The sequence below is a fragment of the Pseudotabrizicola sp. genome, assembly GCF_030656345.1.
Lineage (GTDB): Bacteria > Pseudomonadota > Alphaproteobacteria > Rhodobacterales > Rhodobacteraceae > Pseudotabrizicola.
This window is the reverse complement of the sequence record NZ_JAUSNR010000056.1, coordinates 1-110,428: the sequence shown is the minus strand read 5'-3', so window position 1 is coordinate 110,428 and position 110,428 is coordinate 1. Positions and strand designations below refer to the sequence as shown.

The following is a 110,428-nucleotide window of genomic DNA, read 5'->3' as shown; positions in this document are numbered from 1 at the left end:
ACTGGATCGTGGCCAATGATGTCTCGCCCGCGACCGGCATCATGGGCGGGGCGGAAAATGCGGTGACGGTGATCACTGAGGCCGGTGCCGAGGTCTGGCCGCGGATGGCCAAAGAGGCTGTGGCGCGGAAATTGGCAGATAGGATTGCGGAGGCGCTGCAGTGAGCCCGGTTGTGAAGATCGTCTTTGAGGATTGGGCAGACCGCGATCTGCCTTTGCCTGCGTATGAAACGCCGGGTGCTGCGGGGGCCGACATCCGCGCCAATCTGCCGCCCGATATGCGGGCGGCGGGGTTCACCCTTGCACCGATGCAGCGGGCGATCTGCCCGACCGGCATCCGGGTGGAAATCCCGCAGGGGTTCGAGATGCAGATCCGGCCCCGCTCGGGGTTGTCCACCAAGTCAGGCATCACCCTGCCCAACACGCCGGGCACCATCGACAGCGATTATCGCGGGCCGCTGGGCGTGGCTTTGATCAACCTGTCGGATCAGCCCTATACCGTGCGGCATGGCGACCGGGTGGCGCAGATGATCGTGGCCCCGGTGATACAGGCGACTTTTGCCGTGGTGGAAACCCTGGGCGATACCGCGCGCGGGGCGGGCGGCTTTGGCTCGACCGGGCGATCATGACCGTGCCGGCATGATCGGCATTCTGGGCTTTGTCGCGGTGTTCGGGGCCGGGCGCTGGCTGGGCTGGCCCGGGCGGTGGGTCTGGCTGATGGCCTGGGGTTGGCTGTTGGTGCTGTTGCTGGCGCACGCGCCTTATATGCCGGCGCAGTTGGGGGATTTTGTCGGCGGTGAGTTTCGCGGCTGGTTTGTGCTGGGCGTGCTTGTGGGGGTGGCTTTGGCCTACCGCGCAGCGCTGCGCCGGGTGCGCGGGCGGGTGCCCGAGCCTGCGACTGGGGCCGGGGTGGCAAAGCCGGTGACGTTTTCGCCGGTAGAGCTGGACCGCTATGCCCGCCACATCATGCTGCGCGAGATCGGCGGGCCGGGGCAGAAACGGCTCAAGGCCGCGCGGGTGCTGGTGGTGGGGGCGGGTGGTCTTGGCAGCCCGGCCCTGATGTATCTGGCGGCCAGCGGCGTGGGGGTGATCGGGGTGATTGACGGCGATGGGGTAGAGGGGTCGAACCTGCAACGCCAGATCATCCATACCGACGCGCGGATCGGGATGCCCAAGGTGTTCTCGGCAGAGCTGGCGATGAAGGCGCTGAACCCTTTCATTCAGGTACGCCCCTATCACCGGCGGCTGGATGAGGCTTTGGCGGCGGAACTGGTGGCCGATTACGATCTGGTGCTGGACGGCACCGACAATTTCGACACCCGCTATCTGGTGAACCGGGTCTGCGCTGCGGCTGCCAAGCCGCTGATTGCAGCGGCGATCACCCAATGGGAAGGCCAGATCAGCCTGTATGACCCGGCGCGCGGCGGGCCGTGTTTCGAATGCGTCTTCCCGGTGCGGCCTGCGCCGGGCATGGTGCCCACCTGCGCCGAGGCCGGGGTGGCCGCGCCCCTGCCCGGCGTGATCGGCGCGATGATGGCGATGGAGGCGGTGAAACACCTGACCGGCGCGGGCGCGGGCTTGCGCGGGCGGCTGCTGATCCACGACGCGCTTTATGCTGAAACGCGGGTGATCGGGGTGAAACGGCGTGACGGGTGCGCGGCGTGTGGCGGGTCAAGTACCGGAACGGACCACCCGGAATGATTGGCTATGTCACCGTGGGTGCTGACGACATTGCGCGGGCGCGGCGGTTCTACGCGGCGTTCCTGCCTGCTCTTGGCTATCGGCTGGAGGAAGATCATGGCGACCTGAGCTTCATGTTGCCAAGGCCTGAGGGTCAGTACGCGGGGCTGCCGGATTTCTATGTCAAATCGCCGTTCGACGGGGCCCCGGCCTCGGCCGGCAACGGCACGATGATCGCATTCGAGGCGCGCAGCCAGCAACAGGTCCGCGCCCTGCACGCGGCGGCGCTTGCCGCAGGCGGTTCTGACGAAGGCCAACCGGGGTTTCGTGCCGCTTATGGGCCGCAATTTTATGTTGGCTATCTGCGCGACCCGCAGGGCAACAAGATTGCCCTCTTCTCTGGCAACCCGGAAGAGCCGGGGCGCGACGGATAATGCGGGTTTTGCGGGCAGGTGGCCCGGTGATGCAGCCTGTGGCGGGTTTGCCGCGCGCGAAGCACCGCGCTGCCCTTGCCGCCATGCGCGCGGCATTCCATAGTCTGTGCCACATTGCGCCCCCGGTCGGGGCGATTCAACCGGGAGCCTGACCCATGAAGCTGACCCTTGCCGCGCTTGCGCTTGCCCTGTCCACCCCCTCTGCCATGGCGCAGGCCCTGCCCGATCTGGGCGGGCGCGAGGTGGTGGTGGTGACCGAAAACGCCTATCCGCCGCTGCAGTTTCTCGACGCCTCGGGTGCTGCGGTCGGCTGGGAATATGACGCGATGGCAGAACTGGCAAAGCGGCTGAACTTCACCGTGACCTATCAGACCATCAGCTGGGATGCGATGATCCCGGCAGTGTCGGAAGGGCAGTTCGATCTGGGCATGACCGGCATTACCATCCGCGATGACCGCAAGGAAATGGTGGACTTCTCGGACAGCTATATGACCAGCCAGATGGTGATGCTGGTGCGCGGCGATGAGACGCGGTTCAGCGATGCTGCCGGTTTCGCGGCGGATGCAGACCTTTTGATGGCAGCGCAGCCCGGTACAACGCCGTTCTTCGTCGGCGTCTATGAAGTGCTGGACGGCGACGAGGCCAACCCGCGCATCAAGCTGTTTGAAACCTTCGGGGCCACGGTCGCGGCCCTGCGGGCCGGCGATGTCGATCTGGTGCTGACCGATGGCACGGCAGGGGCGGGCTATGTCGAGGCATCGAACGGCGGGTTGAAGATCGTGGGCGACAAGTTGGGGACCGAGGATTTCGGCTTCATCTTCCCCAAAGGGTCAGATCTGGTGGAGCCGGTCAACGCAGGGCTCGCGGCGCTGCAGGCCGATGGCACGTTGGATGCGCTGAACACCAGGTGGTTTCTTGACTACAAGATGGGCCAGTAAGGCCAAAGGCCCCGGCCCGCGCGCCGCCGCCCGGCGATGACCCCACAGACACAGCCCGACAAAGACTTCCCCTGGTGGCTGGTGATCCTTGCTGTCACCGGGGCGGTGCTGTTCTGGCAGGTGCTGGTAAGCCCGGTCTACGGTGCGGTGCTGAACACGCTGGCGCGCGGGATCACGGTGACGGTCATCGTGGCGGTGGTGGCCTATCTGGGGGCCTGCGGTATCGGGCTGGGTCTGGCGGTGATGGGGCTGTCGCGCTTCATTGTGCTGCGGCAGGCGGCGCGGCTTTATATCGAGGTCATGCGCGGTGTGCCGATCATCGTGCTGCTCTTGTATGTCGCCTTTGTGCTGGCTCCGATGTTGGTGCTGGCGGTGAATGCGGTGACTGAACCGCTTGGCATTGCCCCATGGCGCACCCGTGATTTCCCGCTGATCGCGCGCGCGGTAATCGCGCTGATGCTGGCCTATTCCGCCTTTCTGGCCGAGATCTTCCGCGCCGGGCTGCAAGCGGTTCCGATGGGCCAGATCGAGGCGGCGCAGGCGCTGGGGCTGACGGGTTGGCAGCGGTTCCGCCACATCGTGTTCCCGCAGGCGTTCCGGATGATATTGCCGCCTTTGGGCAATGACTTTGTGGCGATGGTCAAGGACAGCTCGCTGGTGTCGGTGCTGGGCGTGACGGACGTGGCGCAACTTGCCAAGGTTACGGCGGCGGGAAATTTCCGGTATTTCGAGACCTACAATGTGGCGGCGCTGATCTATCTGACGATGACCATCGGGCTGAGCCTGATCCTGCGCCGGATCGAGGCGCGGCTGCGGGCGCGGTCCGCGCGGTAGGCGGGGCGCAGGCGGCTTTGAGTATTTGGAAAAGGTGCAAATCCTGAAAACACATCCGGGCTTGCACCTTTCTTAAATACTCCCGCCGGAGGCATAAAACCGGTGTGGCGCGGGCGCGGCATCACACCTTGCGCGGCACCAGGCCGGCGAGCGCCCGGCTGACGGTGCCCGAGGTCGAGGGGCGTTCAACCGCGACAAAGGGCATAGGGCGGCACAGGTCGATGGCGGCGAGGCCGACGCGGGCGGTCAGCGCGCCGTTGACCACGCCTTCGCCAAACCGGCGTGAGACCTTGGCGAGCACACCGCCGCCCGCGACCGAACCGATCAGGTCATCGGTCAGCGCCAGTGCACCCGCCGCCAGCAACGACGCAAACACCCGGCGCAAGAGGCCCCATGACCCCAGCGCGCCCGATCTGCCGCCATAGATCTCAGCGATCCGTCGGATCATCCGCAGGTTGGCGACCAACGCTGTGGCCACATCGGCGAGCGCCAGTGGCACAAGCGCCGTGACCATGGCCACCTGCCGCGCTGCCGCCTCCACCTCCCCTCGCGCCCGGGCGTCGAGCGGGGGCAGGAGTTCGGCCTCGGCCAGTGACAACAGGGCGTCGGCATCCAGTACTTCGGCCTCGCGCTCGGCAAAGCGGGCGCGGCCCCAGGCGGTGTCGGGGCGGGCGGCATAGAGGCTGACGAGCGAAGCCACGGTGCGGCGGGCGGCTCTCAGGTCGGCGGTCTGGCGGGCGGTGGCGGCATCGCGGCGCAGGTGATCGAGCCGCATCAGCCGCATGTAGGCCGACCATTCCCGGCCCGCGAGCAGCGCCGCTGCCAGCAGCGCGCCGACCAGCAGCACCCCCGCGACCCAGCCCAGCAGCGGATTGCGGGCAAACAGCCCGGTCACGAAATCATAGGCCGCGACCGACAGCGCGAAGGTGAAAAACGCGGTGAAGGCCCAGAGCGCGAAACGCGCCAGTTTGGACCTTGGCGCGCGGATGCGGGCAGCCAGTTGCATCGCCTGCCCCTGCGGCAGGTCATCTGGCACCGGGTCGGCGGAGGACGGGTCCAGCTCATCCTCCAGTTCAAGGATCAGCGGCTTACGGGGCGGCGGGGGCAGGTCGGTCACAGCCGGTCTCCGATCAGGAATTGGGCGGCGCGGTCCAGCCTTATGTGCGGCGGCCCCATGCCGGGGGCCAGGGTCATGCGCGCCGGGGCAAAGCCCATCAGCGAGAAATCGGCGTCCAGCCAGCGGTCTGCCCCTTCGCGCGCGGGGGCGAGGATGCGGGCCGGATCGGTGGGCAGGTCGCCCGCATACATCGCCGCCTGCTTGCCGGTAGAGGCCAGCCGCCCGCGCACAAGGTCCAGCGCCGCACCATCGCGCTGCACAGAGTCTTCCACGGTGGCGCGCAGGGATGCCAGCGACAGGGCCATGGTACGGGCACCGGAGAAATCGGCACGGCGCCGCGCGTCGGCCAGCAGCGCCTCGGTAATCGCGGTCAGGGCGGGGTGCTGGTGGTGGTGCAGGTGATCGGCCTTGGTGGCGGCGAACAGGATCTTTTCCACCCGCTTGCCGCCCAGAATCCGGGTGAGCCAGCCATTCGCGCCGGGGCGGAAGGCGGTCAGGATCTCGGCCATTGTGCGGCGCAGGTCTTCGACCGCGCGCGGCCCCGCGTGGATGGCCCCCAGCACATCCATCAAGACCACCTGCCGGTCGATGCGCGAGAAATGGTCGCGGAAAAACGGCTTGACCACCTTGGCCTTATACGCCTCATACCGCCGCTCCATCTCGCGCCACAGGCTGCCGCGCGGGGTGCTTGCGGGCAGGGGCAGGGGCGCGAAGGTCAGCACGGGGGAACCTGCAAGCTCCCCCGGCAGCAGGAACCGCCCCGGCGTCAGGTCAGACCAGCCCTTGCCGCGGGCGGCGTGCAGATAAGCGGTGAAGGTGGCGGCCAAACCTTGGGCGCGGGGTTCGTCCAGCACCAGCGACCCGTCCTCGGCGCGGGCCTGCGCCATGAAGGCGGCGGCCTCTGGCCGTTTGGCAATGCGTTCCAGCGTCTCGCTGGCCCAGCGGGCGTAGTCCTTGTCCAAAAGCGACAGGTCTAGCAGCCACTCGCCGGGGTAATCCACGATATCAAGGTGAAGCCGTGTGTTGCCGGTCAGGCCCAGAAAGCCTGACGGCCGTAGCCGGAACGACAGGCGCAGTTCCGACACCGCCCGGGTGGATTGCGGCCAGCGCGGGTCACTTCCCATCAATGCGGTCAGGTGGGACTCGAAGTCAAAGCGCGGAAGGGTCAGGTCGGGCTGCGGTTGCAGCAGCACGGTTTCGATCCGGCCCTGACTTTGGGCCACCAGTTGCGGCATCCGCCCCCGGTCCAGCAGGTTGGCGACCAGCGCGGTGATGAACACGGTCTTGCCCGCGCCCGACAGGCCGGTGACGCCCAGCCGCAGGGTGGGTTCAAAGATATCGGTCACAGACCGCGCAACGCCGTCAAGGCTGCGGGTGATGCCGTCGGTCAGGGTGGACAGAACCAATTGCGGGTTTCCTTGTGCTGGCCCCAACATAGGCACGCCCGCCCGTGCTGGGTAGGGGGAAAGCCCTGTGACAGGCCCGCGCCCCCCATGGGCTTGCACCTTTTGAAAATACTCCCGCGCGGAGCGCTCCCGCAGCCGGCCTCCGGCACAGGGCTTGCAGGACAGGCGAAATCCGTTATGCAGCGCAAATGCCCCGCTTTGCGCTGAAAATCGACTATGACGGTGGCCCGTTTCAGGGCTGGCAACGGCAGGCTGCGCATCAGCCTTCGGTGCAGGCGGCGGTCGAGGCGGCGCTGTCGCGGCTGCAACCGGGGCCGCATACGATTGCGGCGGCCGGGCGCACCGATGCCGGGGTGCATGGCACCGGGCAGGTGGCGACGGTGGATCTGGTGCGCGACTGGGACCCGTACCGGCTGTCCGAGGCGCTGAACTGGCATCTGAAGCCCGCGCCGGTGGCGATTATCGCGGCGGCGCGCGTGCCGGATGATTTTCACGCAAGGTTTTCGGCCACCGAGCGGCGCTATCTGTTCCGGCTGGTGGCGCGGCGCGCGCCGGTCACGCATGACCGTGGCCGGGTCTGGCAGGTACTGAACCCGCTGGACGCAGACGCGATGCGGGCGGGGGCGGCGCATCTGACCGGACATCACGACTTCACCACCTTCCGCTCGACGTTTTGTCAGGCGAAATCGCCGATGAAGACGCTGGATGAAGTTTCCATTTATGAACACCCCTATGCGGGGGGTGTCGAATATCGTTTTGTCCTGCGGGCGCGCAGCTTTCTGCACAATCAGGTGCGCTCCATCGTCGGCACGCTGGAGCGGGTGGGGGCGGGGGGTTGGACCCCTGATGATGTGAAGGCGGCGCTGGAGGCGCGGGACCGGGCGGCTTGCGGGCCGGTCTGCCCGCCGCAGGGGCTGTATCTGACCGGCGTTGGCTATCGGGTCGATCCCTTTGCTTGAAACTGCTGCGTGACGGGTTAGGGTCTGCACCCAAGCTGGGAGGCAGATATGACAAAACCAAAGCTGTTTATCGCGCGCAAGCTGCGCGCTGTGGTCGAAGCGCGGGCGGCACGGGATTATGAGGTGATCCTGAACCCCGAAGACCGGCTGTTTGACCGCGAAGAGCTGATCGCGACCTGCCGCGCGGTCGATGCCGTGCTGCCCTGCCATTCCGAACGGTTCAGCGCCGATGTGATCGCCGAGCTGGGGCCAAGGCTGAAGATCATCGCCAACCATTCGGTGGGCACCGATCATGTTGATCTGGCGGCGGCGAAGGCGGCGGGGATTGTGGTGACCAATACGCCCGATGTGCTGTCGGATGCCACGGCCGAGATTGCCATGTTGTGCATGCTGGGCGCCGCCCGGCGCGGGGCCGAGGGCGATGCGATGATCCGGGCCGGTAAATGGGATTTCTGGTCGCCCGCCTTCATGGTGGGGCGGCAGGTGACCGGCAAACGCTTTGGCGTTCTGGGCATGGGGCGGGTGGGGCAGGTGACAGCAGACCGGGCGCGCGGCTTCGGGATGGAGGTGCATTACCACAACCGCCGCCGCCTGCCGGAGCATCTGGAAAAGGGTGCGGTGTTTCATGACACGCTGGAGGGGTTGCTGGCGGTGTCGGATGTGCTGAGCCTGCATTGCCCGTCCACCCCGCAGAATGCGGGCATCATCAACGCCGCCACGCTGGCGCAATTGCCCGATCGGGCGATTCTGGTGAACACCGCCCGCGGCGGGCTGGTGGACGAGGCGGCGCTGGTCGAGGCGCTGCGCGGGGGGCGGTTGTTCGCGGCGGGGTTGGATGTGTTTCAGACCGAACCGGGCGGCAATCCGGCGCTTGCGGCTTTGCCGAATGTTTTCCTGCTGCCCCATATCGGATCGGCCACCGAAGAAACCCGCGATGCGATGGGATTCCGGGCATTGGACAATCTGGATGCGTTTTTTGCTGGCGCGGAGCCCGGCGACCGGGTGGCCTGAGGCAAGGCGCATACCGAACACTGGGTATAGTGGTAAATTAAACTGACCAGTGCTTGCTTTTCGGTGCCCTCACGTTAAACTTCAATCTGATAACAGGCTGCCAAGGGCGGCCATAATCGTCTGGGAGGACACCACATGACTGATACCCGCACTACCGGGCTTTCCCGTCGTTCGTTCCTGCGCAAGGGTGCAGTGGGCGGATCTGCTGCTGCGGCGGCCTCAGTGCTGGCGGCCCCGGCCGTTCTGGCGCAGGCCCCGATTGTGATGAAGATGCAGACCTCGTGGCCGGCGTCTGACATCTGGATGGATTTCGCGCGTGAATACGTCACGCGGGTTGAGGAAATGTCGGGTGGCCGTCTGAAGATCGACCTGCTGCCTGCCGGTGCGATTGTCGGCGCGTTTCAGGTCATGGACGCCGTGCATGACGGCGTGATCGACGCCACCCACACCGTGCCGGTGTACTGGTACGGCAAGCACAAGGCCGCATCGTTCTTCGGCACCGGGCCGGTGTTCGGCGGTTCGGCTTCGACCATGCTGGGCTGGTTCTATCAGGGCGGCGGGGCCGAGTTCTACCGTGAGCTGACGCAGGATGTGCTGGGGCTGAACGTTGTTGGCTACATGGGGATGCCGATGCCTGCGCAGCCGTTCGGCTGGTTCAAGGGTGAGGTGAACACGGTCGCCGACATTCAGGGCTTCAAATACCGGACCGTCGGTCTGGCGGCTGACCTTTTGCAAGCCATGGGCATGTCGGTGGCGCAGCTTCCGGGCGGCGAGATTGTGCCCGCGATGGAGCGTGGCGTGATCGACGCATTCGAATTCAACAACCCGTCGTCCGACCGCCGTTTCGGCGCGCAGGATGTCGCCAAGAACTACTATCTGTCGTCCTATCACCAGGCGTCCGAGGCGTTTGAATTCACCTTCAACAAGGATTTCCTTGAAGATCTGGACCCCGATCTGCAAGCGATTCTGAAATACGGCGTCGAGGCTTCGGCCACGTCGAACCTTGCACTGGCCATGCGCGAATACTCCAAGGATCTGGCCGAGTTGCAGGCCGACAACGGCGTGATCGTTCACCGTACCTCGAAAGAGATCCTCGAAGCGCAGCTGGGGGCCTGGGACACGTTGATCACCGATCTGGAAGGCGACGCCTTCAACAAGAAGGTGATGGACAGCCAGCGTGAGTGGGTTGAGAAGGTCGCCTATTACGAGCTGATGAACGCGCCGGATCTGGGGCTGGCTTACGAGCATTACTTCCCCGGCAAGCTGAAGCTGTAATCTGATCCGGGGGCGCGTGATTGCGCCCCCGTTTCCTCTGTGCCGTGATCCTTGCTTCGGGCCGATCCGCCCGCATGACCGCATGAACGGAGTTTCCCCTATGCTCGGGTATATTCGATTTGCCGACCAGCTGTCTGCCTGGTTTGGCAAGACCTTTGGTTGGCTGGTCATCCTGATGACCTTTGGCATGGCCTATGAGGTGCTGGTGCGCTACGCGTTCAACCGCCCGACGCCCTGGGCGCTGGACCTCAGTTTTATCATGTACGGCACGATGTTCATGATGGGCGGGGCCTATACGCTGTCACGCGGGGGGCATGTGCGGGGCGATTTCCTGTACCGCACATGGAGACCGCAGACACAGGCGCTGGTCGATCTGGTGCTATATGTCCTGTTCTTCTTTCCCGGCATTCTGGCGCTGGTGTTCACGGGCTGGAAGTACTCCAGCCGGTCCTGGGGCTATGCCGAAGTGTCGGTCAACAGCCCGGCCGGCATTCCGATCTATCAGTTCAAGTCGGTGATCGTTGCGGCCGGTATCCTGCTGCTGATTCAGGGTCTGGCGCAGGTGTTCCGCTGCATCATCTGCATGCGCAGCGGGGTCTGGCTGCAGGCCGATGAAGATGTCGAGGAAACCGAACAACTGCTGATCAAGCAGGCCGCCGAGGCGGCTGCCGACGCTGCCGCCAAGGCCCAAAGGTAATCGGCCCAACCGCCGCCCCATCCCGGAGTTCGCAAACGTGACCGACCCGCAAATCGCCCTTATGATGCTGGGCATCTTTATTGCCTTCGTCTTCCTGGGCTTCCCGATTGCCTTTACGCTGATGGCGCTTGGCATTGCCTTTGGCTATTACGCCTACTTCGACCCCAGCCGGATGTGGCGCGGCTACAACCGGCTGACCGAGGATGCCAGCTGGTGGGACAGCACCAGTCTGTGGATCGAGGGGTTTTACAACAACCGGATCTTCGATTTGTTCGTAAACCAGACCTATACGGTAATCTCGAACGAGGTGCTGACCGCGATTCCGCTGTTCCTGTTCATGGGCTACATCGTTGAACGCGCCAACATCGTCGACAAGCTGTTCGGCACGCTGGCGATTGCCACCCGCAACATTCCCGGGTCGATGGGCGTGGCGGCGCTGCTGACCTGCGCGCTGTTTGCCACCGCCACAGGCATTGTCGGCGCGGTGGTCACGCTGATGGGTCTGCTGGCGCTGCCGCAGATGCTGAAAGCGCGCTATGACCATTCCTTTGCCACTGGCATCATCTGTGCGGGCGGCACGCTGGGCATTCTGATTCCGCCGTCGATCATGCTGATCGTCTATGCCGCGTCTTCGGGTGTGTCGATTGTGCGGCTGTATGCGGGGGCCCTGCTGCCCGGCTTTACGCTGGTGGGGCTGTATCTGCTCTATATCATCGGGCGGTCGATCCTGAACCCGAAGCTTGCGCCTAAGCCGACACGCGAAGAAATGCCCGAAGTGCCCTGGAGCAAGCTGATCCTCATGCTGATGACCAGTTTCTTCCCGCTGGCCTTTCTGATCTTTGCGGTGCTGGGCTCGATCCTGTTCGGTCTGGCCACCCCGACCGAGGCTGCGTCCATCGGCGCGCTTGGTGGAATGGTGCTGGCGGTTGCCTACCGCGCCATGACCTTCCAGCGGTTGCGCGAAAGCGTGTATCTGACGGTCCGGACGACGGCGATGGTGTGCTGGCTGTTTGTCGGGTCCTATACATTCTCGGCAGTGTTCAGCTATCTGGGCGGTGAGCATGTGATCGCCGAGTTTGTGCAAAGCTTCGATCTGACGCCAATTCAATTCCTGATCATGGCGCAGATCATCATTTTCCTGCTGGGCTGGCCGCTGGAATGGTCGGAAATCATCATCATCTTCGTGCCGATCTTCCTGCCGCTGCTGCCGCTGTTCGGCATTGATCCGTTGTTCTTTGGCGTGCTGGTGGCGCTGAACCTGCAGACGTCATTCCTCACGCCGCCCATGGCGATGAGTGCGTATTATCTGAAGGGGATTGCCCCGCCGCAGATCAAGCTGACCGAGATTTTCAAAGGCGTGCTGCCGTATTGCGGTATGGTGATCATCTGTATGGTGCTGCTCTATACCTTCCCGCAAATCGTGTTCACCCTGCCGGAGGCGTTTTATGGCCCGGGACGATAAACGCAGCGATCTGACGGGTTTGGGCGCGCTGGTGCTGCGCGACCGGCTGGCAAACGGGGCCTTACGTGCGGTCGAGGTGGTGGAAGCCTACCTTGCCCGCATCGCCGAGGTCGAGCCGCAGGTGCAGGCCTGGGCGTGGCTGGATGGTGACCATGCGCTGGAACAGGCGCGCAGCTTAGATGCGCGCCGGGTGGCGGGGCGGCCCATCGGCCCGCTGCACGGTGTGCCGGTGGCGTTGAAGGACATCATCGACACCAAGGGCATTCCGACGGCAAACGGTCTGACGGTGGATGCAGGCCGGGTGCCAGCGGAAGATGCGTGGATCGTCGCGCGCCTGCGGGCGGCGGGGGCGATCATCCTTGGCAAGACGGTGACGACCGAAGGGGCCTATATGCACCCCGGCAAGACCCGGAACCCGCACAACGCCGGCCATACGCCGGGGGGGTCTTCGCAAGGGTCAGCGGCGGCGGTGGCGGCGGGCATGGTGCCGCTGGCCATCGGCACCCAGACCGGCGGATCGGTGATCCGGCCTGCGGCCTATTGCGGGGTGGTGGGGGTGAAGCCCAGCTTTGGCCTGATCCCGCGCACCGGCATTCTGCCGCAATCGCCGTTTCTGGATACGGTGGGAGTGTTTGCCCGGTCGGTCGAGGATGCCGCCCTGCTGATAGAGGTGCTGACCGGGCATGACCCGGCAGACAGCGCCACCGAAGCCGTGCCGGTGCCCCGGATGCTGGATGTGACACTGGCCAAGGTGCCGGTCACGCCGATGTTTGCCTTTCTGCGCCCGCCAGGCTGGGAAGACGCCGACCCGCAGATGCGGGCGGCGGTTGAGGAAGTGGCGGCCCTGCTGGGCGAGCAATGCTTTGAGGCTGACCTGCCGGGGTTGGGCGAGGTGGCGGCGATCCGCCAGCGGATCAACTTTGCCGAAATGGCCAAGTGCTATTACGGGATCGAACGGCGCGGGCGCGATCAGATGTCGGATGTGCTGAAGGCCGCGATGGACGAGGGCAAGGCGGTTCTGGCGCGCGATTATCTAGCCGCGCTGGACTGGCGCGCGCTGTTGAACGGCGCGCTGCACCCGGTGTTTGAGCGTTGCGATGCGATCCTGTGCCCGGCAGCGCCGGGCCCGGCACCTGAGGGGCTGGAGTATACCGGCTCGGCGATTTTCAACGGGTTGTGGACGCTGGCCGGGGTTCCTGCAGTGACATTGCCGCTGTTCTGGTCTGACAGTGGCTTGCCGATGGGGTTGCAACTGGTGGGGCGGCGGGGCGATGATGCGCGTTTGCTGCGCACGGCACGCTGGCTGATGGCGCATGTGGACACGCAGGCTGAGGGAGGCGAAAGCCGATGAACAATGTGATGGCGATTTTCGCGTTTGCGGTCTTGCTCGGGTTTCTGGGCATCCTGCTGTGGCATGTGCCGCGTCTGGACCTGATCGGCGTGGTCAGCGTGACTGTGGCACTGGCGGGCTGGGATCTGATCAGCAACCTGCGGCGCAAGGGCTGACAGGGGCCGCTCTTCCAGCGTTACCGCTGTCATCGTTGGGGCAGCGATGACAGCGGTCACGCTGGAAGAGCGTTCCGGTCAGGTTTGTGGCCGTTCGGCCCAGCCGGCAAAGATGCGTTCCAGCACCAGCACTGCGTAATACAGCAGGATGCCAAGTGCTGCGAGTGCGATCAGAACCGCGAACATCAGCGGGTAATCGCCATTGGTTTCCCCCGATTTAAACAGCGCCCCCAGTCCGCGCCCGTGCGGGGCCACGATCTCCACCAGATTGGTGCCGATGAAGGCCAGCGTGACCGACACTTTCAACGCGCCGAAGAACTCGGGCAGGGTTTTCGGCAGCGCGATCTTGCGGAAAATGGTCAGGCGCGATGCGCCAAGGCTGCGCAGAATATCGCGATACTCCGGTTCCAGCGTCGACAACCCGATGCCGACCGACACGGCAATCGGGAAAAAGCTGATCAGAAACGCCATCAGCACGGTGTTGAAATCATGCTGGCCGATGAAGATCAGGCTGATCACCGGCACCAGCGTCGCCTTGGGAATCGCGTTGAACCCGACGAGCAGCGGATAAAGCCCGTCGCGGGCAATGCGCGAAAAGCCCATGATCATGCCGATCAGCGTGCCGAACAGCACCGCTAGGCCAAGGCCAAGCACGGTGCGCCACAGGGTCTGCCAGCCCATTTCCAGAAACAGCCAGCGGAATTTCCAGAACGCGGGGGGCAGGTCTGACGGCGAGGCCATCTTGTAATTCGGCCAGTCGTTGACCCAGACCAGCGCCTCCCATGCCACAAGGAACAGGACAACGGCCAGAATGGGCACGGCGATTTTCTGCAGCGTTTCCATCAGTGTGCGTTCCCGTCGCGGCCTTGCGCAATGCGGATCTGGTCGCGCAGGGTGTGCAGCATCTCTTGCGCTTTCGGCTGATAAAGGATGTCGAGCGTGCGGTCGGCGGGCAGATCGACATCCAGCACCATCTGGGTGCGGGCGGGACGGCCAGACAGCACAAAAACCTGATCGCCCAAGAAGACGCTTTCACGCAGGTCATGGGTGATCAGCACGCAGGTAAAGGGCTCGGCCGCCCGCAGGTCACGCATGGTTTGCCACAGGTCTTCGCGGGTGAAATTGTCCAGCGCGCCAAAGGGTTCGTCCATGATCAGCACATCGGGTTTGTGCACGATGGCGCGGCACAGGCTGGCGCGCTGCCGCATGCCGCCGGAAAGTTCGCTGGGGCGTTTGGCCTCAAACCCTTTCAGCCCGACCATCTCCAGCAAGTGCATCGCACGCGCCTCACGGTCCTTTTGCGGCATGCGGGGGGCGACGATTTCCAGCGGCAGGATCACGTTTTCCAGAATGCTGCGCCATTCCAGCAGCACCGGGTTCTGGAACGCCATGCCCACGGTCTTGCGCGGGCTGGAGACGCGCTCGCCATGCAGCCAGACTTCGCCCCGGTCAGGCTTCATCAGGCCGGCGACAAGACGGGTGAGCGTGGATTTGCCACAGCCAGAGGGGCCGACAACGGCGGCGAATTCGCCTTCGGGCACGGCGATGTTCAGATTGTCCAGCACCGGCAGCGGGCCGGATTTGGTGCGGTAGGCGTGGGTGACGCCCTTGATCTCGATGAGGTTTGCCATGGTGTGCGCCGCCCGTTTCCGGGCGGCTGGGGCCTTATTGCATCATCAGGCTGCCATCTGCGGGCAGCCATGTCGGATCAAAATACAGCGCCGCATCGGGGGCATTGGTGAAGGTGTAAACCGATTTGGTCTGCTCGATCGCCTTGTCCATCCGGGCGGCGTCGATGTTGCCAAGGCCGTTGGCCATGACCCAATCGGTCATCACATTGTCCTTGATCGACAGCGCCAGACGTTCGCCTTCCAGCGTGGCATCGGCGGCGGGGTTGCGGCTGATCAGGCTGGCGATGGCGGCGTCGGGGTCGGCTACGGTGTCTTTCCAGCCCTTGGCGATGGCGCGCAGAAAGCCGGTGACCGCCTCGGGGTTAGCGGCAGCGAAGTCGGTGTTGACGATGACCGCATTGCCATAAAGTGCGACGCCATGATCGGCCATCAGGATGACCGAGATGTCATCCTCGGGCACGCCAAGGCGTTTGACGTTCAGGCTGGAGGTGAAGCTGAAACCGGTGACGGCGGCCACCTTGCCCTCGGCCAGCATCGGTTCGCGCACCGGAAAGCCTACAGGTTCAACGGTGACAGAGGCCATGTCGATGCCGTTTTCAGCCGCGAAGATCGGGAACTGCGCCCATGCGCCATCCGGCGGCGGCGCACCAAGGATTTTGCCGGAGATATCGCCGGGGGCGTTGATGCCCAGAGATTTGCGGCCGACCATGGCGAAGGGCGGTTTGTCATAGATCATCATGACGGCAGTCACCGGCGCGCCGGGGTTCTGGTCAAGGAATTTCATCAGGCTGTTGATATCGGCAAAGCCGACCGGATAGGCCCCGGTGGCCACCTTCGGAATGGCATCGAGCGAACCTGCGCCTTCGGTGATTTCCACCGTCAGCCCTTCGGCGGCGAAGTGGCCTTTGTCCAGCGCTACGAAGTAGGGCGCGGCGGGGCCTTCGAACTTCCAGTCCAGCGCAAAGGGCATGGCGGTGTCGGCACTGGCCGCCGACCCGATCAGCAGAGCGGCGGCGAAAATTGTGGCGGCGTGGCGGATCATCTCTCACTCCCATATTGGTTTTGTGAAAGGGTGACAAAGCCCGGGCCGGTGTCCATGCGCGGCGGTGGTGTTGGACCCACCGCCCACGGGTCTGCCTGATTTTACGCCATAATCACATGCGACCGCCTGTTTTGCGGGCAGATTGTTTGGCGAGGACGGTGGGCATTGGCAGTCTTGCCCTTGCGTCGTGGTGCCAGAGTCAGGCGAAGATCGCTGGCACCAGCGCGCCACGGGACTGGATCACCTTCGCTGCCAGGGCCATGGCGGCCTGTACGGCCTGATCCTCGGTTTCGCCCATCGCCAGATGCGCGAGAAAGCCACCGGCAAAGCTGTCGCCCGCCGCTGTGGTATCGACGATCTGCGCAACCTTTGCCGCCGGGTGCTGACGGGTGCCGTGGTCGGCAGACCAAAAGGTGACTGGGCCGCCGCCATCCTTGACCACCACGCGGCTCGCTCCGGCCTGCCGATAGCGCGCGATGGTGTCAGCGGCGGACGTGTCGCCCCAGAGGCCGGTTTCTTCGTCAAACGACGGCAGCACGATATCGGCCACCGATGCCCCCAGCATCACGCCTGCGCGCATCGCATCAGTACCGTCCCACAGGCGTGGGCGCAGGTTGGTGTCGAACGCGATCAGGCTGCCATTCGCGCGCGCGTGGCGCAAGGCGTCGCAAAAGGCGGTGCGGTGGTCGGGGGACAGGATGGCAAGGGTGATGGCGGAAAAATGGATGATGTCGCGCCCCTGCAGGGTGGCGGCCAGCCAGTCGGGGTTATCGGCGAGCATCTTGGCCGCCGATTGCCCGCGCCAGTAGGAAAAGCTGCGCTCGCCGTCGCGCAGGCTGATCATGTACAGGCCCACGGTGCGGTCGGGCAGGCGGCGCAGGGTGGCGGTGTCTATCCCTTCCCCCGCGATGAAGGCCGACATTTCATCCGACACGGCATCTGTGCCGATGCAGGACCCGTAAGCCACGGTCCAGTCTGCGGGCAGCAGGCGGCGGGCGTACCATGCGGCGTTGAACGTATCGCCCGCAAAGCCGCGCGCGTAATCCCCCGAGGCGGTCAGCGACAGTTCCACCATGCATTCGCCAAGGCTCAACAGGGATTTTGACATGGTTGCGGCTCCTATTCTCAGTGCCGCGCGACCGTAGCCGAGGGCGGCGGGGGCTGCAACGGGGGCAGGGCGCTGTAGTCTCTGGCGCAGGGCCCGTGTTGGTGGCAGAAAGCTGAAACAAAGGGGCCTCCGGATGACCGACGACGCAACGCGCTTTATCGCCAAAGGGGTGGCCCATGTGGACATGGCCGCCGTGTCTGGCAGTATGTCTGGCCCCGTGTCGGTCAGCTTTGTGCTCCTGCCAAAGTTCACCATGCTGGCGTTTGCTTCGGCGATTGAGCCCCTGCGGATTGCCAATCAACTGACCGGGCAGGCGTTGTTCCATTGGCAGACGCTGTCGGCGGACGGGCAGGCGGTGGCCTGTTCCAACGGCGTGCCGATCATGGTCGACGGGCCGTTTGCGGCGGTGCAGCCCGAAGGTGTGGTGCTGGTCTGTTCGGGGGTCGAGCCGGAGCATCAGGTGAGTGCGGCATTGGCCGACTGGCTGCGCGGGCTATGGCGGCGGGGCCGCGTGGTGGGGGGGCTGTGCACCGGGGCCTATGCTTTGGCACGGGCGGGCATTCTGAAAGGGCGGCGCTTTACCCTGCACTGGGAAAACCTGACCGGCTTTGCCGAAACCTTCCCCGAACTGACCGCGGCGCGACAGGTGTTCTGCATCGACGACCGGATCGTCACCTGTGCCGGTGGTGTCGCGGCAGCTGATCTGATGCTGGAGATCATCCACGACCGCTTTGGCATCGCCCTGAGCCAGGAGGTGATGAACATGTGCCTGCTGAGCCAGCGGCGACGCGAGGCGGATGAGCAGACCACGTCACTGGCGGCAAGGCTGGGCACACGGCATGAAAAACTGATCGAGGCAGTTGCGTTCCTTGAGGCGCGCATTGAGGAGCCGTTTGATCTGGATGCTTGTGCCGCGCAGCTGAAGCTGTCACGCCGGCAAATAGAGCGGCTGTTCAGTCGCTATATGGGGGTAACCCCGGTGCGCTATATGAACGACCTGCGGCTGCAACATGGCCGCGCGCTGTTGGCCGAAACTGACATGAGCGTGACAGAGGTGGCGATTGCCTGTGGCTATGCCAGCAGCTCGCATTTTTCCAAGTCTTTCCGGGTGAAATACGGCATCTCCCCCTATCGATTCTCGCATTTTGGCAAGTAGGGCGGTGCGTTGGGTGTGTCTTTGTGCACAATCTTTGCATTTCCTGCCCGACTGTTGCGTGTTGGCCATAGCCAGAGTCGCCCTGTGTTGTTAACCTTTCGTTAATAAAAACACGAGCAGACAAAAGAATAGGGACGGGCATGGGAACGGGCTTAAAGGGCACGTTCGTGATTTCCTGGTCACAGACAGAAATTGACGGCTTGGGCACCGCCCCGCTGGACAGTCTTGCCGTTGGTGCCTCGTGGCGCTGGTCCGGCAAGCCTGTCTGCGTGGATGGTCAGGGCGGGACACTTCTGCTGGAGGGGGCCGAGGGAACTGCGGACATTCGCAGGCGAGCTGCGAAAATGGTGCGGCGTCTGATTGGCGTTGCGGTGGCGTGTGATCCGGCCGGCGCAGAGTCCGCGCCGGAGGATGAGGATGAAGCCCCCGATCAGGGCTTCATCGTGACAGATGGCCATCACAGTTGGTCGGTAACGCTGCTGCCGGTGCCCGATACCGGCGCGCGGTTGTTGATGTTCGTGGGCGATCTGCCACCGCCGGGGCAGGATCTGTGGGTGGTGCGCACCGCGATTGACCGCACCCATTCGGGTGCGGGCGCACGGGTGGCGGGCGGGGTGATCTGCTTTACCCCCGATACGCGTATCGCCACCCCGGATGGCCCGCGGCTGATTCAGAACCTGCGCCCCGGTGACCGAATTCTGACCAAGGACAATGGCGCGCAGGACATCCTGTGGACCGGCAGTCGGCGGATGAGCGGCGCGCGGCTGTATGCGATGCCGCATCTGCGGCCCATACGGTTCCGCTCCGGCGCGCTGGGGCTTGACCGGCCCGACGGCGATCTGGTCGTGTCCCCTCAGCACCGGATGGTGCTGAACGGCCCGGCAGCCCGCGCGCTGTTCAACGCGCACGAGGTGCTGGTCAAGGCTGAAGATCTGCTGAACGATGGCACGATCTGCATCGATCATGCGCTGCGCGAGGTGACATATATCCACATTCTGCTGGACCGGCACAATATTGTCTGGGCCAACGGGATGGAGACCGAGAGTTTTCACCCCTCCAACACCGCGTTGGACACCATAGAGCCGGATCAGCGCGCGGCGCTGCTGGCGGCTGTGCCGGAGATTGCCGGGAACCCGGCCAGCTATGGCGACTACGCCCGGCGCAACCTGTCGTCATCGGAAGTGGCGATCCTGCGTCATGATGCGGCGGCCTGACGTTGCTGGCCTGACTCTTCTGGCTAGCGGTGCGGGGGGCTGTCTGCCCCCCGTCGCTTCGCTCCTCCCCCCCGAGGATATTTGGGAACAGATGAGGGGCTGCTGTTGACACTGTGGTTTTGGCGCGTATAAGCGCGCTCTGTCCCGGCGGGTATCCTCCGGGGCTTTTCATTGGTGTTGGTGGACCCCGCAAGGGGATGCCTGTCGGGCCGGAAGGCACAAGGACAACGCCCTTCAAATTGAACGAAGGAGATCAGCCGTGACCAAACGCACGTCTGCCAAGTATAAAATTGACCGCCGCATGGGCGAGAACATCTGGGGCCGCGCCAAATCGCCGGTCAACAAGCGTGAATACGGCCCGGGCCAGCACGGTCAGCGCCGCAAGAACAAACTGTCCGATTTCGGCACCCAGCTGCGCGCCAAGCAAAAGCTGAAGGGTTACTATGGTGACCTGACCGAAAAGCAATTCCGCAAGATCTTTGGTGAAGCAGAACGCGTGCGTGGCGACACCGGCGAGATGCTGATCGGCCTGCTGGAGCGCCGTCTGGATGCGGTGGTTTACCGCGCCAAGCTGGTGCCGACCGTGTTCGCCGCCCGCCAGTTCGTGAACCACGGCCATGTGCAGGTGAACGGTCAGCGCGTGAACATCGCGTCTTACCGTGTGAAAGAGGGCGACGTGATCTCGGTCCGCGAAAAGTCGCGCCAGCTGGCGATCATTCTGGAAGCCGTGCAGTCGTCCGAGCGTGACGTGCCCGATTATCTGGAAGTCGACCACAACAAACTGGTCGTGACCTTCGTGCGCACCCCGGGTCTGGGCGATGTGCCGTATCCGGTCGTGATGGAACCGAACCTGGTCGTCGAATACTACGCCAAGAACTGATCTGTCGCACAAGCTGTTGCAAAGGCCGTCCCCCGGGGCGGCCTTTTTGCGTTGTGCCTGTGGGGTTGTCCCGGCGGGCGGGGCGGTTGATTGCGGGTCCTGCGTCCCATAATCGCACTGGTCTAACCGCCCCTTGCCCGCTAGAACCCCCGGGTGAGTTGGAGGCCACTATGCACGACACAATCCGCCCGCAGCCCGGCATTCTGGACATTGCGCTTTACGAAGGCGGCAAGGCGCATCTGGCCGGCGTGTCAAATGCGCTCAAGCTGTCGTCGAACGAAAATCCGTTCGGCCCGGGCGACAGGGCGAAAGAGGTGTTTGGCAAGACCGTGCACAGCCTGCACCGCTATCCCGGCACCGATCACGCCGCACTGCGTCAGGCGATCGGCGATGTGCACTGGCTGGACCCGGAGCGGATCATCTGCGGTGTCGGCTCGGATGAGATCATCACCTTTCTGTGCCAGGCCTATGCCGGGCCGAAGGATGAGGTGGTGTTCACCGAACACGGGTTTCTGATGTACCGCATCTCGGCGCTGTCGGTCGGGGCCACTCCGGTGGAAGTGCCCGAGCGCGAGCGGATGGCCGATGTCGATGCCATTCTGCGCGCCTGCACCAAGCGCACCAAACTGGTGTTCATTGCCAACCCCAACAACCCGACCGGCACGATGATTTCGCCCGCCGAGATGGAGCGGCTGGCGGCAGGTCTGCCACCGCAGGCCATTCTGGTGATCGACGGGGCTTATGCCGAATATGTCGAAGGCTATGACGGCGGATCAGGTCTGGCGACCGGGCGCGAGAATGTGTTCATGACGCGGACGTTTTCCAAGATTTACGGGCTTGGCGGGCTGCGCATTGGCTGGGGCTACGGGCCAAAGCACATCGTTGACGTGCTCAACCGCATCCGCGGGCCGTTCAACCTGTCGACCACCCAGCTGGAGGTGGCCGAGGCGGCGGTGCGCGATCAGGACTGGGTCAACAAATGCCGGTCCGAGAACGCCCGGATGCGCCACTGGCTGGCCGAAGCTCTGGCCGAGGTGGGCGTGCCATCTGACACCAGCATGGCGAATTTTGTGCTGGCCCGCTTTGCCAGTGTCGAAGAGGCCGAGGCCTGCGATAATTTCCTGCAATCGCAAGGGCTGATCGTGCGGCGGGTGGCAGCGTACAAGCTGCCGCATTGCCTGCGCATCACCGTTGGGGATGAGGCTGGCTGCCGTCGCATTGCGCATGCGGTGGGGCAGTTCAAGGGGCTGAAATGACGGTCCTGTACCAGCGTGTCGCGCTGATCGGTCTGGGGCTGATCGCCTCGTCCATGGCGCATGCGATGCGGCAATACGGGCTGGCAGGCGAGATTGTCGGCCATGCGAAATCGGCCGAAAGCCGGGATATTGCCGTGCAGATCGGGCTGTGCGACCGGGTGTTCGCCACGGCGGCAGAGGCGGTGCAGGGTGCCGATCTGGTGGTGCTGTGCGTGCCGGTGGGCGTGATGGGCGAGATTGCCGCCGAGATCGGGCCGCATCTGGCCTCCGGTGCCACGGTGACGGATGTCGGCTCGGTCAAGGGCGCGGTGGTTGAAGCGGTGGCCCCGCATATGCCTGTGGGCGTGCATTTCATTCCCGGCCACCCGATTGCGGGCACGGAACATTCCGGGCCAAGGTCGGGCTTTGCCACGCTGTTCCAGAACCGCTGGTGGCTGCTGACCCCGCTGGACGGGGCGGACGCCGGGGGAGTCGCCCGCCTGCGGGCCTTGTGCGAGGGCATGGGGGCCAATGTCGATGAGATGGACGTGGCGCATCATGATCTGGTGCTGGCCGTGACCAGCCATACGCCGCACCTGATTGCCTATACCATGGTCGGCGTGGCGGAACATATGCGGCGGGTGTCGAATTCCGAGGTCATCAAGTACTCGGCGGGCGGGTTCCGCGACCTGACCCGGATTGCCGCGAGCGATCCGGTGATGTGGCGCGATGTGTTCCTGACCAACAAGGATGCGGTGCTCGATATCCTTGGCCGCTTTACCGAAGAGCTGTTCACCCTGCAGCGCGCCATCCGCATGGGGGATGGTGAGCATCTTCACGCCTATTTCACCCGCACCCGCGCCATCAGGCGTGGCATTATCGAGGCGGGGCAGGATACTGCGGCACCGGATTTCGGACGGGTTCCGCAGGGCGGAGAAAAGGGCAAAGGCTGATGCGACAGGCGGTGATGGCGGCGGTGATGGCTTTGGTCGCGACAGGCGTCGCCCTTGCCGATGCGCCCTCTGCTTCGCTGCGCCCGCTGGCCCGGCCCGGAATGGCGGCTGTGACCGATGCGCAGACGCTAGGGGTTACTACTCAGGCCGCCGCGCGCCCGGTCATGGCGCAGTCGCTGCGGCCCAAAGGGCGGCCCAGCGACCTTGCTGCGGCGGCTCCGGTCGTGGCAGTCCCTGCCGAGCCGGTTGCGCCGCAGGTTGAGGCCGCAGCTGTGGCGGTGGCAGCGCCGGAGCCGGTGCCGGAGCGAAAAGGCCTATTCAGTGTTCTGCGCCCGTCAAAACGCCCTGCGGAGATTGTGAACCAGCAGCTGGTCGCGGCCACGATTGCGCCGGTCAAACCGGGCAAGCAGGGCGTGGTCTCGGTCAAGGGTGCGGTCTGCGGCGATCCGTCGATCCGGGGTGAGGTGCTGGCACCGATCACTTCGCGCATACAGGGCTGCGGCGTGGCCAATCCGGTGCGCATCACCAGCGTGGCCGGTGTGCGGCTGAGCCAGCCTGCGACGGTGGAGTGTGACACCGCCCGCGCGTTGAAAGCCTGGGTGGAGCGCGGGGTAGAGCCGGCCTATGGCAAGGGCAAAGTCGTGCAATTGCAGGTGGCGGGGCATTATGTCTGCCGCCCGCGCAATCACCGCGCCGGGGCCAAAGTCAGCGAACATGGCAAGGGCCGGGCGATCGATATCTCCGGCTTTACCTTTTCAAACGGAAAGACGGTGCCGGTACTGCGGAATTTTGACGCCAGCATGCGCAAAGCCCATAAAGCCGCCTGCGGGATCTTCAGTACAACCCTTGGCCCGGGGTCTGACGGGATGCACGAAGACCATCTGCATTTCGACACCGCGCAACGCGGCAGCACCTATTGCCGTTAGGCATAATTAATTCAGACGCGGCGCAGGCCCCAGCGGCAGCGGGCCCAGCAGCATCTGGCCACCCTCAAAAATCAACGGCATTTCCAGAACATCCGGGTCGCCTGAACTGCCGGCCGCTGCCTGCATCATGTTGGTCATCGTCGGCGCAAACTCGGGCGTGATCAGCCCCAGACTGGCCGCCAGCACCGCCAGATTGCGCCAGCCGGTGGCGCGCAGGTCGATCCGGCCCTCGGGCAGACCGTTCACCACCCGCAGATCGCCCTTGGCCGACAGCGACAGCGCGCCCCATGTCATCACAGCCTCGCGCAGGGTCAGCGCGGTCAGGTCGGGGCGGGTTTCACCGGCAAAGCGGTCGAGCGGGGCGGACAGGGTGGCGTTTGCATTGATCCGTGTAATCGAGATCTGTGGCGGCAGCTCTGGCAGGCGGGCGACAAGCGCCGGATCGGGTGACAGGTTCAGCAGTTCCAGCCCGATGTCGTAGGTATTGGTCAGACTGGGATCGCTGCGCAGTGCAAAGCGCAGCGTGTCAGCCGCCAGCACCCAGCCAAGGCTGGACGTGGCGCGGATTTCATCGCCGACAAAGGTTGTGCGGTCCAGCGTCAGCGCGGTGGTGGGCGACACCACCACACTGGCCTGCAGCTTGCCCGATTGCAGGGTGATGTCTTCGCCCGGGGTGCGGAGGGTCTGTTGCGGCGCAAAGGCCGCGATCACATGCCAGGGGCGGTAGCTGAGCGAGAAGACCTGCACAAAAGGCGCCTCCCACCGGATTTCACTGCGCTGGTCGGTGACGCGCGGTTCCGTCACAGTCAGATCGAAGCGGTTGGGAAAGCCTGCCACGCGGTAGCCTGCCTGCGCCACCGTCAGCCCGTTTTCGGGGGCGGCCTGCACAAACCCCTCAAACCCGCGCTCCACTGTGATTTTTCCAACAAACCAATAGCCTGACCACAGCACGACCAGAACGGTAGCGATCCAAAGCACTGCGCGCATCTTCGGCCCTTTTCATTCATCCTTACCTGTTGTTTAGAGACAGGATGCAGGGAGGGCCAGTCACTTGACCGAGACGATGTGGGTCTTTGGCTATGGATCGCTGATCTGGAATCCGGAGTTTCCGGTGGCAGAAACGCGGATTGCGCGGGTGCAGGGCTGGCGGCGGTCTTTCTGCATGCGGTCGATCCATCATCGCGGGTCTGAGACCGACCCTGGGCTGGTTCTGGCATTGGACAGCGCCGCCGGGCACCATTGCGACGGCGTCACCTTCCGCGTGGCCCCGGGGGCCGAGGCAGATACGCTGGCGCTGCTGCGCGAACGTGAGCTGATCTCATCGGCCTATCTGGAAACGCAGGTGCAGGCGGATTGGCCGGATGGCGGCGGCTGCACGGCGCTGGTTTATGTGATTGACCCCGACCACTGGCAGTATTGCGGCGGCATCGCACTGGAAGATCAGGCGCAGATCATCGCGCGGGCGTCCGGCGGGCGGGGCATGAACCGCGATTACCTGTGGTCCACGGCGGCGCATCTTGCGACCCTTGGGATTTCCGACCCGGAACTGGAATGGCTGGCGGGCCGGGTGCGGGCGCTGGTTGGTTAAAGACACCCTAATGACACGGAGAATTTCTTTGGCACCAAGGCTTTCGTGGCGTACCCTATGCGCATAGGGCAGAACAAACGGGCGGGCAGCGTCTGATGAAACAGACCAAAGCCGGGACAAAAACCGGAGATCGCCGCCCTGTGCGAGAGCGCAGGGTCGCGACATTTACACAGCCGATCCAGCAGATTGTGACCATGCTGGTGATCATCGGTCTGGTGGCTGCGGGCGCATGGCTGATCCATGGTCAGGTGGCCGAGGTGTTTCAGTCGAACCTTTGGCTGAACGGCTTTATCGCCTTTGTCTTTGTGCTGGGCGTGTTCACCTGCTTCTGGCAGGTGCTGATCCTGATCCAGTCGGTCAGTTGGATTGAGGATTTTGTCCGCCATGGCTCGGGGGCTGAAACCCAGCACGCCCCGCGCCTGCTGGCACCGCTTGCGTCGTTGTTGCGGTCGCGCGGGCAGAAGATGCAGATTTCGTCCTCCAGTTCGCGGTCAATCCTTGAATCGGTGGCCACCCGGATCGACGAGGCGCGCGATATCACGCGATATCTGACCAACCTGTTGATTTTCCTTGGCCTTCTGGGCACATTCTATGGGCTGGCAACTTCGGTTCCAGCGATTGTGGAAACCATCCGGTCCTTGTCGCCGCAACCGGGTGAGGATGGCACAGCGGTTTTTGCCAAACTGATGGGCGGGCTGGAAGCGCAACTAGGCGGCATGGGCACGGCGTTTTCATCCTCGCTGCTGGGGCTGGCCGGGTCGCTGGTGGTGGGCCTTTTGGAACTGTTCGCCGGTCATGGTCAGAACCGATTCTACCGCGAGCTGGAAGAGTGGCTGTCGTCGATCACCCGTCTGGGTTATTCCAGTGGTGAAGGCGAGGGCGAGGCTGATGGCGGCGCGGTGGCCCTGGTGCTGGATCAGCTGGTCAGCCAGATGGAGGGGTTGCAGGGCCTTCAGCTGCAATCGGATGCCAGCCGCGACGCCTTTGACCAGCGCATTTCCGAGTTGTCGCTTGCCATAGGCACACTGACCCAGCGGATGCAGGAAGACAGCGGCCAGACGGCAGTGCTGGAGCGTATTGCCGCCGGGCAGGAACAGCTGATCGCCGCGCTGACCGGACCGGACAGCAGCACGCAGGCCGACGCTGAAACCCGGATGCGCCTGCGGTCCATCGATGTGCAGATGCTGCGGATTCTGGAAGAAATATCCGCCGGGCGGCAGGAAAGCGTGGCCGATCTGCGCGGCGAGCTTTCGGCGCTGACGGCGGCGGTCCGGCAATTGTCGCGCACGGGTGTGGGGCGCTGACCATGGGCCTGTCGCGGCGGCGGGACGCGTCGATCATCTGGCCGGGCTTTGTCGATGCCGTCACCACGTTGGTGATGGTGCTGATGTTCGTGCTGACGATCTTTACCGTCATGCAGTCGGTGTTGCAGGAAACCATCTCGACGCAGGATGGCGAGCTGAACTCGCTGACCGATCAGATCGCCGCCCTTGCCGATGCGCTGGGGCTGGAACGGACCCGGGTCGGTGATCTGCAGGCCGAGGTCGGCACCCTGCGGTCGGATCTTGCCGCGAGTGAAGCCGAGGGTGCGCGGCAGGCGGCGCTGGTGGCCGGACTGACCGGACGGCTGGCGACGGCAGAGGCGGATTTGCAATCGGCCGAAGCCCGGGTGGCGAGCTTTGAGGCGCAGGTTGCCTCGCTGCTGGCCGAACGCGATGCTGCACGCGGGCAGGTGGCCGATCTGACCGTCAGCAACGAGGAATTGGAGGCCGCGCGCGCCACCCTGCTGACCGAACGCGATGCGCTGCAACTGGCATTGGCGCGGGCGCGTGAAGAGGTTGATGCCGAGGCGGAGGCGGCGCGCCTTGCCGCGGCGCAGCGCGAGGCGCTGGAAGCGCTGATTGCGGATCTGCGTTCCAAAGCGACCGAGGATGCGGCGGCGCTGACAGCCGCACAGACCGCAGTGTCAGAGGCGGAAGCCGCGCGGCTGGTGGACGCCGCCGCGCTCGAGGCGCTGCGGGCGCGCATGGCCGGGTCAGATGACGCGATGGCTGCGATGACGCTGGCGCTGGAAGAACAGCGCAAGCGGGCCGAGGAAACCCTGCTGCTGCTGGCCGCCGCGCAAACCGAGGCGGCACAGGCGGCGCAGACTGTTGATCAGCGCGCAGCCGCTCTGGCGGCGGCAGAGCGGGCGCTGAGCGAGCAGGAGGCCAAGACAATTGCCGAGGCGCAGCGCGTCGCCCTGCTGAACGAACAGATCGCCGCCCTGCGCGGCCAGTTGGGCAGCCTGCAGGCGGTGCTGAACGAGGCGCAGGAAAAGGATGCGACGGCGCAGGTGCAGCTGGATGCCTTGGGGTCGCAGCTGAATGCGGCACTGGCGCAGGTGGCCTCTGAACAACGCCGCCGCGCTGCGCTGGAAGAAGCGGAACGCCTGCGGCTGGAGGCGGAGAATGCCGATCTGGAACGCTTCCGCAGCGAATTTTTCGGGCAGTTGAGCCGGTTGCTGGCGGGCCGTGAAGGTGTGCGTGTGGTGGGTGACCGTTTCGTGTTTTCCAGCGAAGTGCTGTTTCAGGCCGGTGCCGCCGATCTGGCCCCAGAGGGCCGGGCGCAGATTGCCGGGGTGGTCGAAATCCTGAACGAAGTGCGGTCCGAGATCCCGGACGGGATTGACTGGATCATCCGCGTTGATGGCCATACCGACAATGTGCCGCTGTCAGGTCTGGGCGCATTTGCCGACAATTGGGAGCTGAGTCAGGCCCGGGCGCTGTCTGTGGTGCGGTTCATGCAGAATGGCCTTGGCTTTCCGCCCGACAGGCTTGCCGCGACCGGCTTTGGCGAATACCGCCCGGTTGTGACGGGCGAGACAGAGGCTGCACGGCAGCAGAACCGGCGGATTGAACTGAAGCTGACCGAGCGGTAGGGGCAACCTTGAGGCTTTGGCGCTTGAGGCTGACCCCGGGATATTTATGAACAGATGAATGGGGGGCGGAGCCGAGAGCGGGGCCGGCTTGATCTGGGTCCGCGACCTGTCGGGTTGGCCTTGCGGCAAGGCGCGGGGCGGATCAAGGTTCTGACGCGGTGGGTGATCGGGGGCGGAAAAGCAAAGGGCCCCTGCAGTCGCAGAGGCCCCTTTCAGGATCGGTGCCGGATCATTCCGCCGTCAGAAGCGGCGGTTTGGAGCCGGTGAGGCGAGGCTTTTGCGGCTCGTCGATTTCGAGGACGATGGCATCGTCCTTCACCGTGACGCGGACCACGCCGCCCTTGACCAGTTTGCCGAACAACAGTTCTTCGGCCAGTGGCTTCTTGATGTGTTCCTGAATCACGCGGCCCAAAGGACGCGCGCCCATTTTGTCATCATAGCCCTTGTCGCCCAGCCAGGTCGTCGCCTCTGGCGTGAGTTCGATGTGAACGCCACGGTCCATCAGCTGTGCTTCAAGCTGCATCACGAATTTCTCGACGACCTGGAAGATCACCTCTTTGCCAAGTGACGCGAAGGAGATCACCGCATCCAGACGGTTGCGGAATTCGGGCGTGAAGGTGCGTTCAATCGCGGCGGTGTCTTCACCAGTGCGCTTGTCGCGGCCAAAGCCGATCGCTTCTTTCTGCATGTCGGCGGCCCCGGCGTTCGAGGTCATGATCAGGATCACATTGCGGAAGTCGACAGACCGGCCATTGTGGTCGGTCAGTTTGCCATGGTCCATCACCTGCAGCAGGATGTTGTACACATCCGGATGCGCCTTTTCCATTTCGTCCAGCAGCAGCACGCAATGCGGATGCTGGTCGATGCCATCGGTCAGCATGCCGCCCTGATCAAACCCGACATAACCCGGAGGCGCGCCGATCAGGCGCGAGACGGCGTGTTTTTCCATATACTCCGACATGTCAAAGCGCAGGAGTTCCACCCCGAGGCTGGAGGCCAGTTGTTTGGCCACCTCGGTCTTGCCCACCCCGGTTGGCCCGGCGAACAGATAGTTGCCGATGGGCTTTTCGGGTTCGCGCAGGCCGGCACGGGCCAGTTTGATGGCTGAACACAGCGCCGCAACCGCCTTGTCCTGCCCGAAAACCACGCGTTTGAGCGTTTTTTCCAGATCGCGCAGGATTTCGGCATCGTCTTTGGAGACGTTTTTCGGCGGGATGCGGGCGATTTTGGCGACCACAGCCTCGATCTCTTTGGTGCCGATCACCTTGCGGCGCTTGGAGTCTGACAGAAGGTGCTGCGCGGCCCCCGCCTCATCAATGACGTCGATCGCCGAGTCGGGCAATTTTCGGTCGTTGATATAGCGGCTGGCGAGTTCGACCGCCGACTTGATGGCATCGGCAGTGTAGCGCAGATCGTGGTGCGCCTCAAAATGCGGCTTCAGACCCATTAGGATCTTGATCGCATCGGGCACCGACGGTTCATTCACGTCAATCTTCTGGAACCGGCGCGACAGGGCGCGGTCCTTTTCAAAGTGCTGACGGAATTCCTTGTAGGTGGTCGACCCCATGCAGCGCAGCTTGCCGCCCTGCAACGCGGGTTTGAGCAGGTTCGACGCATCCATCGCGCCGCCGGAAGTGGCACCGGCACCGATCACGGTGTGAATCTCATCGATGAACAGGATCGCATCGGGATGATCCTCCATCTCTTTCACAACCGCTTTCAGACGTTCCTCAAAGTCACCGCGATAGCGGGTGCCAGCCAGCAATGCGCCCATGTCGAGCGAATAGATGGTGGCACCGGCCAGAACATCCGGCACCTGTTTGTTGATGATCTTCCACGCCAGACCTTCGGCGATGGCGGTTTTGCCGACGCCGGGGTCGCCCACCAGCAGCGGATTGTTCTTGCGGCGGCGGCAGAGCACCTGAATGCACCGTTCCACCTCGGCATCGCGGCCGATCAGCGGGTCGACATCGCCCTTCTTGGCCTTGACGTTCAGATCGACGCAGTATTTCGACAGCGCCGATTCCTTGGCGTCGCCGGCTTCGGCCTTCGGGGTTTCGTGGTGTTCTTCGGCCCCTTGCACCGGGCGGGCTTCGCCGAAGGACGGATCTTTCGCCACACCATGCGCGATGAAGTTCACCGCATCATAGCGGGTCATATCCTGTTCCTGCAGGAAATAGGCCGCGTTGCTTTCGCGCTCGGCGAAGATCGCGACCAGAACATTGGCCCCCGTCACCTCATTCCGGCCGGAAGACTGCACGTGAATGGCGGCGCGCTGGATCACGCGCTGGAACGCAGCCGTTGGCACCGCTTCGGACCCTTCGACATCGGTGACCAGTGTGGACAGGTCATCGTCAACGAATTCCATCAGCGTTTTGCGCAGGTCAACCAGATTGACCGAGCACGCCTGCATCACGCGGGCGGCGTCGGGTTCGTCCAGCAGCGCCAGAAGCAGATGCTCCAGCGTTGCGAGTTCGTGGCGACGGGCGTTGGCCAGGGCCAAGGCACCGTGGATGGCTTGCTCGAGAGTGGTTGAAAACGAAGGCACTTGCTGCGTGCTCCTGTTCCTCGGGGCAGGTTCGGGTGAGGATTTCACCTTTACCAACCGTTGCCTCATACTCTTAAAGTTCGGTTTTATTTGCCGTACTTCAAGCAGAATATTTACGCTTTGGGCATTGGTGACATATGTCACATCAATTGTGATCAGCCCTTGGGCGTTTCGGTGTCAGAACCTGTCCTTGCGTCTGCGGATTTCGGCGAAAGCTTCCGCGTCGGACGATCCGGCCATTCCGACCGCAGCCTTGAGTTCGGGCAAAGCAGCGCGCAGGAACGGGTTTGTGGCCAGTTCTTCGGACAGGGTCGAAGGAACCGTGGGGCGAACATCCTCGCGCGCCAGAGCCACTTTCGATGCACGTGAGATAAGCGCTGCATTGCCGGGTTCAAGGGACAAGGCGAAGCGGATGTTCGATGTTGTGTATTCATGGCCCGAACAGACCAGCGTTTCGGGGGGCAGGGCGGCAAGTTTTGCCAGGCTGGCCCACATGATATCGGGCGTGCCTTCAAACAGCCGCCCGCAGCCGGCGGCCATCAGGCTGTCGGCGGTGAACACCAGCCCTGACTCGGGGAAGTGAAAGGCGATATGGCCTATGGTGTGGCCGGAGACGTCGATGACCGTCCCGGTTTCCGCCCCGATGGTGACGCTGTCGCCTTCGGTCAGGGCGTGGTCCAGCGGCGGCAGGCGGTGGGCGTCGGCGCGTGCACCCCAGACCCGGGCCCCGGTGGCTCCCTGCAGGGCAGCGACGCCTGCGATATGGTCATCATGGTGATGGGTGATCAGAATGTCGGTCAATTTCCAGCCGCGGCTTTGCAGGACGGCCTGTATCGGTGCAGACTCGGGCACGTCGATCACGGCGGTGGCACCTGTGGCGGTATCGTGGATCAGAAAGGCATAGTTGTCTTTCAGGCAAGGGATCGTCACAAGATCAAGGGGCATGGTTGTCCTGTCGGTTGTCAGTTCGGTTGTCCGTTCGGTTGATTGTGTCGAGAATGGCCAGCATGGCCCGGAACAAGGATGGTCCGCAATGCATCTTGATGTGCTTGATCTGCGCAACTTTTACTATCGCACCCAATTGGGGCGCGTGGCGCAGCGGGCGATCCGGGATCAGGTGGTGCAGTTCTGGCCCCCGGCGGCGGGGCAGACGGTGGCGGGCTTTGGTTTTGCGGTGCCGTTGTTGCGGCCCTATCTGCCGAAGTCGCGCCGGGTGATCGGGCTGATGCCGGGGCCGCAGGGGGTGATGCCCTGGCCTGCGGGGATGCTGAACGTGTCGGTGCTGTGCGAGGAAACCGCATGGCCATTGTCGACCGGGCTGGTGGACCGGCTGGTGCTGATGCACGGGTTGGAGACGTCCGAGCATCCGACAGCGGTGCTGGAAGAGGCGCACCGGGTGCTGGGGCCGGGGGGGCGGGCGCTGTTCATTGTGCCCAACCGCTCTGGCCTGTGGGCGCGGCGCGATGGCACGCCGTTCGGCTTCGGGCGGCCCTACAGTGTCGGCCAGCTGGAGGCGCAGCTGAAGCGCCATGGTTTCACCCCGGACCGCGCCGTAGCCGCTTTGTTCGCGCCGCCCTCGGCGGGCCGGTTCTGGCTGCGCACAGCGGAGTTCTGGGAGCGGATCGGCAAGCGCGCGCCCTGGCTGGTGGGTGGGGTGCTGATGGTCGAGGCGACAAAGCAGGTCTATGCGCCGACGCGCGGCGGGCTGGCCGCTGCGGTGCGCCGCCCGCTGCGGGTGCTGGAGGGTGTGGGCCAGCCGGTGCCGACTCCCTGCGCCGCAGACCCGCACGGGGCGACGCAGGACTGACAGCGCGCCCGCCCGGGGGATTCGTTCAGGCTTGGAAGTGCTGCCTGACGGCGTGGTCCGGGGGCCTGTTTGGCCTTTGCAGACCAGTCACAAGAGCGCCAAAGAGTCGCAGGTGTGCAGGTGCAGCGCAAACATGTGTTAAACCAACGTGAATGGATCACAAACGGGCGACCAACACGGTTGCGGGGTGTCAAAGGCTCTGCTAGAGACGCGCAAAATCAAGACGCATACGCAAGTGTGCGCCATTGGCGGCCTCTGACCTGCCGAGCGCAGGGGGGCCAAGACAACGGAAGGGATGACGTGTCCGAACCAGCTTCGATCTCCTCCGGCATTGCCGCGCGCTACGCCACTGCTCTGTTCGAGCTGGCAAAGGAAACGGGGGCCCTGAAGGCCCTCGAATCCGACGCAGACGCGCTGACTGCCGCACTGTCCAGCAGCGCCGATTTCGGGACGTTGATTTCGTCGCCCGTGATTACCCGTGACGATCAGGCCCGGTCCATTGCTGCGATTGCAGCGAAGATGGGCCTGTCGGATCTGACCGCAAACACATTGCAGCTGATGGCGGCCAAGCGCCGCCTTTTTGTGTTGCCCTATGTGCTGACCGGCCTTGCCGCCCGCATCGCGGAAGAAAAGGGCGAGGTTACGGCAGAAGTCACCTCGGCTACCGCGCTTTCGGCTGAACAGGCCAAAACTCTTGCTGCCACGCTGAAAGCGCGCGTGGGCAAGGATGTGAAATTGAAAACCGCCGTCGATGAAAGCCTCATCGGCGGTCTTGTCGTCAAGCTCGGCTCCACCATGATCGACACCTCGGTCAAGGCAAAGCTCGCAGCTCTCCAGAATGCAATGAAAGAGGTTGGGTGATGGGAATTCAGGCTGCTGAGATCTCTGCGATCCTGAAAGAGCAGATCAAGAACTTTGGCATGGATGCCGAAGTGGCCGAAGTGGGCCGGGTTCTTTCGGTGGGTGACGGGATTGCCCGTGTGCACGGGCTGGACAATGTTCAGGCCGGCGAAATGGTGGAATTCCCCGGCGGTATCCGCGGGATGGCACTGAACCTTGAAGTCGATAACGTCGGTGTCGTGATCTTCGGCTCCGACCAGGACATCAAGGAAGGCGATACCGTCAAGCGCACCAAGTCCATCGTGGACGTGCCAGCGGGCAACGCCCTGCTGGGCCGTGTTGTCGACGGTCTGGGCAACCCGATCGACGGCAAAGGCCCGATCGCCGCAACCGAGCGCCGGATCGCCGACGTGAAGGCCCCCGGCATCATCCCGCGCCAGTCGGTGCACGAACCGATGGCAACCGGGCTGAAGGCCGTTGACGCCATGATCCCGGTTGGCCGCGGTCAGCGCGAGCTGATCATCGGTGATCGTCAGACCGGCAAGACCGCTGTGGCGCTCGACACCATTCTGAACCAGAAGTCCTATAACGAGGCGGCTGGCGACGACGAATCCAAGAAGCTGTACTGCATCTATGTCGCCATCGGGCAGAAACGCTCGACCGTGGCGCAGCTGGTGAAGAAGCTGGAAGAAACCGGCGCGATCGAATACACCATCGTGGTGGCCGCGACCGCTTCCGACCCGGCCCCGATGCAGTTCCTTGCCCCGTATTCGGCAACCGCAATGGCGGAATTCTTCCGCGACAACGGTCGTCATGCGCTGATCATCTATGATGACCTGTCCAAGCAGGCCGTGGCCTACCGTCAGATGTCGCTGTTGCTGCGCCGCCCGCCGGGCCGTGAAGCCTATCCGGGCGACGTGTTCTATCTGCACTCCCGCCTGCTGGAGCGGTCGTCGAAGCTGAACGCCGATTTCGGTTCGGGCTCCTTGACCGCGCTGCCGATCATCGAAACCCAGGGCGGCGACGTGTCGGCCTTTATTCCGACAAACGTGATCTCGATCACCGATGGCCAGATCTTTCTTGAGACCGAGCTGTTCTATCAGGGTATCCGCCCGGCTGTGAACACGGGTCTGTCGGTGTCTCGCGTTGGGTCGTCTGCTCAGACCAACTCGATGAAAACCGTGGCTGGCCCGGTGAAACTGTCGCTGGCACAGTACCGCGAAATGGCGGCCTTTGCGCAGTTCGGTTCCGACCTTGACGCCTCGACCCAGCAATTGCTGGCCCGTGGGGCGCGTCTGACCGAACTGATGAAGCAGAACCAGTATTCGCCGCTGACCAACGCGGAAATCGTCTGCGTGATCTATGCAGGCACCGCCGGTTTCCTTGACAAGGTTGCGGTCAAGGATGTGGGCCGGTTTGAAGCCAGCCTGCTGTCCTTCCTGCGCAATCAGCGCAAGGATATCCTCGACTGGATCACCACCGCTGACCCGAAAATCAAAGGCGCAGATGAGCAAAAGCTGAAAGACGCTATCGCTGAATTCGCCAAAACCTTCGCTTAAGCGTCTGAAAGGACAGGGATATGCCCAGCCTTAAGGACTTGAAAAACAAGATCGCGAGCGTGAAGAACACGCGCAAGATCACCAAGGCGATGCAAATGGTCTCGGCGGCAAAGCTCCGCCGGGCCCAGGACGCTGCCGAAGCGGCACGGCCTTATGCCGAGCGGATGAATGCCGTCATGGCAGGTCTGTCCGCATCGGTCGGCACATCGGAAAGCGCGCCCCGGCTTCTGGCCGGGACGGGCAAGGATCAGGTGCATCTGCTGGTCGTCATGACGGCAGAGCGCGGGTTGTGCGGCGGATTCAACTCCACCATCGCGCGGCTTGCCCGCGTGCGGGCGAATGAGCTGCTGGCACAAGGCAAGACGGTCAAGATCCTGACGGTCGGCAAAAAAGGCCGCGAGCAGCTGCGCCGCGACTTTGAAGCCAGCATGGTGGGTCACATCGACCTGAGCGATGTGAAGCGCGTCGGCTACGCCAACGCCCAGAACATCGCACGCGAGGTACTGGCGCGCTTTGAGGCGGGAGAGTTTGACGTCGCGACGATCTTCTACAACCGGTTCCAGTCGGTGATCAGCCAGGTGCCGACGGCGCAGCAGATCATTCCGGCCAAGTTCGAAGGGGGCACCACCAGCGCCCTCTACGACTATGAGCCCAGCGAAGAGGCCATTCTGGCCGACCTGCTGCCCCGGGGTGTTGCGACGCAGATCTTTACCGCCCTGCTGGAAAACGGTGCCTCGGAACAGGGGGCACGGATGAGCGCGATGGACAACGCAACGCGCAACGCAGGCGATATGATCAAGAAGTACACCACGATCTATAACCGCTCGCGTCAGGCTGCGATCACCAAAGAGCTTATCGAAATCATTTCGGGCGCTGAAGCGCTCTGAGGAACTGGAGAAACGACATGGCAAAAGCACCGACAGCAGCTGCCGCGGCAGGCAAGGTGACGCAAGTTATCGGCGCCGTCGTGGACGTGCGGTTCGAAGGCGAACTTCCCGCAATTCTGAACGCGCTGATCACCGACAACAACGGCAAGCCGCTGGTTCTGGAAGTGGCGCAGCACCTTGGCGAAAGCACGGTCCGCGCCGTGGCAATGGACGCGACCGAAGGTCTGGTCCGTGGCGCCCCGGTGTCCGACACCGGCAAGCCGATTCAGGTTCCGGTTGGACCGGCAACGCTGGGTCGCATCATGAACGTAATCGGCGAGCCGGTTGACGAACGTGGCCCGGTCAATGCGTCCGAGACCCGGTCGATCCACCAGCCTGCGCCGACCTTTGCGGAGCAGGCCACCGAAAGCCAGATTCTGGTGACCGGGATCAAGGTGATCGACCTGCTAGCCCCCTATACCAAGGGCGGCAAGATTGGTCTGTTCGGGGGTGCCGGCGTGGGCAAGACCGTTCTGATCATGGAACTGATCAACAACATCGCGAAAGTGCACTCGGGCGTGTCCGTGTTCGCCGGTGTGGGTGAGCGGACCCGTGAAGGCAACGACCTCTATCACGAGATGATCGAGTCGGGCGTTATCGATCTGGAAGACCTGACCAAGTCGAAAATCGCGCTGGTCTACGGCCAGATGAACGAGCCTCCGGGCGCGCGGATGCGGATTGCGCTGTCGGGTCTGACCATGGCAGAACAGTTCCGCGACGAAACCGGCGCTGACGTTCTGTTCTTCGTCGACAACATCTTCCGTTTTACCCAGGCCGGTTCGGAAGTGTCGGCTCTGCTGGGCCGTATCCCGTCTGCTGTGGGCTATCAGCCAACGCTGGCGACCGATATGGGCGCGATGCAGGAACGCATCACCTCGACCAAAAACGGCTCCATCACGTCCGTACAGGCCGTCTACGTTCCTGCCGATGACTTGACCGACCCTGCACCAGCCACGTCCTTCGCCCACCTTGACGCGACCACGGTTCTTGACCGTTCGATCTCGGAAAAAGGCATCTATCCGGCTGTGGACCCGCTGGGCTCTACCTCGCGTCTGCTGGACCCGCTGATCATCGGGGACGAGCACTACAAGGTTGCGACCGACGTTCAGAAGGTGCTGCAGCGCTACAAGTCTCTGCAGGACATCATTGCCATCCTTGGCATGGACGAACTGTCGGAAGACGACAAACTGGCCGTCGCCCGTGCGCGCAAGCTGGAGCGTTTCCTGTCGCAGCCGTTCGACGTGGCAAAAGTGTTCACCGGGTCTGACGGTGTGCAGGTCCCGCTGGAAAAAACCATCGCCTCGTTCAAGGCCGTGGTTGCCGGTGAATACGATCACCTGCCGGAAGCCGCCTTCTACATGGTCGGCGACATCGAAGACGTGAAAGCCAAAGCCGCCAAACTCGCCGCCGCTGCGGCATAAGGAGGGTAGAATGGCTTTTCAGTTCGACCTTGTCAGCCCGGAACGGCGCCTTGCGTCGGTTCAGGCGACAGAGGTTCAGATCCCGGCTGCCGAAGGCGACATGACGGCGATGGAGGGGCATACCCCCACCATCACCACCCTGCGCCCCGGTATCCTGAAGGCGGTTGCCGCCGATGGCATCAAGGCCTTTGTCGTGACCGGCGGCTTTGCCGAGATCACTGCGACCGGCGTTTCGGTTCTGGCCGAACGTGCCGTCCCGGTGGAAGAGGCGACCCCGGCCCTGATGGAGAGCCTGCTGGCCGAAGTCCGCGTCGCCGCCGCTGCCTCGGACGACAAGGACGCTGCCGACAAGGCGGTTGCCGACATGATGGCAGCCCGCAGCGCAATCGGTCAGTGACGCGCCTGCCCGTTGAATTCTGAACAGGCCCCGGCATATGCTGGGGCCTGTTCATTTTGCAGCAATGATTTTCGCTCGATAATGGCGCGTCAGAAAGGCCAGTCGCATGAAGCGGTTTTCCCCCGGCAGTATCGGCGTGGCCCAGGGGTCTTGCGTGATGTTTTCGGATTTCGCCGATGGCGGCGAGATGTGGACAGGCGAGGGGGGCCGGGAAAGCCGCCACGCCGTCGCGTTTTCACAGGTTTTCCGACAGGCCCCGGCGGTGCATGTGTGCATTTCCATGTGGGACATGGATCATCAGGCCAATGCCCGCGCCGACCTGACGGCTGAAAACATCGGCACAGCAGGCTTCGATCTGGTGTTCAAAACCTGGGGCAACACCCGCGTCGCCCGGATACGGGCCGATTGGATGGCGATTGGTCAGCTGTCGGACGATGACGACTGGGAGATAGACTGAGACGCACCTAGAACCGATACGCCAAGCGCAGCCCGCCCCAGTGGCGGCCATTGACCATGATTGGGGCTGAAACGTCTTTCATCATCACAAAGGTGCCGCCACCCATGTCGCGCCTGTAGATCTGCATCAGGAAAGGTGCGGTGGACTGGCCGGCCCCCAGACCCACCCGGTCATCGAAAACCCGTCGATTGCGGCAATTCGCAGTGTTCCAGACCGGATCATTGCTCTGACGGGCCGAGAATTTCTTGTTGTGGGTCGGGAGATAGCCGTCACGGGTTACCGCCGCACAAAAGACGATACGGGGGTCAAGCGTCAGCATCTGTTCCTGCACCGGGGGGAACAGCTTGTCTGTCAGGCTGGTGAAAGGGGCCAGAACCTGGGCAGGGTTGCTGCCGGGAACCGGGCGGTAGTCAGACGAAAACAGCTGCTCTTGCCGAATATCGCCGCGGTCCACCGCCTGTTCCAACGCCTCGCCCAGCCGGGTTGCCGACTGCATCACAGCCTCAATCAAGGGCCGGTCTTCCGACGCACCGCCAAGCGCGAACATGTTTTGCACCATACGCTCGCTGAGCGTGATCAGCCGGGACACGCGGCGGCGGGCATCGTTTATCATCTGGGTCTGGTCGATAACGCCTTCGTAAAGCGACAGGAATGTCGGCGCAAACCCCTGCATGACAGTGCGCATCTCTTGCGCATCGGTGCCCATTGCGGCCAGTTCCGATTCCGCTGCGCCGGCCTGTGTTCCAAGATGTTCCAACGCCGAGCCCGCAGAGGCAAGGTCACGCAGGCCGGTTTCGGCCTGACTGACCGTGACCTCGGCCTCGGCCCGCAATGCGGCAATTTCCCCGGCCAGCGAGCCCACCATTTCCGAAATCAGACGTGCGGCAGTGGTGGTCTGGGCTGACAGGGTATTGACCGCATCGGCCACCACGGCAAAACCGCGCCCGCGGTCCCCGGCGCGGGCAGCCTCGATCTTCGCGTTCATCGCCAGCATGTTCACTTCGCGTGCGATATCAAGAATGCGCGAGTTTGACGCCTGCGTGGCCCGCATTGCCTCATCGATCCGGGCCAAGGGGCCGCCGACGCCGCTGACCCAGCCCATGACCTGCTGACTGGCGCCGATCGCCTGATGCAACTGCGTGGTCGACGTTGCCAGCACGTCGATCAGACTGCCCATCACCGTGGACAGGCGTTCGGTCGTGCCGACCATAGAGGTGGATGCCTTCGACACGCTGCGGGCGCTGTCGCGCACGTGAGTCAGCCGCGTGACCTGTTCGGCGGCGGCATCATCGACACCGTCAAAAAAGCCCGCCACGTCCACGATGTCATGCCCTAGCTGCACCGAGGCCGAGACCATTTCATCCATGATCCGGTCGTCCGGGCACGGCATGGACTGATCAGGGGGCGGCGGCGTGGAACGGTCCCAGCCAAGAGCAGCATTTTCCATCGTGATCTCGCGGTCAGGGTCCAGACCCGCAGTCTGACCGCATCCGGTTTCAGCCAGGTTAACCGCGTTGGTACATGCCCTCATAGATCGGGACGAGGGTTTCAGTCTCGAACAGGCTGGAAACGCTGGTGCCGTTCCAGATGTTCAGGATGGCTTGGGCGAACATCGGCGCGGTGGGCACGATCCGGATGTTGGAGGCGGCGGTGGCTGCGGCGCTTTGTTCGATGGAATCGGTGATGACCAATGATTTCATGACCGAATTCTTGATCCGTTCGACCGCCGGGCCGGACAACACGCCGTGGGTGATATAGCTGTGAACCTCGGTCGCGCCGCTTTCCATCAGGACTTCGGCGGCTTTGCACAGGGTGCCGGCGGTGTCGCACATGTCATCGACGATGATGCATTTCTTGCCGGTCACATCGCCGATCACGGTCATTTCGGCAATCTCGCCGGCCTTTTCGCGGCGCTTATCGACGATGGCCAGCGGGGCATTGATCCGCTTGGCCAGTTCGCGGGCGCGGGCCACGCCGCCGACATCGGGCGAGATGACCATCAGCTGATCCATCTGGCCTTTGAAGTGATGTTCGATATCCAGCGCAAAGACCGGGCTGGCGTAGAGGTTGTCGACTGGAATGTCGAAGAAGCCCTGAATTTGAGCGGCGTGCAGGTCCAGCGTCAGCACCCGGTCGACCCCGGCGCTTTCGATCAGGTTGGCGACCAGCTTGGCCGAAATCGGGGTGCGGGCCTTGGCGCGGCGGTCCTGGCGGGCATAGCCGAAATACGGGATCACGGCGGTGATGCGCGCGGCGGATGACCGGCGCAGCGCATCGACCATGATCAGCAGTTCCATCAGGTTGTCATTGGCGGGGTTCGATGTGGGCTGGATGACATACATATCCTCGCCGCGCACATTCTCGAATACTTCGACAAAGATTTCCTGATCGTTGAACCGCTCGATCCGGGCGGCGACCAGCCCCACCGACATGCCGCGATGTACCGACATGCGGCGCGCGATGGCTTTGGCAAGCGGCATATTCGCATTGCCGGAAATCAGCTTGGGTTCGGTGATGGCGGGCATGATGGGTCTCCGGGGCCACGGAATCGGATCGTTGACACCGCTTATCACCCGGCTAGGGTCTTGCAAACCAATGCAGGGGAAGACTTCGTCAAATGACACAAATCGATTACTTTTTCGCGACCATGTCGCCGTATTGCTATCTTGCCGGCACCCGTCTGGAAGAGATTGCCGCGCGCCATGGGGCAAAGATCGCCTACAAACCGCTCAACCCGATGGCCCTGATGCCACGGATGGGCGGGCAGGTGCTGGCCGACCGGCCGGAAAGCCGCAAGGCGTATCGCTTGCAGGAGTTGCGGCGGCTGCCGTTGAAACTGGGGATGCCGCTGACCCTGAAGCCTGCGTTTTTCCCGACCAATGCCGCGCCTTCGTCCTATGCCATCATCGCCGCTGCCGCGACGGGGGCGGATGTGGGGCCGTTGGTGCATGCGTTTTGCCGGGCGGTCTGGGCGGAAGAGCGTGACATCGGCGATGATGCGGTGGTGAAGGATATTCTGGCTGCCAACGGGTTCGACCCAAAGCTGGCCGATTCCGGCCTGCTGATCGGAGCCGAGACCTATGCCGCCAATCTGGAAGAAGCGGTCGCGCGCGGGGTATTCGGCGTGCCGTTCTATCTGGTGGGCGAAGAGGCGTTCTGGGGGCAGGACCGGCTGGCCGATCTGGATCTGTATCTGGCGGGCAAGCTTTGACACCACAGGCGGATCTGGCGGAAAGCCGGATGTGGTGGCGGGAGTATGGAACCGGGGCGCAGGTGGCTTTGGCGCTGCACTGCTCGCTGGCGCATTCGGGGGCGTTTGCCGGTCTGGCGGCAGGGCTGCCCGGCCTGCGGCTGATTGCGCCTGATCTGGCGGGCCATGGCCGCAGCGCGGATTGGGACGGGCGGGGCGATTACCATGCGGAGGTGACGCGCGATGTGCTGGCCCTGCTGGCGCAGATGGGGAATGGGCCGGTGCCGGTGATCGGCCACAGCTTTGGTGCCACCGTTGCCCTGCGTGTCGCGCTGGAGCGTCCTGAGGCGATCAGCGCGCTGGTGCTGATCGAGCCGGTGCTGTTCTGCGCGGCCCGCTCGGCAGGTGGCCCGGCCTTTGCCGCGCATCAGGCCGCGCATGCGGGGTTTGGCGCGGCAGTGCAGGCCGGTGATCTGCGCGGTGCTGCGGCAGAGTTTCAGGCGATCTGGGGGGCAGGGCAGGACTTTGCCGCGCTGCCATCGGTGCAGCAGGACTATATCGCCGCGCGGATACCGCTGGTCGCGGCCGCAGATGCGGCGCTGAATGAGGATGCGGCGGGGATGCTGGTGTTTGGCAGACTGGAATCGCTGGGGGTTCCGGTGCTGTTGTTGCAGGGCGATCAGTCGCCGCCGGTCATCGATGCCATTCACGCCGAACTGGCACGGCGTCTGCCGCAGGCACAGCGCGCGCAGGTGGCCGGGGTGGGGCATATGCTGCCGGTCACGCACGCGGCAGAGTGTGCGCGGCTGATCCGGGACTTCTTGTCGCTTTAGCTTTTGAACGCGGCCAGCAGGGCGTCTACGTCATCCTCGGTCGTCGACCATGAGGCGACGAGGCGACCCAAGGTATCGTCGCTTTGGTAATAGACCGCGCCTGCCGCTTTCGCGCGCGCGTGGGCGGCTTCGGGCAGGCGGGCGAAGATGATGTTGGCGGGGGTGGAGTGCAGGATTTCGGCACCCGGCACTTGCGCCAGACCTGTGGCCAGCCGGGCCGCCATTGTGTTGGCGTGGCGGGCGAGGGTCAGCCACAAGTCATTGGAAAACCACGCCTCGAACTGCGCCGCGACAAAGCGCAGTTTGGAATTCAGATGACCCGCGCGTTTGCGGCGCAGCTCGGCCTCCCACGCTTTGGCGGGGTCGAACAGCACCAGCGCTTCCGCCGCCAGCAGCCCGTTCTTGGTGCCGCCAAGGCTGAGCACATCAACGCCCGCGCGCCAGGACAGTTCGGCGGGCGTGGCCCCGGTGGCGGCCAGTGCATTGGCAAAACGCGCGCCGTCCAGATGCACCGGCAGGCCATGGGCCTTGGCAACCGCCGTCAGCGCTGACAGCTCGGCGGCGGTGTAAAGCGTGCCGGCTTCGGTCACATTGGTCAGGCTCAGGGCACCGCGTTGCGCGACGTGGACGGAACCGCCAGTCTGGGCAATGGCCTGTTCCAGCGCGTTGGGACTGATCTTGCCATGTGGCCCGTCGATCAGGGTCAGCTTGGCACCGCCCGAAAAGAACTCTGGCGCGCCGCATTCGTCTTCGGCGATATGGGCGTGGCGGTGGCAGAAGGTGGTGCCCCAAGGCGGGGTCAGCAGCGCCAGGGCCAGCGCATTGGCGGCGGTGCCGGTGGTCAGCAGCAGGACTTCGGCCGTAGGTGCCTCAAACACAACGCGAATCCGGTCGCGCAGGGCATCGGTCGCCGCATCATTGCCATAGGACAGGGCATAGCCCGCATTGGCCCGTTCCATCGCGGCGAACACCGCCGGGTGGACCGGCGCGCCGTTGTCAGAGGCAAAGAACATCAGGGCGTTTCCTCGATGGTGTAATCTTCCCAATCGTCTTCCGACACCTCATATTCCGGAACCGTCCAGCCCCGCACCGATGCCCCGGCAGTGTGCGTGCTTTCAGGATCGCCGGTGATCAGGGGGTGCCACTCGGGCAGGTTTTTTCCTTCATGCAGAAGGCGATAGGCGCAGGTGCGCGGCATCCAATAGGCGATTTTCGGCAGGGTCTTGGGCGACAGCTGCACGCAATCGGGGACGAATTGCTTGCGGATCGGGTATTGCATGCAGCGGCAGGTCTCACCGTCCAGCAGGCGGCAGGCGACGCGGGTGTATTCCACCTCGCCGGTGTCTTCGTATTCGATCTTGTTCAGACAGCACTTGCCGCAGCCGTCACACAGCGCCTCCCATTCCTGGGGCGTCATTTTCGTCAGCGGGATGGTCTCCCAGAACTTCGGACGCATAAAGGGGCCTAACGGCAAAGGGTTACAGGGCGGCAAGAATGCTGCGGGCGCGGTCGCAATCGGCGTCCATCTGGGTGATCAGGGCAGGCAACCCGTCAAACTTCAGCTCGGGGCGCAGGTAGTCGACAAAGGCGATGGACAGGTGGGTGCCATACAGATCACCGGCGAAGTCGAACAGGAAGGTTTCAAGATTGGGCTGGTTTACGCCGAACATCGGGCGCACGCCAAGGCTGGCAGCACCATTGTAACTGCCTTTGTACGGGCCTTCCAGCACATCCGCCTTGACCGCATAGACCCCATGTTTCGGCAGGTGCAGCCCCGCGACCGACATATTGGCGGTGGGATAGCCCAGTTCGCGCCCGCGCTTTTCGCCGTGCACAACCTCACCTTCAATCCGGTGCCAGTGGCCCAGCATCGCCGCCGCATCGCGCGGGCGGCCATCGGTCAGGGCGGCGCGGATGGCGGAAGAAGAGATCGGCCGGTCGGCGCTGGTGATCAGATCGGCGATCGTGGTCTGGAAACGATGAGCGTTGCCAAAGCGTTGCAGATCTTCCGCCTTGCCCGCGCGGCCTTGGCCAAAGCAGAAATCAGCCCCCACAACGACATGGCTGATCCCCAGCCCATCGGCCAGCACATCGCGCACGAATGCCTCGGGCGACAGGCTGGCGAGCGCTTTGTCGAAGGGCAGTTCATACAGGTGCTGTACCCCCAGCTTGGCCAGCCGGTTCAGCCGGGCTTCGGCATTCATCAGCCGGAACGGCGGGGCGTCGGGGGCGAAAACTTCGCGCGGGTGGGGTTCGAAGGTGATGATGCCCAAGGGCGCAGGCCCACGCGCCAGGTCGATGACCGCCTGATGCCCCAGATGGACGCCATCGAAATTGCCCATGGCACAGGATGCGCCACGGGCGGTCGGGCAAAGCCCCTGCCAGGAATGGTGGATCTGCATTCTACCCCGGTCTGGGGCAGATGCCCCGTCAGTCGAACTTGCGGCTTGGCGCCAGAACCAGCGCCTCGCCCTTTAGCACCACCGTTTTACCCACAGAGCAATGGGTTTCAAGGGTCACCCGGCGTTTTGCATGGTCGATTGCCGTGACCGTGACCACGGCGTCGACCACATCACCGGGGCGGACCGGGGCCATGAAGCGCAGGGACTGGCCCAGATAGACCGTGCCGTGACCGGGAAGCTGTTCGCCGATGACGGCAGAGATCAGCCCGGCGGTCAGCATGCCATGGGCAATGCGGCCCGCAAATATGGTATCCTGCGCGTAGGCGTCATCCAGATGTACCGGGTTGCGGTCGGTCGAGACCTCGGCGAACAGTTCGATGTCGCGGTCGGTGATCAGCTTGGACAGGCCACGCGTCATGCCGATTTCAAGGTCTTCGATGCAGATGGTGCCGCGGGGCATATTGTCCAACATCTTGCGATTCCCGTGATTGAGCTGCGGTGACATTAGCAAATGCCGCAGTGCAGCGCAATTCCGTTGCGCAAGTTATTTTCGATTATGCGACCAAAGGCGCAATTTTGTTACGTTGAGGATTGTTCATTACCGCAGATAGCCGATGGCGTAGGTGGCCGAAAGCTGGTGACCATCCAGCCACTTCAGAAGTAACCCCTTGTTCGGATTATGGAAATCCGTGCCAAACTCTTGCGCGGCGATGCCGCCGGTGACAAACAGGGTATCCAGACCCTCGCCCACCCCGCCCTGCACATCGGTAAGGATGCCGTCGCCGACGCAGAGGATGCGGGCGTCGTCCATTCCCAGCCTGCGGCGGGCCAGATCGTAGATCGGCGGGTGGGGTTTGCCGTAATACAGCGCCTCGCCGCCCATATCCTCATAGGCCTTGGCCAAGGCACCGGCGCAGTACAGCCGCTTTTCGCCGCTATCGACGATGATATCGGGGTTGGCGCAGAGCATTTTCAGTCCTTTTGCCTTTGCCATCAACAGTTTACCCCGGTAATCGTCTGGCGTTTCGGTCAGGTCGTCGGCCAGCCCGGTGCAGATGACGCCGGTGGCTTGGTCCAATGGCACGCGGGTGATGTCGGCGGTTGCCAGCAGATGGGACAGATCATCCTCGAAATCGGTAAAGAAGGGTTCATCCTTGGGTGCGCCGATGTGGTGAACTTTCGTGCCTGCGGCACCTGAGAGCATGGCGGCCTGGGTCGCATCGCCCGAGGAGGCGATGTCATCCCAGGTGTCGCGGGGCAGGCCCATGGCATCCAACTGTCTGATAATGCTCGATTTCGGGCGGGGGGCGTTGGTGACAAGGATGACCTTGCCACCCTGCGCGCGAAAGGCTTGCAGCGCGGCGACGGCTGCCGGGAACGGTGTGACGCCATTGTGCAGGCAGCCCCAGAGGTCGCAGAACAGGGCGTCGTAGCGGCCCGACAGATCGTTGAGCGAGCGGATGATTTCGGTCATTCGGCGGGCCTTTCCGGCGGAATTTTACGTCTGGTCTGCGTCTGGTTTACGTATGGCAAACGTATGGCAAGCGTCGGGCTGTGTGTGCGCGACGCCTGGCCATGGGTTTTCAGAGCTTCAGCGCCGGGATGATCTGCTTTTTGCGGCTCATCACGCCGGGCAGAACCACGGTGTCGCCGGTGACGACGCAGCCGAACGAGGCTTCGGCCATCTGGCGGACCAGATCGTTGGGCACCAGCAGCGTCGCCTCTTCGCGCAGGATGTCGACGACGAACAGCAGCACCTGATCGGCACCGTCTTCTTTCGCCACGGCGTCCATCGAGGCCATCAGGCTGGCCTTGCGGTCGAGCACGATTTTCGGCGCGGTGGTTTCCAGAACCGAGACCCGCAGCTCTTTGCCCGCGACGGAGTATTCTTTCGAATCCATCCGCAGCAGTTCGGCATCGCTGAAGGCAGAGACATCGGATTTCGCTTCGAACATCGCGGTGGCGAGGTCGTTGAGGTTCACCCCCAGATCGGCGGCCAGCGCCTCGGCCACGGCGCGGTCATGCGCGGTGGTGGTGGGCGAGCGGAATTCCAGCGTGTCCGACACGATGCAGGACAGCATCGCGCCCTTGATCTCTCGCGGGGCCGATGCCAACGCGTCGCCCATCAGGTCGTGCATGATGGTGGCGGTGCAGGCGAGGGGGCGGATGGTGATGTCGATCGGGCCTTTGGTCTTCAGCCCGCCGACCAGCATGTGGTGGTCGATGATGCCCATGATCTTTGCGTCATTGATCGAGGGCGGCAGTTCGGCCGGGTTGTTGGTATCGACGATGACCACTTTGTCTTCGGCGGTGACGTCGGTGATGATGTCGGGCTTGGTCAGGTTCCAATGGGTCAGCACGAAGGCGGCTTCGGTATTGGGTTCGCCCAGCAGCACCGCTTTGGCCGGAGTGTTCAGGACGTTGGACAGATACCACGCCCAGATGATGGGCGAGCCGGTGGAATCTGTATCGGGGGATTTGTGGCCGAAAACGAGCGTGGTCATGGGGGCACCTGTGCGCATGGATTTGACGCGGCTTATAGGCCGGAGTGCCGGGGTTGTCACGTGGGGGTGGCGGGTGCGCGTATAGGGCGGCAGTCTCTGCGCCGTTGCCGGAGGAAAGGCGGGGAGACCCCCGCCCTGCATCCGGGGTGGGTCCGGTCGCCTGTCTGGCAGCGGTGCCGGTTTTGGGTAGGGCGGGGTTCACCCCGCCTTGTGCGCAACGAATGGCGGGGAGACCCCCGCCCTACGTTATTCGAGCCGGGTCACTGTCCAGCCTTGCTGTTGCAGCAGGTAGGGGATGCCGTGTTGCCCCGGCAGGTGCAGGGCACCAAAGGCGGCGAGGACAGGGCCTTTGGCGGCGGCGGACTCAATCACCGCAATCCAGCTCTGGTTGCGGGTGACCAGCAGGGCCTGTTCCATTTTGGCCAGATCGGCATCGACCTGTTCGGGGGTGTAACCGGGCATCTGCAATGAGATGTCGCGCATCAGCTCCCAGATCAGCCGTGATTCGCCGGCGAAAAAGGTGTCGGCCAGCGTTGTGATATAGTCTTCAGCCTGATCCTCGATGGCGAGCGAAGCGCGCAGCATGGCGATCTGATCGTCGCGCGAGAAGGTGTCGAACAGGGTGAAGACGGTGTCATAGGGTTCCAGCCCCTGCACCGGCAGGTCGCGGGCGATTGCGGCCTCGATGATCATCTTGTCCAGTCCCAGACTGCTTTGGGTCTGCACTTCGGCCATCATGCAGGGCGGCACGGCCAGCAGAACGCTGATGTACCACGGCTGGAATTTTGCCGCCATGAATCCGGGCATGCCGCGGCGGGTCATCGCGGTGGACAGGGCCTGCCATTCGGCAGGCTCCATCAGTTCGGGCAGCGTGGTGTCGGGCATGATGAACAGGCTGGGGTCAGCTGCCACGGCCGCCATCAGCGCGGCCTCTTCCTCTGGCCCGGCCTCGACCAGCAGGGTGGTGGCGGTGTCGAGATGCGGGGTGAGGGTGGCAAGGATCTGGTCATGGCGCGGGTCGCCCAGATGGTAGGTGCCGACAAGGGTGACCTGCTGGTCGCCCTTGGTGGCGTGGAACAGGTTGCCCTGATAAAACGGCTGTTGGGCGGCGGCCTGTTCCAGACGGCTGCGGTCTTCGGGGGCCATTTGCGACAGCAGGTTGGTGCCATTGCAGGCGGCATGGGCGGGCAGGGCCAGCGGCACGGCCAGAAGGCACAGCAAGGTCAGTATGATACGCATGGGTTATCCTTTGGATCTGCCCTGAACGTGGCAGGCCTGCGGGGCAATTCCAAGTAAAAATCCGGGCATCCGGCGGGGGTGCGCCGGTTGACAGGCGGCGCTGTTGCCCCTAAATAGACGTCGTTAGCACTCGCTGCCGGTGAGTGCTAAAAGTTTCAACCTGGAACCTAAGGGAGTGTTACCAGATGGCTTTCAAACCGCTGCATGACCGTGTGCTCGTTCGTCGCATCCAAGGCGAAGACAAGACCAAGGGCGGCCTGATCATCCCCGACACCGCCAAGGAAAAACCAGCTGAGGGCGAAATCGTCTCGGTCGGTGAAGGCGCGCGCAAGGATTCGGGCGAGCTGATCGCACCGTCGGTCAAAGCTGGCGACCGTATCCTGTTCGGGAAATGGTCCGGCACCGAAGTGACGCTGGAAGGCGAAGAACTGCTGATCATGAAAGAAAGCGACATCCTCGGCATCATCGCCTGAGGGATGGCGGGGTGAACCCACCCTGCCGCTTTTGATTTCAACATCTTAGACGAGGAGTCTGCACCATGAGTGCTAAAGACGTACGTTTTGACACCGATGCCCGCGACCGCATGCTGCGCGGTGTGAACATTCTGGCTGATGCTGTGAAAGTCACGCTGGGCCCCAAAGGCCGCAACGTGGTGATCGACAAGTCCTTCGGCTCGCCCCGCATCACCAAAGACGGTGTGACGGTTGCCAAGGAAATCGAACTGTCCGACAAGTTCGAAAACATGGGCGCCCAGATGGTGAAGGAAGTCGCTTCCCGCACCAATGACGAAGCTGGCGACGGTACCACCACCGCCACCGTGCTGGCTCAGGCCATCATCAAGGACGGCCTCAAGGCCGTTGCTGCCGGCATGAACCCGATGGACCTGAAGCGCGGCATCGATATCGCTGTGGCCAAGGTTGTGACCGCGATCAAAGCCGCCTCGCGCCCTGTCAAAGACAGCGCTGAAGTTGCTCAGGTCGGCACCATTTCGGCCAATGGCGAAGCTGAAATCGGCCGTCAGATCGCTGATGCGATGCAGAAGGTCGGCAACGAGGGTGTGATCACCGTCGAAGAGAACAAGGGTCTGGAAACGGAAACCACCGTTGTCGAAGGCATGCAGTTCGACCGTGGCTACCTGTCGCCCTATTTTGTCACCAACGCTGACAAGATGATCGCCGATCTGGAAGACGCCTACATTCTGCTGCACGAGAAAAAACTCTCGTCGCTGCAGCCGATGGTGCCTTTGCTGGAAGCCGTGATCCAGTCGCAGCGCCCGCTGATCATCATTGCAGAAGATGTTGAAGGCGAAGCCCTTGCGACGCTGGTTGTGAACAAGCTGCGCGGCGGTCTGAAAATCGCTGCTGTCAAAGCCCCGGGCTTTGGCGATCGTCGCAAGGCGATGCTGCAGGACATCGCCATTCTGACCGGTGGTCAGGTGATTTCTGACGATCTGGGCATGAAGCTGGAAAATGTCGGCATCGACATGCTGGGCCGTGCCAAGAAAGTCTCGATCAACAAAGACAACACCACCATCGTTGATGGTGCTGGCGACAAAGCCGAGATCGAAGCCCGCGTGGCCCAGATCCGTGCGCAGATCGAAGAAACCACGTCGGACTACGACCGTGAGAAGCTGCAAGAGCGCGTGGCCAAACTGGCTGGCGGTGTTGCCGTGATCAAGGTTGGCGGCATGACCGAAGTTGAAGTCAAAGAGCGCAAAGACCGCGTTGATGACGCGCTGAACGCTACCCGCGCTGCCGTGCAAGAAGGCATCGTTGTCGGCGGCGGCGTGGCTCTGGTTCAGGCTGGAAAAGCCTTGGAAGGTGTGACGGGCGCGAACAGCGACCAGAACGCCGGGATCGCCATTGTGCGCCGCGCACTGGAAGCCCCGCTGCGCCAGATTGCTGAAAACGCTGGCGTCGATGGCGCTGTCGTGGCTGGCAAGGTGCGTGAATCGACCGACACCTCGTTCGGGTTCAACGCTCAGACCGAAGAATATGGCGACATGTTCGCTTTCGGTGTGATCGACCCGACCAAAGTGACGCGCACCACGCTGGAGCATGCAGCCTCGGTGGCTTCGTTGCTGATCACCACCGAAGCGATGATCGCTGACAAACCGGCCAAGGAATCGGCTGGCGCTGGCGGCGGCATGGGCGGAATGGGCGGCATGGACGGCATGATGTAATCATGCCTGCATGATGTAAGCTGCGGCTTACCTTATCTGACCAGTTGTTTCCGTCAGGAAACAGGGGGGCGGTCCGCAAGGGTCGCCCCTTTTTTTCATGGTCCGGCCTTGAAGCGGCCGGAATGCCGGGTGACTGTTGCGCAGAGTTCCGGAGGTTTTATGCCGCATTTGCTGATGCTTGCGCCCGCGCCTGTGATTTGCCTGCCAGACGGGCGGCTGCGGCTGGATGTGAAATATGTCGAGGGGATGCGGGCGCATCAGGCGATGTGGGATGGCACAGTATCGGCGGTGGTCTGGGAAGGCGCAGGCGCGGTGCCGTTTGGGGCCGATTATGCGCCGGGGGATCTGGGGTTTGATCTGACGGTGCTGCCGGCGGGCGCGCCGGTGTCTGCGGTGGGGGCCGATCTGATTGCCGCGCCTGCCGATATGGCAGAGGCTCTGGCCCTTGCGGACGGGCCGGTGCCGGTGGTGTTTGTGGTGGAATACACCATCGGCACCCGGCTGCGGATTGTGACGCTGGACCGGGAGCGGGGGTTTGTGCGCAAGGGCTGGTCGGTGTTGTGGAACCTGTCAGTGGAGCGCAAGCGGCGGGCGGCGTTCCGGCGGGCGGCGGGGGTGCAGTGCAACGGCTATCCGGCGTTTGACGCCTATGCCGGGCTGAACGGCCACGCGATGCTGTATCTGGATGGGCGGATGCGCGCGGGGATGATGGCGACGGGGCCGGAGATGGCGGCAAAGGCGGCGTATCGCGGCCCGCTGCGGCTGGTGCATTCGGGGCGGATGGAGCCGATGAAGGGCGCGCAGGATCTGGTGCCGGTGTGCCGCGCGCTGGTCGCGGCGGGGGTGGAGTTTACCCTGGATGTGTTCGGGACCGGGGCGCTGGAGGCAGAGCTGCGGGCCGGTGCCGGGGCTTTGGGCGGGCGGTTGCGGCTGCATGATCCGGTGGATTTTGAAACCGTGCTGGTGCCGTGGATGCGGGGGAATGCGGACGTTTTCCTGAGCTGTCACCGGCAGGCCGACCCGTCCTGTACCTATCTGGAAAGCCTTGGTTGCGGGGTGCCGGTGGTGGGATATGCCAATGAGATGTGGGGCCGGATGGCGGCAGAGTCCGCAGCGGGCTGGGCCGTGCCCCTTGGCGACCGGGGGGCGTTGGTCGACCGGATTGCGCAGCTGGCAGGCGACCGGGGGGCTGTTGCTGCTGGTGCCGATGCGGGCCTGAGATTTGCGCAAGCTCATGGTTTTGAGGCGGAATTTTCGCTACGTATGGCGCATTTCGCGGCCTGCCTGTCGCCGCAGCGCGCGGTGGTCTGAGGCCGCGTTAACCGATTGTTGATAGCCCTGTCCCTCGCATAGGCCGGGGGCAACCGCTGGCCGAGAGGACCAAGCGAGGGTTTAAGACATGAACAAGGCGATTACTGACGGTCTGGTGCTGATGCCGCCGCCGTTTTCTGCGGGGCTGGCCCTATGGTCGCGCGAGGACGGGCAACCGGGGCAGGGGTCATACGCGGGGCAGTCCAACGCGGCTTTTATTCCGGCGGATCAGGATTTCGGCGGCGCGCTGGAGTTGCAGAAAACCGCTGCCACCCAGAAGCTGCGCTGCTTTCAGCAGATCCCGATGCAGCCGGGCCTGTATCTGCAGGTGACGGTGCGGATCAAGGGGATTTCGGGGGCCTTGCCATCGGTGCGCATCGCGGGCTGGGCCGGGCGGTCGAACGGCACCAATGTGCCGGGGGTGGTGCAGACCGGGCCATCGGTGGCGCTGACGCAATACGGGCAGGTGGTGGAGGTGACGGCGATCATCGGGGCCGGGACGCGCGGCGGGGTGGCGATGGCCTGGGGGGCGAGTGCCACCTATGGCCATATCGGGCTGGACCTGACCGGGCCGAATGGCGGCGTGGTGCGGATTGACGATATCGAGATCGAGGATGTGACCGGCATCTACCTGCGCGACATTTTCGATGCGGTGGATGTGCGCGATTTCGGCGCGCAGGGGAACGGTGTGGCGGATGACACCGCCGCCTTTGCCGCCGCAGACGCCGCGGCGCAGGGCCGCACGGTGACGGTGCCGGCGGGCACCTATCTGATTGCCGGGAACCTGACGATCAACAACCCGATCCGGTTTCAGGGCACGCTGGTGCAACCCGCAAATGTGCGGCTGGCGTTGACGCGGAATTATGATCTGGACACCTATACCAGTGCCTTCGGGAATGAACTGCTGGGCTTTCGCAAGGCGTTGCAGGCGCTGTTCTATTTTACCGATCATGTGGCGCTGGATCTGTCGGATCGCCGGATTGATCTGGTGGAGCCGCTGGATGTGGCGGCAATCGCCGGGCTGAGCACATTCGCGCAGCGCCGGTTTCTGACCAATGGCCAGCTGAACGCGGTGGCCGGGCCGGGGTGGGATACGGTGGAGGTGACATCGGGGGCCACCTATGCCCCTGCCAATCCGACCACGCTGACCGGGGTTGCCAATGTGTCCACCATCCCCGTCGGCGCGCATGTCAGCGGCCCCGGGGTCGGGCGTGAGGTTTATGTGACTGGCAAGAACACCGGCACCGGCACGGTCACGCTGAGCCAGCCGCTGTGGGGCGGGGCGGGTACGCGCACGCTGACCTTTACGCGCTTTAAGTACCTGCTGGATTTTTCGGGCTTTGACGATCTGTCGCGGTTCGAGCTGGACCGGCTGGACATGAACTGCAACGGGCTGTGTTCGGCGGTGATGCTGCCACGGATCGGCCTGACGCTGCGGATCAGCGATTGTGTGTTCAACCGGCCCAAGGATCGCGGCATCACCTCGACCGGGACCGGGTGTCAGGGGCTGATCGTGGATGGCTGCCAGTTCTGGTCGAATGAACAGCCGATGCTGGCGCAGGACCGCACCTCGATTGCGCTGAACGTGAATGCCAATGACGCCAAGATCCGGTCAAACCGGGTGGTGCGCTTTGCGCATTTCATGGTGGCGAATGGTGGCGGCCATCTGATCAGCGGCAACCACTTCTTTCAGGGCGACAACGCGCCCTCGGGCATCCGCCGGGCGGGGCTGATCCTGACCCAGACCAACCCGCGGGTGACCTTTACCGGCAACTACGTCGACAACTGTTTTATCGAATGGTCGAACGAGCATGACGCCTTCCCCGATTTCACCACCGGGCTGGGCTATGGCAATCTGTCGATTGCGGGCAACCATTTCTATGCCAGCGGCGTGGCCCCGTGGTTCCGCTGGATCGTGATCGCGCCCAAGGGGGCGGGGCATTTCGTGCAGGGGCTGAGCATTTCGGACAACACCTTCCGCGCTGTCAATGGCGCGGTGGACCGGGTGGATGCGGTGGATACCACCCATGCGAGCCTGGATTACAGCCGGTTCCGCAATGTGAACGTGGGGTCGAACGCGTTCAACGGGGTCAGCCAGATTGTGATGAACCCGCTGACCATCCTGCACACCCAGAACACCGAAGCCGCGACCTGGGTGGTGGATGGCGGCGCGTTCATGCCGTTTGGGGCGCGGGTGCGCAACACGCAAAGTCTGGTGGCCGATGGCGCGATCACCAATGCCTCGGGCGCGGCGCAGCATGTGATGCCGTTTGTGCTGAACGAACAGGGGGCGGATCGTACTCTGGCGCATGTGCGATGGCCGTCGCCGGTCAAGGGCAAGGTGCTGGCGACGCTGCGCTGCGACAACCCGACCTGACGAAAGGGTCGGGGCGCGGCCTGCCGGGCCGCCCCGGTTCACACCAGATCGGCGGGCGTAAGACGGAACGCCCGCCCGAAGCCGCCGTTCAGCAGGGCAGAGACCGGGTGAAGGCGGACAAAGGCAAAATCGGCGAAGTCGATGTAAAGCTTTGATTTCGGGTGCCGCGCCAGCCAATGCGCCCGCAAGCCGGGGCGGTCGGGCGCATTGGGGGCGACGAATTCTGCCCGCGCCTGCAGCATCAGGCGCGGGTGGGTCAGCGGGTCGCCCTTGGCGCCCGGCTCGCCCAACAGCAGCGCACAGGCGGGGTGGGCGCGCAATCCGGCGCTGTGCGGGGCCAGTGCCGAGATCAGCGTCATCGGCACGCCATCGGGGCACAGCCCGAAGGCGATGCGGCTGATTCCGGGTGATGCATTCTCCGCCTCCAGATACGACAGCGCGGCATGGGCTGCGGCCAGCAGGTCGCGCGACAGCGCGCGGCCTGCGTCGTCTGCCGGCAAAACGGGATCGGGTCTTGTGGCCATTGTCTGCTCCAATGCAATTGACAGGGTGGGTTGTGAGGCGCTTGCATGCGGCAAGCAAGGGACCGGACCGAAAAATGACCGACAAGGCGACAGAGACTGCGACCGACCGGGCACTGCAACGCCGTGCCGAGTTCATGCCAAAACTGGTGACGGTGCTGCGCGAAGGCTATTCGGGCCGGGATTTCCGCGCCGATGTGCTGGCGGGGCTGACCGTGGCGATTGTGGCTTTGCCACTGTCGATGGCGATTGCGATTGCCAGCGGGGTGGGGCCGGAGCGTGGGCTTTACACCACCATCATCGGCGGGTTTCTGGTGTCTGCCCTTGGCGGCAGCCGGTTTCAGATCGGCGGACCCGCGGGGGCGTTCATTGTGCTGGTGTCGGCCTGTGTGATGCAGATCGGGGTGGAGGGGCTTATTCTGGCCACCTTCCTGTCGGGTCTGTTTCTGGTGCTGGCCGGAGTTTTGCGGCTTGGCACCTACATCAAGTTCATTCCCTACCCGGTGACAGTCGGGTTTACCGCCGGGATTGCGGTGATCATCTTCGCCAGCCAGATGAAGGATCTGTTCGGGCTGAGCCTTGCCGGGCAGGAACCGGCTGAGATTGTGCATAAGGTCGGCGCGTTGTGGGGCGCGCGTGGGACCGTAACCCCGATGGCCTTTGTGGTGGCACTGGCGACGATTGCGCTGATTCTGGGGGTAAAGCGGGTGCGGCCGGGTTGGCCGAACCTGCTGATTGCGATTGTGACGGCGGCGACGGTGGTTGCGGTGACGGGCCTGCCGGTGGAAACCATCGGGTCGCGCTTTGGCGCATTGCCGCGCTTGCCGCCGTCACCTGCGCTGCCGGGGCTTAGCGTTGATGCGGTGATGGCGGCCTTGCCCTATGCGGTCAGCTTTACCCTGCTGGGGGCGATTGAATCGCTGTTGTCGGCCGTGGTGGCCGACGGGATGAGCGGGGGCCGCCACCGCAGCAATGCCGAGCTGGTGGCGCAGGGGGTGGCGAATGTGGGGGCGGCACTGTTTGGCGGGTTCTGTGTGACCGGCACCATTGCGCGCACCGCCACCAACGTGCGTGCAGGCAGCCGGGGGCCGGTTTCCGGCATGCTGCATGCGCTGTTTGTGCTGGGCTTCATGCTGGTGGCTGCACCGCTGGCCGCGTTCATCCCGCTGGCGGCGTTGGCGGGCCTGCTGGCCGTGGTGGCCTGGAACATGTTTGAGAAGGAAGAGTTCTGGGCGCTGGTGAAATCGACCAAGGGCGATGCGATGGTGGTGATCGTCACCTTCCTGCTGGTGGTGTTCCGTGACCTGACCGAAGGCATCGTCGTCGGCTTTGCGCTTGGCGGACTGGTGTTCATTCAGCGGATGTCGGATGCGGCGGGGGTCGAGCCTGCCTTTGCGCCGGACGGGCCAGAGCAGGGTGGGATGACGCGTGACCGGGTGGTGTACCGGCTGCGCGGGCCGTATTTCTTTGGGGCCGCGGCCCGGCTTGGGGTGGTGCTGGACCGGATCGCCGATTACCCGCGTGCCTTTGTGGTCGATTTCAGCGATGTGCCGTTCATCGATTCCAGCGGGGCGCGGTCATTCGAGCTGCTGGCGCATAAGGTGGCGCGCAAGGGCGGGCAGCTGTACCTGATCGGTGCCCGGCCCGAGGTGCGCCGCACCCTGCTTGCACAGGGCGCGCGTGAGCCTTTGGTGCGCTTCCTGTCCGGTCTGGATGACGTGGATGCGGCAGAGGCTGCGCGTTAACACGTTAGCGCAAGCATGATTCGCGGCCGGCTTTGCCGTTTGACCCCGCCTGCCCGAGGCCCCGGCGGGGCATGGCGGCTGGGATGTTTCCCCAACGTCACCGGCGGTGGCGTTATCACTGAACTGTGAACTGCCATGCGTTTGAAAAGCCTTGTCAAATTTTCGCCACTTTTCGGAAGTTTGCAGTCTTGACAGCGTTACAGAAAATTTATTTACAAAATAATCCATTTAATAAAAGGGGTTACATTAAAATTAACCCCGCGCTAAACTGCCGGTGGGTTGGAGGCAATCTTTGAAGCGGCAAGATCGCCCTCAAAGTGCAAGAAGCGGGCATTGGCCTGCCCGCGTTGGAGGATAAACCAAATGTCAGATCAGGGTTCAGCACCGGGCGTCTATCACGCATCCGCTGATTTCATCGCAAATGCGCATATTGATGCGGATGGTTACGCGCGGATGTACGACGCATCGGTCGCCGATCCGAATGCCTTCTGGGCCGATCAGGCGCAGCGCCTTGACTGGGTGAAACCCTTCACCAAGGTCAAGGACAGCACGTTCGATCTCGGCAAGGTCTCGATCAAATGGTTTGAGGATGGCACGCTGAACGTCAGCGCAAATTGCATCGACCGTCACATGCTGACCCGGGCCGACCAGACCGCGATTATCTGGGAACCGGACAATCCGGCGACGCCGTCGCTGCACATCACCTATCGCGAATTGCTGGAAAATACCTCGCGGATGGCGAATGTGCTTAAAGCCCATGGTGTGGGCAAGGGCGACCGGGTGGTGCTGTATCTGCCGATGATCCCGGAAGCGGCCTATGCCATGCTGGCCTGCGCGCGGATCGGGGCCATTCATTCGGTGGTGTTTGCCGGGTTCTCGCCCGACGCTCTGGCCAACCGGATCAACGATTCCGAGGCCAAGGTGGTGATCACCGCCGATTTCGCCCCGCGCGGCGGCAAGAAGACGGCGCTGAAATCCAACACCGACAAGGCGCTGTTCGATTGTTCGGACCGGGTAAAGTGCATGGTGGTCAAGCACACCGGCGACCAGACCACATGGGTCGCAGGGCGCGATATTGACCTGAAGGCTGAAATGGCCGCCGCCAAACCCTATTGCGCCTATGTCGAGGTTGGGGCCGAAGACCCGCTGTTCATCCTGTATACCTCCGGCTCGACCGGGCGGCCCAAGGGGGTGGTGCATACCTCGGGCGGCTATCTGGTCTATGCGGCGATGACGCATCAATACACCTTCGATTACCACGATGGCGATGTGTTCTGGTGCACCGCCGATGTGGGCTGGGTGACCGGGCACAGCTATATCATCTATGGCCCGCTGGCGAATGGCGCGACGACGATCATGTTTGAAGGCGTGCCGACCTTCCCCGATGCCGGACGGTTCTGGGAGGTCTGCGCCAAGCACAAGGTCAACCAGTTCTATACCGCCCCCACCGCGATCCGCAGCCTGATGGGCATGGGCGCGGAGTGGGTGGAAAAGCATGACCTGTCCTCGCTCAAGCTGCTGGGCACCGTCGGCGAGCCGATCAACCCCGAGGCGTGGAACTGGTACAACACCCATGTCGGCAAGGGGAACTGCCCGATTGTCGATACCTTCTGGCAGACCGAGACCGGCGGCCACCTGATCACACCGCTGCCGGGGGCCATTGCACAAAAGCCGGGTGCCGCGACCAAGCCTTTCTTTGGCATCAAGCCGATCATTCTGGACCCGGCCAATGCCGAGTTGCAGTCGGAAACCGCCGCCGTGGGGGTGCTGTGCATCACCGACAGCTGGCCGGGCATGATGCGCACCCTGTGGGGCGATCACGAGCGCTTTGAAGAGGCGTATTTCAGCCAATATCCGGGCTATTACTTCACCGGAGACGGCTGCCGCCGGGACGAGGATGGCGATTACTGGATCACCGGCCGGGTGGATGACGTGATCAACGTCTCGGGCCACCGGATGGGCACGGCAGAAGTGGAATCGGCGCTGGTCGCGCATGAGGCGGTGGCCGAGGCTGCGGTGGTCGGCTACCCGCATGATATCAAGGGGCAGGGCATCTATGCCTATGTCACGCTGATGAACGGGGTGGAGCCGACCGATGGCCTGCGCAAAGAGCTGGAAGTCTGGGTCCGCACCGAGATTGGCCCGATTGCCAAGCCCGACCTGATCCAATGGGCGCCGGGCCTTCCGAAAACCCGCTCGGGCAAGATCATGCGCCGTATCCTGCGCAAGATTGCCGAGAATGATTTCGCGGCGCTTGGCGATACCTCGACCCTTGCCGATCCTTCGGTGGTGGATGAGCTGATCGAAAACCGGATGAACCGGGGCTGACGGGGGATGCGCGACATGACAACCCCCACGGTTCTGATCCTGCTCGGGCCTCCGGGCGCGGGCAAGGGCACCCAAGCACGGATGCTGGAAGAAGACTTCGGTCTGATCCAGCTGTCGACCGGCGATCTGTTGCGGTCCGCCGTTGCCTCGGGCAGTGCGGCGGGCCAGCAGGCAAAGGCGGTGATGGAAGCCGGTGGTCTGGTCAGTGATGATATCGTGCTGGCCATCCTGAAAGACCGGATGAACCAGCCGGATGTGGCACGCGGCATCATCCTTGACGGTTTTCCGCGCACCGATGCGCAGGCAGCGGCGCTGGACGCGCTGCTTGCGGCATCTGGTCAGCGTGTGAATGCCGCCATCAGTCTTGAGGTCGATGACGAGGCGATGGTGGGCCGGGTTGCGGGCCGCTATACCTGCGGCAGCTGTGGCGAAGGCTATCACGACGATTTCAAACAGCCCGCGCAAGCGGGCGTTTGCGACAAATGCGGCGGCACGGGTTTCAAGCGCCGGGCCGACGACAATGCCGGAACCGTGCGGGAAAGGCTGAAAGCCTACCACGCACAGACGGCACCGCTGATCACCTATTACGATGCCAAAGGCGTTCTGCAACGGATCGACGCGATGGGTGACATCGCGGCAATCCGTCAGACGCTGGGCGGCATCGTGGCGGGTGTATCAGCGCAGTGAAGGGGGGCCTGCATCCCCAAGGGGGTGCGGGTGTGGAGACGTAAAAAACAGGGAGTAACACTCATGGCGGACAGAACTTCGTCAAGTGCCTACTGGGCAGCCAACGTGCGGGTGATTCTGATATCGCTTGCCATCTGGTTTTTCTGCTCGTTCGGCCTTGGCATCATCCTGCGCCCGGCATTGTCGGGCATCATGGTCGGGGGCGCTGACCTTGGCTTCTGGTTTGCACAAAACGGGTCGATCTATGTCTTTCTCGTGCTGATCTTCGCCTACGCGTGGCGGATGAACAAGCTCGACAAAGAATTCGGCGTCGAAGAATAAGGGGCGGGGACAGATGGATCAATTTACCCTCAACCTGCTTGTGGTTGGCTTTACTTTTGCCATCTACATCGGGATTGCGGTCTGGGCCCGTGCGGGCACCACCGCAGAGTTTTATGCTGCCGGACAGGGTGTGAACCCGGTTTTGAACGGCATGGCGACGGGCGCTGACTGGATGTCGGCGGCCTCGTTCATCTCGATGGCCGGCATCATCGCGTTGGCCCCGGCCGGCGGCTATACCCAGTCGGCCTTCCTCATGGGCTGGACCGGCGGCTATGTGCTTCTGGCGCTGCTGCTGGCCCCGTATCTGCGCAAGTTCGGCAAGTTCACCGTGCCGGAATTCATCGGCGACCGTTTCTATTCCGGTGGCGCACGTCTTGTCGGCGTGATCTGCTTGATCGTGATCTCGGTGACATATGTGATCGGCCAGATGCGCGGTGTGGGCGTTACCTTTGCCCGCTTTCTGGAAGTCTCGACCGACACCGGACTGTACATCGGCGCGGCGATTGTTTTCGTCTATGCCGTGTTCGGCGGCATGAAGGGCATCACCTATACGCAGGTGGCGCAATATGTCGTGCTGATCATCGCCTATACCATTCCGGCGATCTTCATCTCGCTTAACCTTACCGGATCTTTCCTGCCGCAGCTGGGGCTGATCGGGTCCTATGCGCCGAGCGGTGGCGATGTTGCGATGCTGGCGAAACTTGATGCTGTGGTGACCGAACTGGGCTTTACCCAGTACACCGCCGACTCGCCGAACATGTTCAACATGATCCTGTTCACCATGTCGCTGATGATCGGTACCGCCGGTCTGCCGCATGTGATCATCCGCTTCTTCACCGTGCCAAAGGTCGCCGATGCGCGTTCCTCGGCCGGTTGGGCGCTGGTGTTCATTGCGTTGCTCTATACCGTGGCCCCGGCTGTCGGTGCCATGGCGCGTCTGAACCTGACCACCACCTTCTGGCCCAACGCCGTTCAGGGCGAAGCCTTTGCCGGTGATGCAATCAGCCTTGACGCCATCAACAACGATCCGTCACTGGCCTGGGTCAACACCTGGAGAAACACCGGGCTGCTTGATTTCGAAGACAAGAACGGCGACGGCCTGATCCAGTACTACAACGAAGGCAACGCCGCTGTTGCTGCCATCGCGGCAGAGCGTGGCTGGGCCGGGAACGAGCTCACCAAAGTCGACAACGACATGATGGTGCTGGCAAACCCTGAAATCGCGGCGCTGCCGGGTTGGGTGATTGCTCTGGTTGCTGCCGGTGGTCTGGCTGCGGCTCTGTCTACCGCTGCGGGTCTGCTGCTGGCGATCTCTTCCGCCGTGTCGCACGACCTGATCAAAGGCTCGATCAACCCGAACATCTCGGAAAAGGGTGAGCTTCTGGCGGCCCGGATCTCGATGGGCGGTGCGATTGTGGTGGCGACCTACCTTGGCCTCAACCCGCCCGGCTTTGCCGCGCAGGTGGTGGCTCTGGCCTTCGGTCTGGCGGCTGCGACGATCTTCCCGGTTCTGATGATGGGCATCTTCTCGAAGCGCATCAACAAGGAAGGCGCGATTGCCGGTATGCTGGCAGGTCTGGTGTTCACGGCTGTCTACATCTTCCTCTACCTCGGCTGGTTCTTCATCCCGGGTACGAACCTGTATGCCAACACCCCTGATCAGCACTTCTTCGGCATATCGCCGCTGTCGATCGGGACTGTCGGTGCCGTGGTCAACTTCGGCGTCGCCTATGTGGTGTCGATGGCAACCAAAGCTCCGCCACAGCATGTGGTTGACCTGATCGAGTCGATCCGCGTGCCGAAAGGTGCGGGGGCCGCGACCGGCCACTGAACCAAACACGCGCCCCTGGATCATCCGGGGGCGCGTGCCTTACCAAGGGGCGCATGTCATGGACCACCCGCTGGAAACGATCATCGGATTTCTGCAATCGGTCCACCCTTACGATACCCTGCCGCAGGACGAGCTGGCGCGTGTCGCCACCTCCTTCAGCCGCAGAGAATACAGCGCCGGTGAAGAAGTCTATCACGCCGGTACACCGCTGCGCGGGCTGTACCTGATCAAGCGCGGCTCGGTCGAGGTGCAGGAACCATCGGGGCAGGTTGTGTCGCTGCTGGGGCCGCGCAACAGCTTTGGCGAACGTGGGCTGGCGCGGGACGGGCTGGCGGTCACGACGGCGCGGGTGACCGAAGATTCGGTGCTGCTGCTGCTGCCGGTGGCCGAGTTCCGCTGGCTGATCGCAACTTTCCCGGCCTTTGAGCGCTTTTTCAGCCGTGGGCGCGGGCATGACCTGCGCGGCGGCGATCTGACCACGCAAAAGGTCGGCGACCTGATGGCGCGCAAGCCGGTGATCATCGGGCCGCAGGACAGCGTACGGATGGCGGCGCAAAAGATGCGCGATGCCAAGGTATCGTCGCTGGGCGTGGTGCAGGGCGGGCACTTTCTGGGCATCATCACCACGCGCGACATGACGAACCGGGTGCTGGCCGACGGGCTGGACCCGGCCACCCCGGTGGCCGAGGTGATGACGGCCGACCCGGTTTCCTTGCGGCCCGACTCGCTGGGGTCGGATATCCTGCACATCATGCTGGAACGCCGGATCGGCCATCTGCCGGTGGTCGAGGGCGGCACGCTGGTCGGCATGATCACCCAGACCGACCTGACCCGGTTTCAGGCTGTCAGCTCGGCGCAGCTGGTGCGAGATGCGGCGACGGCGGAAACCGTGGCCGAAATGGCCGCCGTGACCGCCCGCATCCCGCGCCTGCTGGTGCAGCTGGTCGGCGGAAACAACACGCATGAGGTGGTGACCCGCCTGATCACCGACATCGCCGATACCGTGACGCGCCGCCTGCTGGCCATGGCCGAGGCAGAGCTTGGCCCGGCGCCGGTGCCCTACCTGTGGCTGGCCTGCGGAAGTCAGGGGCGGCAGGAACAGACCGGCGTGTCGGATCAGGACAACTGCCTGATGATCGACGATGCGGCCACCGATGACGACATGGCCTATTTCCACGCCCTCGCAAAGATCGTGTCCGACGGGTTGAACGCCTGCGGTTACGTCTATTGCCCCGGCGACATGATGGCCACCAATCCGCAATGGTGCCAGCCTATGCGGGTCTGGCACAGCTATTTCCGCAAATGGGTGCAGACGCCGGACCCTATGGCACAGATGCTGTCGAGCGTGATGTTCGACCTGCGCCCGATTGGCGGGCAGGCCAGCCTGTTCAAGGACCTGCAGCATGAAACGCTGGAAATGGCGGCGCGCAACTCGATCTTTGTGGCGCATATGATCAGCAACAGCCTGAAACATACGCCACCCCTTGGCCTGCTGCGCGGCTTTGCCACCGTGCGGTCGGGCGAGCACAAGAACCACATCGACATGAAGCTGAACGGGGTGGTGCCGGTGGTGGACCTTGGCCGCATCTATGCGCTGATCGGCCAGCTGGAGCCGGTGAACACCCGCGCCCGGCTGGACGCCGCCGAAGGCGCGGGGGTGATCAGCGTGTCGGGCGCGCGCGACCTGATGGAGGCTTATGATCTGATCGCACAGACCCGGCTGGAAAATCAGGCGCGGCTGGTGCGGTCAGGGCGCAAGCCCGACAACTTCCTTGCCCCGTCGGATATGTCCGATTTCGAACGAAGCCACCTGCGTGACGCCTTTGTCGTGGTGCGCACCATGCAATCAGCCGTGGGACAAACCCGCGGTGCCCGGAGTTGATGAATGGCCCTTGAATTTTTCGCCGCACTTGTCGCTGCTGTCGCCTTTGGCGGCGTGGTGCATCTTTTGCGCAGACTGACCGGATACCGCTTGCCGAAATGGTCGGTGACGGTGGCCGCGGCGGTTGGCCTGATCGGCACCACGATCTGGCTGGAATATGACTGGTTCAACCGTGTCAGTGCTGAACTGCCAGAGGGCGTGCAGGTGGTCTGGCATGCCGAAGAGGTGATGGCGCTGCGGCCCTGGACGCTGATCGCGCCGATCACCACGCGCTTTGTCGCGATGGACACGCGCGCCATTGTCCAGCACCCCAACAACGCAAATCTGCGCATGGCCAAGCTGTTCAACTTTGGCCGCTGGCGGTCCGTGACCGATGCGCTGATGGTGGTCGACTGCGCGCAGCGCCGGCAGGTTCTGGTGACCGAAGGCGTCGGAATATCAGATGACGGCGTTCTGCAAGGCGCTGAGTGGGTCAGCGCAGCCGAAGGCGACGGATTTCAAGCGGCGGCCTGCAAGGCAGCCTGAGGGGGAGAGGGTGATGACGGCCGAAGGGGGGAGACGGCACCGCGTCCTCGTGGTCGAGGATGAGGATAATATTGCCATCGCGCTGGATTATCTGATGACGCGCGAAGGCTATGACCATGACCGCATCGCCAACGGGGCCGATGCTCTGGCCCGCATCCGTGACACGCACCCCGATCTGGTGCTGCTGGATGTGATGCTGCCAGAGGTGTCGGGGTATGAAATCTGTCAGGGCGTCCGGCAAGACCCTTCGCTGGCCGATGTGAAGATCCTGATGATGACCGCGCGCGGATCGGCGATTGAACGGCGCAAGGGTCTGGCGCTGGGGGCCGACGGATTTATCTCGAAACCCTTTGAACTGAAGGAGTTGCGCGACGAAGTGCGCCGCCTTCTGGTTGCGGAGGGGTGAGCGTGCTGCAAAAGCTGTCCCTGCGCCTGCGGATCTTTTTGCTGTTTGCGGGGCTGGCGGCAGCGGCACTTGGTGCCGTCATGGCCGGGCTCTGGCTGGGCTACCGGCGGCTTGGCGCACCCGAGACGCTGGATGCCTTTGTGCAGGGCGGCGTTGTGGCCGGTTTTGTCATTCTGGGCGCGGTGGCCTGGGTCTGGTATCTGTTCGATATCAATGTGGCGCGGCCCATTGATGTGCTGGCCGGGTCATTGCGCGCGCGCGCGCACTCCGATGTGAACGGCGGCATCGATGGCGGGCTTGCCGCCTATCTTGGCGATCTTGCCCCTGCGGCCACGGCGGCAGCGGCGTCGCTGTCTGAAACGCGCAATGCCCTGGCCGAGGCGGTGGCGCGGGAAACCACCCGGCTGATGGGTGAGAAAACCCGGCTGGAAACGCTGTTGTCGGACGTTGATGCCGGGGTGATCCTGTGTTCGGGCGATCATACGCTGGCGTTTTACAACGGGCAGGCGGTGGATCTGATGGGGGCTGGCATGGCCGCCCCGGGGCTGGACCGCCGGTTGTTCGAATATCTGCGCGAAGGGCCGATCCTGCTGGCCCACGCGCGCCTGATCGCCACCGGCGACAGCGATGCCGCCTCAGACCTGTTGTGCGCCACCCTGACCGGCAGCCGCGTGCTGTCGGCCCGGATGCGCCTGATGGCGGCCGACAACGGAACAGTGCCCGGCTATGTGCTGACGCTGCGCGACGTGACCGCCGATCATGCCGCCTATACCCGGCGGGAGGCGTTGCTGGCCGAGGTGTTCGACCGCGTGCGCCGCCCTGCGGCCAACCTGACCACCCTGATGGCCGCCATCCCCGAAGGGGCCGCGGCCCCCGGCAAGCTGGACACCGCCCTGCGCGAAGAGGTTGCGGCCCTGACCACGGCGGTCACCGACCTGAGCCGGCGCCATGATGAGGGCCGCGAAGGCTGGTCGCTCACCATGACCCGCGCGTCTGACCTGCTCGACGGTCTGCGCGCCCGGATGGAGGGGGAGGGCCTGACCGCCGAGACGCAAGCCGACGCGCTGCTGCTGCGCTGCAACGGGTTTGAGGTGATCGCGCTGCTGGCGGGCCTGACCGAAGCGATGGCGCGCGAAGACGTCGCCCGCGCCTTCCGCCTCCAGGTCGAGGAAGAGGGCACCGGCGCGCTGATCCGGCTGGTGTGGCACGGGGCGGCGCTGCCGGTAGCGCAGCTGGAACGCTGGCTGGACGCGCCGCTGGAGCCGGGCATCACCGCGGTACCGCGCCGGTCGGTGCTGGCCTCCCACGGCACGGAGATCTGGCCCGAGGCTATCGGGCAGGGCGCGCACAGCCTGTGCCTGCCGATCCCGCAGGCCCGCCGCGTGGTGCGCCGCCCCGCCCCGATTGCCCGGCCCGTGGTCTATGACTTTGACCTGTTGTCCAAGGCCCGCAGCGCCGGGGTGCAGGATGCGCGGCTGCTGGACCTGACCTATGTGGTGTTTGATACCGAAACCACCGGGCTTTTGCCCGGGCAGGGCGATGAGATCGTGCAGATCGCCGCCGTGCGGATCGTCAATGGCCGCCGGGTCGAGGGCGAGGTGTTCAACACGCTGGTCAACCCGCGCCGCGCCATTCCGCTGACCTCGACCGATGTGCATGGCATCACCGACGCCATGGTGCAGGACGCGCCCTTTGTCGAAGAGATCGTCCCCCGGTTCCACAAATTCGCCGAAGGGGCGGTGCTGGTGGCCCATAACGCCCCGTTCGACATGGAATTCCTGCGCCGACTGGAGCCAGTGACCGGGTTGACGTTCGACAACCCGGTGTTCGACACCGTGCTTTTGTCGGCGGTGGTCTTCGGCCAGCACGAGGTACACAGCCTTGACGCCTTGTCGCACCGTCTGGGCATCACCATCCCCGAAGAGGACCGGCACACCGCCATCGGCGACACCATGGCCACCGCCGAGGCGTTCCTGAAGCTGCTGCCAATGCTACAGGGCCGGGGCTTCACCACCTTCGGCGCGGTCCTGTCGGAAGTGCGCCGACATGGACGGTTGCTCAAAGATCTGAACTGACGGGCGAATGAAGCCATGGCCGAACAAAACTGCGGCCAAACAAAAAGCCGCCCGAAGGCGGCTGTTTGTTAATTTGGTGGAGCCACGCGGGCACTCCACCACATTTTCAAGCCATTGATACGCAAAGATAATCAAGTGCGGGGTTAAGGTGTGTGTCACACCCTTGTGTCACACTTAGCGGCATCTTGGCGTAAGTTGCAAGAATTTTGGAACCGAGGCCAAGATGCAGTGCACCTATCGTGACTAGTGACTGCTCTGGAGCATGGTGGTAGTGCGCGGGTTAGTGCAGCTCGCGAGGTTTGGAGTTGTGATTGCAATCTTGCTTAAAGTGCGGACTTCTGAGACGCTGCACAGAAGATGCGGGGGTATTATGCTCGAAGGCTTGGCGCTGAGTTACTCACAGTTGTCCGATGGTGAAATGCGCGCGGTCGGTTATGGGCTCGTTATTCTAGGTGGTATCGTCGGTGGCGTGACCAATCGCTCGCTAGCCGAGATTAGGCGATCTCCATACTTCGCTCTCTCTGGCTTGGTCTTTTTGTGTGTGTCTGCGGTATCGTTGGCAAATATGGGTGCCATCGTACAAGCGATCGTAGGGGGCTTTTTTTGGACCCTTGTAGTGGTGGAAATGCTGACCTCCCTTATTGCAGGTTTTTTCTTCGCCAAGATAGCAGCCGCAAGGTCTCGTGATGCCTACGGGCATGGCCGGATGGCTGCACTAGCCTTCATCCCAATTGCCAACCTTTGGCTCCTCCTGACACCATCGAAGAACGAAGCATCAACTAACCGTGCGCCAACCATCCCGTTGCTAACGGGTGGCATAGGCGTTCTGTCCGGTCTTGTCATGTTCGGTGCAGGCAGTGGGCTTTCGGCCTATGCGCAGGAAGATGGGATACGCCGGGTCGAGGAGGCCGCGACAGCGGGCGTGTTTAGCGAGGTGATGCTTGACCGGAACCTTGCCACAATGGCTGCAGAGGTCCAAACCCCTATGGTGGTCGACGAGACAACGACGCTTGCACGCATGGAGGCTTTGGGCACTGAAATGCGGTACATCTATGAAGTCGACCCACCGCCCAGCTTTCTGAGCGCAGAAATGCGCATAGGATTGATGCAACGCAATTGCACTTACGAGGGTTTTTCATCTGTGATCGATGCAGGCGCTGTCATCAAACACATCTACCTGCGGAGGGACGGCAGCGAAATAGGAGTTGTCGAGGTGACGAAAGCGACGTGTGGCCGGTGATCGAGACTTGCTTAGCGTGGACCTCGCAGTAGTTGTGTAGCATATTGGAGGCAATGGTACGTCTAGTATGCGGCGTGTTCATACATGCCGTTTTGGCGCATTAGGGTGGTCGATCTCTAGTCGGACACCAGAAGTCTCAGCCCTTAGGCGCACGTAGCCTCTGATCATCTTCTCTGTGAACTCGTACCATCCAGCGCGAGACCCAGTTAGGATGCTCGCATGGCTAGATTTCTTTAGGCCGTTTAGCCTTTGATTGAACTTTTTCCGGTCGAGCGGCGGGCTTTCGATCTGGTCCATTATCCTTTCATAGCTGCCGAAGATATCGGTACTCCTACGTGATAGTTCATGGCCATCTGCTGCTGCCCACAACACCGTCTCGTAGTCGTTGTTATATTTTCTTGTTGCCAACTCGTAGGGTGATCTCAATCGCATTTGCATTGCTTGAGACGCAGAGAGCATCGCGTCTGAAAAGTGCAGAGGGGTTGCTACCCCATCTCCGTGATCGCTAAACACTCGCCAGAACAACTTTTCTGAAAGAAAGTGTACATAATGAGGAAAGCCGTCTGAGATACGAGCAACTCGCAAGCTAGTGTCCCTGTCGACCACCACCCCGACTGCCTCTGCCGCCTCGTTAATAATCTCCTCACGTGCTTCCCATGGAAGCTGGCCCAAACCTTCAGTGTGGAAGTATCGGTCTGCGCTGCCGTGTGCGGACATTATTGCGTCGACACTTTCTCCGATGCCGCAAAAGATGAACTTAGCACCCACGTGCTTGTCGGATACTGACTTTATGAAGTTCGCGAAATGCTCTTGCTCAGAGGCACTAGTGATCTGATCGAACTCGTCGATAACGATGACTGGGTTAGCGGTGAATTCGTCGCATAGAAACTGGATTAGTCTAACTGCGTCATTCGTCGAGGCCGGGTGTTCTACTGCTCCCTGTGCAGTTTGCACTTTGGCACCGACTGTAATGCCGAAGCGGGCCAGCGATGCCCCTATCTCAGTTGATTTCTGACGAACTCGCGGGTCGCGCTTTTCAACTTCATCGAAGATCTCCCGAACTATGCTCTGAAAGGTGCTGTGCCTATCACAGCCCACCAATATAGGGTCTTGCTCTCGCGCGAGGGTAAATGCCGCAGTCTGGGCCAACGACGATTTGCCTACGCCCCTGAGGCCATGGATTAGCACGTGGCGTCCCGGTTGATATAGGGCCTGCTTGATGTCCGCGAGTTGCTGGTGCCTCCCGCGCAGAAATTCCTCCGACTGCAATGGCCGCGAAGGTGACAACACTCTTGCTAATAATCCTCCGAACTCATCCTCGCTGTAAGTCAGTACCGGCCTGTCACTGTACAGCTTCGTCATTCTTCACACCTTTTCACATTTGTTCTGACTAGAGCGAAGTGCAACGCCGACGGCAAGAGAAAGTGGCACATTTTTTCGCGGGGGTATCTATGGCAACCTGCAACAGCATCGCCCCCCTGTACCCCCCATCTCTCAAGGCACGCCACGAAGCACGCAAGCTAGCACCTTATGCCACAGCACAACACACGTCCCCTGTCTCACAGGGCTTGCCCAAGCGGGATGTCTCAACCATGGCCGAGGACATCATCCTTGGCCCTGATGTGGCCTCATTGAAGCAAGTGTCGTTGGATAAGCAGGACGAGTGCGTTCTCAGTGTGCTGCACGACTGACTGGAATTTTCCGACACATTTTTGTGCGGGGGTATCTATGTCCACCCGCGTTGCCCCCGCCCCCGTGCCGGGTCTTCCCTGTAGCGTTGGCCGGGTATGCCTGTCGCGAGGGCTAAAGCATGCGCGACTATGACTACTGCGGTAGCGGTGGCGGGCATCAAGCCTTGACGTGCTGGGGGCATCTGCAAGGGCGGACATGGCGCAGCGCGGACATGCAGACCATCAGCCAAGCGCCAGCGACATCGGCAGGACTGTTGCGGTGCCATTTGAGTATGCCTCAAGAGGACCGGCTTAGGGCCGGTCTGATAAATGCGGATTGACAACCCATATCGAACCGATCATAAGCGAACCATTCAAAACGAACCGATGGGTTTCCGCCATGTTCATCCGAGCCTACCTCCGCGCCTCCACCGCCGATCAGGATGCCAGCCGCGCCGCTGTTGATCTTGACGGCTTTGCCTCTGACCGGGGCCTGATGATCGCAGCCCGATACACAGAGAACGAAAGTGGGGCCAAGCTGGAACGGCCCGAACTGTTCCGCCTACTCGCCGACTGCCTGCCCGGTGACGTTCTGCTAGTGGAACAGGTTGACCGCCTGAGCCGCCTCAACGGGGCCGACCGGGAACGCCTCAAGGCGCAGATCGCAGCGAAGCGGGTCCGCGTAGTCGCGCTTGACCTGCCGACTTCACACCAGTTGATGCAGCCGGGGGCCGATGAGTTCACGGCCCGGATGCTGGACGCGATTAACGGCATGATGCTGGACATGCTGGCCGCGATTGCCCGAAAAGACTACGTGGATAGGCGCAGGCGACAGGCGCAGGGTATCGTCAAGGCCAAGGCCGACGGCGTCTATCGGGGACGGCCCGAAGATGTGAAGCGTAACGCCGCAATCGTCGGGATGCTACAGGGCGGACAAAGCTGGAGCAGCATCATCGCCGCGACAGGCTGTTCCCGATCTACGCTGGCGAGGCTGGCGAAGCGGGTGGCACTGTCATGATGCCGGACCCCTTCGTTTTCTGGGCCTCCCCTTGCTATCGGTATAACGGCAGGTGGGGGGGGCAACTGAGATCGCCCGTCAACTCGGCATAGGTCGTGCATCGGTGTCACATAGTTCTCACTACCGAGTGACGCTGGCGGGCAACTGGGTGCATCCATAACCGCGCCTATGGGGTGATCCTCACGGCATCTCTGATCAGCTAGGCGGCACGCGTAGCCAGATCGTGCCAGCGGGTGGCTGACGGGCCGGATACGGGGTCTCGGTGGATTGTGAGGCTAGGGCAAGCCCCGCGCGTCTGTTGGCATATCTATTCCTTTTCATCTGGGCTTCTTCGGGGGAGGCCGATCCCTTTTGCGGTTGCTTCGAGCTGGCTTTGCATCGGGCATGGATCAAGCCTTAACCGGTATGGAGGCGGCGTCACGGGTTGACCTGGCATCATCTAAGCCTGACCCTGCGTCCTAAGACAACTAATCCGGCACATCGCGGGGGCCATCAGGGCGAACGGCATAGCAGGCTGTATCTCCCTTTGTGCTTATCCCCGCGTCCCTAGATGAAATGCATACATTTGCCCTCAGGGTGGTCGCCCCGCTCCTTGCCCACAAGTCATACAGTACCCCGCCGACACACATTCATGTGGTGTTGGATTTGTCCGCAATTGGACTGCCATATTGTCTAGCTGACACCTCTGGCGGCTACGGGAAAATGCCCTCATTGGGCTGCTTCTGGTGGTCGTCAAAACCTTGCCAATGAGACCCTTGGACAGGTGCGGTGTCCACGGGGGGCTGCAAGGTATTGTTTTTCAATGATAAAAATGGCCTCCGCCGTAAGAGGTTCATATGTTTTTACCTCGGGCCGTAGGCTGGTTTTCCCGGTGGCGCTCCAAGCCACTATCCCGGCATGCGCGGCAGCCAGAATATCCCGGTTATCCACTCATGCGAACAGTGCACATCAGCACATCATCACGTCGATCACGTATCTTAGGAACATCACCCATGACACATATCACCATCAAGGACCGGCCATGCGGCTGGGGCAAGAGCACAGAAATATTCTCCAGCTACAAGGCAGGTGAAAAGTACATCACCGTATTGCCGTTCCTGTCAGAAGTGGACCGGGCGGTGAAACGCGCTGCCTCGGAAAGCAAGCACATCATGTATGCTCCGGTGGACACCCAAGGCTCCAAGACAGACCATGTAACTGACCTGATTAAAGCCGGGAAGTCAGTGGCGTGCACGCATGCGCTTTTCTTTCGGCTGGGCACACTTGCCACCACCAAGACCGGCGAGACGCTTGATATTGTGGGTTTGTTGAGTGACGCTCACAATCTAAAGGTATCGCATACCGAGCACTTCCTGCTTGATGACTTCCACGTCATCATTGATGAGGCCATCGACCCTTTCAATACCGTCAACACTGTCACACCGAACGACTTCCAAAAGGATTACGTCGAACTCGGGTTGGTGGAGGTTTGCCCGGATGGGAAGATTTCACCTACAGGTCTCTGGGATACCAGATACCGGGATGGTGGGCAGACGTTCGACAGGTCGCTGTACGAGCAAGCAAAATCCGGTGCGCTCTACACGGTCCAAGGCAAGCTGTTTGTGCTCACCATACCCACGGAACTCATGCTCAGGCCGAAGTCTGTTACCATCTATACCTATCTGTCGGGCGGAACTGTCCTTTTGAAATTCATGCAGAGGCTACAACAACAGCTATCAGATACGTCTGACGCGTTCACGCTGGAAGTTGACCGGCTTGCTCCGGTTGACGAAGCAGCATGGCGACAGGACGTATCCCGTGCGTTGTTGATCAATAGCATCCCGGCTCTCGAAAGCTACAACTGGTCGTATAGCAAGCAGTTAGCGACTTTCAGCAAGTCCGGTGGAAAAGTTGCAGCCCGCCGGGTGGGCATGGCGCTCAAGCATTGGGCTGGCAAGGAACTCGCAGCCACCCACAAAGGCACGGTGATGCTGACCTGTGCGCGAGACCTGTGGTGCGGAAGTGCGAACACGCAGCAGCCCATGGCGGGGCCACTCGCAAAGGATAGTCGGCTTTTCGGAAACGCAGTTCGTGAATACGACGAGGCAGGCTTTGCCGATGGCTGGAGCACAACCGGCGTGAAGTTCGTGGCCAATACCACCAGAGGCGTCAACGACTACATTCTCTGTGGGACGGCAATCTATCTTTACGATCAACACCCTAACCCCAACGTGACCCTGTTCCTAGGGATGCCCAAAGGCTCGAAAGCTGAGCGCGAGTTCTCGGATGCCTACGCCTTGTCTGAACTCGTACAATGGCTTTTCCGGTCATGTATTCGGTCCGGGGGCATGAACAGCGTCCCGAGTGACATCAGACCGCGACGGAAGGCAGTGGTCTATATCCCGTCGGCCCGCATGCGGAACTTGCTGATCAACTGGCTTGCCACAGGGGAGGTGTGCTCCATGGATCGCAAGGCATTCCCGACATCGCCTAAGACTTCGACATCAGAGAGGGTTGCAGCATGAACGCAATTAGTCGGCCTGAGAACTTCGCAAACGCCACTGCGTTCAACAACGTGACCTCCTACCACGACCGGCACAACAAGCTACGCTGGAGACACCGCAAGGGCGGGAGGACGACCAGCCTCGGCACGGAATACGGCAGCGCGGAGTTCATCCGGAGATACGCTGTCGCAACGAACTCCGCGCCTCTACATCCAAGCGACATTGCCGCCCGCGTTCCGTCGCGCTTCCAGCAGGGCACTTTGTCTCGGCTCATTGATGAATGGTATAAGTCCGCGCACTTCGAGGCACTGGGCAAGGGCACCCGAAAAGGCTACCGATGCCAAGCTGAAAGACTGAGGGGCAGCTACGGGGATTACTTGGTGCAAGCCATGCAGCCTAAGCAAATCAGGGACATGATGGCTGCAAAGGCAGGGATGCCGAACGCCGCGAACAATGTCCTGCGTATTCTGCGGTTCATCTTGGATGTGGCACTAGAGAAAGGGCTGATCGGGCACTACGTGGCACGGGACGTAAAAAAGTACGCCACGCCCGACGAGGGCTTTCACACATGGACGGAGAAGGAGATCAGCGCATTTTACGCCGTTCACCATCCGGGCACCGTTCCACATACGTGCATGACCATCATGCTTTACACTGGGGCTGCGCGTAAGGATGCCGCCAGCATGGGGCGGGCAAACCTTTGCGACGGACGCATCTGCTACAGCAAGAATGCTACAAAGACCTGCGCTGGCGTCGAGGTCAATATCCCGATCCACAGTGCCCTTGCCGCCTGTCTGGCACTCGTCCCGCCTGAGTTCAAGTTCTTCATACAAACCGCCAAGGGGACCGAACTCACTCCGGGCACCCTCGGGAACTACATGCGGAAGTGGTGCAATGAAGCGGGGCTACCGCAGTGCAGCAGCCACGGGCTGCGCAAGGCTTGTGAACGTCGCTTGGGCGAGGCGGGCATGAAAGAACAGGAAATTGCCTCAGTGTTGGGCTTTGTTGATACCACTACCCCGCACATACGTTTGGGAATGAGCGTGCGGAGTGAACTGGCAGATAGGGCTATTTCTATTTTGCCTTAGTCGATGGTCAGAACTGGGAGGCTTGACATTTTAACGACCGCCCGCTGCGCACCTGAGAACCGGAATAGCGTAGCGGGCGGACTTTGCAGGAACACGCAATGACAGCGTTTTGTACTGGTCTTCCCGCGCCCCAAGCGATGCGGTCGCGACGGTCAGCTATGCGGACAAAGCTGCCGTTCAGCCCAGACTGATGTTGAGCATGAGTGAGACTGACACAAACATCAGCCATGCCGACGCTACGCGTTGAAGGATCATCAGCCTTTTGGTCCCAGCAGCCGATACCTGTGTCATCAAGCCGAGGCCGCCCCATACCAGTGCGACACCGATCACCATCACAGCAAACAAAGCAAGATGTGGCACAAAGCCTTCGGTTTGGGGGGAAGGAAGCAAGACAAGGCTGAAGACAAGTGCCTTTGGGTTCAGGCATGTTGTGATGAAGACCCGTCGAGCGCTGATCTCCTTACCCTTCCCGCCCGTGGATAACGACCTCCATAGCTTTATGGCAAGAACAGCGATCCAGATCGCGGCTGCACCTTTGAGGACCAGTCCAAAGCCCGGAATTGCCTGAAGAAGCGCCGCTCCGAGAAATGATAGCGGCAGGATCGCGGTGGCATATCCCGCCAGTTCTGCTGGGATAAGCCGGACAACTCGGGAAAGCCCTCCGTGAGCACCGGCCAGTCCCATCAGGGTGTTGGTGGGGCCAGGCGCAAGGAGTAGCGCCAATACCCCGGAAACGAATGCTAAACTTATCATCAAGACCTTTGGTCGCCAGAGGAGAAAGCTGCTGTATCGTGGTAGATGAGCGATGGCAGCACTAAGCAATGACCGCAATGGGCTCAATGCGTCGACCTGACCGCTTGGTGCGTCTTTGGCGCTGCACTGGGCCAACTGTGGCAGCTATGCGGACGAAGTGGCCTGCTGCCGTTGACCGGTCTAGCCAAACTCGCTATGTTTTGCTTGTCTGAAACAGGTTAGGCTCGGGAAGGTTGGCCCGGCCCCCGCTCTGCGGGTCCTTCCGTTGCAAGGCAACGGCCCAAGACTATCAAAGCGTCTGCACGGTGCAGGTGCCGATAGAAAGGGCATGACATGCAACCTAGAATATCTGTTATCACACTTGGCGTCGCCGATCTTGAGCGATCGCTGATGTTCTACCGTGACGGGCTCGGGCTGCCGACGAAAGGCATTGTCGGGCAGGAGTTCGAGCATGGCGCAGTCGCGTTTTTTGATCTGTCTGGCGGGCTGAAACTTGCCCTGTGGGCGCAGGCGGACATTGCCCATGACACCGGACTACCAGTGCAGCCAATCAGCCCGACCGCCCTCACGATCGGGCACAATGTGGCGCTGCGGGAAGAGGTCGATCAAGGTCTGGAAGCTGTGCTGCGGGCAGGTGCGACGATCGTAAAGCCCGCACAGGATACCTTCTACGGTGGTTACGCAGGCTATTTCTGCGACCCTGACGGCCATCTATGGGAGATCGTCTGGAACCCGGACATGCTTCCCCCGGAGGGTTGATCTGACCAAAAGGAGTCGCTGGCCAATCGACCGAAGGCCAGCGACCGTTTTGGGCTCTTCGCCGTCAGTTGGTTCTTGTGTCATGCGCCGAATACCAGTCCTGCCTTAAGAAGTCGGGGCGGGATACTTGTTGATGGCCTGTTGTAGTTGCGATAGCGTATAGCCTTCCCGATTATATGTGCCCTGTGTTACTCCCTTGCGTTCATGTCCGACGATAGACTGGCACACCGCGTCGGCCACTCCAGCTTGTATAAGTCGCGTCACCATTGTGTGCCGCAGGCCGTGGAACACATGCGCTTTGGATTTGATGCCCAGTGCAGGTGTCAGAACGTCATTGAACCATCGACCTAGTGAGCGGCCATAACCTGCTTTTGCCTCGAACGTGTAATCCGGGAACATGCGGCTAGTCGTCCGGCTGCATATGTCTCTGTGATAGTCGAGCAAGCCGAGTTCAATTAAGCGGTTGTGCACGGGAACCTTGCGGCGGGCAGCGGCAGTCTTGAACTTCTTGTTGCCCGCGTCGTCTTCGCTGTCGAACAGGTTGAAGAACCATATGCCGTCTTGCTGTTGCAGGTCTGCCGCTTCCATCTGGCATATCTCGTTAAGTCTTGCGCCGCTGAACATGCCTATCATGGTGGCCCATCTGTGGCTCTGCTTCTTGACAAGTCCACGGGTGTTCTGCGTGAGTTCAGTGTATACAGCTTGCAGTGCATCGGGTTTGAACGCTTGGCGCTGTTCCCTGCTATCCTTCCGGCTGCCCAAAACCCGCATGCCCTCAAAGGGGTTCGCCGCAGTGTGTCCGTTCTTGTCGGCCCAATCGAAGAAACTCTGATAGATGCTGATATAGCTGTTCACTGTGACTGTGGACATTGGCGCGATGTCGGGAAGTGCTGCGGCATCCCTTATGGTCAAGTGGCGGGTTGCCTGTTGCTTGTTCCTGTTCGGCGGTAGCTTGGACACAACCTGCTTCACGTCTCTTGCGTGTTGCTTGGTGATGGTCCCTATCTTGGTGTCAGCGCCAAGCAACTCTGTCAGTGCGTCAAGCGCAGCCTGCTTCTTTCCGAATGTGCCGAACTCCCAACTCTTTGCGCGGCGGTTCTCTGCGATGTACTCCGCTATCGCGTCTGCCAAGCTGATGCCCTCAAGTGCCGCTGATACTGGTGCAGGTTCTATGATCGGCGCAGGGACATGGGTGCTGTTGAAGTCGTAGTGGTTGAGCGCGGCGTGATGCTTCTCGAACTCCCTGAGCATGTCGCGCCAAGCCATCTGAATTTCTCGCAGCAGGCGTTCGGGCCGTTCTTCTGCCTCGGATTGGGGGAGGCCGCTGGAGGCGCAGAAATGGCTCAGGAAGGGGGTCGGGTTTTCGGCTAGGGCTATGGCCCGGAAATCCTCTGGCGTGCCCTCTGCGAGCCTCAGGGATGTTTGGAGGGGGGCGAGTGCCAGTTCCGACATCGGGCCGTCCGCACCAACGCCGTCCAGCATCTTGGCAAGCCGGGCCTTGAAGGCCGCATGCACCACCTTGCGAAGTTCATCGTGCCGCATGGTGTTGAGTTCTCCCGTCCGCTCTAGCGATGTGCCGAAGGCAGCGAGTTCACGGGCAAGCGTCGTGGCCTCCCTCGGGCATCGCGTCTGCAACGAGATCCGGATACACCGTCGCCCTTCGTTAGCAGCAGCCGAGCGAAGCGGCCAGCGAAAGTAGAAAATGCTGTGCCGGGAGCGTGTCAGGTAAGCATGTACTAGCATCGTGTGTCACCCGTTGGGGCCACACCTGAGTATCTGCTATCCTAAGTCCTTGAAAAGTATAAGTTTGGTGGAGCCACGCGGGATCGAACCGCGGACCTCTTGAATGCCATTCAAGCGCTCTCCCATCTGAGCTATGACCCCACCGGGTATCGTCACGTTTCCGTTTCGATGGGCGGTATTTAGGCGAGGGCGTGGGGGGGTGCAAGGGGTAATTTGCACGCTGTCCCACGTCCCCGCACTTTCTCAGGTGCCCGGAATTGCGGGCTGCCGGAATTCTCAGGACGTAGTTCTCAGGCCGGACTCTTCAGGCCTCGTCTTCATCCCCGGCCACATCGGCCAGTTCGTCCAGCGAGACGTTGTCGTCTGCGTCGTCTTCCAGCAGATCATCGTCCAGATCCGCGTCATCGGTCGCGGTTTCCAGCAGATCGTCATCAGCCTCCAGATCATCGACCAGAACCTCTTCGTCCTTTTCAGGCACGACACGGGCGATGACCGATGCCGCCATCTTGCGGCGGGCGGATTCGATGTCCACGACCTCGCCCGTGTAGGGGCTGACGATCGGGGTGCGGTTCAGGTCATAGAAGCGTTTGCCGGTGGTCGGGCAAATACGCTTCGTACCCCATTCTTCCTTGGGCATGGTGGTTCCCTTAAGGCTGTGGAATTTCAGTAACGGCGTCGCTTGCCACAAGGGCCCGCGTCTGTCAAAGGCTTTTGGCCCCATTGCGGCCATTGTCAAGGTGGCTATGCTGTCCCCGCCTTGCAAGAGCGACAAATGCCCCAGCTTCCCGGTTCTCCGCCCGTTGAAATCACCCTGCGCCGGTCTGCCCGGACGCGGCGGTTTTCGCTGCGGGTGTCGCGGCTTGATGGCCGGGTGACTCTGTCGATGCCGCTGCGCGCCCGCGAATCAGAGGCGTTGCGCTTTGCGGCCGAACAAGAGGGCTGGATCCGCCAGACGCTGGCGCAGATGCCGGGGCGGCGGGTGGTGGGTTTGGGCGATGTGATCCCGGTCGAGGGGCAGATGCGCCTGCTGGCGGCGGGGGCAGGGCGATCGGTCCGGCTGGAGGGCGATTCGCTGCTGATCCCCGGTGATCCGGCACAGGCCGGGGTGCGGGCGGGTGCCTTCCTCAAGCTGATGGCGCGTGACCGTCTGGCCGCCGCCTGTGACCGCCATGCTGCCCGGCTGGGGCGGCCCTATACAAGGCTGACCCTGCGCGATACCCGCTCGCGTTGGGGCTCCTGCGCGCATGACGGGGCGCTGATGTTTTCCTGGCGGCTGATCATGGCCCCGGTGCCGGTGCTGGACTACGTGGCCGCGCATGAGGTGGCGCATCTGGCGCAGATGAACCACTCACCCGCGTTCTGGGCGGTGGTCGATCAGCTGTTTCCCCGCTGGCAGGTGCAGCGTGGCTGGCTGCACGGTGAAGGGCAGGCGCTGCATGGCTATGTTTTTGGTCCGCAAAGCAACGGGGTGGATTGACCGCCAAGGATTGACTGGGCCGCAAATCCGGTGCTTGGCTGGCAATCATGCCGATCACACCCCGCCTGACCGATCCCAACGCCGCCGCCCATGAGCGGCTGTACCGCAGCCTGCGCCAGCAGGTGATGCATGGCGAGGTGCCGCCCGGCCACCCGATGACGCTACGGGGGCTGGCCAAGGACTATGGCGTGTCGATGACCCCGGCGCGTGAGGCGATCCGCCGGCTGGTGGCCGAAGGGGCGCTGACGATTTCGGGTTCGGGCCGTGTGTCGACGCCGGAACTGACGCCGGAACGGATTGAAGAGCTGGCCGCCATCCGCGCCATGCTGGAACCGGAGATGGCTGCCCGCGCCCTGCCGCGCGCGCATTTCGCCCTGATCGACCGGCTGGCCGCGATCAACGCGCTGAATGCCGAAGCGGTGCAGCGGCAGGATGCGGTGGCCTATGTGCGGACCAATCTGGAATTTCACCGCACGCTGTACCTGCGCGCACAGGCTCCGGCGATGCTGGCGATTTGTGAGACGGTCTGGCTGCAATTGGGGCCGACGATGCGGGCGCTGTATTCCAAGCTGCGCCGGAAAGAGCCGCCGCACTACCACCGGCTGATCCTCGCCGCCCTGAAAGCGGGCGACGAGCCGGGGTTGCGGCTGGCGGTGCGGACCGATGTCACCCAAGGGTTGCGGCATCTGGCGGGGTAGAGGCCCCGCCAAAGGCTCAGGCGTGGATCGCGCCATCGCCGCAGGCGAGGGCGGCTTCGCGCACAGCCTCGCTATATGTCGGGTGTGCGTGGCACGTCAGCGCCAGATCTTGCGCCGATGCGCCGAATTCCATCGCGACACAAACCTCATGGATCAGATCCCCGGCTGACGGGCCGATAATATGCGCGCCCAGGATGCGGTCGGTGTCCTTGTCGGCGAGGATCTTGACGAAGCCTTCGGCCTGAAACACCGCCTTGGCGCGGGCGTTGCCCATGAAGCTGAATTTGCCAACCTTGTAGGCGTGACCCTGTTCTTTCAACTGTTCCTCTGTCGCCCCGACCGAAGCGACCTCTGGCGTGGTGTATACCACACCGGGGATTACGTTATAGTTAACATGGCCATGCTTCCCGGCCATGATTTCGGCCAGTGCCATGCCCTCATCCTCGGCCTTATGGGCCAGCATCGGGCCGGTGATCGCGTCGCCGATGGCATACAGGCCCTTGATATTGGTAGAGAAATGGCCATCGGTCTTGATCTGCCCGCGCGGCAGCATCTCGACCCCCAACGCCTCCAGCCCCAGACCGTTGACATAGGGTTTGCGGCCTGTGGCGACCAGAACGACATCGGCCTCAATCTCATGCGCGGAGTCGTCCTTGCGCAGTTTGTAGCTGACCTTGGCTCCGGTCTTGCCGGCCTCGGCCCCCTGAACCGCAGCGCCCAGAACGAACTTAATGCCTTGTTTGGTCAGGATTTTCTGGAACGCCTTGGCCACCTCGGCATCCATGCCGGGGGTGATGGCATCCAGATATTCCACCACCGTCACCTGCGTGCCAAGGCGGGCGTAGACCGATCCCATCTCCAGCCCGATCACGCCCGCGCCGATCACCACCATGGATTTCGGCACGGCTGACAGGGCCAAGGCGCCGGTGGAGGTGACGATGGTTTGCTCGTCCACGGTCACGCCGGGCAGCGTTGACGGCTCGGAACCCGTTGCAATCACTATGTTTTTTGCGGTGTGAACGTCTTCACCCACCTTGACCTGACCAGCCGCCGGGATCGTGGCCCAGCCTTTCAGCCAGGTGACCTTGTTCTTTTTGAACAGGAACTCGATGCCCTTGGTGTTGCCGTTGATCACATCATCCTTATAGGCCAGCATCTTGGCCCAATCGACGGTGGGGTTCGCCCCCATCAGGCCCATTTTCTCAAAGTTTTCATGCACTTCGTGCAGCTGGTGCGTGGCGTTCAGCAGCGCCTTGGACGGGATGCAGCCCACGTTCAGGCAGGTGCCGCCCAGCGTGCCGCGCCCTTCGACGCAGGCCACTTTCAGCCCCAGCTGTGCCGCACGGATCGCGCAGACATAGCCGCCGGGGCCTGCGCCAATGATGATCACGTCAAACTCTGCCACGGTCTTTCCTTTCGGCAATCGCGGGTCTGGCCCGCGTATGGTTCATGTATGGCTGACGTATGGCTTACAGCATGACGTCAGCGTCAGATCAGTGCAGCCACAATCATGGTGACGGTGGCGGCGAAACCGATGCCCCAGACGACCGAACGCCAGGGGCGCAGGCCAAGGGCATAGGCGGGGATGTAAAGGACGCGGGCGGCCAGATAGACCCATGCGGCGGTCTGGGTGACCGCGCTGGACTGCTGGCCGAGGGTGACGACCACCACGGCGAGGGTGAACAGGATCAGCCCCTCAAAGTGGTTGTTGAGCGCGCGCTGCATCCGGGCGGTCCGCACGGAGAGCTGGCGGCTGGGGGGCTTGTCGCGGGCCGATGAGGTGTAGCCGGTGCCAAGCTCCATATTCGCTGGGACCGCGAAGAGGAGGAACTGCACGGCTTGCAGCAGGCCCGCGAGGGCGAGGGTGGTGAGTTCGGGGGTCATGCTAAGCGCTTCCGAGTGATTTCAACAGACCCCCAACAAAACCTCCGCCTAAGTCTCCCAGTCCTGTGTAAAAACCAGTGTCTTTTGACGTCTGCTTGACGGCGGCCCCGATAGTGGTTGTTTGCTGGCCAACGCTCAATGTTATCCCCATCAATCTAAAACCATGAGCAGTAATGGTCGGCCTCTCAATGAGCGCATGCCCATCGATGAACTTGTGAACCTTTTTGACGCGAATAATGCCCTCGGCCTCCAGCCATTCAATACAGGTCGTAAAGAATTGGCGAAAATCCTCTTCAAGACCGAGTTCCTCAAAGCGCATTTCAGTTTCTGTTAATCCCCACTCCATCAATAGGCCGAGGATCTTAGCAATAACTAATTCGCTTTGTTCAAGGTTATCCATAGCCATGCCCAGATTGATGGCGGGGTGAACCCCGCCCTACACACAACGACTCGACCGGGTGTAGGGCGGGGTTCACCCCGCCGCGCATTACAGATCCATCAGCAACCGGCGTGGGTCTTCCAGCGCCTCTTTGACGCGCACGAGGAAGGTCACGGCACCTTTGCCATCGACAATCCGGTGATCGTAGGACAGGGCCAGATACATCATCGGGCGGATGACGATCTGGCCGTTGACGACCACGGGGCGGTCCTGAATTTTGTGCATGCCAAGGATGCCCGATTGCGGCGGGTTCAGGATGGGCGAAGACATGAGCGAGCCGTAGACGCCGCCGTTCGAGATGGTGAACGAGCCGCCCTGCATGTCGGCCATCGACAGCTTGCCATCACGGGCGCGCAGACCCAGTTCAGCGATTTTCTTCTCGATCTGGGCGAAGCCCATCTGATCGGCGTCGCGCACGACCGGGACGACCAGACCGTTGGGGGTGCCGACGGCCACGCCCATGTGGACGTAGTGCTTGTAGATCACGTCGCCGCCGTCAATCTCGGCGTTGACCTCGGGCACTTCTTTGAGCGCATGGGTGCAGGCTTTGACGAAGAACGACATGAAGCCCAGCTTGGTGCCGTGTTTCTTCTCGAACGCGTCTTTGTATTCGTTGCGCAGGGCCATGATCGCCGACATGTCCACCTCGTTATAGGTGGTCAGCATGGCGGCGGTGTTCTGCGCGTCTTTCAGGCGCCGTGCGATGGTGGCCCGCAGGCGGGTCATCTTGACGCGCTCTTCGCGGCTGGCGTCATCGGTGCTGACCGGGCCGCGCGGCAGGGCGGCGGGGGCTGGGGCTGCTGTCGGGGCCGGGGCTTTCGCCACGTCTTCCTTCATCACGCGGCCATCGCGGCCGGAGCCTTGCACCTGATCACGGGTGAGACCCGCTTCGGCCATGGCTTTCTTGGCGGATGGCGCGTCTTCGACATCCTTGCGCTCGGTCAGCGTCTCTGGCCCGGCACCGGGGGAGTTCACCGCCCCGGCGTCCTTGGCCTTGGGGTCTTCCTTGGGGGCAGAGTCGTCCTTCGTGGCGCCTTCGGTGATGATGCCAAGGCGGGCGTTGGCGGCGACGGTCTCGCCTTCCTGCACCAGAATTTCGGCCAGCACGCCGGAGGCCGGGGCCGGAACCTCGACCGACACTTTGTCGGTTTCAAGTTCGCACAGCATTTCGTCCTGCTTGACCACATCGCCGACCTTTTTGAACCAGGTCGAAACGGTGGCCTCAGAGACCGATTCACCAAGGGCGGGAACCATTACATCAGTCATCTTCGTCTTCCTCCACGCCACTTCGGGCGTAATTGACTGGGGCGGGCGGGGCCGGGTGGCCCCGCAACTTGTGTCGTGTTCAGAGCGTCAGGGCTTCGGATATCAGCGCATCCTGTTCCATCTTGTGGCGGCTGGCCAGACCCGTGGCGGGCGAGGCCGAGGCCGACCGGCCAACGTAGCGCGGGCGCGACTGGGTGGCACCGATTTTGGTCAGCACCCATTCGATATTGGGTTCGACAAAGGTCCAGTAGCCCTGATTCTTCGGCTCTTCCTGGCACCAGATGATTTCGGCACCCTTGAAGCGTTCCAACTCCTTGCTCATCGACTGAACCGGGAAGGGGTAGAACTGTTCCAGCCGCAGCAAGTACACATCATCCGCGCCGCGTTTATCCCTTTCGGCCAGCAGGTCATAGTAGACCTTGCCCGAGCAGATCACGACGCGCTTGATCCCGGCATCGGGCTTGAGCACCAGTTCGGAATGGCCCTTTTGCGCATCATCCCACAGCACGCGGTGGAAGTAGGACCCGGTGGTGAAATCGGCGGTATCGGACACCGCCATCGGGTGACGCAGCAGCGATTTCGGCGTCATCAGGATCAGCGGTTTGCGGAAAGAGCGGTGGATCTGGCGGCGCAGAATGTGGAAATAGTTGGCCGGGGTCGAGACGTTGGCCACGATCCAGTTGTCATTTGCCGACATCTGCAGGAAGCGTTCGGGCCGGGCGGACGAATGTTCCGGGCCCTGACCTTCATAGCCATGCGGCAGCAGGCACACCAGACCCGACATCCGCAACCATTTGGCTTCGCCCGAATTGATGAACTGGTCGAACATGATCTGCGCGCCGTTGGCGAAATCGCCGAACTGCGCTTCCCACAGGGTCAGCGCGTTGGGTTCGGACAGCGAATAGCCATATTCGAACCCGAGCACCGCATATTCCGACAGCATCGAGTCGATCACCTCATACCGCGCCTGCCCCTCGCGGATGTTGTTCAGCGGATAGTAACGTTCCTCTGAGCTTTGGTCGACAAGGCCGGAGTGACGGTGGCTGAAGGTGCCGCGCGTACAGTCCTGCCCGGACAGGCGCACCGGGGTGCCTTCGGTCACAAGGCTGCCGAAGGCGAGAGCCTCGGCGGTGGCCCAGTCAAAGCCTTTGCCTTCGGCAAACATCTTGGCCTTGTTGTCCAGCAGGCGGCCCACGGTCTTGTGCAGGTCAAAATTCTCGGGCGCGCGGCTGAGCGCTTCGCCGATTTCGGCCATGGTTTCCGGTTTGATCGCGGTTTCGCCGGCCTGATACTCTTCACGCTCCCGCTCAAACCCGGACCAGCGGCCATCGAGCCAGTCGGCCTTGTTGGGCTTGAAGCTTTTGCCGGAGTCGAATTCTTCGTTCAGGCGGGCCTGAAACGCCGCCTTCATATCCTCGATCTCGCCTTCGGGGATCAGACCGTCCTTGACCAGACGCTCGGTATACAGCTGCAGCGTGGTCTTGTGCTTTTTGATCGCGGTGTACATCGCCGGGTTGGTGAACATCGGCTCGTCGCCTTCGTTGTGACCAAAGCGGCGGTAGCAGAAGATATCAAGCACCACGTCCTTGTGGAACTTCTGGCGGAATTCGATCGCCACCTTGGCGGCGTGCACCACAGCCTCGGGGTCATCGCCGTTGACGTGGAAGATCGGGGCTTCGACCATCAGGGCGATGTCGGTGGGGTAGGGGCTGGAGCGGCTGAAGGCCGGGGCGGTGGTGAAACCGATCTGGTTGTTCACCACGATATGGATGGTGCCGCCGGTGCGGTGGCCTTTCAGCCCCGACAGGCCGAAACATTCGGCCACCACGCCCTGACCGGCAAAGGCCGCATCGCCGTGCAGCAGCACCGGCAGCACCTTGGTGCGGTCGGCGTCGTTCAGCTGGTCCTGCTTGGCGCGGACCTTGCCCAGCACGACCGGGTTCACCGCCTCAAGGTGGCTTGGGTTCGCGGTCAGCGACAGGTGGACCTTGTTGCCGTCAAACTCACGGTCTGATGACGCGCCGAGGTGGTATTTCACATCGCCCGAGCCATCCACGTCTTCGGGCTTGTAGGACCCGCCCTGAAATTCGTGGAAAATCGCGCGGTAGGGTTTGCCCATCACATTGGCCAGCACCGACAGACGGCCCCGGTGCGGCATGCCGATCACCACATCCTGCAGGCCCAGCTGGCCGCCGCGCTTGATGATCGCCTCCATCGCGGGGATCAGCGCTTCGCCGCCATCAAGGCCAAAGCGTTTGGTGCCCATGTATTTGACGTGGAGGAATTTCTCAAACCCTTCGGCCTCGACCAGTTTGTTCAGGATGGCGCGGCGGCCTTCACGGGTGAACTGGATTTCCTTGCCATAGCCTTCGATCCGTTCTTTCAGCCAGCTGGCCTGTTCCGGATCAGAGATGTGCATGTATTGCAGCGCGAATGTGCCGCAATAGGTGCGCTTGACGATATCCATGATCTGCCGCATCGACGCGACCTGCAGGCCCAGCACGTTGTCGATGAAAATCGGGCGGTCCATATCGGCATCGGTAAAGCCATAGGAGCGCGGATCAAGTTCCGGGTGCGGGGTCTGGTCGCGCATGTTCAGCGGATCGACATCGGCAATCAGATGGCCCCTGATCCGGTAGGCGCGGATGATCATCAGGGCACGGATGCTGTCGAGGACGGCGCGCTGCACCTGCGTGTCGGACAGGGACACGCCCTTTTCCTCGGCCTTCGCCGCGATCTTGGTGGCCGCCGCACGGCTTTCCTTGACAGGGGCCACCGGCCATTCGCCGGTCAGCGCGCCGGTCAGGTCATCGGCGGGCACCGGCGGCCAGTCGGCGCGGGCCCAGCTTGGCCCTGCTGCCGCTGCCTTGGCATCGGACTCAGTTTCGCCAAGGCCCCGGAAAAACTCGGCCCATTGCGCATCGACCGACGCGGGGTCTGTGGCATAGCGGGCCTGCAACTGGTCGATGTAATCGGCATTGGCACCGTCAAGGAACGATCCGGCGCGGAACTGGCTGTTGGGAGATTGCTCGGTCATGGGGTAACCTTATCTGGGTTGGGACCGTATCGGTTGGCAGAGCGGTCGAGCGGGACAGGACGCATCCCCGATATGGGGTCTGCGGCGCGGGATGACACCGGAAGACCGTTGAAAAACAAAAGATCCAACCGCAAAATGGTGCCCGGGAAGCGCGGGCTTCCGGTCACATCGGTGCGATTGGTCTGTGTCTGTCCCATTTCGGGGCGTGTTCCTGTGTTTGGGGCTGCGGGGGACACCCGCAGCGCCCGGGTTCTTACTTGCCGAGGGCTTTCATCACGGCTTCGCCCAGCGTGGCGGGGCTGTCGGCCACGATGATGCCAGCGGATTTCATCGCTTCGATCTTGGATTCCGCGTCGCCCTTGCCACCGGCCACGATGGCCCCGGCATGGCCCATGCGGCGGCCCGCAGGCGCGGTGCGGCCCGCGATGAAACCGGCGGTCGGCTTCCAGCGGCCGCGTTTCTTTTCGTCGGCCAGGAATTGTGCGGCCTCTTCTTCAGCGGACCCGCCGATTTCGCCGATCATGATGATCGAATGGGTTTCCGGGTCGGCCAGGAACATTTCCAGCACGTCGAGGTGTTCAGTGCCCTTGATCGGGTCGCCGCCGATGCCGACAGCGGTGGACTGGCCAAGGCCGAGGTCCGAGGTCTGCTTCACAGCCTCATAGGTCAGGGTGCCGGAGCGCGAGACCACGCCGACAGACCCGCGACGGTGGATGTGGCCCGGCATGATGCCGATCTTGCAGGCATCGGGCGTGATGACGCCGGGGCAGTTCGGCCCGATCAGCCGCGATTTGGTGCCTTGCAGCGCGCGTTTCACGCGCATCATGTCCAGCACCGGGATGCCTTCGGTGATGCAGATGATCAGCTCGATCTCGGCATCAATCGCCTCGAGGATCGAGTCGGCGGCGAAGGGCGGCGGCACGTAGATCACAGAGGCATTGGCTTCGGTCATGGCTTTCGCTTCATGCACCGAATTGAATACCGGCAGGTTAAGATGCGTGGAGCCGCCCTTGCCGGGGGTCACGCCGCCGACCATCTTGGTGCCGTAAGCGATGGCCTGTTCGGAATGGAAGGTGCCCTGGCTGCCGGTGAAGCCCTGACAGATCACTTTGGTGTTTTCGTTGACGAGGATGGCCATGATGGTCCTTCTTTTCTTAAACGCGGTAGCTGCTGAAGATCAGGCTGGTGCCATTGTCGACACAGCCGTGTTCGGTGGTTGAACCGATAACCTGCCCAATCTCGTTGGACGGGTCTTCATAGCGCACACAGGTTGCGGGTTGTCCCGACGGGCCGGCTGGCCCGGTTTCGACCTTGCGGACATAGGTCGGATAGAGCGTCGGGATGAGTTCATCGAGAAGCTGCGAGGCAAGGGTCACGCCAAGATGGGCGGATTTCACACTGCAGTTTTCAGGCATTTCGCCATAATACAGTTCCGCCACCACGGTGTCGGCAGGGGCGGTGAACCAGTGGGTGGTGTCGCTGTTGGTGCTGCTCCGCTCGACCCATTCGGAAAACCCGGTGTTGCGGAAGGCTTGCGCCTTGGCCGTCATGTCGTTGGTCCGGGTTTCGCACAGCTGCACCGCAACGGCCATATTGGCCCAGGCCGCTTCGGCCATGGTTTGTGCCGGGGCGGGGGCGGCCATCATCGCAAGCATTCCGACAGTGCAAAGCGCACGGTGCCCGTGTGCGGCCTTCGCCGCGCCAGAGCCGCGTTTGCGAGACGCCGGAAGGATCGATGACAGCCGCATCGCCGTGTCAGCCCTTGACCGCTTTGACGATCTTCTGCGCGCCGTCCTTCAGGTCGTCCGCCGCAATGACGTTCAGACCCGAATTGCGGATGATGTCCTTGCCAAGCTCCACATTGGTGCCTTCCAGACGGACCACCAGCGGCACCTTGAGGCCGACCTCTTTCACCGCTGCGATCACGCCTTCGGCGATGATGTCGCAGCGCATGATGCCACCGAAGATGTTGACCAGGATGCCTTTGACGTTCGGGTCAGAGGTGATGATCTTGAACGCCTCTGTCACCTTTTCCTTGGTGGCACCGCCGCCGACGTCGAGGAAGTTGGCGGGTTCGGCACCATAGAGCTTGATGATGTCCATCGTGGCCATCGCAAGACCGGCCCCGTTGACCATGCAGCCAATCTCGCCATCCAGCGCGATGTAGTTCAGGTCGAACTTGGATGCGGCCAGCTCCTTCGGATCTTCCTCGGTCTCATCGCGCAGGGCGGCGATGTCGGGGTGGCGGTACATGGCGTTGCCGTCGAAGGCCATCTTGGCATCCAAGAGCTTCATGTTGCCGTCCTTCATGACGACCAGCGGGTTGATCTCCAGCATGTCCATGTCTTTGTCGACAAACAGCCGGTACAGGTTTTTGACAATCTGGCCGCACTGCTTGATCTGGTTGCCGGTGAGGCCCAGAGCAAAGGCGACGCGGCGGCCGTGGTAGTCGGAATAGCCTGCCGCCGGATCGATGGTGAAGGACAGGATCTTTTCGGGCGTGTCATGCGCCACGTCTTCAATGCTCATCCCGCCTTCGGTCGAGCAGACGATGGAAATGCGGCTGCTCTGACGGTCGATCAGCAGGGCAAGGTACAGTTCACGCTCGATGTCGGAACCGTCTTCGATGTAGATGCGGTTGACCTTCTTGCCCTCTTCGCCGGTCTGCTCGGTCACAAGGGTGCGGCCCAGCATCTGGCGGGCAAATTCGGCGGCCTCACCGACCGAACGGGCCAGACGGACGCCGCCCTTTTCGCCGGCTTCCGGCTCTTTGAACGAGCCTTTGCCGCGGCCACCCGCGTGGATCTGCGCCTTGACCACCCAAAGCGGGCCGTCCATCTCTCCGGCGGCGGTCTTTGCCTCTTCGGCCTTCAGCACAACGCGCCCGTCTGAAACGGGAACCCCGTAGGCCCGCAAAAGTGCCTTGGCCTGATATTCGTGGATGTTCATGAACAGCGTCCTTGGGTCGTGAATTTGGACGCGTCATGCCATGAATAGGGGCGTTAACCAAACGGGTTTGTGCGTGTTAGCGCAAAATGTCGGTAAATTCCGGCATTTGTGATCACACGATTGAAGGGTGTGATCACAGAAATTGGGGCTGTGATCACTGCGGCCGACTTTGGGCTGAAACTCCGCGCTTGCTGCGGGGATCGGCGCTGATTCGCGGCGATTCAGGGGGCCGGTGTTGCGGCAATCAGAACCTGCCCGCGGGGCAGCATGATCTGTGAGGCTGTGGCCTGCCAGCCGGTGCGGGCGCAGGCCGCCTCTACCTCGGCGCGGGCGAAATGATAGGGGGGGCGATCGGGATGCGTCACCACGCCATCGGGCTGACGCAGTGGGCCAGACTGCGGATCGGGGGACAGGAACACGGTGAAGACCAGGTGCTTGAGGTGGGGCAGGCGCGGGCGCATCTGTGCCAGTGCAGCTTGCAGCTCTGCGAATGGCAGATGGGTGAACACCCCGAAAGCGATGGCATAGTCCATGTCCGGCGGCACGCCGGGCAGGGCGAAGCGGCTGTCCTCGATCAGGTGATCTTCGGGCAGACGCTCTGGCGCGGCCAGTTCCACCGCGCGGCCCCGCAGCATCAGCGCGCGGCTGGCATCGGTGGCCCAGTAGTGGCCGGGGTTCAGGTAGGGCACTGCCTTGCACCCCAGCCGCAAACTGCCCGCGCCGATATCGAGCAAGCGGTGATGCGGCAGCATCCCCGCATCTTGCAGGATCTGCATCTGGATGCGCCCGGTTTCATCCCACCGCCCGCCGACGATGTCACGGTGGCGGCCTTTGGCCAGGGCGGTGTCGTAGAACCCGGGCGCGAGGTAGGGCGAGGCGGGGCGGGCCATGCCGGCTCAGGCTTTGCGTGTGGGGGTCATGGTTTGGGCACCGCGGCTTCCTGCACCAGCGCAAGCAGAAGGTCGGTCGCCTGCGCCATATCCTGCACCGACACCCATTCCAGCGGGCCGTGGATGTTCTGCATGCCGGTGAACAGGTTGGGGCAGGGCACGCCCATTTCCGTCAGCCGCGAGCCATCGGTGCCACCCCGGATCGGCACCGATACCGGGTCTACCCCGATGCGTGTGCAGGCGCGACGCGCGAGGTCTACCGGGGTCATGTCCGTTTCCAGCCAGTAGCGCATGTTGCGGTACTGGGGGGTGATGGTGCAGGTGATGTCCGCGCGGGGTTCCGTGGCCTGCACGGCCTCGCACACCCGGCGCAGGATCTCGCCCTTTTGCGCCAGACCGTCGCGTTCAAAGTCGCGCAGGATGAAATGCAGGGTCATCTCTGCCGCGCCGCCGGTCATGTCGGTGGCGTGGATGAAGCCGTCGCGGTTTGCGGTGGTTTCCGGGGTCATGGTGGCTTGCGGCAGGGCGGCGATGATCTTGGCGGCCAGCGTGATGGCGTTGACCATCCGGCCCATGGCGGTGCCGGGGTGGATCGACACGCCCTTGATGGTGACGACCGCGCCGTCGGCAGAGAAGCTCTCATATTCCACCTCGCCCACTGCACCCCCGTCGAAGGTATAGGCGAAGTCGGCTTTCAGGTCTGCGGGCAGGCGTTTGTCGACGCCGCGGCCGATTTCCTCATCCGGGGTGAAGGCGATGCGGATCTTGCCATGCGGGATCTGTGGGTTCTCCAACAGGTGGCGGGCGGCGGTCATGATGATGGCGACGCCGGCCTTGTCATCGGCACCCAGCAGGGTGGTGCCGGAGGCGGTGACGATGGTGTGGCCCTGTTTGGTGGCGAGGTAGGGGAAGTCTGTGGGGGAGAGGGTGAGGCCGGGCGCGTCGGGGAAGGTGATGTCGCCGCCGTTGTAGCCATGGATTGTGCGGGGCTTCACGCCGGTGGCGTTGAACTGCGGGGCGGTGTCGACATGGGCGAGGAAACCGATGGTGGGGCCTTGCGCCGTTGCCGGGATGGTGGCGAGGACGGTGCCGTAGTCGGTCAGCGTGACCTCGGCCGCGCCGATCTGGGTCAGCTCCTCGGCCAGCAGGCGCAGGATATTCCACTGGATTTCGGTGGAGGGGCCGGTGGGGGAGGCGGCGTCGCTCTGGCTGTCGAGGGCGGCGTAGCGGGTCAGGCGGGTTGCCAGTTCGGCATCGAATTGGGTCATCGGTGGCTTCCTTGGGGGTCTGGCGGAGTTGGCAAGACCTGTGGGGGGAAGTCAAGGTGGGGTGGGATGCTCCCTGTGTTACACGGGTGTGGATGTAATGAAATCAATGGGTTATTGGTGTGAGTTTAAGGGTTTGGTAAGGATTGGGGGGCAAGCAGTGGTTCTGACGGATAGGTAAGATGGCTAAATTCGGACCTTCTTGCCCAGACCGCCTGCGAACCTGACAAAGCGAGATAGATATTCAGCAAGCAGGCTGATACATAGCAAGGTAAGACAGCGCTGTTAGTGGCCAATGTAGATTTTATGGCGGGAACCGAATTGGCAGTCCAATGATTAACTTGGCGCCCGCTATTGCACAGATTGAACTGTTGCTTGCGCAAAATACTGATGCAAGCCTTACATATGCGGCCTTGGAGTGCCGACTGGCGATTGAGGGTATTTGCTATGAGCGGCTTCGAATTGCACATGACTATATCTCACACGACGACCTGAAGCGCTGGCAGCCACGTGATGTGGTGAATACTCTAATTCAAGAGGTGGATTCGGGCATTGCAAAGACATTTACTCTGTCCATTTCGAAGGAGCCGTTGCAAGACAGTTCCACTCCGCCCACGAAAGAAGAATATCAGGCGATTGAATTCTTGCCTGTTGGAAAGCAAATAGGTTTCGATCCGAACAAATTTGGAAAGCTCTGGAATGCGCTTGCGAAGGTCGCTTTGCACATTACTATACCGGTCAGCAAAGATCATGATGTTAATAGATACGGCAACAAAGATAAGATACGGGCAAAGGTTGTTGAAGCCTTAGAGGAAATCAAGCGTATTGGCGAGGGAACACTATTATCTACTGGAGTGGGAGAAGAAGTTTCTTTTGAGTGCGTGTGTGGTGCCAAGAACAAGCGCAGACTTGAACTACTTAAGGATTTACAAGAAATTAGCTGCATTCGTCCTGAGTGTAGCGAGAGCTTTACCTTCACAAAAGGCGATAAAGCGTTCAATCGTAGGGTTTTTGATGTCTCGTGTAAGAAATGTGGGAAGCATAGAGAAATCCCAATAAGGACGCTTGAGAAATTGCGTGTTGATCAGAGTATCAATTTTGGATGCGGTGGATGTGGAGCTAAAATTATCATTTGTTGGAGGCCTGCTCAGTTGCAGTAGGTTGAGCTAGCGACGCAGGCAGAAGACTTTTGTGATGCTGATAGCGACGGCTTGCAAGACTTTCGGGCGCAATTGAACTACTTAAGCTAAGCACAACACAGGGCCGCGCCCGACCTCGGGATGGCGCGCCGACGCTGGTTCTAGGCGGTTTATGGGTCAGTATCTCCCACCGGAGTTCTAGGCGGAGGTGTTGCAAAGCGCCCTCCCGGGGGGAGGTCGGGCGCGGCCCGGGCCGCTTCGCGGCTGTTCCGGGCCAAGAGCGATTTGGTTCAGGGGTTCGTTTGGAAGAAGAAAACAGAAGGTGTTAATGCAAAACGCGCGCCCCTTTCAGGCCGCGCGCCTTTTCTCAAACCTCAGCCGATCACGCCAGCGACGGGTCAATCGCCTTGCAGGCCTCGACCAGGCCCTTCACCGCATCCACCGATTTGTCGAACATCACCTGTTCGTCCTTGTTCAGCGTGATGTTGACCACGCGTTCCACGCCGCCGGCGCCGATGATGGTCGGCACGCCGACATACATGCCGTTCAGGCCAAGCGCGCCGTCAACATAGGCCGCGCAGGGCAGCAGGCGTTTCTGGTCTTTCAGGAACGCCTCGGCCATCTCAATCGCGGAAGTTGCGGGGGCGTAGAAGGCAGAGCCGGTTTTCAGCAGGCCGACGATCTCGGCACCGCCGTCGCGGGTGCGCTGCACGATGGCGTCGAGTTTTTCCTGCGTGGTCCAGCCCATCTGCACCAGATCGGGCAGCGGCACGCCGCCAACGGTGGAATAGCGGGTCAGCGGCACCATGGTGTCGCCGTGGCCGCCCAGCACAAAGGCGGTGACGTCGCGCATCGAGACGTTGAATTCAACGCTGAGGAAGTGGCGGAAGCGGGCGGAATCGAGCACGCCTGCCATGCCGACTACCTTGTTGTGCGGCAGGCCGGAGAATTCGCGCAGGGCCCAGACCATCGCGTCGAGCGGGTTGGTGATGCAGATCACGAACGCGTCGGGGGCGTGCTGCTTGATGCCCTCACCCACCGATTTCATGACCTTGAGGTTGATGCCCAAAAGGTCATCACGCGACATGCCCGGCTTGCGCGGCACGCCTGCGGTGACGATGCAGACGTCAGCCCCGGCGATGTCGGCGTAGGAGTTGGTGCCTTTCATCACGGCGTCAAAGCCCTCGGACGGGCCGGACTGCGCGATGTCGAGCGCTTTGCCCTGCGGCGTGCCTTCGGCAATGTCGAACACGGTGATGTCGCCGAGTTCCTTGATCGCGGCGAGGTGGGCCAGCGTGCCGCCGATCTGGCCTGCGCCGATGAGAGCGATCTTGGGTCGTGCCATGGGTATTCTCCCGTCTGGTGATGAGTCGCGCCATGGGGTAGCCCCTTGCGGCGAGTCTGGCAAGCGCTGCTTGGCGCGGTTTGTATGCGGCCCATGTGCAGGTTGTCTGGCGGCGGTGCAATGTTTGCGCTAGCGGTGGGCGCAAAGGGGAGGCGGGGTTGGAAGGTTGGGCGTTCTGGGTGGCGGCGCTGGTCGCCTCGGTGCTGGTGGGGATGAGCAAGGGCGGCTTGCCGGCGGTGGGCATGCTGGGGGTTCCGGTGCTGGCGCTGGTGATCAACCCGGTGACGGCGGCGGGGCTTTTGCTGCCGGTCTATGTGCTGTCGGACCTGTTCGGGCTGTATGCGTACCGCCATGCCTTTGACCGCCGGGTGCTGGCCATTCTGGTGCCGGGGATGGTGGCAGGGGTGGTGTTTGGCTGGGCGACTGCAGCGCTGGTGCCGCCTTGGGCAGTGACGGCGCTGGTGGGGGCGATCGGGTTTGTGTTCGCGCTGAACCTGCTCTTGCGCCGGCGCGGCCCGGTGGTGCCGCGGGCGGCGCGGGTGGGTCCGGGGCTGTTCTGGGGGACTGTCACCGGGTTCACCAGTTTTGTCAGCCATTCCGGCGCGCCGCCCTATCAGGTCTATACCCTGCCGCTGGGGATGCCGAAGGTGGTGTTTGCCGGCACCTCGACCATCGCCTTTGCCATTCTGAACGCGGTGAAGCTGGTGCCTTACTGGCATCTGGGGCAGCTGAGTGCGGCCAATCTGCAGGTGGCGGTGGTGCTGATGCCGGTGGCGGCGGCGGCGGTGTTTCTGGGGGTGCGGCTGGTCAAACGGCTGCCAGAGGCCGCGTTCTTCCGCTTTGTCACCTGGGCGCTGCTGGTGCTGTCGGTCAAGCTGGTGTGGGACGGGCTGTCCGGCGGGCTGGCCGGGTGAGCACATAAGAAAAGGGTGCCACGAGGGCACCCTTTTCCGGCCTTGAGGAAAGCCTTGCGAACATCGACTTTCAGACTTTGTCGATGGTCTTTTTAACCGCATCCTTGGCATCGCCAACAGCTTGCTGGGCTTCGCCCTTGCGCTCTTGTGCGAAACCTTCGCCTTGCAGTTTTGGATTGTCGGTCGCTTTGCCGACGGCCTGTTTCACGTTGCCCGAGGCTTCGTTCGCCATGCCTTTAACCTTATCACCAGTGCTGCTCATGGTTCATTCCCTCCATAAGTGTGACGTTGTATGCCGGGTCAACGCAGGCTTGGGGCGGGTGGTTCCATGCAGATGCAGAAATAAGCCGGACGGTCAGATCTTGCGACCCTTGGCCGGCAGGTCGCCGGTTGTGGCCTGATAGCCCTGACCTGCGGCGACAAGGCACATGCGGCCGTCGGGCAGGGTGACGGTGATGGTCCAGCTGCCCGAGGAGGGCGAGGCGTAAACCTCCATCACGCTGTTGTTGTTGGCCACCCCGATGCCGCGCAGGGTTTCACCGTATTTTTCTGTGAGCTGGCCCAGCACCAGATCACGCGTGCCGCATTGCGGAGCGGCGTGGATCTGGGTGGCGGCAAGGATCAGCCCGGCAGCGCCGAGCGAGAATGCGGGAAGCGTCTGGGTCATGGCGTGCCTTTCCGGGGGGAGGTTGGGTTTGCTGCAGGCGTCTGTCAGAAAGGCTGCGCCCGGAATGCGTAGAAACAGTTAAGCGCACGCGCGGACCGGGGGCGGTTTATGCTGCATTGCGGCACATTTGATCTTGCGATTTGTGACGAAATCGATGCTTCTGGCGCAAGATTATTGCTTGAGGTCGAATCGATGACACACCCTGGTCCAACGCCCACCCGACCGTTCCGGTCTGTGCTCTACATTCCCGGCTCGAAAGAGCGGGCGCTGGAAAAGGCACAAGGGCTGGCGGCTGATGCGATCATCTTCGATCTGGAAGATGCGGTGGCCCCCGATGAAAAGATCCGCGCGCGGGCGGTGCTGGCGCAGGCGTTGCAGGCCGATTACGGGCAAAGGGCGCGGATTGTGCGGATCAACGGGTTTGACACCGCATGGGGCCGTGACGACGCGGCGGCCTTCGCCGATCATCCGGGGGTGGATGCGGTGCTGATCCCCAAGGTCAGCACGCCCGCCGATCTGGATGCGGTGGCGGCGATCGTGTCGGGCAAGCCGCTGTGGGCGATGATGGAAACCGCGCTTGGCATGCTGAACGCGGGCGCGGTTGCCGCGCATCCGGCGTTGCAGGGCATGGTGATGGGCACCAATGATCTGGCAAAAGAGCTGGGCACGCGCACCCGCGCCGACCGGCTGCCGATGATGGCGGGGCTGGGGCTGTGCCTGCTGGCGGCAAAGGCGCAGGGCCGGGTGATCGTTGATGGCGTCTATAACGCGTTCAAGGATGACGACGGGTTGCGCGCCGAATGCGAACAGGGCCGCGACATGGGTTTTGACGGCAAGACCCTGATCCACCCGGCACAGCTGGACATCGCCAACGCGGCCTTTGCCCCAAGCGACGCCGAGATCGATCTGGCCCGCCGCCAGATCGCGGCGTTTGACGCGGCGCTGGCAGAGGGGCAGGCGGTGGCGGTGGTCGATGGCCGCATTGTGGAGAACCTGCACATCGTGACCGCCAAGGCGACACTGGCGCGGGCGGATGCGATTGCGGGTCGGTCAGTTTGAGGCCATGGTGCCGGCAGGCAACCGGAGGTGACCCATGACAATCCTTATCCTTGGTGTGGCGCTCTGGTGGGGCGCGCATTTCTTCAAACGGCTGGCCCCCGATGCGCGGGCCCGGATGGGCGACGCGGGCAAAGGGGTGGTCGCGGTCGCCCTGGTGATCAGCGTGGTGCTGATGTGGTGGGGCTATGGTCAGGCACAGGGGCCGGTCTGGTGGGGACGCAGCCCGGCATTGGTGGGCATCAACAACCTGCTGATGGTGCTGGCGTTTTACTTCTACGCCGTGTCAGGGTCCAAGACCTGGCTGGCGCGCAAGGTCCGGCACCCGCAGCTGACCGGGTTCAAGCTGTGGGCGGTCGCGCATTTGCTGGTGAACGGCGATCTGCCAAGTTTTGTGCTGTTCGGCGGCTTGTTGGCCTGGGCGGTGGTCGAGGTGATCGTGATCAATCGCGCGCAACCCGAATGGGTACGCCCTGCACCGCGCCCGGTGACGAAAGAGTTCGTGGCGATTGGTGCCACGGTCGTGGTGACGGTGGTGGTGATGCTGATCCACAACTGGCTGGGCGTGCGGCCTTGGGGCTGAGAGGGGGAACGCGATGAAACTGTACCGGTTCTTGTCGGATGATGACACGTCAGCGTTTTGCCACAAGGTCACGGCGGCACTGAACAAGGGCTGGGTGCTGCATGGTGCCCCGACCTATGCCTTTGACGCCGCGCGCGGGGTGATGCGCTGCGGACAGGCGGTGGTGAAAGAGTCGCTGGGGGAATACACGCCGGAGACGAAGCTGGGCGACCATTGAGCGCGCAGTGTGCTTGCCTGAAGCGCCGGGGGGCCAGCCCCGCCGCCACTGGCTCTTCGGACCAGTGGCGGCCCCCCAGGGTATTTTTGCCAAGATGAAATGAGGGAGAGCGCGGTGAAGACCAATCCGGGGCGATTTTTTGAAGATTACCGGCTGGGGGAGGTGATTTCCCATGCAGTGCCGCGCACTGTGTCGGGCGGTGAGCGGGCGTTGTATCATGCGCTGTATCCGGCGCGGCATGCGATCTATTCGTCGGACACGTTTGCGCAAAGCTGCGGGCTGCCGGCATCGCCGCTGGATGATCTGGTGGCGTTTCATACCGTGTTCGGCAAGACCGTGCCCGATATCAGCCTGAACGCGATTGCCAATCTGGGTTATGCCGAGGGCCGCTGGCTGCAGCCGGTCTATCCGGGCGATACGTTGCGGGCGAGCAGTACAGTGATCGGGCTGAAGGAAAACTCGAACGGGACATCGGGCGTGGTCTATGTGCGCACGCGCGGGATCAATCAGCATGACGTGCCGGTGCTGGACTATGTGCGCTGGGTCATGGTGCGCAAGGGGCGGCCGGATGCGCCCGCACCTGCGCCGGTGGTGCCAAAGCTGGCCCCGGTGGTGGCACCGCAAGATCTGGTGCTGCCGAAGGGGCTGGATTTCACCCGCTATGATTTCGCGCAGGCGGGGGAGCGGCACCGCTGGGGCGATTACGCGGTGGGCGAACAGATTGACCATGTCGACGGTGTGACGGTGGAAGAGGCCGAGCATATGCTGGCCACACGGCTGTGGCAGAATACCGCCAAGGTGCATTTTGATGCGACGGTGCGGGAGGACGGGCGGCGGCTGATCTATGGCGGGCATGTCATCAGTCTGGCCCGCGCGCTGTCATTCAATGGGCTGGCCAATGCGCAGATGATCGTGGCGCTGAACGGGGGGGCACATGCCAACCCCTGTTTTGCAGGCGATACCGTGCGGGCGTGGTCTGAGGTGCTGGACCGGGTCGAGACCAGCGCCCCCGGCGTGGGCGCGCTGCGCCTGCGGTTGGTGGCAACGCGCGGGGCGGCGTTTGAAATGCGCGGTGCCGATGGCAGGTATCTGCCCGAGGTGCTGCTGGATCTGGACTATTGGGTGCTGATGCCGGTGTAGTCACGCGTTGTGATCACAGCTTGAAAATTCGTGATCACAAAGCCGGAATATTTCCGATGTTATCGCTAAAATGCTGCGCATGCGGCATTGCAAGACGTGACAGGCCCGAAAAAAGCGCTATTCAGTGATAGAGAAACCGAAGCGCGCCCCGGACCGGACCAGTTGACGGACCCGGGACCAGCCAGCGACGAAGGAAACCGAAATGGGACACGTCAAACAGGCCAAGCGGCCGCTTTCCCCGCATTTGCAGATTTACCGGCCACAACTGACCTCGATCACCTCGATCCTGACGCGGATCACCGGCAATGCGCTGATCGTCGGCACGATGCTGGCGGTGTGGTGGCTGCTGGCGGCGGCAACTTCGGCTGAGATGTTTGCCACGGCCAATGCGGTGGCGACCAGCTGGTTCGGCGATCTGGTGTTCACCGGATCGCTCTGGGCGGTATGGTATCATTACCTTGCCGGGCTGCGGCACCTGTACTGGGATTCAGGCAAGGGCCTGGACATTCCGACGGCGGAAAAGCTGGGCTGGGCTGTCATCGGCGGGTCGGTCGTGCTGACCGTGATCACAATTCTACTGGTTCAGTGAGGGGCAGGGAAGATGCGGTATATCACGGATCGTAAACGGGCCGTTGGCAAAGGGGCGTCTGGCACCGGGACCGAACATCACTGGGCGATGCAGGTGTCGTCTGTCGGGCTGGCGCTGTTGATGCCGGTCTGGCTCTATGTGTTCGGCTCGGCGCTTGGCGGCACGCAGGCAGAGGTGGTGGCCACCTTCTCGCGCCCGTTCCCGGCGATCCTGACCGCGCTGTTGCTGGTGGTGGGCATGAAGCACTTTGCCAGCGGCGCGCAGATGATGCTTGAAGATTACACCAACGGCACGGCGCGGAAAGTGGCGGTCATTCTGGTGACCTGTCTGGCGTGGGCTGTGGCGGCGACGGGGCTGTTTGCCCTGGCGCGCATGGCGCTGTGAAGGAAAGAACATGACGGCTTATCCTTATGAAGTGCACGACTATGATGTGGTCGTGGTGGGTGCGGGCGGCGCCGGTTTGCGCGCCACGCTGGGCATGGCAGAGCAGGGGCTGCGCACCGCCTGTGTGACCAAGGTTTTCCCGACCCGCAGCCACACGGTGGCGGCGCAGGGCGGCATTGCGGCGTCTCTGGGCAACATGGGCCCCGACTCTTGGCAGTGGCATATGTATGACACGGTAAAGGGCTCGGACTGGCTGGGCGACACCGATGCCATGGAATATCTGGCGCGTGAGGCCCCCAAGGCGGTGTATGAGCTGGAGCATTATGGTGTTCCGTTTTCGCGCACCGAAGAGGGCAAGATCTATCAGCGCCCGTTCGGTGGCCATACGACGGAATATGGTGAAGGTCCGCCGGTGCAGCGCACCTGTGCGGCGGCTGACCGGACCGGGCACGCCATTCTGCACACGCTGTATGGGCAGAGCCTGAAGAACAACGCCGAATTCTACATCGAATATTTCGCGCTGGATCTGATCATCACCGATGGTCGTTGTACCGGCGTGGTGGCGTGGAAGCTGGATGACGGCACCATGCATGTGTTCAACGCCAAGATGGTGGTGCTGGCCACGGGCGGCTATGGCCGCGCCTATTTCAGTGCGACGTCTGCCCATACCTGCACCGGCGACGGCGGCGGCATGGTGGCGCGGGCCGGTCTGCCGCTGCAGGATATGGAATTCGTGCAGTTCCACCCGACCGGCATCTATGGCTCGGGCTGTCTGATCACCGAAGGCGCGCGCGGTGAAGGCGGCTATCTGACCAACTCGGAAGGCGAGCGGTTCATGGAACGCTATGCGCCGCATTACAAAGACCTGGCACCGCGCGACTATGTCTCGCGCTGCATGACGCTGGAAATCCGCGAAGGCCGGGGCGTGGGCGCGAATGGCGATCATATCAGCCTGCACCTGAACCACTTGCCGAAAGAAACGCTGGATCTGCGGTTGCCGGGGATTTCCGAGTCGGCGCGCATCTTTGCCGGGGTGGACCTCACCAAGGAACCGATCCCGGTCCTGCCGACGGTGCACTACAACATGGGCGGCATCCCCACCAACTATTGGGGCGAAGTGCTGAACCCCACCGCCGACAGCCCCGATGCGATTTTCCCCGGACTGATGGCTGTGGGTGAGGCGGGCTGTGCGAGCGTGCATGGCGCGAACCGGCTGGGGTCGAACAGCCTGATCGACCTTGTGGTGTTTGGCCGCGCGGCGGCCATTCGCGCCGGCAAGGTGGTGAACCCGGAAGAGGCAACGCCTTCGACCAATGTCGCCGAAGTAGAGCGGGCACTGGCACGCTTTGATGGCTTGCGCCATGCAAACGGCGCAATTGCCACTGCCGATCTGCGGCTGGACATGCAGAAAACCATGCAGGCCGATGCGGCGGTGTTCCGCACCGACAAGACGCTGGCCGAAGGTGAGGTCAAGATGACCGAAATCGCCGGGCGGGTTGCTGATCTGAAAGTCACCGACCGCAGCCTTGTCTGGAACAGCGATCTGATGGAAACGCTGGAACTGACCAACCTGATGCCGAACGCTCTGGCCACCATTTACGGTGCCCATGCCCGTACTGAGAGCCGGGGTGCCCACGCGCATGAGGATTATCCGACGCGCGATGATGCCAACTGGCGCAAGCATTCGCTGGCGCATGTCGATGGCGCATCGGTGACGCTCAGCTACCGCGCCGTGCACACCGACCCGCTGACGACGGAAGCCGAAGGTGGCATCAGTCTGAAGAAAATCGCCCCGGCAGAGCGGAAGTTCTGATGCGGGCCTTCGCTGCGCTTTTCCTGACGATTGGCTTGTCTGCCTGTGTGGCAGGCGAGACAATGATGCAGGAAACCACGCGCAGTCTGGCGCGGACAGCCGTGGACGGGGCCGCCGCGCGCTATGCGCCGGGGGTTCCGGTGAAGCCCTTTACCGATTGTGTGATCAACACAGCTTCGACATCGGAACTGTTGCAGCTTGCGCAGGCGGCTGGGGCGGGGGATGCTCAGGCGGTGGCATCACGGGCATGGCCAGTGGTGCAGACCGTAACGGGCCGGCCCGAGGCTCAGCAATGTCTGGTGCAGGCTGCCCTGTCTGGCAATGGCCTGCTTGCATTGCAAGCGGCCGGCCAAAGGGGGGGCTTATGAGCTTTATCCGGAATGTCGTGATGTTTGCCGTGCTGCCGATGACGCTGGCCGCCTGCGATCCGCAGGATGTGGCCGATCAGGCCGGGCGGCGCATTGCCGCCTCGGTGGTGTTGCCGGTGGTGCAGCAGGATATGCCGACGCCATTGGCGCAACGGGCCACCGATTGCATCGTGCGCAACGCCACGGCGGCAGAGGTGCAGGCACTGGCGCGGGATGTGGCGGTGGTGGCGGGCTCGTCGACCCGTGCCACGATCCGCGGCATTGCCATCCGCCCCGAAGCCTCGGCCTGCTTTGCCGCCAATGGCGTGCCGCCGGTGCGGGCATGAGGCGGGTTCTGGTTCTGGGCCTGCCATTGGTGCTGCTGGCTTGCGGGCCGGTGCCTTTGCCGCAGGCCGAGCGGGAATGTTTTCAGCGCGCCCGGCTGGCCCAGCAGCCGCGTGGCGAAGTGGCGGCAGGCATCGGCACCGGCGGCAGGGTCGGCGGGCGGATCAAGCTTGAGGTCACGTCCGATTATGTCATGGGCCGTGATCCGGCAGCGGTTTACGACTCTTGCGTCTATCAGAAATCCGGGCAGGCCCCCAGCCGCCCGCTCTATTCATTCCCGGAATGGAAGGGATAACCCATGGTCCAATTCACGCTTCCCAAAAACAGCACGATCCGCACCGGCAAGACCTGGCCGAAGCCGGAGGGCAAGAATGTGCGGAAATTCCAGATCTACCGCTGGAACCCGGATGACGGGAAAAACCCGCAGGTCGATACGTATTTCGTCGATATGGACAGCTGCGGCCCGATGATTCTGGACGCGCTGATCAAGATCAAGAACGAGATTGACCCGACGCTGACCTTCCGCCGGTCGTGCCGCGAAGGCATCTGCGGGTCTTGCGCGATGAACATCGACGGCATCAACACGCTGGCCTGTATCTATGGGTTGGATGAGGTGAAGGGCGATGTGAAGATCTATCCGCTGCCGCATCTGCCGGTGGTCAAGGATCTGATTCCGGATCTGACGCATTTCTACGCTCAGCACGCCAGCATCATGCCGTGGCTGGAAACCAAGACCAACCGCCCCGCGAAGGAATGGCGCCAGTCGATCGATGACCGGGGCAAGCTGGACGGGTTGTATGAATGCGTGATGTGCGCCTGCTGCAGCACGTCCTGCCCAAGCTATTGGTGGAACGGCGACAAATATCTGGGGCCGGCGGCGCTTCTGCACGCCTATCGCTGGATCATCGACAGCCGGGATGAGGCGACGGGCGAGCGGCTGGACGATCTGGAAGATCCGTTCAAACTGTACCGCTGCCACACCATCATGAACTGCGCCCAGGTCTGTCCCAAGGGCCTGAACCCGGCCAAGGCCATCGCCGAGACCAAGAAGCTGATGGTGGCGCCAAGCCGGAAGAAGACGGAAGCGGCATGATCGGGCGGGCGACGTTTGCGGTCGCCGCCTGTCTCGCTCTGGGGCATGCCGGATCGGCGACGGCCCAGGAGACCGAAGTCAACGCCGATGTCCGCGCCGCCGCCCGACAGGTTGCGGCGGGGGAACGGGACGCCGGCCTGCGTCGGCTGGAAACCCTCGCCGAGGCCGGCGACATCGACGCGCACAACATGCTCGGCGAGATGTACATCGGCCTCGGTGGGGTCGAGCGTGACCGTCTGAAGTCCTGCCAGCATTTCCGCGCCGCGCGCGAAGCCCGACCCAGCGCCTCCCACAACTACGGCCAGTGCCTGTGGGAGGGCGCGTTCGGAGAGCGGGACTTCGCCGAAGCGCGCATCTGGTACCGGCGAGGCGCGGATGGAGGTTTCCTTCAGGCCAAATGCGCCCTCGGCAATATGCTCATCCGGGGCGAGGGCGGTCCAACGGACCCCGAGGCCGGAGTGGCCCTGTGCCGCGAGGCCGCCGAGGCCGGCGAACCGAACGCCCAGACGGACATGGGCGATCACTACAGACGGGGCGGGGGCGTGCCGCAGGACTATGCCGAAGCGCGCCGCTGGTATCGTCTCGCTGCGGCCCAGGACCAGCGCAACGCGGCTTATAATCTGGGCACGTTGGACTGGAACGGTCAGGGCGGTCCGATCGACCTGGCCGCGGCCGGCCAGTGGATGGAAAAGGCCTATCAGGCGGGACGCCGGGACGCCGCCGCCCTCGCCGGTCAGGCGGCCTTCCTCCGGGCGGTTCCGAACGCGCCCTCCGGACCTGTCGATATGGAGCTGCTGGCGCTGGCCAAGCGGTGGTTCCTCATCGCGATGAACGAAGATCCGTCCGGGGAGGGTCGCGCCCACGCGGCCGTGTCGCTGGCCCAGATTAGCGGCTATGAGGCGCTGGCGCGTCAGCAGGCCGCCGACGAATAGTGGTCAGTCGGCCAGCTTCAGCCCGCCATGGGTGACGAAGTGGCGGAAATCGGGGTCGTGCGCGATCAGCGGCGCACGGGAGTCGAGGCAGCACTGGGCAATCAGCGTATCGGCAAGCTTCGCCTTCAGGCCGACCTGGCGGATGCGCCGCCGCATCAGGCCGGCGCGCTCCCAGAACCCGTCCATGATCGGCAGCACCGGCGCGTTGCGTAGAAGCGGATCGAGCAAAGGGCGCGCGCCCGTATGGGAAAGCAGTTCCGTCACGGTCATGGGAGCGAGCACGAGGTCTTCGTCCTCAATGGCCGCCGCGACCAGATCCACGTCAGGGCCGTTCTCGCCGTCGAGATAGCGCGCCACGCTGCTGGTGTCGGCGCAGATCACGGCTTGGGTTCGCTCACGCCCCAGCCGTATTCCTTGTCCTCGCGCAGTTCATCGAGGTCGAAGTCGGAAAAATCCACCTTGCCGCGCAAGGCCTTCATCATCGCGTAGAAGCGCTCGCGTTTCAGCTTCTCAAGTCCCTGACGCACGGTTTCTGTGACGCCCGCACCGGTCGCGGCCTGAGCGGCCTCGACCAGGTCGGCCGGCAGATGAACCGTAATCTTGCGAGTGGCGGACATAGCGGGATTATGCCATAGATCCATGCCTGTCACAACTTACGGCATTTGCCCGCGCGAGCCACTGCGCTAAGAGCGCCCCATGCCCAAGATCACCTACATCGAACACGACGGCCGCGAGCATGTCGTGGAGGTCAAGACCGGCCTCTCCGTCATGGAGGGGGCGATCCGCAACAATGTGCCGGGCATCGACGCCGACTGCGGCGGGGCCTGCGCCTGCGCCACCTGTCATGTCTATGTCGACGAGGCCTTCGCCGCCGAGACCGGTCGCGCCTCGGCCATGGAGGAGTCGATGCTGGACTTCGCCGAGAACGTCCAGCCGAACAGCCGACTGTCCTGCCAGATCCGGGTGTCGGACGATCTCGACGGCCTGATCGTCCGTCTCCCCGAAAATCAGCACTGAGCCGCGGCCATGGGCCGCGCCGATCCTGACCTCATCGACCTGATCGGCCGTCTGATCGCCGACGGCCCGGAAGACCGCCCGCCGCTGATCGCCGTGGTGGGGGCGCAAGGGTGCGGCAAGACCACCCTGGCCCGGGCCGCCGCCGAACGGTTCGGCGCCGTCCAGATCTCCATCGACGACGTCTATCTGACCCGCGCCGAACGCGAGGCCATGGCGCGCGATGTCCATCCGCTGTTCCTCACCCGCGGGCCGCCCGGCAGCCACGATCTGATCCTGCTGCAACGGTTGATCGACGCCCTGTCCGCCGCCGGACCGGACGACGAAACCCGCATCCCCGATTTCGACAAGCGTGGCGACGACCGGCGGCCAGTCGGGGACTGGCGCGTTTTTCCCGGCCGACCCTCGGCGATCCTGATCGACGCCTGGTGCCTCGGCGTCCTGCCCGAGGACGCGACGGCCCTGGCGGAGCCGGTCAACGCCCTGGAAGCCGGGCAGGACCCGGACGGCCGTTGGCGCCGCGCGGTGAACGGCTTCGTCGGCGGGCCTTACGCGGATTTCGTCGCGACCTTCGACGCCGTCCTGTTCCTGCGCGCGCCGTCGTTCGACGTGGTGCTGGACTGGCGCTGCCAGCAGGAGGCCGATCTGCTGGGGGTGGCTCCCTCTGACCTGCCCCCCGCCGAACGGGTCCGGCTGGCCGGCTTCATCCAGTATTTCGAACGGATCACCCGACGCATGCTGGACGGCGGCGTGCGGGCCGATGTCGTCGTGCAACTGGATCGAAACCGTCTGCCGGGCTCTATGATCGGATGACCACCCCGCAGGATCGCCGTTTCGAGCCCCGGTCGACCATCAATACCCGCGGGGTGGTGATCGCGCCCGGTCTGGAACTGACCTGTCTGATCGTCGACCATTCGGCGACGGGCCTGCGCCTGCGCCTGGACCGCAACATCGCCCTCCCGGACCAGGTGCAGGTCATCGACATCGGTCGGGGCCTGGCTATCGAGGCCGACGTCGTCTGGCGCAAGGGCCAGGAGGCGGGACTGAAACAGCGCGACCAGTCCTCCCTTCGGGGCCTCGTCCCCTCCCGTCTCGCGGCCGCCCGCGACGCCTTCCTCCGCGCCGGCGGCCGTTAGAGCGCGGTCACCGCCCTGATCGCCACATAAACGGCCACGACCAGGATCAGGCCCGAGAACAGGCGTCGGCCCAGCAGGACGTTGGCTCCAAGCCGTCGGGCGATCGGCAGGCCGGCAAGGGTTCCGACCCCTCCGCCCGCGGCCATGGCCGCCACGATCGGCCAGTCGATCAGGCCGGACACGGCGTAGTTGGTCGCGGTGGCCGCCCCGAAGGCCGCGACACTGACCAGGGACGAGGCCTGGGCGACGGCCAGGGTCATGCCGGCGGCCCCCATCAGGCCGGGGACGATCAGGAATCCGCCGCCGATGCCGAAGAAGCCCGCGGCCACGCCGACCCCGGCGCCCGAGGCGGCGATACGCGGGGCCATGATCCGGTTCAGCCGCACGTTCTCGGTCCCGACCGGCGCGTTCGGCCGCAGCATGGCCAGGGCGACCAGCCCCATGGCGAAGGCGAAGAAGAGCAGCAGGGCGTGGCCGTCGATCGCCTTGGCGACGGATGAGCCGGCCACGGCCCCGACCGCGCCGGTTCCGGCGAACAACAGGGCGCAGGGCCAGCGCACCCGCCCCGCCCGGGCGTGGCCGGCCAGGGCCGTCAGGGCGTTCAGCGACACCCCGGCGGCCGAGGCGCCGATCGCTACATGGGGATCCCGCACCCCCACCACATACAGCAGCAGCGGCACGGCCAGCACCGAACCGCCGCCGCCGAACACGGTCAGCAACAGGGCGACGATCCCGCCGCTGAGCACGGCCAGCAACAACTGGGCGACGGTCGCGTCCATGCGATCACGCCGTCCGCGACGGAGGGTTCCCGGATTCGGCGACCGTGGGCAGGCCTTCGGCCTTCCAGGCGTTCAGACCGCCATCCAGCACGAAAGCCTCGCCGGGGATGCAGGCGGCCAGACGGACGCAGTTCATCCCGGTGCGGGCGCCGGAGCGGCACATATAGATGACGTCGCGGCCCGGCTGGACCTCCAGGTCGGCCGCCCCGAAGGCGGACAGGGGCTTGACGACGCTGCCGGCGATACGCTCGCGCGCGACTTCGGCGGCCTCGCGAATATCGACCAGCACGGCCTTGCCGGCCTTGATGCGGGCCGCGACTTCGGCGGCGGAGAGGGGGGTGAGTACAGCCATGGATCAGTTTCCTTCAGCAGGAGGACAATAGATGTCGGCGAGCACGGCGATAAGTTTCAGGGCCGCCGGCTCGGCGATGCGGTAGAGGATGGACACGCCCTCGCGCCGGGCGGCGACCAGACCTTCCTCGCGCAGCACCGCGAGGTGTTGCGACAGGGCCGACTGGGACAGACCGACCAGCGGAATCAGTTCGCCCACGGCGCATTCGCCATCGCCGAGCCGGCACAGGATCATCAGGCGCTTCTCGTTCGAGAGCGCCTTCAGAAGTCTTGCCGCCTCGCCGGCGCGGGTGTGAAACTGTTGGAGAGACAGGGTGTGAACGGCGTCCATGCCGCGTTATATATGAGTTATTGCTAATTTAGCAAATTCTAATATATTGAGGGCTACAGAGGAGCATCGCATGACTGTCGCCCCCGCAACCGTCCCCGCTGTCGAAGGTTTTTTCGACGCCGCGACCCACACCGTCACCTATCTGGTCGCCGACCCCGCGACCGGCGCCGCGGCCGTCATCGACCCGGTGCTGGATTTCGATCCGGCCAGCGGCCGGACCTCGACGGCCTCACTCGAGCGGGTCCTGGCCCGGATCGCGGTACGCGGCCTGACGCTCGAGCGCGTGCTCGAGACCCACGCCCACGCCGACCACCTCACCGGCGCTGACGAGATCCGCGCCCGCACCGGCGCGCCGATCGGCATCGGCGCCCGCATCACCGAGGTGCAGAAGGTCTTCGGCGTCCTGTTCGAGGCCCATGACGTCACCGCGGACGGGGTGGTCTTCGACAGCCTCTATGCCGACGGCGCGCGGTTCACCCTGGGCGCGCTGCCTGTCGAGGTCATGCATACGCCCGGCCACACGCCCGCCTGCGTCAGCTATCACATCGGCGACGCCGTCTTCACCGGCGACACCCTGTTCATGCCGGACTACGGCACGGCCCGGTGCGACTTTCCGGGCGGCGACGCGCGGACCCTCTATCGCTCCATCCAGCGCATCCTCGCCCTGCCGCCCGGGACGCGGATCTTCGTCGGCCACGACTATCTGCCCGAGGGCCGATCGGGGTTTCGCTGGGAGACGACGGTGGCCGCCCAGGCGTCGGACAACGTCCATATCGGCGGCGGTCGGACAGAAGACGCGTTCGTCGCCCTGCGCGAGGCGCGCGACGGGACCCTGACGGTCCCGTCCCTGATCCTGCCATCGCTGCAGATCAACATTCGCGCCGGCGCCCTGCCGCCGGCCGAAGCGTCGGGCAAGCGGTTCCTCAAGCTCCCGCTGAACGCGATCTAGGGTCAGAGATCGGCTGGCATCGTCCCCGCATTGACGGCGATGCGGCCGATCAGACCCTTGACGATCAGGTCGACGGCCGTGCCTTCGCGATAGTCGGCTGCGGCGACGAAATTGACCCGGTCCTCCGAGATCAGCCGGTGGATCTTGCGGGTGTCGCGCGGGGTGTTGTCGGGGTCATAGACGGCGATCGAATAGCCGCCCTTGGTGTGCATCATCTTCATCGTCGGCACGTCGGTGTCGCCGTCGCCGAGGAAGATCATCCGCTCGAACGGAACCGGGCGTTTGTCGTCGGGGATGAAGCGGTTGATCCGCTCGTCGTCCCAGTGGTTGAACACGCCCTTGTTGATGCGGAACAGGTACTGGGTCTTGGTCGTGTAGTTGACGCCGACCGCCGGCCAGATCGCCACATCCTCGGCGTCATAGACGTATTTCGACGCATAGACGTGATGGAAGGCCCGGGCGATCGGGCAGCCCTCGATCATTTCCGTCAGCCCGGCCGAGATGATGTAGTGTTCGATCTCCAGCCCGACCTCGGCGCCGTAGGCGTTCATCCGGTCGAACCAGGACAGGTCGCGCAGACCCTCGAACAGGGCGACGTCGCGGCCGTGGTCGCGCAGGGCCTGTCTGGTCACGGGCTGGCCGGTCTCGCGCGCCGCCTGCAACATCATCTGCATATACATCAGGATGCCGTCGCCATCGGCCTTCTGCGTCTCCGGATAGACGCTGTCCCAGAACTGCTGGGGCGTCATCCCGATCGAGGGAATGAAGCTGACCTCCTGCATATTGCCCCGCGCCAAGGTGCCGTCGAAGTCGTAGATCAGCGCGGTTTTCAGACGTTTGGCCATGACAGGTCCAGTGGCGAGTGGCGTGTGGCGAGTGGTTAGTGAGTGCGCAGGGACGAGTCAAAGCGAGCAGGCCTTTCTCGCCACTCGTCACTCGCCACTCGCCACGCCCAACCTGAGCTCCGGGGCCGCCGCCACGCCGGCGGCTTCCAACGGCAGGTGCAGGATGAAGGCCGCGCCCTTGCCGGGCTCGCTCTCGACCTCGGCCCATCCGCCATGCAGTTCGACCAGGGCCTTGACCAGGGCCAGGCCGACGCCGGGTCCGCCGCGCTCGCGCCGCACGAACCGGTCGAAGACGTGGGCCTGCAGGTGATACGGGATGCCGCGACCCGTGTCCTCGACGCGGATGCGGACCTCCGATGAGGTGGCCTCGGCGGTCAGGGTCACGGCCCCGCCCTCCGAAACAGCCCGGGCGGCATGATCCAGCAGATGGTCCAGCGCCTGTCCGACCCGCTGTGCGTCGGCGCGGATGGGCCGCAAACCGTTCGGGCATTCGACCTTCAGACTGGCTCCGCGCGCCTCGATCCGGGCCAGGACCCGTTCGGCGGCGGAGTCCAGCAGGTCCCGCACGCGCACGTCGCCGAGCTGCAACTCCATCTCCCCGGCGTCGATTTGGGCCATGTCCAGCACATCGTCGATCGAACTGGCCAGCTGGCTGGCGGCGACGCGGATGGCCCCGGCGTGCTGGCGGCTGCGCTCGGGCAGATCGGCCTGCATCTCCAGAAGTTCGGAATAGCCGACGATGGTGGTCAAGGGGGTGCGCAGCTCATAGCTGACACTGCCGACGAACTCGCGCTTCAGCGCCGTCGATTCCTCCAGCGCCTGGGCCTTGGCCGCCAGGGCCTGCTCCAGTCCGCGTTGGGCCGTCACGTCGGCGAAGGCCACCAGTGTGGCGCCGTCCGGAAGAGGTCGGGTCAGCCACGAGGCGATCCGGCCGTCGGTGGTCTTGCCCTCGCCGGCGATCGGAACCCGGCTCTCGGGATCGGGGTCGGCGACCCGCGCCTTCAGCCCCAGCCAGAGGGCCGGGTCGGGCATGATCGACTGGCACAGGCCTGCGACGGCGTCGAAATCCCCGGCCGCGTCCAGCGCCTCGCCGGTCACGCCCCAGAAGGCGTCGAAGGCCTCATTGTGCAGACGCAGGCGACCGTCCGAGCCGAACACGGCCACGGCGTCATTGAGCTTGTCCAGCGTCGCGGTCTGGACCTGGATCTGGGCGTTGAACCGGCTGCGCAGCTTCAGCTCGTCGGTGATGTCCGAGAACAGCAGCAGCACCCCGCCCAGAGGATGCGGCTGGCGCACGACCCGCAAGGTCCGCCCGTCCGGCAGGGACCAGCTATCGTCGGGCGCGGCCTCCGAGGCGCCGTAAAAATCGAGTTCATTGGCCTTCCAGCCGGCATAGTCGACGACCTCGGGCAGCAGGCGGCGCTGACGCAGCCGGTCCAGCAGTTCGGCATGGGTCGGCCGTTCGTCCAGCCAGGCCGGATCGAGGTTGAACAGGGTCTGGAAGGCCGTGTTGTG

112 protein-coding genes and 1 tRNA gene (1 of these 113 cut by a window edge) are annotated in these 110,428 nt (G+C 63.1%); 69 read left to right on the top strand and 44 right to left on the bottom strand.

The annotated features are described in order from the left end of the window. From coaBC to Q7J44_RS23050, 6 genes are all read left to right on the top strand, one after another. Positions 1 to 164 carry the 3' end of a bifunctional phosphopantothenoylcysteine decarboxylase/phosphopantothenate--cysteine ligase CoaBC gene (gene coaBC, locus Q7J44_RS23075; protein WP_304883423.1) on the top strand. 1,030 nt of this gene lie to the left of the window's left edge, so only the last 164 of its 1,194 coding nucleotides appear in the window; its start codon lies off the left edge, out of view; it ends in the stop codon at positions 162 to 164. Further along, on the top strand, positions 161 to 628 hold the full coding sequence (gene dut, locus Q7J44_RS23070) for a dUTP diphosphatase (RefSeq protein ID WP_304883422.1): 468 nt from the start codon (positions 161 to 163) through the stop codon (positions 626 to 628). Before coaBC ends, dut begins: the two co-directional genes overlap by 4 nt. A gap of 10 nt (positions 629 to 638) precedes the next feature. Beyond that, positions 639 to 1,700 carry a molybdopterin-synthase adenylyltransferase MoeB gene (locus Q7J44_RS23065; protein WP_304883421.1) on the top strand — a complete coding sequence of 354 codons (1,062 nt, stop codon included), beginning with the start codon at positions 639 to 641 and terminating at the stop codon, positions 1,698 to 1,700. Beyond that, on the top strand, positions 1,697 to 2,113 hold the full coding sequence (locus Q7J44_RS23060; protein WP_304883420.1) for a VOC family protein: 417 nt from the start codon (positions 1,697 to 1,699) through the stop codon (positions 2,111 to 2,113). Before Q7J44_RS23065 ends, Q7J44_RS23060 begins: the two co-directional genes overlap by 4 nt. 155 nt (positions 2,114 to 2,268) lie before the next feature. Beyond that, the gene (locus Q7J44_RS23055; protein ID WP_304883419.1) at positions 2,269 to 3,051 is read left to right on the top strand and encodes a transporter substrate-binding domain-containing protein; all 783 of its coding nucleotides are present in this window, start codon (positions 2,269 to 2,271) and stop codon (positions 3,049 to 3,051) included. 36 nt (positions 3,052 to 3,087) lie between these two features. After that, positions 3,088 to 3,885, top strand: coding sequence for an amino acid ABC transporter permease (locus Q7J44_RS23050; protein WP_304883418.1), 798 nt, complete (start codon positions 3,088 to 3,090; stop codon positions 3,883 to 3,885). Between the two features lie 121 nt (positions 3,886 to 4,006). Here the strand turns inward: Q7J44_RS23050 and Q7J44_RS23045 are convergent, their stop codons facing one another. Continuing rightward, positions 4,007 to 5,002, bottom strand: a complete 996-nt coding sequence (locus Q7J44_RS23045) for a YcjF family protein (protein ID WP_370693068.1) — start codon at positions 5,000 to 5,002, stop codon at positions 4,007 to 4,009. Further along, positions 4,999 to 6,408: a YcjX family protein gene (locus Q7J44_RS23040; protein ID WP_304883417.1), complete on the bottom strand. Its 1,410-nt coding sequence runs from the start codon at positions 6,406 to 6,408 to the stop codon at positions 4,999 to 5,001. Before Q7J44_RS23040 ends, Q7J44_RS23045 begins: the two co-directional genes overlap by 4 nt. A 188-nt stretch (positions 6,409 to 6,596) precedes the next feature. Here Q7J44_RS23040 and truA point away from each other — a divergent pair, with 188 nt between their 5' ends. The 7 genes from truA (at position 6,597) to Q7J44_RS23005 (ending at position 13,318) form a co-directional block, all read left to right on the top strand. Further along, the gene (gene truA / locus Q7J44_RS23035) at positions 6,597 to 7,367 is read left to right on the top strand and encodes a tRNA pseudouridine(38-40) synthase TruA (protein WP_304883416.1); all 771 of its coding nucleotides are present in this window, start codon (positions 6,597 to 6,599) and stop codon (positions 7,365 to 7,367) included. Between the two features lie 48 nt (positions 7,368 to 7,415). Next, a complete protein-coding gene (locus tag Q7J44_RS23030; RefSeq protein ID WP_304883415.1) occupies positions 7,416 to 8,378 on the top strand; it encodes a D-glycerate dehydrogenase in 963 nt (320 codons plus the stop codon). A gap of 135 nt (positions 8,379 to 8,513) precedes the next feature. Further along, on the top strand, positions 8,514 to 9,653 hold the full coding sequence (locus Q7J44_RS23025; RefSeq protein WP_304883414.1) for a TRAP transporter substrate-binding protein: 1,140 nt from the start codon (positions 8,514 to 8,516) through the stop codon (positions 9,651 to 9,653). Between the two features lie 100 nt (positions 9,654 to 9,753). After that, positions 9,754 to 10,350 (top strand): TRAP transporter small permease subunit, encoded by a 597-nt coding sequence (locus tag Q7J44_RS23020; protein WP_304883413.1) that lies wholly within the window; start codon positions 9,754 to 9,756, stop codon positions 10,348 to 10,350. A 37-nt stretch (positions 10,351 to 10,387) separates the two neighbouring features. Next, positions 10,388 to 11,812 (top strand): TRAP transporter large permease subunit, encoded by a 1,425-nt coding sequence (locus Q7J44_RS23015; protein WP_304883412.1) that lies wholly within the window; start codon positions 10,388 to 10,390, stop codon positions 11,810 to 11,812. Then, on the top strand, positions 11,796 to 13,163 hold the full coding sequence (locus tag Q7J44_RS23010; protein ID WP_304883411.1) for an amidase: 1,368 nt from the start codon (positions 11,796 to 11,798) through the stop codon (positions 13,161 to 13,163). The genes Q7J44_RS23015 and Q7J44_RS23010 overlap by 17 nt, the downstream gene beginning before the upstream one ends. Beyond that, the gene (locus Q7J44_RS23005; protein WP_304883410.1) at positions 13,160 to 13,318 is read left to right on the top strand and encodes a hypothetical protein; all 159 of its coding nucleotides are present in this window, start codon (positions 13,160 to 13,162) and stop codon (positions 13,316 to 13,318) included. Before Q7J44_RS23010 ends, Q7J44_RS23005 begins: the two co-directional genes overlap by 4 nt. 78 nt (positions 13,319 to 13,396) lie before the next feature. Here the strand turns inward: Q7J44_RS23005 and Q7J44_RS23000 are convergent, their stop codons facing one another. The 4 genes from Q7J44_RS23000 to Q7J44_RS22985 form a co-directional block, all read right to left on the bottom strand. Then, the gene (locus Q7J44_RS23000; protein WP_304883409.1) at positions 13,397 to 14,161 is read right to left on the bottom strand and encodes an ABC transporter permease; all 765 of its coding nucleotides are present in this window, start codon (positions 14,159 to 14,161) and stop codon (positions 13,397 to 13,399) included. Beyond that, positions 14,161 to 14,949, bottom strand: coding sequence for an ABC transporter ATP-binding protein (locus Q7J44_RS22995; protein ID WP_304883408.1), 789 nt, complete (start codon positions 14,947 to 14,949; stop codon positions 14,161 to 14,163). Before Q7J44_RS22995 ends, Q7J44_RS23000 begins: the two co-directional genes overlap by 1 nt. Positions 14,950 to 14,983: 34 nt before the next feature. Continuing rightward, positions 14,984 to 15,991, bottom strand: a complete 1,008-nt coding sequence (locus Q7J44_RS22990; RefSeq protein WP_304883407.1) for an ABC transporter substrate-binding protein — start codon at positions 15,989 to 15,991, stop codon at positions 14,984 to 14,986. A 199-nt stretch (positions 15,992 to 16,190) separates the two neighbouring features. Then, positions 16,191 to 17,099 (bottom strand): sugar kinase, encoded by a 909-nt coding sequence (locus Q7J44_RS22985; protein WP_304883406.1) that lies wholly within the window; start codon positions 17,097 to 17,099, stop codon positions 16,191 to 16,193. Positions 17,100 to 17,232: 133 nt separating this feature from the next. Here Q7J44_RS22985 and Q7J44_RS22980 point away from each other — a divergent pair, with 133 nt between their 5' ends. From Q7J44_RS22980 to Q7J44_RS22955, 6 genes are all read left to right on the top strand, one after another. After that, on the top strand, positions 17,233 to 18,255 hold the full coding sequence (locus tag Q7J44_RS22980; protein WP_304883405.1) for a GlxA family transcriptional regulator: 1,023 nt from the start codon (positions 17,233 to 17,235) through the stop codon (positions 18,253 to 18,255). A 140-nt stretch (positions 18,256 to 18,395) separates the two neighbouring features. Then, on the top strand, positions 18,396 to 19,469 hold the full coding sequence (locus Q7J44_RS22975; protein ID WP_304883404.1) for a Hint domain-containing protein: 1,074 nt from the start codon (positions 18,396 to 18,398) through the stop codon (positions 19,467 to 19,469). A 259-nt stretch (positions 19,470 to 19,728) separates the two neighbouring features. Further along, complete coding sequence (rpsD, locus tag Q7J44_RS22970) at positions 19,729 to 20,349, top strand: 30S ribosomal protein S4 (RefSeq protein ID WP_118149834.1); 621 nt, start codon at positions 19,729 to 19,731, stop codon at positions 20,347 to 20,349. 170 nt (positions 20,350 to 20,519) lie between these two features. Further along, a complete protein-coding gene (hisC, locus tag Q7J44_RS22965; protein WP_304883403.1) occupies positions 20,520 to 21,605 on the top strand; it encodes a histidinol-phosphate transaminase in 1,086 nt (361 codons plus the stop codon). Further along, positions 21,602 to 22,537 (top strand): prephenate/arogenate dehydrogenase family protein, encoded by a 936-nt coding sequence (locus Q7J44_RS22960; protein ID WP_304883402.1) that lies wholly within the window; start codon positions 21,602 to 21,604, stop codon positions 22,535 to 22,537. Before hisC ends, Q7J44_RS22960 begins: the two co-directional genes overlap by 4 nt. Further along, positions 22,537 to 23,463, top strand: coding sequence for an extensin family protein (locus Q7J44_RS22955; RefSeq protein WP_304883401.1), 927 nt, complete (start codon positions 22,537 to 22,539; stop codon positions 23,461 to 23,463). The genes Q7J44_RS22960 and Q7J44_RS22955 overlap by 1 nt, the downstream gene beginning before the upstream one ends. A 6-nt stretch (positions 23,464 to 23,469) precedes the next feature. Here the strand turns inward: Q7J44_RS22955 and Q7J44_RS22950 are convergent, their stop codons facing one another. Beyond that, positions 23,470 to 24,450 carry a DUF2125 domain-containing protein gene (locus tag Q7J44_RS22950; protein ID WP_304883400.1) on the bottom strand — a complete coding sequence of 327 codons (981 nt, stop codon included), beginning with the start codon at positions 24,448 to 24,450 and terminating at the stop codon, positions 23,470 to 23,472. Positions 24,451 to 24,526: 76 nt separating this feature from the next. Between Q7J44_RS22950 and Q7J44_RS22945 the strand changes: the two genes are divergently transcribed. The 3 genes from Q7J44_RS22945 (at position 24,527) to Q7J44_RS22935 (ending at position 27,971) form a co-directional block, all read left to right on the top strand. Then, positions 24,527 to 25,051 (top strand): gamma-glutamylcyclotransferase, encoded by a 525-nt coding sequence (locus tag Q7J44_RS22945; protein WP_370693069.1) that lies wholly within the window; start codon positions 24,527 to 24,529, stop codon positions 25,049 to 25,051. 194 nt (positions 25,052 to 25,245) lie between these two features. After that, positions 25,246 to 26,355, top strand: a complete 1,110-nt coding sequence (locus tag Q7J44_RS22940) for a biopolymer transporter ExbB (protein ID WP_304883398.1) — start codon at positions 25,246 to 25,248, stop codon at positions 26,353 to 26,355. Between the two features lie 2 nt (positions 26,356 to 26,357). Continuing rightward, positions 26,358 to 27,971, top strand: a complete 1,614-nt coding sequence (locus tag Q7J44_RS22935; protein WP_304883397.1) for a peptidoglycan -binding protein — start codon at positions 26,358 to 26,360, stop codon at positions 27,969 to 27,971. 229 nt (positions 27,972 to 28,200) lie between these two features. On the opposite strand, the gene clpA is transcribed toward Q7J44_RS22935, so the two are convergent. Beyond that, positions 28,201 to 30,519: an ATP-dependent Clp protease ATP-binding subunit ClpA gene (gene clpA, locus Q7J44_RS22930; protein WP_304883396.1), complete on the bottom strand. Its 2,319-nt coding sequence runs from the start codon at positions 30,517 to 30,519 to the stop codon at positions 28,201 to 28,203. Between the two features lie 177 nt (positions 30,520 to 30,696). Further along, on the bottom strand, positions 30,697 to 31,464 hold the full coding sequence (gloB, locus tag Q7J44_RS22925) for a hydroxyacylglutathione hydrolase (protein ID WP_304883395.1): 768 nt from the start codon (positions 31,462 to 31,464) through the stop codon (positions 30,697 to 30,699). Positions 31,465 to 31,552: 88 nt separating this feature from the next. On the opposite strand from gloB, the gene Q7J44_RS22920 reads away from it, so the two are divergent. The 7 genes from Q7J44_RS22920 (at position 31,553) to Q7J44_RS22890 (ending at position 37,926) form a co-directional block, all read left to right on the top strand. Beyond that, positions 31,553 to 32,326 carry a class I SAM-dependent methyltransferase gene (locus tag Q7J44_RS22920; RefSeq protein ID WP_304883394.1) on the top strand — a complete coding sequence of 258 codons (774 nt, stop codon included), beginning with the start codon at positions 31,553 to 31,555 and terminating at the stop codon, positions 32,324 to 32,326. 300 nt (positions 32,327 to 32,626) lie between these two features. Next, entirely contained in the window at positions 32,627 to 33,187 is a 561-nt protein-coding gene (locus tag Q7J44_RS22915) for a F0F1 ATP synthase subunit delta (protein WP_304883457.1), read from the top strand. Further along, positions 33,187 to 34,725, top strand: a complete 1,539-nt coding sequence (gene atpA, locus Q7J44_RS22910; RefSeq protein WP_135430288.1) for a F0F1 ATP synthase subunit alpha — start codon at positions 33,187 to 33,189, stop codon at positions 34,723 to 34,725. Before Q7J44_RS22915 ends, atpA begins: the two co-directional genes overlap by 1 nt. A 20-nt stretch (positions 34,726 to 34,745) precedes the next feature. Beyond that, entirely contained in the window at positions 34,746 to 35,612 is an 867-nt protein-coding gene (locus Q7J44_RS22905) for a F0F1 ATP synthase subunit gamma (RefSeq protein ID WP_304883393.1), read from the top strand. Between the two features lie 17 nt (positions 35,613 to 35,629). Then, on the top strand, positions 35,630 to 37,072 hold the full coding sequence (gene atpD, locus Q7J44_RS22900; protein WP_304883392.1) for a F0F1 ATP synthase subunit beta: 1,443 nt from the start codon (positions 35,630 to 35,632) through the stop codon (positions 37,070 to 37,072). A gap of 10 nt (positions 37,073 to 37,082) precedes the next feature. Continuing rightward, positions 37,083 to 37,469 (top strand): F0F1 ATP synthase subunit epsilon, encoded by a 387-nt coding sequence (locus Q7J44_RS22895; protein ID WP_304883391.1) that lies wholly within the window; start codon positions 37,083 to 37,085, stop codon positions 37,467 to 37,469. A 106-nt stretch (positions 37,470 to 37,575) separates the two neighbouring features. Then, on the top strand, positions 37,576 to 37,926 hold the full coding sequence (locus Q7J44_RS22890) for an H-type lectin domain-containing protein (protein ID WP_304883390.1): 351 nt from the start codon (positions 37,576 to 37,578) through the stop codon (positions 37,924 to 37,926). A gap of 7 nt (positions 37,927 to 37,933) precedes the next feature. Here Q7J44_RS22890 and Q7J44_RS22885 read toward each other — a convergent pair whose 3' ends face one another. Next, positions 37,934 to 39,373, bottom strand: coding sequence for a methyl-accepting chemotaxis protein (locus Q7J44_RS22885; protein ID WP_304883389.1), 1,440 nt, complete (start codon positions 39,371 to 39,373; stop codon positions 37,934 to 37,936). 58 nt (positions 39,374 to 39,431) lie between these two features. Next, positions 39,432 to 40,451 (bottom strand): ribose-phosphate pyrophosphokinase, encoded by a 1,020-nt coding sequence (locus Q7J44_RS22880; RefSeq protein WP_304883388.1) that lies wholly within the window; start codon positions 40,449 to 40,451, stop codon positions 39,432 to 39,434. A 92-nt stretch (positions 40,452 to 40,543) separates the two neighbouring features. Here Q7J44_RS22880 and Q7J44_RS22875 point away from each other — a divergent pair, with 92 nt between their 5' ends. Together Q7J44_RS22875 and Q7J44_RS22870 are read left to right on the top strand one after the other, a co-directional pair. Beyond that, complete coding sequence (locus Q7J44_RS22875) at positions 40,544 to 41,137, top strand: 2-hydroxychromene-2-carboxylate isomerase (RefSeq protein ID WP_304883387.1); 594 nt, start codon at positions 40,544 to 40,546, stop codon at positions 41,135 to 41,137. Further along, on the top strand, positions 41,134 to 41,949 hold the full coding sequence (locus tag Q7J44_RS22870; RefSeq protein WP_304883386.1) for an alpha/beta fold hydrolase: 816 nt from the start codon (positions 41,134 to 41,136) through the stop codon (positions 41,947 to 41,949). The genes Q7J44_RS22875 and Q7J44_RS22870 overlap by 4 nt, the downstream gene beginning before the upstream one ends. On the opposite strand, the gene Q7J44_RS22865 is transcribed toward Q7J44_RS22870, so the two are convergent. The 7 genes from Q7J44_RS22865 to Q7J44_RS22835 form a co-directional block, all read right to left on the bottom strand. Then, the gene (locus tag Q7J44_RS22865) at positions 41,946 to 42,962 is read right to left on the bottom strand and encodes a low specificity L-threonine aldolase (protein WP_304883385.1); all 1,017 of its coding nucleotides are present in this window, start codon (positions 42,960 to 42,962) and stop codon (positions 41,946 to 41,948) included. The genes Q7J44_RS22870 and Q7J44_RS22865 overlap by 4 nt on opposite strands. Then, positions 42,962 to 43,405: a YcgN family cysteine cluster protein gene (locus Q7J44_RS22860; RefSeq protein ID WP_304883384.1), complete on the bottom strand. Its 444-nt coding sequence runs from the start codon at positions 43,403 to 43,405 to the stop codon at positions 42,962 to 42,964. The genes Q7J44_RS22865 and Q7J44_RS22860 overlap by 1 nt, the downstream gene beginning before the upstream one ends. 22 nt (positions 43,406 to 43,427) lie before the next feature. Continuing rightward, a complete protein-coding gene (locus Q7J44_RS22855; protein WP_304883383.1) occupies positions 43,428 to 44,351 on the bottom strand; it encodes a bifunctional riboflavin kinase/FAD synthetase in 924 nt (307 codons plus the stop codon). Between the two features lie 28 nt (positions 44,352 to 44,379). Next, entirely contained in the window at positions 44,380 to 44,823 is a 444-nt protein-coding gene (locus Q7J44_RS22850; protein ID WP_304883382.1) for a MaoC family dehydratase, read from the bottom strand. Positions 44,824 to 44,949: 126 nt separating this feature from the next. After that, entirely contained in the window at positions 44,950 to 45,825 is an 876-nt protein-coding gene (locus Q7J44_RS22845; protein WP_304883381.1) for a TIGR01459 family HAD-type hydrolase, read from the bottom strand. A gap of 109 nt (positions 45,826 to 45,934) precedes the next feature. Beyond that, a complete protein-coding gene (locus tag Q7J44_RS22840; RefSeq protein WP_304883380.1) occupies positions 45,935 to 46,855 on the bottom strand; it encodes a manganese-dependent inorganic pyrophosphatase in 921 nt (306 codons plus the stop codon). 246 nt (positions 46,856 to 47,101) lie between these two features. After that, complete coding sequence (locus Q7J44_RS22835; RefSeq protein ID WP_304883379.1) at positions 47,102 to 48,094, bottom strand: TraB/GumN family protein; 993 nt, start codon at positions 48,092 to 48,094, stop codon at positions 47,102 to 47,104. Positions 48,095 to 48,279: 185 nt separating this feature from the next. Here Q7J44_RS22835 and Q7J44_RS22830 point away from each other — a divergent pair, with 185 nt between their 5' ends. The 4 genes from Q7J44_RS22830 to Q7J44_RS22815 all read left to right on the top strand — a co-directional run bounded on the left by Q7J44_RS22830 (position 48,280) and on the right by Q7J44_RS22815 (position 53,964). Then, positions 48,280 to 48,567: a co-chaperone GroES gene (locus tag Q7J44_RS22830; RefSeq protein WP_118149858.1), complete on the top strand. Its 288-nt coding sequence runs from the start codon at positions 48,280 to 48,282 to the stop codon at positions 48,565 to 48,567. Between the two features lie 65 nt (positions 48,568 to 48,632). Next, positions 48,633 to 50,276: a chaperonin GroEL gene (groL, locus tag Q7J44_RS22825; RefSeq protein ID WP_304883378.1), complete on the top strand. Its 1,644-nt coding sequence runs from the start codon at positions 48,633 to 48,635 to the stop codon at positions 50,274 to 50,276. A 159-nt stretch (positions 50,277 to 50,435) separates the two neighbouring features. Beyond that, positions 50,436 to 51,587: a glycosyltransferase gene (locus tag Q7J44_RS22820; protein ID WP_304883377.1), complete on the top strand. Its 1,152-nt coding sequence runs from the start codon at positions 50,436 to 50,438 to the stop codon at positions 51,585 to 51,587. Between the two features lie 88 nt (positions 51,588 to 51,675). Then, a complete protein-coding gene (locus Q7J44_RS22815; protein WP_304883376.1) occupies positions 51,676 to 53,964 on the top strand; it encodes a glycosyl hydrolase family 28-related protein in 2,289 nt (762 codons plus the stop codon). A gap of 38 nt (positions 53,965 to 54,002) precedes the next feature. Here the strand turns inward: Q7J44_RS22815 and Q7J44_RS22810 are convergent, their stop codons facing one another. Then, positions 54,003 to 54,488, bottom strand: a complete 486-nt coding sequence (locus Q7J44_RS22810; RefSeq protein WP_304883375.1) for a HugZ family protein — start codon at positions 54,486 to 54,488, stop codon at positions 54,003 to 54,005. Between the two features lie 74 nt (positions 54,489 to 54,562). Here Q7J44_RS22810 and Q7J44_RS22805 point away from each other — a divergent pair, with 74 nt between their 5' ends. The 10 genes from Q7J44_RS22805 to Q7J44_RS22760 all read left to right on the top strand — a co-directional run bounded on the left by Q7J44_RS22805 (position 54,563) and on the right by Q7J44_RS22760 (position 67,525). After that, positions 54,563 to 56,230: a SulP family inorganic anion transporter gene (locus Q7J44_RS22805; RefSeq protein WP_304883374.1), complete on the top strand. Its 1,668-nt coding sequence runs from the start codon at positions 54,563 to 54,565 to the stop codon at positions 56,228 to 56,230. Between the two features lie 363 nt (positions 56,231 to 56,593). After that, the gene (gene acs, locus Q7J44_RS22800) at positions 56,594 to 58,558 is read left to right on the top strand and encodes an acetate--CoA ligase (protein WP_304883373.1); all 1,965 of its coding nucleotides are present in this window, start codon (positions 56,594 to 56,596) and stop codon (positions 58,556 to 58,558) included. 15 nt (positions 58,559 to 58,573) lie between these two features. Then, the gene (locus Q7J44_RS22795) at positions 58,574 to 59,245 is read left to right on the top strand and encodes an adenylate kinase (protein WP_304883372.1); all 672 of its coding nucleotides are present in this window, start codon (positions 58,574 to 58,576) and stop codon (positions 59,243 to 59,245) included. 63 nt (positions 59,246 to 59,308) lie between these two features. After that, positions 59,309 to 59,566 carry a DUF4212 domain-containing protein gene (locus Q7J44_RS22790; RefSeq protein WP_304883371.1) on the top strand — a complete coding sequence of 86 codons (258 nt, stop codon included), beginning with the start codon at positions 59,309 to 59,311 and terminating at the stop codon, positions 59,564 to 59,566. Between the two features lie 13 nt (positions 59,567 to 59,579). Further along, positions 59,580 to 61,397 carry a sodium:solute symporter family protein gene (locus Q7J44_RS22785; protein WP_304883370.1) on the top strand — a complete coding sequence of 606 codons (1,818 nt, stop codon included), beginning with the start codon at positions 59,580 to 59,582 and terminating at the stop codon, positions 61,395 to 61,397. 58 nt (positions 61,398 to 61,455) lie between these two features. After that, on the top strand, positions 61,456 to 63,279 hold the full coding sequence (locus Q7J44_RS22780; RefSeq protein WP_304883369.1) for a DUF294 nucleotidyltransferase-like domain-containing protein: 1,824 nt from the start codon (positions 61,456 to 61,458) through the stop codon (positions 63,277 to 63,279). A 3-nt stretch (positions 63,280 to 63,282) separates the two neighbouring features. Then, the gene (locus Q7J44_RS22775; RefSeq protein WP_304883368.1) at positions 63,283 to 63,804 is read left to right on the top strand and encodes a hypothetical protein; all 522 of its coding nucleotides are present in this window, start codon (positions 63,283 to 63,285) and stop codon (positions 63,802 to 63,804) included. 13 nt (positions 63,805 to 63,817) lie between these two features. Then, complete coding sequence (locus Q7J44_RS22770; protein WP_304883367.1) at positions 63,818 to 64,210, top strand: response regulator transcription factor; 393 nt, start codon at positions 63,818 to 63,820, stop codon at positions 64,208 to 64,210. A 2-nt stretch (positions 64,211 to 64,212) separates the two neighbouring features. Then, positions 64,213 to 66,285 carry an exonuclease domain-containing protein gene (locus tag Q7J44_RS22765; protein ID WP_304883366.1) on the top strand — a complete coding sequence of 691 codons (2,073 nt, stop codon included), beginning with the start codon at positions 64,213 to 64,215 and terminating at the stop codon, positions 66,283 to 66,285. Between the two features lie 370 nt (positions 66,286 to 66,655). Beyond that, positions 66,656 to 67,525 carry a hypothetical protein gene (locus Q7J44_RS22760; RefSeq protein ID WP_304883365.1) on the top strand — a complete coding sequence of 290 codons (870 nt, stop codon included), beginning with the start codon at positions 66,656 to 66,658 and terminating at the stop codon, positions 67,523 to 67,525. A 78-nt stretch (positions 67,526 to 67,603) separates the two neighbouring features. Here the strand turns inward: Q7J44_RS22760 and Q7J44_RS22755 are convergent, their stop codons facing one another. Then, complete coding sequence (locus Q7J44_RS22755; RefSeq protein WP_304883364.1) at positions 67,604 to 68,887, bottom strand: ATP-binding protein; 1,284 nt, start codon at positions 68,885 to 68,887, stop codon at positions 67,604 to 67,606. 708 nt (positions 68,888 to 69,595) lie between these two features. On the opposite strand from Q7J44_RS22755, the gene Q7J44_RS22750 reads away from it, so the two are divergent. From Q7J44_RS22750 to Q7J44_RS22740, 3 genes are all read left to right on the top strand, one after another. Beyond that, the gene (locus Q7J44_RS22750; protein ID WP_304883363.1) at positions 69,596 to 70,213 is read left to right on the top strand and encodes a recombinase family protein; all 618 of its coding nucleotides are present in this window, start codon (positions 69,596 to 69,598) and stop codon (positions 70,211 to 70,213) included. A 992-nt stretch (positions 70,214 to 71,205) separates the two neighbouring features. Continuing rightward, entirely contained in the window at positions 71,206 to 72,717 is a 1,512-nt protein-coding gene (locus tag Q7J44_RS22745; protein ID WP_304883362.1) for a hypothetical protein, read from the top strand. Beyond that, positions 72,714 to 73,784 (top strand): tyrosine-type recombinase/integrase, encoded by a 1,071-nt coding sequence (locus tag Q7J44_RS22740; RefSeq protein WP_304883361.1) that lies wholly within the window; start codon positions 72,714 to 72,716, stop codon positions 73,782 to 73,784. The genes Q7J44_RS22745 and Q7J44_RS22740 overlap by 4 nt, the downstream gene beginning before the upstream one ends. 177 nt (positions 73,785 to 73,961) lie before the next feature. On the opposite strand, the gene Q7J44_RS22735 is transcribed toward Q7J44_RS22740, so the two are convergent. Further along, complete coding sequence (locus Q7J44_RS22735; RefSeq protein WP_304883360.1) at positions 73,962 to 74,468, bottom strand: hypothetical protein; 507 nt, start codon at positions 74,466 to 74,468, stop codon at positions 73,962 to 73,964. A gap of 402 nt (positions 74,469 to 74,870) precedes the next feature. Here Q7J44_RS22735 and Q7J44_RS22730 point away from each other — a divergent pair, with 402 nt between their 5' ends. Further along, positions 74,871 to 75,296 carry a VOC family protein gene (locus Q7J44_RS22730; RefSeq protein WP_304883359.1) on the top strand — a complete coding sequence of 142 codons (426 nt, stop codon included), beginning with the start codon at positions 74,871 to 74,873 and terminating at the stop codon, positions 75,294 to 75,296. A 105-nt stretch (positions 75,297 to 75,401) separates the two neighbouring features. Here the strand turns inward: Q7J44_RS22730 and Q7J44_RS22725 are convergent, their stop codons facing one another. The 3 genes from Q7J44_RS22725 to Q7J44_RS22715 all read right to left on the bottom strand — a co-directional run bounded on the left by Q7J44_RS22725 (position 75,402) and on the right by Q7J44_RS22715 (position 77,676). After that, complete coding sequence (locus Q7J44_RS22725; protein WP_304883358.1) at positions 75,402 to 76,838, bottom strand: site-specific integrase; 1,437 nt, start codon at positions 76,836 to 76,838, stop codon at positions 75,402 to 75,404. A 266-nt stretch (positions 76,839 to 77,104) separates the two neighbouring features. Beyond that, positions 77,105 to 77,180: transfer RNA gene (locus Q7J44_RS22720), tRNA-Ala, on the bottom strand. Positions 77,181 to 77,343: 163 nt separating this feature from the next. Next, the gene (locus Q7J44_RS22715) at positions 77,344 to 77,676 is read right to left on the bottom strand and encodes a TIGR02300 family protein (protein ID WP_103334479.1); all 333 of its coding nucleotides are present in this window, start codon (positions 77,674 to 77,676) and stop codon (positions 77,344 to 77,346) included. A 135-nt stretch (positions 77,677 to 77,811) separates the two neighbouring features. Here Q7J44_RS22715 and Q7J44_RS22710 point away from each other — a divergent pair, with 135 nt between their 5' ends. Both Q7J44_RS22710 and Q7J44_RS22705 read left to right on the top strand, forming a co-directional pair. Further along, positions 77,812 to 78,516 (top strand): M48 family metallopeptidase, encoded by a 705-nt coding sequence (locus tag Q7J44_RS22710; RefSeq protein WP_304883357.1) that lies wholly within the window; start codon positions 77,812 to 77,814, stop codon positions 78,514 to 78,516. 47 nt (positions 78,517 to 78,563) lie between these two features. After that, positions 78,564 to 79,214, top strand: coding sequence for a GntR family transcriptional regulator (locus tag Q7J44_RS22705; protein ID WP_304883356.1), 651 nt, complete (start codon positions 78,564 to 78,566; stop codon positions 79,212 to 79,214). Positions 79,215 to 79,230: 16 nt separating this feature from the next. On the opposite strand, the gene lpdA is transcribed toward Q7J44_RS22705, so the two are convergent. The 10 genes from lpdA to pepT all read right to left on the bottom strand — a co-directional run bounded on the left by lpdA (position 79,231) and on the right by pepT (position 90,947). Beyond that, a complete protein-coding gene (gene lpdA, locus Q7J44_RS22700) occupies positions 79,231 to 80,619 on the bottom strand; it encodes a dihydrolipoyl dehydrogenase (protein WP_304883355.1) in 1,389 nt (462 codons plus the stop codon). 83 nt (positions 80,620 to 80,702) lie between these two features. Further along, entirely contained in the window at positions 80,703 to 81,098 is a 396-nt protein-coding gene (locus Q7J44_RS22695) for an MAPEG family protein (protein ID WP_304883354.1), read from the bottom strand. A 1-nt stretch (position 81,099) separates the two neighbouring features. Continuing rightward, entirely contained in the window at positions 81,100 to 81,498 is a 399-nt protein-coding gene (locus Q7J44_RS22690) for a hypothetical protein (RefSeq protein ID WP_304883353.1), read from the bottom strand. An 87-nt stretch (positions 81,499 to 81,585) separates the two neighbouring features. Further along, complete coding sequence (gene odhB, locus Q7J44_RS22685) at positions 81,586 to 82,803, bottom strand: 2-oxoglutarate dehydrogenase complex dihydrolipoyllysine-residue succinyltransferase (RefSeq protein ID WP_304883352.1); 1,218 nt, start codon at positions 82,801 to 82,803, stop codon at positions 81,586 to 81,588. A gap of 79 nt (positions 82,804 to 82,882) precedes the next feature. Beyond that, positions 82,883 to 85,840, bottom strand: a complete 2,958-nt coding sequence (locus tag Q7J44_RS22680) for a 2-oxoglutarate dehydrogenase E1 component (RefSeq protein WP_304883351.1) — start codon at positions 85,838 to 85,840, stop codon at positions 82,883 to 82,885. 253 nt (positions 85,841 to 86,093) lie between these two features. Next, positions 86,094 to 86,978, bottom strand: a complete 885-nt coding sequence (gene sucD / locus Q7J44_RS22675; RefSeq protein ID WP_304883350.1) for a succinate--CoA ligase subunit alpha — start codon at positions 86,976 to 86,978, stop codon at positions 86,094 to 86,096. Between the two features lie 16 nt (positions 86,979 to 86,994). After that, complete coding sequence (locus Q7J44_RS22670; RefSeq protein ID WP_304883349.1) at positions 86,995 to 87,486, bottom strand: hypothetical protein; 492 nt, start codon at positions 87,484 to 87,486, stop codon at positions 86,995 to 86,997. Positions 87,487 to 87,595: 109 nt separating this feature from the next. Then, positions 87,596 to 88,789, bottom strand: coding sequence for an ADP-forming succinate--CoA ligase subunit beta (sucC, locus tag Q7J44_RS22665; RefSeq protein ID WP_304883348.1), 1,194 nt, complete (start codon positions 88,787 to 88,789; stop codon positions 87,596 to 87,598). Positions 88,790 to 89,010: 221 nt separating this feature from the next. After that, the gene (locus tag Q7J44_RS22660) at positions 89,011 to 89,679 is read right to left on the bottom strand and encodes a class I SAM-dependent methyltransferase (RefSeq protein ID WP_304883347.1); all 669 of its coding nucleotides are present in this window, start codon (positions 89,677 to 89,679) and stop codon (positions 89,011 to 89,013) included. Positions 89,680 to 89,705: 26 nt separating this feature from the next. Continuing rightward, positions 89,706 to 90,947: a peptidase T gene (gene pepT / locus Q7J44_RS22655; RefSeq protein ID WP_304883346.1), complete on the bottom strand. Its 1,242-nt coding sequence runs from the start codon at positions 90,945 to 90,947 to the stop codon at positions 89,706 to 89,708. A gap of 329 nt (positions 90,948 to 91,276) precedes the next feature. On the opposite strand from pepT, the gene Q7J44_RS22650 reads away from it, so the two are divergent. Beyond that, complete coding sequence (locus Q7J44_RS22650) at positions 91,277 to 92,104, top strand: hypothetical protein (RefSeq protein WP_304883345.1); 828 nt, start codon at positions 91,277 to 91,279, stop codon at positions 92,102 to 92,104. Positions 92,105 to 92,465: 361 nt separating this feature from the next. On the opposite strand, the gene mdh is transcribed toward Q7J44_RS22650, so the two are convergent. Continuing rightward, positions 92,466 to 93,428 (bottom strand): malate dehydrogenase, encoded by a 963-nt coding sequence (gene mdh / locus Q7J44_RS22645; protein ID WP_304883344.1) that lies wholly within the window; start codon positions 93,426 to 93,428, stop codon positions 92,466 to 92,468. 158 nt (positions 93,429 to 93,586) lie between these two features. Here mdh and Q7J44_RS22640 point away from each other — a divergent pair, with 158 nt between their 5' ends. Then, positions 93,587 to 94,342 (top strand): sulfite exporter TauE/SafE family protein, encoded by a 756-nt coding sequence (locus Q7J44_RS22640; protein ID WP_304883343.1) that lies wholly within the window; start codon positions 93,587 to 93,589, stop codon positions 94,340 to 94,342. 70 nt (positions 94,343 to 94,412) lie between these two features. Here the strand turns inward: Q7J44_RS22640 and Q7J44_RS22635 are convergent, their stop codons facing one another. Both Q7J44_RS22635 and Q7J44_RS22630 read right to left on the bottom strand, forming a co-directional pair. Then, complete coding sequence (locus tag Q7J44_RS22635; protein ID WP_304883342.1) at positions 94,413 to 94,604, bottom strand: CsbD family protein; 192 nt, start codon at positions 94,602 to 94,604, stop codon at positions 94,413 to 94,415. Between the two features lie 93 nt (positions 94,605 to 94,697). Beyond that, the gene (locus tag Q7J44_RS22630) at positions 94,698 to 95,009 is read right to left on the bottom strand and encodes a hypothetical protein (protein ID WP_304883341.1); all 312 of its coding nucleotides are present in this window, start codon (positions 95,007 to 95,009) and stop codon (positions 94,698 to 94,700) included. A 192-nt stretch (positions 95,010 to 95,201) separates the two neighbouring features. On the opposite strand from Q7J44_RS22630, the gene Q7J44_RS22625 reads away from it, so the two are divergent. The 12 genes from Q7J44_RS22625 to Q7J44_RS22570 all read left to right on the top strand — a co-directional run bounded on the left by Q7J44_RS22625 (position 95,202) and on the right by Q7J44_RS22570 (position 103,508). Beyond that, positions 95,202 to 96,068: a CoA ester lyase gene (locus Q7J44_RS22625; protein WP_304883340.1), complete on the top strand. Its 867-nt coding sequence runs from the start codon at positions 95,202 to 95,204 to the stop codon at positions 96,066 to 96,068. A gap of 34 nt (positions 96,069 to 96,102) precedes the next feature. Continuing rightward, positions 96,103 to 96,648 (top strand): NnrU family protein, encoded by a 546-nt coding sequence (locus Q7J44_RS22620; protein WP_304883339.1) that lies wholly within the window; start codon positions 96,103 to 96,105, stop codon positions 96,646 to 96,648. 13 nt (positions 96,649 to 96,661) lie between these two features. Next, positions 96,662 to 96,865: a DUF1737 domain-containing protein gene (locus Q7J44_RS22615; RefSeq protein ID WP_304883338.1), complete on the top strand. Its 204-nt coding sequence runs from the start codon at positions 96,662 to 96,664 to the stop codon at positions 96,863 to 96,865. Between the two features lie 99 nt (positions 96,866 to 96,964). Further along, the gene (locus tag Q7J44_RS22610) at positions 96,965 to 98,005 is read left to right on the top strand and encodes a MaoC family dehydratase (RefSeq protein ID WP_370693067.1); all 1,041 of its coding nucleotides are present in this window, start codon (positions 96,965 to 96,967) and stop codon (positions 98,003 to 98,005) included. A gap of 202 nt (positions 98,006 to 98,207) precedes the next feature. Further along, complete coding sequence (gene sdhC / locus Q7J44_RS22605) at positions 98,208 to 98,594, top strand: succinate dehydrogenase, cytochrome b556 subunit (RefSeq protein WP_304883336.1); 387 nt, start codon at positions 98,208 to 98,210, stop codon at positions 98,592 to 98,594. Between the two features lie 12 nt (positions 98,595 to 98,606). Further along, on the top strand, positions 98,607 to 98,978 hold the full coding sequence (gene sdhD, locus Q7J44_RS22600; protein ID WP_304883335.1) for a succinate dehydrogenase, hydrophobic membrane anchor protein: 372 nt from the start codon (positions 98,607 to 98,609) through the stop codon (positions 98,976 to 98,978). Between the two features lie 10 nt (positions 98,979 to 98,988). Next, on the top strand, positions 98,989 to 100,791 hold the full coding sequence (gene sdhA, locus Q7J44_RS22595) for a succinate dehydrogenase flavoprotein subunit (protein ID WP_304883334.1): 1,803 nt from the start codon (positions 98,989 to 98,991) through the stop codon (positions 100,789 to 100,791). Further along, on the top strand, positions 100,791 to 101,159 hold the full coding sequence (locus tag Q7J44_RS22590) for a hypothetical protein (protein ID WP_304883333.1): 369 nt from the start codon (positions 100,791 to 100,793) through the stop codon (positions 101,157 to 101,159). Before sdhA ends, Q7J44_RS22590 begins: the two co-directional genes overlap by 1 nt. Then, the gene (locus Q7J44_RS22585) at positions 101,156 to 101,485 is read left to right on the top strand and encodes a hypothetical protein (protein ID WP_304883332.1); all 330 of its coding nucleotides are present in this window, start codon (positions 101,156 to 101,158) and stop codon (positions 101,483 to 101,485) included. Before Q7J44_RS22590 ends, Q7J44_RS22585 begins: the two co-directional genes overlap by 4 nt. After that, entirely contained in the window at positions 101,482 to 101,778 is a 297-nt protein-coding gene (locus Q7J44_RS22580) for a hypothetical protein (protein WP_304883331.1), read from the top strand. Before Q7J44_RS22585 ends, Q7J44_RS22580 begins: the two co-directional genes overlap by 4 nt. A 3-nt stretch (positions 101,779 to 101,781) precedes the next feature. After that, positions 101,782 to 102,576 (top strand): succinate dehydrogenase iron-sulfur subunit, encoded by a 795-nt coding sequence (locus Q7J44_RS22575; RefSeq protein WP_304883330.1) that lies wholly within the window; start codon positions 101,782 to 101,784, stop codon positions 102,574 to 102,576. Further along, positions 102,573 to 103,508 (top strand): tetratricopeptide repeat protein, encoded by a 936-nt coding sequence (locus Q7J44_RS22570; protein ID WP_304883329.1) that lies wholly within the window; start codon positions 102,573 to 102,575, stop codon positions 103,506 to 103,508. Before Q7J44_RS22575 ends, Q7J44_RS22570 begins: the two co-directional genes overlap by 4 nt. Before the next feature lie 3 nt (positions 103,509 to 103,511). Here Q7J44_RS22570 and Q7J44_RS22565 read toward each other — a convergent pair whose 3' ends face one another. Beyond that, complete coding sequence (locus Q7J44_RS22565; RefSeq protein ID WP_304883328.1) at positions 103,512 to 103,889, bottom strand: PIN domain-containing protein; 378 nt, start codon at positions 103,887 to 103,889, stop codon at positions 103,512 to 103,514. Next, complete coding sequence (locus tag Q7J44_RS22560; protein ID WP_304883327.1) at positions 103,886 to 104,125, bottom strand: hypothetical protein; 240 nt, start codon at positions 104,123 to 104,125, stop codon at positions 103,886 to 103,888. Before Q7J44_RS22560 ends, Q7J44_RS22565 begins: the two co-directional genes overlap by 4 nt. A gap of 79 nt (positions 104,126 to 104,204) precedes the next feature. On the opposite strand from Q7J44_RS22560, the gene Q7J44_RS22555 reads away from it, so the two are divergent. From Q7J44_RS22555 to Q7J44_RS22545, 3 genes are read left to right on the top strand one after another with little or no spacing between them, the layout of a single operon-like run. Then, positions 104,205 to 104,525, top strand: coding sequence for a 2Fe-2S iron-sulfur cluster-binding protein (locus Q7J44_RS22555; protein WP_304883326.1), 321 nt, complete (start codon positions 104,205 to 104,207; stop codon positions 104,523 to 104,525). Positions 104,526 to 104,534: 9 nt separating this feature from the next. After that, positions 104,535 to 105,335: a hypothetical protein gene (locus Q7J44_RS22550; protein WP_304883325.1), complete on the top strand. Its 801-nt coding sequence runs from the start codon at positions 104,535 to 104,537 to the stop codon at positions 105,333 to 105,335. Continuing rightward, positions 105,332 to 105,658 (top strand): PilZ domain-containing protein, encoded by a 327-nt coding sequence (locus Q7J44_RS22545; protein WP_304883324.1) that lies wholly within the window; start codon positions 105,332 to 105,334, stop codon positions 105,656 to 105,658. Before Q7J44_RS22550 ends, Q7J44_RS22545 begins: the two co-directional genes overlap by 4 nt. Here the strand turns inward: Q7J44_RS22545 and Q7J44_RS22540 are convergent. From Q7J44_RS22540 to Q7J44_RS22530, 3 genes are read right to left on the bottom strand one after another with little or no spacing between them, the layout of a single operon-like run. Beyond that, positions 105,655 to 106,437, bottom strand: a complete 783-nt coding sequence (locus tag Q7J44_RS22540; RefSeq protein ID WP_304883323.1) for a sulfite exporter TauE/SafE family protein — start codon at positions 106,435 to 106,437, stop codon at positions 105,655 to 105,657. The two genes, Q7J44_RS22545 and Q7J44_RS22540, sit on opposite strands and share 4 nt — an antisense overlap. A gap of 4 nt (positions 106,438 to 106,441) precedes the next feature. Further along, entirely contained in the window at positions 106,442 to 106,789 is a 348-nt protein-coding gene (locus Q7J44_RS22535; RefSeq protein ID WP_304883322.1) for a rhodanese-like domain-containing protein, read from the bottom strand. A 3-nt stretch (positions 106,790 to 106,792) separates the two neighbouring features. After that, positions 106,793 to 107,119, bottom strand: a complete 327-nt coding sequence (locus tag Q7J44_RS22530; RefSeq protein WP_304883321.1) for a helix-turn-helix transcriptional regulator — start codon at positions 107,117 to 107,119, stop codon at positions 106,793 to 106,795. A 70-nt stretch (positions 107,120 to 107,189) separates the two neighbouring features. Between Q7J44_RS22530 and Q7J44_RS22525 the strand changes: the two genes are divergently transcribed. Further along, complete coding sequence (locus tag Q7J44_RS22525) at positions 107,190 to 108,068, top strand: MBL fold metallo-hydrolase (RefSeq protein WP_304883320.1); 879 nt, start codon at positions 107,190 to 107,192, stop codon at positions 108,066 to 108,068. Positions 108,069 to 108,070: 2 nt separating this feature from the next. On the opposite strand, the gene Q7J44_RS22520 is transcribed toward Q7J44_RS22525, so the two are convergent. Beyond that, complete coding sequence (locus tag Q7J44_RS22520) at positions 108,071 to 108,913, bottom strand: HAD family hydrolase (RefSeq protein WP_304883319.1); 843 nt, start codon at positions 108,911 to 108,913, stop codon at positions 108,071 to 108,073. Between the two features lie 87 nt (positions 108,914 to 109,000). Continuing rightward, positions 109,001 to 110,428 (bottom strand): PAS domain-containing sensor histidine kinase (locus Q7J44_RS22515; protein ID WP_304883318.1); only part of this gene is annotated, 1,428 nt, incomplete at its 5' end.

Excerpts from the sequence above, each read along its gene's own strand:
- acs (WP_304883373.1), top strand. The coding sequence starts at position 56,594 with ATGTCAGATCAGGGTTCAGCACCGGGCGTCTATCACGCATCCGCTGAT.
- Q7J44_RS22615 (WP_304883338.1), top strand. The coding sequence starts at position 96,662 with ATGAAACTGTACCGGTTCTTGTCGGATGATGACACGTCAGCGTTTTGC.
- Q7J44_RS23000 (WP_304883409.1), bottom strand. The coding sequence starts at position 14,161 with ATGGAAACGCTGCAGAAAATCGCCGTGCCCATTCTGGCCGTTGTCCTG.
- sdhA (WP_304883334.1), top strand. The coding sequence starts at position 98,989 with ATGACGGCTTATCCTTATGAAGTGCACGACTATGATGTGGTCGTGGTG.
- Q7J44_RS22850 (WP_304883382.1), bottom strand. The coding sequence starts at position 44,823 with ATGTTGGACAATATGCCCCGCGGCACCATCTGCATCGAAGACCTTGAA.
- Q7J44_RS22945 (WP_370693069.1), top strand. The coding sequence starts at position 24,527 with ATGTGGGTCTTTGGCTATGGATCGCTGATCTGGAATCCGGAGTTTCCG.
- Q7J44_RS22660 (WP_304883347.1), bottom strand. The coding sequence starts at position 89,679 with ATGGCCCGCCCCGCCTCGCCCTACCTCGCGCCCGGGTTCTACGACACC.
- Q7J44_RS22880 (WP_304883388.1), bottom strand. The coding sequence starts at position 40,451 with ATGCCCGCCATCACCGAACCCAAGCTGATTTCCGGCAATGCGAATATG.
- Q7J44_RS23005 (WP_304883410.1), top strand. The coding sequence starts at position 13,160 with ATGAACAATGTGATGGCGATTTTCGCGTTTGCGGTCTTGCTCGGGTTT.
- Q7J44_RS22580 (WP_304883331.1), top strand. The coding sequence starts at position 101,482 with ATGAGGCGGGTTCTGGTTCTGGGCCTGCCATTGGTGCTGCTGGCTTGC.
- Q7J44_RS22625 (WP_304883340.1), top strand. The coding sequence starts at position 95,202 with ATGACACACCCTGGTCCAACGCCCACCCGACCGTTCCGGTCTGTGCTC.
- Q7J44_RS23050 (WP_304883418.1), top strand. The coding sequence starts at position 3,088 with ATGACCCCACAGACACAGCCCGACAAAGACTTCCCCTGGTGGCTGGTG.
- Q7J44_RS22680 (WP_304883351.1), bottom strand. The coding sequence starts at position 85,840 with ATGACCGAGCAATCTCCCAACAGCCAGTTCCGCGCCGGATCGTTCCTT.
- Q7J44_RS22990 (WP_304883407.1), bottom strand. The coding sequence starts at position 15,991 with ATGATCCGCCACGCCGCCACAATTTTCGCCGCCGCTCTGCTGATCGGG.
- Q7J44_RS22780 (WP_304883369.1), top strand. The coding sequence starts at position 61,456 with ATGGACCACCCGCTGGAAACGATCATCGGATTTCTGCAATCGGTCCAC.
- Q7J44_RS22890 (WP_304883390.1), top strand. The coding sequence starts at position 37,576 with ATGAAGCGGTTTTCCCCCGGCAGTATCGGCGTGGCCCAGGGGTCTTGC.
- Q7J44_RS22575 (WP_304883330.1), top strand. The coding sequence starts at position 101,782 with ATGGTCCAATTCACGCTTCCCAAAAACAGCACGATCCGCACCGGCAAG.
- Q7J44_RS23020 (WP_304883413.1), top strand. The coding sequence starts at position 9,754 with ATGCTCGGGTATATTCGATTTGCCGACCAGCTGTCTGCCTGGTTTGGC.
- Q7J44_RS22895 (WP_304883391.1), top strand. The coding sequence starts at position 37,083 with ATGGCTTTTCAGTTCGACCTTGTCAGCCCGGAACGGCGCCTTGCGTCG.
- Q7J44_RS22905 (WP_304883393.1), top strand. The coding sequence starts at position 34,746 with ATGCCCAGCCTTAAGGACTTGAAAAACAAGATCGCGAGCGTGAAGAAC.
- Q7J44_RS22555 (WP_304883326.1), top strand. The coding sequence starts at position 104,205 with ATGCCCAAGATCACCTACATCGAACACGACGGCCGCGAGCATGTCGTG.
- Q7J44_RS22620 (WP_304883339.1), top strand. The coding sequence starts at position 96,103 with ATGACAATCCTTATCCTTGGTGTGGCGCTCTGGTGGGGCGCGCATTTC.
- Q7J44_RS23055 (WP_304883419.1), top strand. The coding sequence starts at position 2,269 with ATGAAGCTGACCCTTGCCGCGCTTGCGCTTGCCCTGTCCACCCCCTCT.
- Q7J44_RS22955 (WP_304883401.1), top strand. The coding sequence starts at position 22,537 with ATGCGACAGGCGGTGATGGCGGCGGTGATGGCTTTGGTCGCGACAGGC.
- hisC (WP_304883403.1), top strand. The coding sequence starts at position 20,520 with ATGCACGACACAATCCGCCCGCAGCCCGGCATTCTGGACATTGCGCTT.
- Q7J44_RS22760 (WP_304883365.1), top strand. The coding sequence starts at position 66,656 with ATGCTCGAAGGCTTGGCGCTGAGTTACTCACAGTTGTCCGATGGTGAA.
- Q7J44_RS22570 (WP_304883329.1), top strand. The coding sequence starts at position 102,573 with ATGATCGGGCGGGCGACGTTTGCGGTCGCCGCCTGTCTCGCTCTGGGG.
- Q7J44_RS22775 (WP_304883368.1), top strand. The coding sequence starts at position 63,283 with ATGGCCCTTGAATTTTTCGCCGCACTTGTCGCTGCTGTCGCCTTTGGC.
- sucD (WP_304883350.1), bottom strand. The coding sequence starts at position 86,978 with ATGGCCATCCTCGTCAACGAAAACACCAAAGTGATCTGTCAGGGCTTC.
- Q7J44_RS22550 (WP_304883325.1), top strand. The coding sequence starts at position 104,535 with ATGGGCCGCGCCGATCCTGACCTCATCGACCTGATCGGCCGTCTGATC.
- Q7J44_RS22770 (WP_304883367.1), top strand. The coding sequence starts at position 63,818 with ATGACGGCCGAAGGGGGGAGACGGCACCGCGTCCTCGTGGTCGAGGAT.
- Q7J44_RS22610 (WP_370693067.1), top strand. The coding sequence starts at position 96,965 with ATGAGGGAGAGCGCGGTGAAGACCAATCCGGGGCGATTTTTTGAAGAT.
- Q7J44_RS22855 (WP_304883383.1), bottom strand. The coding sequence starts at position 44,351 with ATGCAGATCCACCATTCCTGGCAGGGGCTTTGCCCGACCGCCCGTGGC.
- Q7J44_RS22540 (WP_304883323.1), bottom strand. The coding sequence starts at position 106,437 with ATGGACGCGACCGTCGCCCAGTTGTTGCTGGCCGTGCTCAGCGGCGGG.
- Q7J44_RS22520 (WP_304883319.1), bottom strand. The coding sequence starts at position 108,913 with ATGGCCAAACGTCTGAAAACCGCGCTGATCTACGACTTCGACGGCACC.
- Q7J44_RS22845 (WP_304883381.1), bottom strand. The coding sequence starts at position 45,825 with ATGACCGAAATCATCCGCTCGCTCAACGATCTGTCGGGCCGCTACGAC.
- Q7J44_RS22740 (WP_304883361.1), top strand. The coding sequence starts at position 72,714 with ATGAACGCAATTAGTCGGCCTGAGAACTTCGCAAACGCCACTGCGTTC.
- groL (WP_304883378.1), top strand. The coding sequence starts at position 48,633 with ATGAGTGCTAAAGACGTACGTTTTGACACCGATGCCCGCGACCGCATG.
- Q7J44_RS22755 (WP_304883364.1), bottom strand. The coding sequence starts at position 68,887 with ATGACGAAGCTGTACAGTGACAGGCCGGTACTGACTTACAGCGAGGAT.
- Q7J44_RS22695 (WP_304883354.1), bottom strand. The coding sequence starts at position 81,098 with ATGACCCCCGAACTCACCACCCTCGCCCTCGCGGGCCTGCTGCAAGCC.
- Q7J44_RS23060 (WP_304883420.1), top strand. The coding sequence starts at position 1,697 with ATGATTGGCTATGTCACCGTGGGTGCTGACGACATTGCGCGGGCGCGG.
- odhB (WP_304883352.1), bottom strand. The coding sequence starts at position 82,803 with ATGACTGATGTAATGGTTCCCGCCCTTGGTGAATCGGTCTCTGAGGCC.
- Q7J44_RS22635 (WP_304883342.1), bottom strand. The coding sequence starts at position 94,604 with ATGAGCAGCACTGGTGATAAGGTTAAAGGCATGGCGAACGAAGCCTCG.
- pepT (WP_304883346.1), bottom strand. The coding sequence starts at position 90,947 with ATGACCCAATTCGATGCCGAACTGGCAACCCGCCTGACCCGCTACGCC.
- gloB (WP_304883395.1), bottom strand. The coding sequence starts at position 31,464 with ATGCCCCTTGATCTTGTGACGATCCCTTGCCTGAAAGACAACTATGCC.
- mdh (WP_304883344.1), bottom strand. The coding sequence starts at position 93,428 with ATGGCACGACCCAAGATCGCTCTCATCGGCGCAGGCCAGATCGGCGGC.
- Q7J44_RS22715 (WP_103334479.1), bottom strand. The coding sequence starts at position 77,676 with ATGCCCAAGGAAGAATGGGGTACGAAGCGTATTTGCCCGACCACCGGC.
- Q7J44_RS22840 (WP_304883380.1), bottom strand. The coding sequence starts at position 46,855 with ATGACCACGCTCGTTTTCGGCCACAAATCCCCCGATACAGATTCCACC.
- Q7J44_RS22805 (WP_304883374.1), top strand. The coding sequence starts at position 54,563 with ATGACCGACAAGGCGACAGAGACTGCGACCGACCGGGCACTGCAACGC.
- Q7J44_RS22975 (WP_304883404.1), top strand. The coding sequence starts at position 18,396 with ATGGGAACGGGCTTAAAGGGCACGTTCGTGATTTCCTGGTCACAGACA.
- Q7J44_RS22585 (WP_304883332.1), top strand. The coding sequence starts at position 101,156 with ATGAGCTTTATCCGGAATGTCGTGATGTTTGCCGTGCTGCCGATGACG.
- Q7J44_RS22690 (WP_304883353.1), bottom strand. The coding sequence starts at position 81,498 with ATGGATAACCTTGAACAAAGCGAATTAGTTATTGCTAAGATCCTCGGC.
- Q7J44_RS22815 (WP_304883376.1), top strand. The coding sequence starts at position 51,676 with ATGAACAAGGCGATTACTGACGGTCTGGTGCTGATGCCGCCGCCGTTT.
- Q7J44_RS22860 (WP_304883384.1), bottom strand. The coding sequence starts at position 43,405 with ATGCGTCCGAAGTTCTGGGAGACCATCCCGCTGACGAAAATGACGCCC.
- sdhD (WP_304883335.1), top strand. The coding sequence starts at position 98,607 with ATGCGGTATATCACGGATCGTAAACGGGCCGTTGGCAAAGGGGCGTCT.
- Q7J44_RS22940 (WP_304883398.1), top strand. The coding sequence starts at position 25,246 with ATGCTGGTGATCATCGGTCTGGTGGCTGCGGGCGCATGGCTGATCCAT.
- Q7J44_RS22835 (WP_304883379.1), bottom strand. The coding sequence starts at position 48,094 with ATGCGTATCATACTGACCTTGCTGTGCCTTCTGGCCGTGCCGCTGGCC.
- sucC (WP_304883348.1), bottom strand. The coding sequence starts at position 88,789 with ATGAACATCCACGAATATCAGGCCAAGGCACTTTTGCGGGCCTACGGG.
- Q7J44_RS22650 (WP_304883345.1), top strand. The coding sequence starts at position 91,277 with ATGATTAACTTGGCGCCCGCTATTGCACAGATTGAACTGTTGCTTGCG.
- Q7J44_RS22535 (WP_304883322.1), bottom strand. The coding sequence starts at position 106,789 with ATGGCTGTACTCACCCCCCTCTCCGCCGCCGAAGTCGCGGCCCGCATC.
- Q7J44_RS22630 (WP_304883341.1), bottom strand. The coding sequence starts at position 95,009 with ATGACCCAGACGCTTCCCGCATTCTCGCTCGGCGCTGCCGGGCTGATC.
- Q7J44_RS22710 (WP_304883357.1), top strand. The coding sequence starts at position 77,812 with ATGCCCCAGCTTCCCGGTTCTCCGCCCGTTGAAATCACCCTGCGCCGG.
- Q7J44_RS22785 (WP_304883370.1), top strand. The coding sequence starts at position 59,580 with ATGGATCAATTTACCCTCAACCTGCTTGTGGTTGGCTTTACTTTTGCC.
- Q7J44_RS22950 (WP_304883400.1), bottom strand. The coding sequence starts at position 24,450 with ATGCGCGCAGTGCTTTGGATCGCTACCGTTCTGGTCGTGCTGTGGTCA.
- Q7J44_RS22960 (WP_304883402.1), top strand. The coding sequence starts at position 21,602 with ATGACGGTCCTGTACCAGCGTGTCGCGCTGATCGGTCTGGGGCTGATC.
- Q7J44_RS22670 (WP_304883349.1), bottom strand. The coding sequence starts at position 87,486 with ATGATGGCCGCCCCCGCCCCGGCACAAACCATGGCCGAAGCGGCCTGG.
- Q7J44_RS22725 (WP_304883358.1), bottom strand. The coding sequence starts at position 76,838 with ATGCGGCACGATGAACTTCGCAAGGTGGTGCATGCGGCCTTCAAGGCC.
- Q7J44_RS22810 (WP_304883375.1), bottom strand. The coding sequence starts at position 54,488 with ATGGCCACAAGACCCGATCCCGTTTTGCCGGCAGACGACGCAGGCCGC.
- Q7J44_RS22750 (WP_304883363.1), top strand. The coding sequence starts at position 69,596 with ATGTTCATCCGAGCCTACCTCCGCGCCTCCACCGCCGATCAGGATGCC.
- Q7J44_RS22830 (WP_118149858.1), top strand. The coding sequence starts at position 48,280 with ATGGCTTTCAAACCGCTGCATGACCGTGTGCTCGTTCGTCGCATCCAA.
- Q7J44_RS22795 (WP_304883372.1), top strand. The coding sequence starts at position 58,574 with ATGACAACCCCCACGGTTCTGATCCTGCTCGGGCCTCCGGGCGCGGGC.
- atpD (WP_304883392.1), top strand. The coding sequence starts at position 35,630 with ATGGCAAAAGCACCGACAGCAGCTGCCGCGGCAGGCAAGGTGACGCAA.
- Q7J44_RS22745 (WP_304883362.1), top strand. The coding sequence starts at position 71,206 with ATGACACATATCACCATCAAGGACCGGCCATGCGGCTGGGGCAAGAGC.
- Q7J44_RS22560 (WP_304883327.1), bottom strand. The coding sequence starts at position 104,125 with ATGTCCGCCACTCGCAAGATTACGGTTCATCTGCCGGCCGACCTGGTC.
- Q7J44_RS22875 (WP_304883387.1), top strand. The coding sequence starts at position 40,544 with ATGACACAAATCGATTACTTTTTCGCGACCATGTCGCCGTATTGCTAT.
- Q7J44_RS23010 (WP_304883411.1), top strand. The coding sequence starts at position 11,796 with ATGGCCCGGGACGATAAACGCAGCGATCTGACGGGTTTGGGCGCGCTG.
- Q7J44_RS22865 (WP_304883385.1), bottom strand. The coding sequence starts at position 42,962 with ATGTTCTTTGCCTCTGACAACGGCGCGCCGGTCCACCCGGCGGTGTTC.
- Q7J44_RS22920 (WP_304883394.1), top strand. The coding sequence starts at position 31,553 with ATGCATCTTGATGTGCTTGATCTGCGCAACTTTTACTATCGCACCCAA.
- Q7J44_RS22995 (WP_304883408.1), bottom strand. The coding sequence starts at position 14,949 with ATGGCAAACCTCATCGAGATCAAGGGCGTCACCCACGCCTACCGCACC.
- Q7J44_RS22820 (WP_304883377.1), top strand. The coding sequence starts at position 50,436 with ATGCCGCATTTGCTGATGCTTGCGCCCGCGCCTGTGATTTGCCTGCCA.
- Q7J44_RS22705 (WP_304883356.1), top strand. The coding sequence starts at position 78,564 with ATGCCGATCACACCCCGCCTGACCGATCCCAACGCCGCCGCCCATGAG.
- Q7J44_RS22980 (WP_304883405.1), top strand. The coding sequence starts at position 17,233 with ATGACCGACGACGCAACGCGCTTTATCGCCAAAGGGGTGGCCCATGTG.
- atpA (WP_135430288.1), top strand. The coding sequence starts at position 33,187 with ATGGGAATTCAGGCTGCTGAGATCTCTGCGATCCTGAAAGAGCAGATC.
- Q7J44_RS22525 (WP_304883320.1), top strand. The coding sequence starts at position 107,190 with ATGACTGTCGCCCCCGCAACCGTCCCCGCTGTCGAAGGTTTTTTCGAC.
- Q7J44_RS22985 (WP_304883406.1), bottom strand. The coding sequence starts at position 17,099 with ATGTCAAAATCCCTGTTGAGCCTTGGCGAATGCATGGTGGAACTGTCG.
- Q7J44_RS22885 (WP_304883389.1), bottom strand. The coding sequence starts at position 39,373 with ATGGAAAATGCTGCTCTTGGCTGGGACCGTTCCACGCCGCCGCCCCCT.
- Q7J44_RS22735 (WP_304883360.1), bottom strand. The coding sequence starts at position 74,468 with ATGGGACTGGCCGGTGCTCACGGAGGGCTTTCCCGAGTTGTCCGGCTT.
- Q7J44_RS23030 (WP_304883415.1), top strand. The coding sequence starts at position 7,416 with ATGACAAAACCAAAGCTGTTTATCGCGCGCAAGCTGCGCGCTGTGGTC.
- Q7J44_RS22790 (WP_304883371.1), top strand. The coding sequence starts at position 59,309 with ATGGCGGACAGAACTTCGTCAAGTGCCTACTGGGCAGCCAACGTGCGG.
- Q7J44_RS22730 (WP_304883359.1), top strand. The coding sequence starts at position 74,871 with ATGCAACCTAGAATATCTGTTATCACACTTGGCGTCGCCGATCTTGAG.
- Q7J44_RS22590 (WP_304883333.1), top strand. The coding sequence starts at position 100,791 with ATGCGGGCCTTCGCTGCGCTTTTCCTGACGATTGGCTTGTCTGCCTGT.
- Q7J44_RS23065 (WP_304883421.1), top strand. The coding sequence starts at position 639 with ATGATCGGCATTCTGGGCTTTGTCGCGGTGTTCGGGGCCGGGCGCTGG.
- Q7J44_RS22935 (WP_304883397.1), top strand. The coding sequence starts at position 26,358 with ATGGGCCTGTCGCGGCGGCGGGACGCGTCGATCATCTGGCCGGGCTTT.
- Q7J44_RS23025 (WP_304883414.1), top strand. The coding sequence starts at position 8,514 with ATGACTGATACCCGCACTACCGGGCTTTCCCGTCGTTCGTTCCTGCGC.
- truA (WP_304883416.1), top strand. The coding sequence starts at position 6,597 with ATGCCCCGCTTTGCGCTGAAAATCGACTATGACGGTGGCCCGTTTCAG.
- Q7J44_RS22530 (WP_304883321.1), bottom strand. The coding sequence starts at position 107,119 with ATGGACGCCGTTCACACCCTGTCTCTCCAACAGTTTCACACCCGCGCC.
- Q7J44_RS22545 (WP_304883324.1), top strand. The coding sequence starts at position 105,332 with ATGACCACCCCGCAGGATCGCCGTTTCGAGCCCCGGTCGACCATCAAT.
- sdhC (WP_304883336.1), top strand. The coding sequence starts at position 98,208 with ATGGGACACGTCAAACAGGCCAAGCGGCCGCTTTCCCCGCATTTGCAG.